This is a genomic window from Moorena sp. SIO3E8, assembly GCF_010692445.1.
Taxonomy (GTDB): Bacteria; Cyanobacteriota; Cyanobacteriia; order Cyanobacteriales; family Coleofasciculaceae; genus Moorena; species Moorena bouillonii.
The window spans coordinates 14,402-129,744 of record NZ_JAAHHM010000005.1 but is presented as its reverse complement, the minus strand read 5'-3'; the positions used below and the strand labels follow the sequence as shown (position 1 = coordinate 129,744).

General features: G+C 43.3%; 105 protein-coding genes, 1 tRNA gene and 2 pseudogenes (1 of these 108 cut by a window edge). 62 read left to right on the top strand and 46 right to left on the bottom strand.

All coding sequences use genetic code 11. The features are described 5' to 3' along the window. Both F6K46_RS04055 and F6K46_RS04050 read right to left on the bottom strand, forming a co-directional pair. Window positions 1-145 carry the start of a Uma2 family endonuclease gene (locus F6K46_RS04055; protein ID WP_293052564.1) on the bottom strand. Its footprint begins 716 nt before the window's first position, so only the first 145 of its 861 coding nucleotides appear in the window; its start codon is at window positions 143-145; the stop codon falls past the left edge of the window. Window positions 146-1,137: 992 nt separating this feature from the next. Further along, a complete protein-coding gene (locus tag F6K46_RS04050; RefSeq protein WP_293052561.1) occupies window positions 1,138-2,097 on the bottom strand; it encodes a DUF362 domain-containing protein in 960 nt (319 codons plus the stop codon). A gap of 866 nt (window positions 2,098-2,963) precedes the next feature. On the opposite strand from F6K46_RS04050, the gene F6K46_RS04045 reads away from it, so the two are divergent. Then, window positions 2,964-3,302: an NfeD family protein gene (locus tag F6K46_RS04045; protein ID WP_293116788.1), complete on the top strand. Its 339-nt coding sequence runs from the start codon at window positions 2,964-2,966 to the stop codon at window positions 3,300-3,302. 457 nt (window positions 3,303-3,759) lie between these two features. Here F6K46_RS04045 and F6K46_RS04040 read toward each other — a convergent pair whose 3' ends face one another. Next, complete coding sequence (locus F6K46_RS04040; protein ID WP_070394908.1) at window positions 3,760-4,452, bottom strand: DUF6391 domain-containing protein; 693 nt, start codon at window positions 4,450-4,452, stop codon at window positions 3,760-3,762. A gap of 156 nt (window positions 4,453-4,608) precedes the next feature. Next, window positions 4,609-6,837: a pentapeptide repeat-containing protein gene (locus tag F6K46_RS04035; protein WP_293052554.1), complete on the bottom strand. Its 2,229-nt coding sequence runs from the start codon at window positions 6,835-6,837 to the stop codon at window positions 4,609-4,611. Window positions 6,838-7,008: 171 nt separating this feature from the next. Here F6K46_RS04035 and F6K46_RS04030 point away from each other — a divergent pair, with 171 nt between their 5' ends. Together F6K46_RS04030 and ispG are read left to right on the top strand one after the other, a co-directional pair. Continuing rightward, on the top strand, window positions 7,009-7,212 hold the full coding sequence (locus tag F6K46_RS04030; protein WP_070396893.1) for a hypothetical protein: 204 nt from the start codon (window positions 7,009-7,011) through the stop codon (window positions 7,210-7,212). Window positions 7,213-7,313: 101 nt separating this feature from the next. Beyond that, window positions 7,314-8,531, top strand: coding sequence for a (E)-4-hydroxy-3-methylbut-2-enyl-diphosphate synthase (gene ispG / locus F6K46_RS04025; RefSeq protein ID WP_293052548.1), 1,218 nt, complete (start codon window positions 7,314-7,316; stop codon window positions 8,529-8,531). 201 nt (window positions 8,532-8,732) lie between these two features. On the opposite strand, the gene F6K46_RS04020 is transcribed toward ispG, so the two are convergent. Continuing rightward, window positions 8,733-9,530, bottom strand: a complete 798-nt coding sequence (locus F6K46_RS04020; RefSeq protein WP_293052545.1) for a Uma2 family endonuclease — start codon at window positions 9,528-9,530, stop codon at window positions 8,733-8,735. Between the two features lie 357 nt (window positions 9,531-9,887). Here F6K46_RS04020 and carB point away from each other — a divergent pair, with 357 nt between their 5' ends. Beyond that, window positions 9,888-13,145 (top strand): carbamoyl-phosphate synthase large subunit, encoded by a 3,258-nt coding sequence (gene carB, locus F6K46_RS04015; RefSeq protein ID WP_293052542.1) that lies wholly within the window; start codon window positions 9,888-9,890, stop codon window positions 13,143-13,145. Window positions 13,146-13,879: 734 nt separating this feature from the next. Here the strand turns inward: carB and F6K46_RS04010 are convergent. The 3 genes from F6K46_RS04010 to F6K46_RS04000 form a co-directional block, all read right to left on the bottom strand. Beyond that, window positions 13,880-15,664: an IS1634 family transposase gene (locus F6K46_RS04010; protein WP_293052538.1), complete on the bottom strand. Its 1,785-nt coding sequence runs from the start codon at window positions 15,662-15,664 to the stop codon at window positions 13,880-13,882. A gap of 251 nt (window positions 15,665-15,915) precedes the next feature. After that, entirely contained in the window at window positions 15,916-16,374 is a 459-nt protein-coding gene (locus F6K46_RS04005; RefSeq protein WP_293052535.1) for a DUF29 domain-containing protein, read from the bottom strand. A 433-nt stretch (window positions 16,375-16,807) separates the two neighbouring features. Further along, window positions 16,808-17,008 (bottom strand): hypothetical protein, encoded by a 201-nt coding sequence (locus F6K46_RS04000; protein ID WP_293052532.1) that lies wholly within the window; start codon window positions 17,006-17,008, stop codon window positions 16,808-16,810. Window positions 17,009-17,174: 166 nt separating this feature from the next. Here F6K46_RS04000 and F6K46_RS03995 point away from each other — a divergent pair, with 166 nt between their 5' ends. The 5 genes from F6K46_RS03995 (at window position 17,175) to F6K46_RS03975 (ending at window position 26,106) form a co-directional block, all read left to right on the top strand. Then, a complete protein-coding gene (locus tag F6K46_RS03995; RefSeq protein WP_293052529.1) occupies window positions 17,175-17,636 on the top strand; it encodes a DUF4351 domain-containing protein in 462 nt (153 codons plus the stop codon). Between the two features lie 138 nt (window positions 17,637-17,774). Continuing rightward, window positions 17,775-17,939: a hypothetical protein gene (locus tag F6K46_RS03990; RefSeq protein WP_293052526.1), complete on the top strand. Its 165-nt coding sequence runs from the start codon at window positions 17,775-17,777 to the stop codon at window positions 17,937-17,939. 1,129 nt (window positions 17,940-19,068) lie between these two features. Then, on the top strand, window positions 19,069-24,144 hold the full coding sequence (locus F6K46_RS03985) for a CHAT domain-containing tetratricopeptide repeat protein (RefSeq protein ID WP_293052743.1): 5,076 nt from the start codon (window positions 19,069-19,071) through the stop codon (window positions 24,142-24,144). A gap of 33 nt (window positions 24,145-24,177) precedes the next feature. Next, a complete protein-coding gene (locus F6K46_RS03980; protein WP_293052523.1) occupies window positions 24,178-24,522 on the top strand; it encodes a hypothetical protein in 345 nt (114 codons plus the stop codon). A 12-nt stretch (window positions 24,523-24,534) separates the two neighbouring features. Further along, window positions 24,535-26,106, top strand: a complete 1,572-nt coding sequence (locus tag F6K46_RS03975; RefSeq protein WP_293052520.1) for a hypothetical protein — start codon at window positions 24,535-24,537, stop codon at window positions 26,104-26,106. Window positions 26,107-26,135: 29 nt separating this feature from the next. On the opposite strand, the gene hrcA is transcribed toward F6K46_RS03975, so the two are convergent. From hrcA to F6K46_RS03960, 3 genes and pseudogenes are all read right to left on the bottom strand, one after another. Next, entirely contained in the window at window positions 26,136-27,227 is a 1,092-nt protein-coding gene (gene hrcA / locus F6K46_RS03970) for a heat-inducible transcriptional repressor HrcA (RefSeq protein WP_293052517.1), read from the bottom strand. Between the two features lie 377 nt (window positions 27,228-27,604). Then, a pseudogene (locus F6K46_RS03965) lies at window positions 27,605-27,799 on the bottom strand (rhodanese-like domain-containing protein); the annotation flags it as partial. A 243-nt stretch (window positions 27,800-28,042) separates the two neighbouring features. Next, complete coding sequence (locus F6K46_RS03960) at window positions 28,043-28,459, bottom strand: transposase (protein WP_293052514.1); 417 nt, start codon at window positions 28,457-28,459, stop codon at window positions 28,043-28,045. 104 nt (window positions 28,460-28,563) lie between these two features. Between F6K46_RS03960 and argJ the strand changes: the two genes are divergently transcribed. Next, a complete protein-coding gene (gene argJ, locus F6K46_RS03955) occupies window positions 28,564-29,805 on the top strand; it encodes a bifunctional ornithine acetyltransferase/N-acetylglutamate synthase (RefSeq protein ID WP_293052512.1) in 1,242 nt (413 codons plus the stop codon). A 192-nt stretch (window positions 29,806-29,997) separates the two neighbouring features. On the opposite strand, the gene F6K46_RS03950 is transcribed toward argJ, so the two are convergent. The 5 genes from F6K46_RS03950 to F6K46_RS03930 form a co-directional block, all read right to left on the bottom strand. Next, window positions 29,998-30,849, bottom strand: a complete 852-nt coding sequence (locus F6K46_RS03950; protein WP_293052510.1) for a DUF547 domain-containing protein — start codon at window positions 30,847-30,849, stop codon at window positions 29,998-30,000. Window positions 30,850-30,909: 60 nt separating this feature from the next. Continuing rightward, window positions 30,910-32,481 (bottom strand): glycosyl transferase family 2, encoded by a 1,572-nt coding sequence (locus tag F6K46_RS03945; protein WP_293052507.1) that lies wholly within the window; start codon window positions 32,479-32,481, stop codon window positions 30,910-30,912. A 13-nt stretch (window positions 32,482-32,494) separates the two neighbouring features. Then, window positions 32,495-33,259 carry a glycosyltransferase family 2 protein gene (locus F6K46_RS03940; RefSeq protein WP_293052504.1) on the bottom strand — a complete coding sequence of 255 codons (765 nt, stop codon included), beginning with the start codon at window positions 33,257-33,259 and terminating at the stop codon, window positions 32,495-32,497. A gap of 193 nt (window positions 33,260-33,452) precedes the next feature. Next, window positions 33,453-34,523: a DUF3179 domain-containing protein gene (locus F6K46_RS03935; protein ID WP_293052501.1), complete on the bottom strand. Its 1,071-nt coding sequence runs from the start codon at window positions 34,521-34,523 to the stop codon at window positions 33,453-33,455. 500 nt (window positions 34,524-35,023) lie between these two features. Then, window positions 35,024-35,269, bottom strand: coding sequence for a hypothetical protein (locus F6K46_RS03930; protein WP_075906421.1), 246 nt, complete (start codon window positions 35,267-35,269; stop codon window positions 35,024-35,026). A gap of 138 nt (window positions 35,270-35,407) precedes the next feature. Here F6K46_RS03930 and F6K46_RS03925 point away from each other — a divergent pair, with 138 nt between their 5' ends. After that, window positions 35,408-35,614 (top strand): hypothetical protein, encoded by a 207-nt coding sequence (locus F6K46_RS03925; protein ID WP_293052498.1) that lies wholly within the window; start codon window positions 35,408-35,410, stop codon window positions 35,612-35,614. A gap of 199 nt (window positions 35,615-35,813) precedes the next feature. On the opposite strand, the gene F6K46_RS03920 is transcribed toward F6K46_RS03925, so the two are convergent. From F6K46_RS03920 to F6K46_RS03895, 6 genes are all read right to left on the bottom strand, one after another. After that, window positions 35,814-36,359, bottom strand: a complete 546-nt coding sequence (locus F6K46_RS03920) for a hypothetical protein (protein ID WP_293052495.1) — start codon at window positions 36,357-36,359, stop codon at window positions 35,814-35,816. Between the two features lie 24 nt (window positions 36,360-36,383). Continuing rightward, window positions 36,384-36,536, bottom strand: coding sequence for a hypothetical protein (locus F6K46_RS03915; protein WP_293052491.1), 153 nt, complete (start codon window positions 36,534-36,536; stop codon window positions 36,384-36,386). A 365-nt stretch (window positions 36,537-36,901) separates the two neighbouring features. Then, window positions 36,902-37,099, bottom strand: a complete 198-nt coding sequence (locus F6K46_RS03910; RefSeq protein ID WP_293052489.1) for an alpha-hydroxy-acid oxidizing protein — start codon at window positions 37,097-37,099, stop codon at window positions 36,902-36,904. A gap of 27 nt (window positions 37,100-37,126) precedes the next feature. Beyond that, window positions 37,127-38,002, bottom strand: coding sequence for a M48 family metallopeptidase (locus F6K46_RS03905; RefSeq protein ID WP_293052486.1), 876 nt, complete (start codon window positions 38,000-38,002; stop codon window positions 37,127-37,129). Between the two features lie 109 nt (window positions 38,003-38,111). After that, a complete protein-coding gene (locus tag F6K46_RS03900; protein WP_293052483.1) occupies window positions 38,112-38,987 on the bottom strand; it encodes a transporter substrate-binding domain-containing protein in 876 nt (291 codons plus the stop codon). A 251-nt stretch (window positions 38,988-39,238) separates the two neighbouring features. Beyond that, window positions 39,239-40,360: an alpha-hydroxy acid oxidase gene (locus F6K46_RS03895; RefSeq protein WP_293052480.1), complete on the bottom strand. Its 1,122-nt coding sequence runs from the start codon at window positions 40,358-40,360 to the stop codon at window positions 39,239-39,241. 522 nt (window positions 40,361-40,882) lie between these two features. Here F6K46_RS03895 and F6K46_RS03890 point away from each other — a divergent pair. The 5 genes from F6K46_RS03890 (at window position 40,883) to F6K46_RS03870 (ending at window position 46,739) form a co-directional block, all read left to right on the top strand. Further along, complete coding sequence (locus F6K46_RS03890) at window positions 40,883-41,827, top strand: PstS family phosphate ABC transporter substrate-binding protein (protein WP_293052477.1); 945 nt, start codon at window positions 40,883-40,885, stop codon at window positions 41,825-41,827. Window positions 41,828-42,377: 550 nt separating this feature from the next. Continuing rightward, window positions 42,378-43,307, top strand: a complete 930-nt coding sequence (gene pstC, locus F6K46_RS03885) for a phosphate ABC transporter permease subunit PstC (RefSeq protein ID WP_070394801.1) — start codon at window positions 42,378-42,380, stop codon at window positions 43,305-43,307. Between the two features lie 393 nt (window positions 43,308-43,700). Beyond that, complete coding sequence (gene pstA, locus F6K46_RS03880; RefSeq protein ID WP_293052473.1) at window positions 43,701-44,663, top strand: phosphate ABC transporter permease PstA; 963 nt, start codon at window positions 43,701-43,703, stop codon at window positions 44,661-44,663. Beyond that, on the top strand, window positions 44,657-45,457 hold the full coding sequence (gene pstB, locus F6K46_RS03875; protein WP_293052470.1) for a phosphate ABC transporter ATP-binding protein PstB: 801 nt from the start codon (window positions 44,657-44,659) through the stop codon (window positions 45,455-45,457). The genes pstA and pstB overlap by 7 nt, the downstream gene beginning before the upstream one ends. A 379-nt stretch (window positions 45,458-45,836) precedes the next feature. Beyond that, a complete protein-coding gene (locus F6K46_RS03870; protein WP_293052467.1) occupies window positions 45,837-46,739 on the top strand; it encodes an ATP-grasp domain-containing protein in 903 nt (300 codons plus the stop codon). Window positions 46,740-46,774: 35 nt separating this feature from the next. On the opposite strand, the gene F6K46_RS03865 is transcribed toward F6K46_RS03870, so the two are convergent. After that, window positions 46,775-46,930 carry a hypothetical protein gene (locus tag F6K46_RS03865; protein WP_293052464.1) on the bottom strand — a complete coding sequence of 52 codons (156 nt, stop codon included), beginning with the start codon at window positions 46,928-46,930 and terminating at the stop codon, window positions 46,775-46,777. 76 nt (window positions 46,931-47,006) lie between these two features. Here F6K46_RS03865 and F6K46_RS03860 point away from each other — a divergent pair, with 76 nt between their 5' ends. Continuing rightward, entirely contained in the window at window positions 47,007-48,419 is a 1,413-nt protein-coding gene (locus F6K46_RS03860; RefSeq protein WP_293052461.1) for an aspartate aminotransferase family protein, read from the top strand. A gap of 328 nt (window positions 48,420-48,747) precedes the next feature. Here F6K46_RS03860 and F6K46_RS03855 read toward each other — a convergent pair whose 3' ends face one another. From F6K46_RS03855 to F6K46_RS03845, 3 genes are all read right to left on the bottom strand, one after another. Continuing rightward, entirely contained in the window at window positions 48,748-51,123 is a 2,376-nt protein-coding gene (locus F6K46_RS03855) for a PhoX family phosphatase (RefSeq protein ID WP_293052458.1), read from the bottom strand. 579 nt (window positions 51,124-51,702) lie between these two features. After that, window positions 51,703-52,158, bottom strand: a complete 456-nt coding sequence (locus tag F6K46_RS03850; protein WP_293052455.1) for a hypothetical protein — start codon at window positions 52,156-52,158, stop codon at window positions 51,703-51,705. Window positions 52,159-52,383: 225 nt separating this feature from the next. Continuing rightward, window positions 52,384-53,061, bottom strand: a complete 678-nt coding sequence (locus F6K46_RS03845; RefSeq protein WP_293052452.1) for a hypothetical protein — start codon at window positions 53,059-53,061, stop codon at window positions 52,384-52,386. Between the two features lie 599 nt (window positions 53,062-53,660). Here F6K46_RS03845 and F6K46_RS03840 point away from each other — a divergent pair. From F6K46_RS03840 to F6K46_RS03830, 3 genes are all read left to right on the top strand, one after another. Further along, the gene (locus F6K46_RS03840) at window positions 53,661-54,923 is read left to right on the top strand and encodes an RNA-guided endonuclease TnpB family protein (protein ID WP_070394792.1); all 1,263 of its coding nucleotides are present in this window, start codon (window positions 53,661-53,663) and stop codon (window positions 54,921-54,923) included. A 94-nt stretch (window positions 54,924-55,017) separates the two neighbouring features. Next, window positions 55,018-56,217, top strand: a complete 1,200-nt coding sequence (locus F6K46_RS03835; protein WP_293021044.1) for an AI-2E family transporter — start codon at window positions 55,018-55,020, stop codon at window positions 56,215-56,217. Between the two features lie 141 nt (window positions 56,218-56,358). Further along, window positions 56,359-57,558, top strand: a complete 1,200-nt coding sequence (locus tag F6K46_RS03830; protein WP_293052447.1) for a homocysteine biosynthesis protein — start codon at window positions 56,359-56,361, stop codon at window positions 57,556-57,558. Between the two features lie 104 nt (window positions 57,559-57,662). Here F6K46_RS03830 and F6K46_RS03825 read toward each other — a convergent pair whose 3' ends face one another. From F6K46_RS03825 to F6K46_RS03815, 3 genes are all read right to left on the bottom strand, one after another. Next, window positions 57,663-58,418, bottom strand: coding sequence for a cysteine dioxygenase family protein (locus F6K46_RS03825; RefSeq protein ID WP_293052444.1), 756 nt, complete (start codon window positions 58,416-58,418; stop codon window positions 57,663-57,665). A 544-nt stretch (window positions 58,419-58,962) separates the two neighbouring features. Then, complete coding sequence (locus F6K46_RS03820) at window positions 58,963-59,529, bottom strand: GNAT family N-acetyltransferase (protein WP_293021050.1); 567 nt, start codon at window positions 59,527-59,529, stop codon at window positions 58,963-58,965. A 92-nt stretch (window positions 59,530-59,621) separates the two neighbouring features. Beyond that, window positions 59,622-60,638, bottom strand: coding sequence for a hypothetical protein (locus F6K46_RS03815; protein WP_293052441.1), 1,017 nt, complete (start codon window positions 60,636-60,638; stop codon window positions 59,622-59,624). Between F6K46_RS03815 and F6K46_RS03810 the strand changes: the two genes are divergently transcribed. Then, entirely contained in the window at window positions 60,622-60,837 is a 216-nt protein-coding gene (locus tag F6K46_RS03810; protein ID WP_293052438.1) for a hypothetical protein, read from the top strand. The two genes, F6K46_RS03815 and F6K46_RS03810, sit on opposite strands and share 17 nt — an antisense overlap. Window positions 60,838-60,871: 34 nt before the next feature. On the opposite strand, the gene F6K46_RS03805 is transcribed toward F6K46_RS03810, so the two are convergent. The 4 genes from F6K46_RS03805 to F6K46_RS03790 all read right to left on the bottom strand — a co-directional run bounded on the left by F6K46_RS03805 (window position 60,872) and on the right by F6K46_RS03790 (window position 64,513). Next, window positions 60,872-61,855, bottom strand: coding sequence for a DMT family transporter (locus tag F6K46_RS03805; RefSeq protein WP_293052435.1), 984 nt, complete (start codon window positions 61,853-61,855; stop codon window positions 60,872-60,874). A gap of 235 nt (window positions 61,856-62,090) precedes the next feature. Beyond that, window positions 62,091-62,864, bottom strand: a complete 774-nt coding sequence (locus F6K46_RS03800; protein WP_293052432.1) for a hypothetical protein — start codon at window positions 62,862-62,864, stop codon at window positions 62,091-62,093. A 2-nt stretch (window positions 62,865-62,866) separates the two neighbouring features. Then, entirely contained in the window at window positions 62,867-63,910 is a 1,044-nt protein-coding gene (locus F6K46_RS03795; protein WP_293052430.1) for a Rieske 2Fe-2S domain-containing protein, read from the bottom strand. An 84-nt stretch (window positions 63,911-63,994) separates the two neighbouring features. Next, window positions 63,995-64,513, bottom strand: a complete 519-nt coding sequence (locus tag F6K46_RS03790) for a hypothetical protein (RefSeq protein ID WP_293052428.1) — start codon at window positions 64,511-64,513, stop codon at window positions 63,995-63,997. 39 nt (window positions 64,514-64,552) lie between these two features. On the opposite strand from F6K46_RS03790, the gene F6K46_RS03785 reads away from it, so the two are divergent. Beyond that, a complete protein-coding gene (locus tag F6K46_RS03785) occupies window positions 64,553-64,816 on the top strand; it encodes a hypothetical protein (RefSeq protein WP_158517476.1) in 264 nt (87 codons plus the stop codon). Window positions 64,817-65,087: 271 nt separating this feature from the next. Here F6K46_RS03785 and F6K46_RS03780 read toward each other — a convergent pair whose 3' ends face one another. Beyond that, the gene (locus F6K46_RS03780; RefSeq protein WP_293052420.1) at window positions 65,088-65,534 is read right to left on the bottom strand and encodes a YraN family protein; all 447 of its coding nucleotides are present in this window, start codon (window positions 65,532-65,534) and stop codon (window positions 65,088-65,090) included. Window positions 65,535-65,578: 44 nt separating this feature from the next. On the opposite strand from F6K46_RS03780, the gene F6K46_RS03775 reads away from it, so the two are divergent. The 5 genes from F6K46_RS03775 to F6K46_RS03755 all read left to right on the top strand — a co-directional run bounded on the left by F6K46_RS03775 (window position 65,579) and on the right by F6K46_RS03755 (window position 68,599). Next, window positions 65,579-65,926 (top strand): hypothetical protein, encoded by a 348-nt coding sequence (locus F6K46_RS03775; RefSeq protein ID WP_293052417.1) that lies wholly within the window; start codon window positions 65,579-65,581, stop codon window positions 65,924-65,926. A gap of 233 nt (window positions 65,927-66,159) precedes the next feature. After that, window positions 66,160-66,525: a YtxH domain-containing protein gene (locus tag F6K46_RS03770; protein ID WP_075902592.1), complete on the top strand. Its 366-nt coding sequence runs from the start codon at window positions 66,160-66,162 to the stop codon at window positions 66,523-66,525. Window positions 66,526-66,978: 453 nt separating this feature from the next. Then, entirely contained in the window at window positions 66,979-67,107 is a 129-nt protein-coding gene (locus F6K46_RS03765; RefSeq protein ID WP_293052414.1) for a hypothetical protein, read from the top strand. Window positions 67,108-67,745: 638 nt separating this feature from the next. After that, window positions 67,746-67,898: a hypothetical protein gene (locus tag F6K46_RS03760; RefSeq protein ID WP_293052411.1), complete on the top strand. Its 153-nt coding sequence runs from the start codon at window positions 67,746-67,748 to the stop codon at window positions 67,896-67,898. Between the two features lie 59 nt (window positions 67,899-67,957). Continuing rightward, window positions 67,958-68,599, top strand: a complete 642-nt coding sequence (locus tag F6K46_RS03755; RefSeq protein ID WP_293052408.1) for a DUF948 domain-containing protein — start codon at window positions 67,958-67,960, stop codon at window positions 68,597-68,599. A 495-nt stretch (window positions 68,600-69,094) separates the two neighbouring features. Here the strand turns inward: F6K46_RS03755 and F6K46_RS03750 are convergent, their stop codons facing one another. Further along, complete coding sequence (locus F6K46_RS03750) at window positions 69,095-74,203, bottom strand: cadherin domain-containing protein (RefSeq protein WP_293052405.1); 5,109 nt, start codon at window positions 74,201-74,203, stop codon at window positions 69,095-69,097. Between the two features lie 709 nt (window positions 74,204-74,912). On the opposite strand from F6K46_RS03750, the gene F6K46_RS03745 reads away from it, so the two are divergent. The 6 genes from F6K46_RS03745 to F6K46_RS03720 all read left to right on the top strand — a co-directional run bounded on the left by F6K46_RS03745 (window position 74,913) and on the right by F6K46_RS03720 (window position 80,259). Next, window positions 74,913-75,047 carry a hypothetical protein gene (locus tag F6K46_RS03745; RefSeq protein WP_293052402.1) on the top strand — a complete coding sequence of 45 codons (135 nt, stop codon included), beginning with the start codon at window positions 74,913-74,915 and terminating at the stop codon, window positions 75,045-75,047. 478 nt (window positions 75,048-75,525) lie between these two features. Continuing rightward, entirely contained in the window at window positions 75,526-76,872 is a 1,347-nt protein-coding gene (locus tag F6K46_RS03740) for an ABC transporter substrate-binding protein (protein WP_293052396.1), read from the top strand. Window positions 76,873-77,501: 629 nt separating this feature from the next. After that, a complete protein-coding gene (locus tag F6K46_RS03735) occupies window positions 77,502-78,014 on the top strand; it encodes a hypothetical protein (RefSeq protein WP_293052393.1) in 513 nt (170 codons plus the stop codon). A 38-nt stretch (window positions 78,015-78,052) separates the two neighbouring features. Then, window positions 78,053-79,075, top strand: a complete 1,023-nt coding sequence (locus F6K46_RS03730; protein ID WP_075902568.1) for a sugar ABC transporter permease — start codon at window positions 78,053-78,055, stop codon at window positions 79,073-79,075. Between the two features lie 92 nt (window positions 79,076-79,167). Next, window positions 79,168-79,341, top strand: a complete 174-nt coding sequence (locus tag F6K46_RS03725; RefSeq protein ID WP_158069747.1) for a hypothetical protein — start codon at window positions 79,168-79,170, stop codon at window positions 79,339-79,341. Between the two features lie 30 nt (window positions 79,342-79,371). After that, entirely contained in the window at window positions 79,372-80,259 is an 888-nt protein-coding gene (locus F6K46_RS03720) for a carbohydrate ABC transporter permease (RefSeq protein WP_293052387.1), read from the top strand. Between the two features lie 47 nt (window positions 80,260-80,306). Here the strand turns inward: F6K46_RS03720 and F6K46_RS03715 are convergent, their stop codons facing one another. The 3 genes from F6K46_RS03715 to F6K46_RS03705 all read right to left on the bottom strand — a co-directional run bounded on the left by F6K46_RS03715 (window position 80,307) and on the right by F6K46_RS03705 (window position 80,973). Next, window positions 80,307-80,456, bottom strand: a complete 150-nt coding sequence (locus F6K46_RS03715; RefSeq protein ID WP_293052384.1) for a hypothetical protein — start codon at window positions 80,454-80,456, stop codon at window positions 80,307-80,309. 182 nt (window positions 80,457-80,638) lie between these two features. Beyond that, entirely contained in the window at window positions 80,639-80,761 is a 123-nt protein-coding gene (locus F6K46_RS03710) for a hypothetical protein (RefSeq protein WP_293052378.1), read from the bottom strand. Further along, on the bottom strand, window positions 80,758-80,973 hold the full coding sequence (locus F6K46_RS03705) for a hypothetical protein (RefSeq protein WP_293052375.1): 216 nt from the start codon (window positions 80,971-80,973) through the stop codon (window positions 80,758-80,760). Before F6K46_RS03705 ends, F6K46_RS03710 begins: the two co-directional genes overlap by 4 nt. A 1,045-nt stretch (window positions 80,974-82,018) precedes the next feature. On the opposite strand from F6K46_RS03705, the gene F6K46_RS03700 reads away from it, so the two are divergent. The 4 genes from F6K46_RS03700 to F6K46_RS03685 all read left to right on the top strand — a co-directional run bounded on the left by F6K46_RS03700 (window position 82,019) and on the right by F6K46_RS03685 (window position 84,782). After that, window positions 82,019-83,128 carry a hypothetical protein gene (locus tag F6K46_RS03700; RefSeq protein ID WP_293116784.1) on the top strand — a complete coding sequence of 370 codons (1,110 nt, stop codon included), beginning with the start codon at window positions 82,019-82,021 and terminating at the stop codon, window positions 83,126-83,128. A 312-nt stretch (window positions 83,129-83,440) separates the two neighbouring features. After that, window positions 83,441-83,572, top strand: a complete 132-nt coding sequence (locus F6K46_RS03695; protein ID WP_293052368.1) for a hypothetical protein — start codon at window positions 83,441-83,443, stop codon at window positions 83,570-83,572. 77 nt (window positions 83,573-83,649) lie between these two features. Further along, on the top strand, window positions 83,650-84,240 hold the full coding sequence (locus F6K46_RS03690; protein ID WP_293052365.1) for a TetR/AcrR family transcriptional regulator: 591 nt from the start codon (window positions 83,650-83,652) through the stop codon (window positions 84,238-84,240). 62 nt (window positions 84,241-84,302) lie between these two features. Beyond that, the gene (locus F6K46_RS03685; protein WP_293052362.1) at window positions 84,303-84,782 is read left to right on the top strand and encodes an SDR family NAD(P)-dependent oxidoreductase; all 480 of its coding nucleotides are present in this window, start codon (window positions 84,303-84,305) and stop codon (window positions 84,780-84,782) included. On the opposite strand, the gene tnpA is transcribed toward F6K46_RS03685, so the two are convergent. Beyond that, complete coding sequence (gene tnpA, locus F6K46_RS03680) at window positions 84,733-85,158, bottom strand: IS200/IS605 family transposase (protein WP_293052359.1); 426 nt, start codon at window positions 85,156-85,158, stop codon at window positions 84,733-84,735. The genes F6K46_RS03685 and tnpA overlap by 50 nt on opposite strands. Window positions 85,159-85,209: 51 nt before the next feature. On the opposite strand from tnpA, the pseudogene F6K46_RS03675 reads away from it, so the two are divergent. The 10 genes and pseudogenes from F6K46_RS03675 (at window position 85,210) to F6K46_RS03630 (ending at window position 92,215) form a co-directional block, all read left to right on the top strand. Continuing rightward, window positions 85,210-86,469: pseudogene (locus tag F6K46_RS03675) on the top strand (transposase). A gap of 5 nt (window positions 86,470-86,474) precedes the next feature. Beyond that, on the top strand, window positions 86,475-86,912 hold the full coding sequence (locus F6K46_RS03670) for an SDR family oxidoreductase (protein WP_293052356.1): 438 nt from the start codon (window positions 86,475-86,477) through the stop codon (window positions 86,910-86,912). A 56-nt stretch (window positions 86,913-86,968) separates the two neighbouring features. Then, window positions 86,969-87,109 (top strand): hypothetical protein, encoded by a 141-nt coding sequence (locus F6K46_RS03665; protein ID WP_293116781.1) that lies wholly within the window; start codon window positions 86,969-86,971, stop codon window positions 87,107-87,109. A gap of 296 nt (window positions 87,110-87,405) precedes the next feature. Beyond that, entirely contained in the window at window positions 87,406-87,675 is a 270-nt protein-coding gene (locus F6K46_RS03660) for a hypothetical protein (protein WP_293052353.1), read from the top strand. Continuing rightward, on the top strand, window positions 87,672-87,869 hold the full coding sequence (locus F6K46_RS03655; protein WP_293052350.1) for a DUF3598 family protein: 198 nt from the start codon (window positions 87,672-87,674) through the stop codon (window positions 87,867-87,869). Before F6K46_RS03660 ends, F6K46_RS03655 begins: the two co-directional genes overlap by 4 nt. A 35-nt stretch (window positions 87,870-87,904) precedes the next feature. After that, window positions 87,905-88,516, top strand: coding sequence for a DUF3598 family protein (locus tag F6K46_RS03650; protein WP_293052348.1), 612 nt, complete (start codon window positions 87,905-87,907; stop codon window positions 88,514-88,516). Between the two features lie 210 nt (window positions 88,517-88,726). After that, window positions 88,727-89,530, top strand: a complete 804-nt coding sequence (locus F6K46_RS03645; protein ID WP_293052345.1) for a DUF3598 family protein — start codon at window positions 88,727-88,729, stop codon at window positions 89,528-89,530. Window positions 89,531-89,624: 94 nt separating this feature from the next. Then, window positions 89,625-90,404 (top strand): DUF3598 family protein, encoded by a 780-nt coding sequence (locus F6K46_RS03640; protein ID WP_293052342.1) that lies wholly within the window; start codon window positions 89,625-89,627, stop codon window positions 90,402-90,404. A gap of 159 nt (window positions 90,405-90,563) precedes the next feature. Next, window positions 90,564-90,935: a hypothetical protein gene (locus tag F6K46_RS03635; protein WP_293052339.1), complete on the top strand. Its 372-nt coding sequence runs from the start codon at window positions 90,564-90,566 to the stop codon at window positions 90,933-90,935. A 68-nt stretch (window positions 90,936-91,003) separates the two neighbouring features. Beyond that, entirely contained in the window at window positions 91,004-92,215 is a 1,212-nt protein-coding gene (locus F6K46_RS03630; RefSeq protein ID WP_293052336.1) for a site-2 protease family protein, read from the top strand. A gap of 141 nt (window positions 92,216-92,356) precedes the next feature. Here the strand turns inward: F6K46_RS03630 and F6K46_RS03625 are convergent, their stop codons facing one another. After that, the gene (locus tag F6K46_RS03625; RefSeq protein ID WP_293052333.1) at window positions 92,357-93,514 is read right to left on the bottom strand and encodes a histidinol-phosphate transaminase; all 1,158 of its coding nucleotides are present in this window, start codon (window positions 93,512-93,514) and stop codon (window positions 92,357-92,359) included. A gap of 322 nt (window positions 93,515-93,836) precedes the next feature. Then, a complete protein-coding gene (locus tag F6K46_RS03620) occupies window positions 93,837-96,812 on the bottom strand; it encodes a CBS domain-containing protein (RefSeq protein ID WP_293052330.1) in 2,976 nt (991 codons plus the stop codon). Between the two features lie 419 nt (window positions 96,813-97,231). Here F6K46_RS03620 and psbZ point away from each other — a divergent pair, with 419 nt between their 5' ends. From psbZ to F6K46_RS03595, 5 genes are all read left to right on the top strand, one after another. Continuing rightward, entirely contained in the window at window positions 97,232-97,420 is a 189-nt protein-coding gene (gene psbZ / locus F6K46_RS03615) for a photosystem II reaction center protein PsbZ (protein ID WP_070394766.1), read from the top strand. A gap of 61 nt (window positions 97,421-97,481) precedes the next feature. Beyond that, entirely contained in the window at window positions 97,482-98,069 is a 588-nt protein-coding gene (gene ribH / locus F6K46_RS03610) for a 6,7-dimethyl-8-ribityllumazine synthase (protein ID WP_075902549.1), read from the top strand. 112 nt (window positions 98,070-98,181) lie between these two features. Next, a tRNA-Gly gene (locus F6K46_RS03605) sits at window positions 98,182-98,253 on the top strand. A gap of 245 nt (window positions 98,254-98,498) precedes the next feature. Then, window positions 98,499-98,906 (top strand): hypothetical protein, encoded by a 408-nt coding sequence (locus tag F6K46_RS03600; protein ID WP_070394764.1) that lies wholly within the window; start codon window positions 98,499-98,501, stop codon window positions 98,904-98,906. A 6-nt stretch (window positions 98,907-98,912) separates the two neighbouring features. Beyond that, the gene (locus F6K46_RS03595) at window positions 98,913-100,181 is read left to right on the top strand and encodes a glutamate-5-semialdehyde dehydrogenase (protein ID WP_293018932.1); all 1,269 of its coding nucleotides are present in this window, start codon (window positions 98,913-98,915) and stop codon (window positions 100,179-100,181) included. Here F6K46_RS03595 and F6K46_RS03590 read toward each other — a convergent pair. The 4 genes from F6K46_RS03590 to F6K46_RS03575 all read right to left on the bottom strand — a co-directional run bounded on the left by F6K46_RS03590 (window position 100,178) and on the right by F6K46_RS03575 (window position 105,375). Beyond that, the gene (locus tag F6K46_RS03590; RefSeq protein WP_293035939.1) at window positions 100,178-101,323 is read right to left on the bottom strand and encodes a CO2 hydration protein; all 1,146 of its coding nucleotides are present in this window, start codon (window positions 101,321-101,323) and stop codon (window positions 100,178-100,180) included. The genes F6K46_RS03595 and F6K46_RS03590 overlap by 4 nt on opposite strands. Window positions 101,324-101,509: 186 nt before the next feature. After that, window positions 101,510-103,006 (bottom strand): NADH-quinone oxidoreductase subunit M, encoded by a 1,497-nt coding sequence (locus tag F6K46_RS03585; protein WP_293035877.1) that lies wholly within the window; start codon window positions 103,004-103,006, stop codon window positions 101,510-101,512. Window positions 103,007-103,036: 30 nt separating this feature from the next. Further along, on the bottom strand, window positions 103,037-103,240 hold the full coding sequence (locus F6K46_RS03580) for a hypothetical protein (protein WP_293035879.1): 204 nt from the start codon (window positions 103,238-103,240) through the stop codon (window positions 103,037-103,039). 242 nt (window positions 103,241-103,482) lie between these two features. Then, window positions 103,483-105,375: an NAD(P)H-quinone oxidoreductase subunit F gene (locus F6K46_RS03575; protein ID WP_293035881.1), complete on the bottom strand. Its 1,893-nt coding sequence runs from the start codon at window positions 105,373-105,375 to the stop codon at window positions 103,483-103,485. 235 nt (window positions 105,376-105,610) lie between these two features. Between F6K46_RS03575 and F6K46_RS03570 the strand changes: the two genes are divergently transcribed. The 7 genes from F6K46_RS03570 (at window position 105,611) to F6K46_RS03540 (ending at window position 110,778) form a co-directional block, all read left to right on the top strand. Next, window positions 105,611-105,793, top strand: coding sequence for a hypothetical protein (locus F6K46_RS03570; protein ID WP_075902542.1), 183 nt, complete (start codon window positions 105,611-105,613; stop codon window positions 105,791-105,793). Window positions 105,794-106,419: 626 nt separating this feature from the next. Continuing rightward, a complete protein-coding gene (locus tag F6K46_RS03565; protein WP_008185070.1) occupies window positions 106,420-106,731 on the top strand; it encodes a carbon dioxide-concentrating mechanism protein CcmK in 312 nt (103 codons plus the stop codon). A 182-nt stretch (window positions 106,732-106,913) separates the two neighbouring features. Continuing rightward, window positions 106,914-107,255, top strand: coding sequence for a carbon dioxide-concentrating mechanism protein CcmK (locus F6K46_RS03560; RefSeq protein WP_044493402.1), 342 nt, complete (start codon window positions 106,914-106,916; stop codon window positions 107,253-107,255). A gap of 168 nt (window positions 107,256-107,423) precedes the next feature. Then, window positions 107,424-107,723, top strand: a complete 300-nt coding sequence (locus F6K46_RS03555) for a EutN/CcmL family microcompartment protein (RefSeq protein ID WP_008185074.1) — start codon at window positions 107,424-107,426, stop codon at window positions 107,721-107,723. Between the two features lie 291 nt (window positions 107,724-108,014). Beyond that, window positions 108,015-109,688, top strand: a complete 1,674-nt coding sequence (locus F6K46_RS03550; protein WP_293052318.1) for a ribulose bisphosphate carboxylase small subunit — start codon at window positions 108,015-108,017, stop codon at window positions 109,686-109,688. A 40-nt stretch (window positions 109,689-109,728) separates the two neighbouring features. Next, window positions 109,729-109,890 (top strand): hypothetical protein, encoded by a 162-nt coding sequence (locus F6K46_RS03545; protein WP_293018914.1) that lies wholly within the window; start codon window positions 109,729-109,731, stop codon window positions 109,888-109,890. 111 nt (window positions 109,891-110,001) lie between these two features. Beyond that, entirely contained in the window at window positions 110,002-110,778 is a 777-nt protein-coding gene (locus F6K46_RS03540) for a hypothetical protein (RefSeq protein ID WP_293116778.1), read from the top strand. 146 nt (window positions 110,779-110,924) lie between these two features. Here the strand turns inward: F6K46_RS03540 and F6K46_RS03535 are convergent, their stop codons facing one another. Continuing rightward, window positions 110,925-112,322: a transposase gene (locus tag F6K46_RS03535; protein ID WP_293052314.1), complete on the bottom strand. Its 1,398-nt coding sequence runs from the start codon at window positions 112,320-112,322 to the stop codon at window positions 110,925-110,927. A 94-nt stretch (window positions 112,323-112,416) separates the two neighbouring features. Here F6K46_RS03535 and F6K46_RS03530 point away from each other — a divergent pair, with 94 nt between their 5' ends. From F6K46_RS03530 to F6K46_RS03520, 3 genes are all read left to right on the top strand, one after another. Beyond that, on the top strand, window positions 112,417-112,563 hold the full coding sequence (locus F6K46_RS03530; RefSeq protein WP_293052312.1) for a hypothetical protein: 147 nt from the start codon (window positions 112,417-112,419) through the stop codon (window positions 112,561-112,563). 320 nt (window positions 112,564-112,883) lie between these two features. Next, window positions 112,884-113,510 (top strand): PEP-CTERM sorting domain-containing protein, encoded by a 627-nt coding sequence (locus F6K46_RS03525; protein ID WP_293052309.1) that lies wholly within the window; start codon window positions 112,884-112,886, stop codon window positions 113,508-113,510. 560 nt (window positions 113,511-114,070) lie between these two features. Then, on the top strand, window positions 114,071-114,814 hold the full coding sequence (locus F6K46_RS03520; RefSeq protein ID WP_293052306.1) for a hypothetical protein: 744 nt from the start codon (window positions 114,071-114,073) through the stop codon (window positions 114,812-114,814). Window positions 114,815-115,343 lie beyond the last annotated feature (529 nt).

Below are 115,343 nucleotides of genomic sequence, written 5' to 3'. Positions count from 1 at the left end.
ATAGGGTATAAATGAGCAGATCCATTTGGGCTTTGTGCCGTGCGGTTTCCATTGGTATATCATCATCACAGGGAAGGTCGGCCTGAGTGGGTGGCGCTGCCACTGGCATTGACTCTATAGTTTTAGAGAGTGTAAGATCTGACATAGCTCTCCAAAGGTTTTACTAAACCCAAGTTTTGACACTTCTATGTTAATGGGTGCTGCTTCAACGCAAATGGGATCATATGTTGGAGGCTCTGGTTTTGGCGGACGGAAACTCTCCTAGATACCTAGGGAAATCACCCCCATCCCCTGGTCAGTTAATGCTTCTTTACAAAGAAGCCAAATTTTACCTTTGATGGGGTCAGCATCCAGCAACTATAAAGCATTCATCCCCTTCTTTTCCGCTGTCTTCAATGCTGCTTTTACCTCCTCAAAAGGCAGGGATTTGCCTAACACCTTCTGATAACTTTCCATTGAGGGGCAAGTACTGATGCATTCACAATTAAAGGTGAGGTAGCCAGAGTCCTCACCAATTTAGATAAACGAGAGATAGTCATTATTGTAACCAAAGCGGAAATCCCCTACTGGATCTTCCCAAGTGGCCATAACGTCCGAGGGTGACTGCTGATGGTTGATAGCTGAGTGCTCAAAGATACATGGCTGCGTTCGCGTAGCGTAGCCCTTCGGGCTAATCGCAACTTCCTAAAACCTAGAGGCATCAGCCTGTTTGACTTTTTCAATGTCACCTTCGGTCTCTTAAAAGTAACGAATAACTCTATCACTGTTTGCTGGACTTGACCAATAGTGGAGCTATAGAGTAATTAATTATACAAAGTCGGACTATGCCTTCTGGTATTCACCAATGCCCAGCTTATTAATTAGTGATTAGTAATTAGTGCTTTGTGGCCAGTAACAAGTTTTCTGGTATTCACCAATGACCACCTTAGTGATTAGTGATTAGTAATTAATAATTAGTGATGAGTGCTTTGTGGTCAGTAACAAGTTTTCTGGTATTCACCAATCACTGATTACTAATCAATAAAAAACCGCCGCTAGCAATAGGGCGGGATGGTTAAGCAATCGGAGGGTAACTCTAGGTTACTTGATTAGTCTAGGATTCTGTTGTAGCAAATTTTACCAAATACCCCTAACTGTCTAGCTTTTACCATAAGCATTAATTGGTTCTTTGATAAGCCGGATATATAAATGCTTAAAGGTAGACCTAATTACTCGAGGCATACCAAAATCAATCGGTTTCATAGTATCAGGTAGTTTCCAATCCCTCACTTGGATTTCTAGAGGTCGTTGGTAAGGAAAGTCAATCTCTGCTAAGTCTGGCAACAACCCCAGCCGTTTTTGAGCTGCCAGGGTAGGAACCAGTGCTGGTTCAACATTGAGAATTTCCACTATTGAGCGGTCGAGAGCAAAGACATCCTCTGATGCTCCCAAGATCCCTAAATGTCTGGGTTCACCACCAATCGGACCATTTCCTTCCTGACCAATAATGCCATCAATAATAGTCAACTGCGGATTAATCGCCCGTGCTGTTTCCACCAGCATTTCCCCAAAGCGAGTCTCATCCTTACCTGCTTCCATATGCCACCAGGCTTTCATTTTTCCCGGAACACAGCCGAATAAATTCTTCACCCCCATGGTCAGGGTCAACTGCATGTGGGATTTTACCTTCGGTAGGTTAATCACCACATCCGCATTCATGGCTTCTTTAGACAAACGCAGATGATTAAAGGTTTCGCTAGCAGTTTCATAACCCTTGCCGTGGAATTCGACAATAGGGATATCAAGTTCTGCCATCATTGGCAGATAGCCGTTCGCCTTAGCCACACCCCTAGCACTCCCAAAGGCTGGGCTATCTCCGAAAAAGGGTTTACCCCCAGCTTCTTTGACTAGTTGAGCGACGCAGTAAACAATTTCAGGGCGAGTGATACATTCTTTACCAGGACGACCAGCAGTAAGTAAATTAGGTTTAAGCAGAACCGAATTACCTTTCTTAACAAAAGCACTCATCCCTCCCAAAGGTTCTAGCAGCCTTTCCAAGGAAGCTCGTAAGAGTTGTCTATTATAGGAATCAGCATGAATTAAACTAACAGTTTGCATAATTTAATAGTTTTGATGTCAGGGGAAAATGATCAATTGTGTATTGTTATACCAATTTACTATCAAAGATGTAAACTTATAGTAGACTTGGGGATGGGAAATTTTTCAGCTTGTTTCCCGCCGCCAACAGATAAGTTACATTTTTAAATAAAATCTGGTATTCTTCCAGGAGGAAGTTGCCTATCGTAGCAATTGTCTGTTGTAGTATGAAAATCTTTTACTCTAGGGTGGCAGATTCCTAGCTACACACGTAGAATAAGAATACATAGTGCATCTACTTATTCTTCAATGTATCTACAACTTGTCAGTTGCGTCTGCGGTCTTGTATCTAGGTTGAGCCTTAAATAATCACTCTAGGTCATGTTTAGGTTGAAAGCGTTATTCAATCGTTTCAGGGTGTATCAGTGAACGCATTTGTCCTATTCCAGGGTTTTAGGGACAGTACCTTAATACAGTAGTGCACTTACCAAACTTTTAAAGGATGTGGATTTTAACAAAATGTTTATAATTCTCTAACTTCCCTAATCCTGAAGTGTTTACTCTCCTGAGGAAGAATGGTTACTTTTGTCATTCGTTGAATGCCGGGAAGTGTATCTAATCTGTAATCAATAAACGTTTCCGTTGCCGAATTTAAGGCTAATTTTCAGGAAGATCGGAATTTTCTGTTGAAGCTAAAAATACCTATATCAATGGAGAATACTGATGCTCTCTTGACTGAAACCCTATCTTAGGCACGGGTTAATGGCCATTTCAGGCACAAAAATTTCACATTCAGCCGACGTTGCCAGATTTTCCCTGGTTAAAACGTTTTGTACCAAGCAGGCTGAAGAAAATAACATAATCAGTCAAACGAGGTGAACACACAAATGATTAAAGTACAGGCTCCTGATTCCATCCTATTTCCACAACCAGGCGTTGGCAAAGTAGAACGTACCATTACCCCGACCAAGCCTGGGCGAGTCAAATTTAAAGCCACATACTGGCCCGCCCGCTTATGTGATCATGATTCCCAAGTTACCCTTATGCCTGATGACCAAGTGACCGTGGTGGGCCGACACGGGATTACGTTGTTGGTGGTTCCTGCAGGCTATATTTCCCCTGGCAATTCACCAGATGGTGAACCGGAAGTTGAAGAACCTAGTCAATCCCAGAGCTTGGGATGGACTCAGAAACTGAGCTCAGTCTTTTCAAAACGGGGTCGCTAGAGTTTAACTAGCCGTAAGCTTATGGGCTACCTCAAGCGCGTCGTTCGCACAGCGTGGCCAAACGCGCCCCGCGTGGCCTTTTGGCCAAGGCCAAAGCCTGTGCCACCTCACAGGCTTCTAGCCTGTGCCACCGCTGCGCGAACAGCTATCAGCAGTCAGCTGACGCGCTACTGGAAAAGCTTCCCTTTGCCTAACCAGTTAATGTTCTCGCAGCCAGGATAAATAAACAAAGTTCAGACGTTATATGTAAGATATATAACGTCTGAACTTTGTTTATTTTAGTGGTCAAGCTTGCATCTAAAGCTTGCATCTTATTTCATGTTCGGATAATCACCATTAATCAAAATCTCCTCATCTCCCCATCTCCATCTCCATTTGTAGTCTTAATTTTAAAAATTGGTATAAGTCGGTCGGTTCTCTTGCACTGATCTAACCAAGGACAAATAACAATTCAAGCTTAGTCAATCCATCGCATCTGGACAAAATGGGCTGGACGTCCCCAGATATCAGATGTTTCCCTAATGTCTACAATCGCCAGGTTAAAAGGAATGGCAGTAGTTAAGTACCGTTGTGCTAAGTTACCCAAATCAGGTGTTAGTTGAGTAGCAGCTACCGCTGCAAAGCCAAGACCCAACAGTTGTTCAATCGGTCCTCGCGGCAGTAACAGATGAACTGCCAACCCCAGTCCAGCACCTAAAAACACTGCTACTGAGAGATTCGTGCCGCACCGGGGGTGGATAGCCATATCCCATTCTCCCCGAGTCAGTCGCTCTAGGGCAGTGGGTACTGCTCGTCTCAAGTCAGCCAAATTTACCTGACCATAGAGATAAAATCCTTGGTCAGTTGATAGTCCTCCTATAGAATTATTATCTGATGGAGGAGTGATACGGCTTGCACCAGCACCACTAGCACCATAGCGCTGACTTAGAACCCATACAGTAGCGTGTTCCAGAGCATGAACCTGACGCACCATGAGCATCTCTTTTAACCCTGGAACGAAATTCAGCTGCCTCAGCAAATCCGTATCCTGGGTCGGTTGAGGGGCTGTAAAATCAAAGTCCCAAAAGTTACTGGTGTTTAGCGATGCAGCGCGGTCTTGGGGGTTTCCCCCATAAGCGACTGCATCAAGAACGGAAGCAGAATTACTCATGGCAGCAAAAACGCAAAAGCAGGTTCATTAATATCAGACAGTTTCACTGTAGCATTGTGTCCGACTGAATACTTTTCATTTCTAAACATTCAGCTGAATGCTTAGAAAACTTAATCATTCTTAGTGGTTCGTCAATTAAGAATTAACCATTAACAATTAACCATTAACAATAAATATAGCTCCTCGCTGTTCTAGCTCAGGTTTAATTTGATCGGGCAAAACTGCGTTGTACCAAAATTTAGCACCTTGGACATTGGCTTTATGAAGATTACTACCAAATAAGTTAGTACCCATCATATTTGTCTGACTCAAGTCAGCATTAGTCAGATCGACGTGACGCAGTTGAGCATAACTGAGTTCACTACCACTGAGGTCTCCATAACTCAACTGAGCATGACTTAATTGAGCATAGCTAAGGTTAGTCTTCCTTAAGCTGGCATAATTCAGAGAAGCACCACGCAGGTGAGCCTGAGTGAGGTTAGCACCATCTAAGTTTACGTGATTGAGATTGCTATGGTTTAGCTTGGCTTGACAGAGGTTGGCTTGACACAGGTTAGCCTTGTTTAGGTTAGCTTGCTTCAAGTTGGCACCCCTGAAGTTGGCATGATTGAGCTTAGTATGACGTAAGTCAGCCCTATTAAGGTTAGCACCACTAAGGTTGACCCTACTAAGTTTGGCATTTTGGAGACTAGCATCACTGAGGTTAGCATCGTTCAAATCAGCATTTTGTAAGTCAGCATGAAGCAAATTACTCTCGTTCAAACTGGCATTTATTAAATTTGCTTGCTGTAAATTAGTACGACGTAAATCAGCACCGCTTAGGTTGGTACTACTCAAATCAGCACTATTCATGTCAGCTGTGATTAACTTGACTCCACTAAGATTAGCACCACTTAAGTTAGCGCCACTGAGTTTGGCAAGGCTTAAGTCAGCCTGACTTAAATTGGCACCACTAAGATTAGCACCACGCAGGTCAGCAGCCCTTAATTTCGTATTACGTAAATCGGCACCACTAAGATTAGTACCACGCAGGTCAGTCCCTTTTAATTGGGGAAATACTCGATAGCTCTCCGAAGAAATAACCCTGGGATTATCTGGCTGATTTTCTGCGATTTTAATGAGATTATATTGAATATTTTGAGTGTAAATTGCTATCACAATATTGAAAATTTCTAAAAACTTTATAAACCACTTACACTCTTGCTCTGGAGAGTTTTCGTAATAGCGAATTATTTTAGCAATACAAACGTCTAGATGAGCTTTTACGTACTTACAAATTAAAACAATTTTGATTAAAATACTAACAAGAGTGAGCGGTTCTTCTTGAGTTGTTAATAAAATAAATAGAGGAGATGGTTCCTGGCTATCTTCAGTCGTAAAAAGCTCAACTAATCTTCTGCAGGTGCGCAGAATTAAGTCGAGGGTTATAGTGGATTCATTATAGTCAATGTAGAGTTGATCGATTTTTTGAGAAATTTTGGTATTTACGATGGCTAAGGATTTATGATTATGTACGTAAGTTAATAAATATTTTTTCAGACTTTGTTTAAAGTCTCTATAATTTAGATTTTTAATTTGCTTAACAAAAATACGGGCTTGGTAATTGTAATTAGACCATAGCTGTTTAGATTCAATTTTTTTAATAATATCAATAACTTCGTTTCCTATATTTGTCGGATTATAAGTGTCTTCAGGTTTTAAGACAGGGGAATTATAGTGAACTGTATACCTAGCTAAATCAAATGTAAATTTTTCTGTTAATTGATTGGCTATATCTATAGCAATTTTTCGCTGTTCTATGGGATTTTTATGATCAAGATATTGAGGAACTAATAAATAAGACGCATAGCGAGAACTCCAATAACCTCTTTTGGCATTTGAATTGATTTCATTAAAAAGCTTTAGTTGATTATAGTCATCACTCTTAATAAAAATAACTAGCCAATTGATCTGACGGTTAACTAGTTTAGAAAAGCTATTATTGGTTTGAGTTTTACTATTGTCAATACTCTTGATTAATTTGGTTATATAATTTAAGTTTCGTTGAGAATACCAATTATTGATTACTATATAGCATGAGCGTTTAAATGTATTAGCAAATACTTGATAATCGTTGTGTAAAATTATTTCTAATAATGCCTTATTTACCTCTAGGTTTGCCGTCATTTCACAAGAGATGAACAATTGCTTAAAGTCCAGAAAAACGGTTTCTGGATAATTTTCCTTTACCCCCTTAAAAAAAAACTGATAGATAACTTCTTGATAACGCTGAATGCTTTCCTGTTTCGGTAGTTCAGGTTCAGTAATATCCTCATTATTAATATCATCCTGCTTGGGGGTATGATTGGGGTGATTATTGTTGTTCGTTGAGATGCTCTCTACCATAGAGACAAATTCCTTTATTATATATATTATATAGAAAGTTTAATTTGAACAGCAAGTTGAGACAAACAAGGGACTCCTGAAAAACGTAAAATTGATAGCAATGACTTTAGCCAATGAGGAATGTAATTTGCCCGGGTGGTCATTAGTAGCTATAACCATAAGGAGAGTACTGTGGAAGTTAATGTAAATTGTGCCCAAGACTGCATCAACGGTTGTATCTTAGGTGACAAATGCCCCAATAAACAATACCTGGCTGAGGCATCCCAGTTCATTAACGATACTTCATTGGACAAAATGTTGGAGTTGGCAGAGGAAGCACGGCTCAAGAAACTATCTCAACCTCCCAAGTGGGTGATTCCCGACTTTCCTGAGTAGAAAACTCTCACCCGTAAGCCAAAAGCGCCTGATTCTATGGGAACCTAAGAGAATAAATACAAAAACCTACTATTCTCGCTACGCCAAGCAATTAACAGGTTATGCAAACTTTAAGCACACCTCAAAGGGCTGCTACACTACCAGCTTTCGATACTACTATCCACCGCCGTCAAACCCGCCCTGTCAGAGTGGCTAATGTCACTATTGGCGGGGGATACCCGGTGGTGGTGCAATCGATGATTAATGAAGATACCTTAGATATCGATGGTTCCGTTGCTGCTATTCGCCGCTTGCACGAGATTGGTTGCGAGATTGTCCGTGTCACTGTACCGAGTATGGCACATGCTAAGGCTCTAGCCCAAATCAAAGAGAAACTAGCAGCGACCTATCAACCGGTGCCTCTAGTAGCTGATGTCCATCACAATGGCATGAAAATTGCTCTGGAAGTTGCCAAGCATGTGGATAAGGTGCGGATTAATCCAGGATTGTATGTCTTTGAAAAGCCCAAAGCCAATCGCAGTGAATACACTGAAGCTGAATTTGAGGAAATTGGGGAAAAAATTCGGGAAACCCTAGAACCCCTAGTCATTTCCCTCCGTGACCAAGGGAAAGCTATGCGCATCGGAGTCAATCACGGTTCCCTAGCAGAACGGATGCTGTTTACCTACGGTGATACCCCAGAAGGGATGGTGGAATCTGCTCTGGAATTTATTCGTATCTGTGAATCCCTAGATTTCCGCAATTTGGTGATCTCCCTGAAGGCTTCACGGGTACCTGTGATGCTAGCCGCCTATCGCTTAATGGTACGGCGGATGAATCAGTTGGGGATGGATTACCCTTTGCATTTAGGTGTTACTGAAGCCGGGGATGGGGAATATGGACGGATTAAGTCTACGGCTGGTATTGCTACTCTGCTAGCTGAGGGAATTGGTGATACGATTCGTGTCTCCCTTACGGAAGCCCCAGAAAAAGAGATTCCTGTTTGCTACAGTATTCTGCAAGCTCTGGGATTGCGGAAAACTATGGTGGAGTATGTGGCTTGTCCGTCCTGTGGTCGTACTTTATTTAATTTAGAGGAGGTGCTCAATAAGGTTCGGGAAGCTACTAAACATCTCGCTGGCTTAGATATTGCTGTGATGGGGTGTATTGTTAATGGTCCTGGGGAAATGGCTGATGCTGACTATGGTTATGTAGGTAAGCAAGCTGGCTATATTTCTCTGTATCGCGGTAAGGAGGAAATTAAAAAGGTACCTGAAGATCAAGGAGTAGAGGAATTGATTAATTTAATTAAAGCTGATGGTCGCTGGGTGGATCCTTAATAATTTTTGAATAAAAACTATAAAAAACTATCACTTTGTGGGCGCAAGCCTTGCGCCCTTACAATTTATTTGTGTTCCACTCATGATCACAAGCGCTATAAATTGAAAATTAGCAATTAACCCCCTAATCACTCGATCAGCTGATCATCAAACCTAGTTTTCTAATTAGTTGACCAATGCCCGTTGGAGCAATGGCGAGAATCAAGCATCTGAGTGATCACCTAACTCTTTGAGTCTAGCTAGCAATTCCTCTACCCGCTTTTGAGCCAGTTCCCTTTGTTGCCGTTCAGCTTGAGCTTGTTGTTGAGCAGCTTGAGCTTGTTGTTGAGCAGCTTGAGCTTGTTGTTGAGCAGTTTGAGCTTGTTGTTGAGCAGCTTGAGCTCTCTCCTCTGGTGTTGGTACCAATTGCTGATCTTCACTGAAAAACCGTAGCTGGGAATTATGCACACCTAAAAATAATTCCAACTGCTGACTCCACAGCCACCCCTGAGTATTAGGGTCGAGGGGTTGATACTGGCCTCCCATCAGGCGAAATCCCTGGAAATCGAGGGTATCGGGGTGAAACCAGAAATATTCTGGTGTCCTGAAAGTATCTTGGTAGAGGATTTTCTTTAATCCCTTGTCAACTTTAGCTGTACTGTTAGAGAGCAGTTCAATTATCACATTGGGATATTTTCCTTGTTCTGCCCATACTACCCAACTTTTGCGGGGTCGATTTTCCGTACCGAGAACCACAAAAAAGTCGGGTCCTCTAAAGTCTCTGGTGGTAATATGCTCAGGACTGAAATAGATAGTGAGATTCCCAGTAGCATAGAAGTCGCTTCGTTCTCGCCACCACCACTTCAGGCAAGCGAGTAACAGCTCAATTTGATCTCGATGGCGATCGCTTTCCAAGGGGGGTTCATCACTCCATAAATCACATGGTGGAATGATAATACTTTCTGACTCAGCCATTACATTGACTTCCGCAGTGGCTTCTGAATTCTTGGCAAGGGTCATAGCACTCACAGGCAAAATCGCTACCTCTAGTTTGACAGCTTTAATCGAAATGGTTAACTTACAGCGGTTTGCAATTCAATGTTTTTAGGGAGCAGGGAGCAGGGAGCAGGGAGCAGGGAGCAGGGAAGTCGGAAGTGGGAAAACAATCCTGTGTACCTGATAGTTATGCAAACCGCCGTAACCGTTGACTGTCAACGCTCAACGGTCAACGGTAAACAAATCAGGTTTGTTGGGTAAAAGCTGGATAAAAAGCTCGATAATTTCTAAAAGCTGGATAAATAACTAGGGAATAATTTGGCAAGCAAGCATATAATAGTCAGGATCTAATAACGTTTATGTCACCACAGAGCAACCACTATGCCCCGCCGCGATGATATTCACAAAATCTTGCTCCTTGGTTCTGGTCCGATTGTGATTGGACAAGCCTGTGAATTTGACTATTCCGGGACTCAGGCTTGTAAAGCACTCCGGGAAGAAGGCTATGAAGTGGTACTGGTAAACTCTAATCCAGCTAGTATCATGACTGACCCGGAAACGGCTGACCGTACCTACATCGAGCCCCTAACTCCAGAAATCGTCGAGAAGGTGATCGAAAAAGAACAACCATGTGCTTTACTGCCAACCATGGGGGGTCAGACGGCTCTGAATATTGCGGTTGACCTAGCGAAGAATGGGGTTTTGGAAAAGCATGGAGTGGAGCTAATTGGGGCAAAGCTAGAGGCGATAGAAAAGGCTGAAGACCGCCAGTTGTTCAAGGAAGCAATGGAAAGGATTGGGGTAGGGGTCTGTCCTTCGGGAATTGCGAATAATCTCAAGGAGGCTAAAGCGATCGCACAAGAAATCGGCTCTTACCCGCTGATTATTCGCCCGGCTTTTACCCTGGGGGGTAGTGGTGGTGGCATTGCCTATAACAAAGAAGAATACGAAACAATGGCTCAGGGGGGTTTGGATGCTTCGCCAGTGTCTCAAATCCTGGTGGAAAAGTCTTTGTTGGGCTGGAAGGAGTATGAGTTAGAGGTCATGCGAGATTTGGCAGATAATGTAGTGATTATCTGCTCCATTGAAAATGTTGACCCGATGGGGATTCATACTGGGGACTCGATTACTGTTGCTCCCGCTCAAACCCTGACGGATAAGGAATACCAACGGTTGCGGGATTACTCGATTAAAATTATTAGGGAGATTGGGGTTGAAACTGGAGGGTCAAATATTCAGTTTGCTGTGAATCCCATCAATGGCCAGGTCATTATCATTGAGATGAATCCTCGGGTTTCCCGCAGTTCTGCCCTAGCCTCGAAAGCAACAGGGTTCCCGATTGCTAAGTTTGCTGCTAAATTAGCCGTGGGATATACCCTTGATGAAATTCCCAACGATATTACTAAACAAACTCCTGCTTCCTTTGAACCAACTATTGACTATGTGGTAACTAAGGTACCCCGGTTTGCCTTTGAGAAGTTTCCCGGTAGTCAAGCAATCCTGACGACTCAGATGAAGTCAGTGGGAGAAGCCATGGCGATTGGACGGACGTTTCTCGAATCGTTTCAGAAAGCGTTGCGCTCCCTGGAAACTGGACGGTTTGGGTGGGGATGCGATCGCAAAGAGAAGCTGCCATCTCTCGAACAAGTGCGCTATGGTTTACGAACCCCGAATCCAGAACGTATCTTCACGGTGGGTCATGGTTTGATGCTAGGGATGACCTTAGAAGAAGTACAGGAACTCACAGGAATTGACCCCTGGTTTTTGGATAAATTGGCGGAATTGCTGGAAACCTCAAAATTCCTCAAACGTACCCCATTGGAAACCTTGAACAAAGAGCAGTTATGGGCAGTCAAACGTCAGGGATTTAGCGATCGCCAAATTGCTTTTGCTACCAAGACTTCGGAAGATGAGGTGCGTGAATACCGTAAGCATCTAGGAGTAGTACCAGCATATAAGCTAGTAGATACCTGTGCAGCCGAGTTTGAGGCATTCACACCTTATTATTACTCCACTTATGAAGAAGAGTCGGAAGTGATACCTTCGGATCGGCGGAAGGTGATGATTTTAGGTGGGGGACCAAACCGGATTGGTCAGGGAATTGAGTTTGACTATTGCTGTTGTCATGCATCTTATGCTCTGAGTAAGCAGGGATTTGAGACAATCATGGTCAACTCCAACCCAGAGACAGTTTCGACAGATTATGATACAAGCGATCGCTTATATTTTGAGCCCCTGACCAAAGAGGATGTACTCAATATTATTGAGGCGGAAAATCCGGAAGGGATTATTGTTCAATTTGGGGGACAGACACCGCTGAAGTTAGCAGTGCCGTTGCAAGAAGCCTTGAAGGTTAGCAGTTTGAAGGTTGGCAACCAACAACTGGTAACCCAAATTTGGGGAACCTCTCCCGACTCAATCGACGTAGCTGAGGATCGGGAGCGGTTTGAGAAGATTTTGCGGAAGTTAAATATTAAGCAGCCACCCAATGGAATTGCTCGCAGTTATGGGGAAGCACTAGAAGTGGCGAAACGGATTAGTTATCCAGTGGTGGTGCGTCCGTCTTATGTGTTGGGGGGACGGGCTATGGAAATTGTCTATTCCGATGAGGATTTGAAACGCTACATGAAGTTTGCGGTGCAGGTGGAACCAGAGCATCCGATTCTGATTGATAAGTTTTTGGAGAATGCAGTAGAGGTAGATGTGGATGCGATCGCAGATCACACTGGTCGGGTAGTGATTGGTGGCATCATGGAACACATCGAACAGGCGGGGATTCACTCCGGAGACTCTGCTTGTTCTTTACCCCACACCTCTCTAACACCCGTTGCTTTGGAAACTATTCGCACTTGGACCTACCAGCTGGCAAAAGCCCTGAAGGTGGTGGGGTTGATGAATATTCAATTTGCGGTGCAGGGGGAAACCGTTTACATACTCGAAGCCAATCCCAGAGCATCCCGAACAGTTCCCTATGTCTCCAAGGCAACAGGGGTACCCCTGGCCGGGTTAGCATCTCGGATTATGTCCGGTGAGACCTTGGAATCCCTTGGGTTAACTGAAGAAGCTATTCCTAAGCATATTGCAGTCAAAGAAGCGGTATTGCCCTTTGAGAAATTTCCTGGTACAGACACCCTCCTCGGACCAGAAATGCGTTCTACTGGGGAAGTAATGGGGATTGACACAGATTTTGGCAAGGCATTTGCCAAAGCAGAATTAGCAGCTGGTCAGCGTTTACCTCTATCTGGCACAGTGTTCGTTTCCACCAATCACCGAGATAAGCACAATGTAGTACCAGTGGCGAAAGACTTAATCGAGTTGGGTTTCGAGCTAGTGGCAACGGATGGCACTCGCAAGGTGCTGCAAGAGCATGGACTGGATGTGGAATTGGTATTAAAACTCCATGAAGGACGTCCCCATGTTTTGGATTGGATTAAGAATCAAAAGATTCAGCTAATTATTAATACCCCTTCTGGAGAAGATGCCTATGCCGATGGGCTGTTAATTCGTCGAACAGCATTAGGCTATAAGATTCCGATTGTAACTACAATTGCTAGTGCTAAAGCAACAGCAGCCGCAATTCGTTCACTACAGTCGCAACCACTGGGAGTTAAAGCTCTACAGGATTATATCACGAATTAGGTTTTGTTATCAGAGCAGGTAGTGGTACATGAGTGGTGATTTTGGCTGCGGTTACTTTGACCAGACCTTAGGGCGTGTTTTCAAAGTTTTCCGCCAGATTTAGATCCCCCCCAGCCCCCCTTAAAAAAGGGGGGAGCCATACTCAAGTTTTCCGCCAGATTTAGATCCCCCCCAGCCCCCCTTAAAAAAGGTAGGGCTGTTTCATTCTGGCCAAAAATAGATGGGGAGATGGGGAGATGGGGAGATGGGGAGAAAAGGAGCGCGAATAGTCGGAATTTTGGCCAAATTTATCTAACCCTCCTCGAAGGCCGAATCACGAATTGTTAGTCATTGGAGTTGCTTCCTCCCAACTAATTTGTCAGATTTTAATGACTAAATTGGCGGATTTTTCGGGAAATTTTAGTTTATTTCCCTATCCCCCTATCCCCCTATCCCCCTATCTCCAATAATCGTTAACTTATTAAAGTTTGAAACAGCCCTGCCTTAAAAAAGGGGGGAGCCATACTCAAGTTTTCCGCCAGATTTAGATCCCCCCCAGCCCCCCTTAAAAAAGGGGGGAGCCATACTCAAAGTCCCCCTTTTTTAAGGGGGATTTAGGGGGATCTCCGAGGCAAGAAGACACACCCTAGCCAAATCACTAGATTTTTATCACTACCGTTCCCTTGAAACTGAAGTTCCTCGTTGACAAAATGGCACAACCTATGCATGGCTTGGGATTTCCGATTTTCTATCCGTCATTTACTGGGTACAAACAGAGAAACATTAAGTAAATCTAAAGCCTTTTGTTGGACTGGTGTAGGTTGAGTAATTTTCAAAAAAGTCAGATCAGCTCCCTCTAATTTAGAACGAATTGTGTTAAGAGTAATTGTCCCCAGATCAGCCATCAAAGTTGAAAAGCTATGTACAGGCAAATTCTGGGATGTCTTCTTTCTACGAGCTTTGGATAAAGCCTTTTTTGAACGTTTGACAGGAGTTACCCCATCCCAATCGATAGGAGTGTCATCCTCATCCTCAAACAAAATCGGCCCTAAAGCTTGTTTCATGTGCCATTCCACATAATAAGCCAGCATACAAAGAAAAACGTGAGATTTCACTCGGCTTTCAAGGTGATGATAAATGGGACGTACTTTTAAATCCATAGTCTTATAAGAACGAAAAGCCTGTTCAACTTGAGACAGACTTTTGTAAGCTTTGACCGTCCTTGGAGCATCTAAAACTTCCGCCTCTACAGAAGTGCGAATTACATACAATCCATCTAAGGCGGCGGCGACTTTTAAGTCTTGTGGCTTGCGGGAGTATGAAAAGCTGTTGTTCGTGATTTCCAGTTCAAAGAACTTACCGACTCGATACTTATTAATCACCTTACCGACTCGGATACCAATTTGCTCGGCTCCTTTCAAAGCTCTTTTTTTTCGGAGAGTTGCTTGGACAATTTTTTCTAATTCTTCTTCAGTTTTTTGTAATAGTTTTTCTCGTTTTTGTGCGCTTTGTTCAGCAGTCAAAGGGTTGCGACAAGCAATTAATCTTTCCCCCTGATAATCAACCGATTCAACCTCAACTAAATTCTGTTCATCAAACAACCCCAGTTGAATCACCTCTTGCTGGGCGAGTTTTTTGATTTGAGGGGCTGTCAAAGCGGTAATCCAATTCTTATCCTCCCCAGAAGACAATTCTTGGTCTATTCTCGTCTGAGTAATCATTCCTCTATCTCCGACCCAGATAATTCTTGATAGTCCAAAGCGATCACGGACTTTTTCGATTTGTTTTGCCAAGGTCGTTGTATCGGATGTATTTCCTTCAAAGACTTCTACTGCTATGGGACATCCTTCTCGGTTACACAGTAAGCCAAATACTATTTGTAGTTTTCCTCTCTTTTTGTCTCGACTATAACCGTATTTGGCTAGGGGACAGGTTTTTCCTTTCGGCAAAGCCGTTCGCGTAGCGTGGCCTACGGCCTCCGCTTCGCGAACAAAGTAGGTAGAACTGATGTCGTACAGAACTAATGAACCCTCTTCTAAATGCTTTTTCGCCAGTTCATTTTCAATGGATGCTTGTCGGACTAGTAACCAATCTAAAGCCTCATATAAGTCATCCTCCAATGCTGATTCTAACCCGAGGATATGGCTCAAAGATGAACAACAAGTTTTCCAATTTAATCCCCTCGCCGTTGCCAATTTTGAGCGAGGCTCAATAATTCTGGCTACTATCATTGCTATGATTAAAGAGCGATTTTTTGAGGGGTTTGAGTCGAGCAGCTCTGGAACTCCCAGTTTGTTAAGAGTTCCTAATACCGCAGATACATGACCATGAGGTAAGCTGCGAATAATTTGAAAAGCCTCTCCATAGTTTTCAATTGCGACTCCTCCTTTCAGAACAATACGCAAATTTTCGATCACATCATCAGGTAATTTGGACAAATTAGCAAGGGTGCGTTTACGAACTTTATTTCCCTCTCGGTATGATTCTCTGAGAAGGACGGCAGGAGGAGAATTTCTGTTAGGAACACGTTCTATATACATGACTACATTATCGCCGAAGTTCCCCCAACCAAAATCTTAAGAAAATCGGAAAATTACATGGGCACACAAGGGTCAGGCTAAATCACGCTTATCCCTTATGGGGATAGCCTTTCCTGGGTAGAGTAGTACAAATGTACAGGGGAACTTCAGTTGAAACCCTCTTTATTATTGCCTATTGCTAGCATGCCTTTTGCCTTTTGCCTGAAAAGCATAAGCAATGTGACTCAAAGGTTGTTGACTCAACTAACAACCTAATTTTCCCAATCTTGGCTAGTATCACACCAAAAACTCTCCTCAATCACTTCATCAAAGGAATAAAGACAAGCTTCTGGGAAGGTTCGTATTGGTAAATTAGTTTCCCGCAACGCTAAATCAATACCTGCTTCATAGCCATCCATCATTGCTTCCGACCGGCGAGACTTTAAGCTCGGGTTTTGCCGTAAATGCCGTTTAATTGCCCGACGTTGCTCTCTAATACTCAAAAACCAACTACGGCTACGATTCTCTGGCTGATACTGCCACTTGAGCAGATGACCAAGCAGAACGCAAAGGCGACTTACCAATTCTCGATATTCCTGTCTTCCCAAAGCTTTAATTTCTTCCTCCAGATGCTGCCAATCAAGCTTAGAAAATTGCTTATACTTCAGTGCTTGGGCTTGCTGCTGAGTCCAACCATAAAAGTCTTGCTGGTATAGGGAAGGTTTATCCATAAAATTTAAAAAGTTATTACAGTTTTTTACATTAATTTTACATTAATCTAAGAGGTTGTCTGAGAAGTCTCATTGGCTACATCCAAGCCCCCGTTGGTCCCCCAAGGGGGACTTTTAGAAGCAAATTGACTCTTGTTCCCCCCAAATTTGGGGGGCTAGGGGGGCAAAAATCAGTATAAAAAAACTTTTCAGATATCCTCTAAATACCTATAGCGTTTCTAGGACAGTTAGGACATGACAAAAGTCTCAAACCTAAATAAGCGCAAGAGTTTGAATTCTGACTTCTGACTTCTGACTTCTGACTTCTGCTATATATCCAAAACAAAAAAAAAATAGCCGTAGAAATACTATCCACGGCTATGTCAATCACATATGTCAGAAATTTCCGAAACCCAAGGCCAAGGGGGGGAAACCCCCCCAGAAAATTAAGGTGTTATGGCAACAACCAATACTTGGTCATAGTAGTAATTACTTCTCCTGGAATATCGGTCGCTTCTAGAGGAGTCCACTCCGCAATTTCTGCATAACCTAGGGAATACAGCATCTGGATACTATTGATTACTGATTCACGAGGCCCTTTGAGAGTGTGCTGAGTGGGTTTTTTCTTGAAATTGCGAGTAAAGTTGTCTGACATTGTGAAAAAGTTCAACTTGGTTTACATTGATTATTGTAATCATTACAGTTTTAGTTGTCAAGGGTTTTTATTAAATTAAGAATGTATAATTAAGAATGTATAATTAAGAATTAAGAATTAAAAATGTAGAATTAAAAATGTAGAATTAAAAAATAAAAATTCACCATTGCCTATTGCCTATTGCCTACTCCCTGTTCCCTGTTCCCTGTTCCCTGTTCCCTGTTCCCTGTTCCCTGTTCCCTGTTCCCTGTTCCCTTTGGTATATATGATTGAAAATAGACAACAGCAGCGTAACCTATCTGCTTGCGTACAACTGTTGGCTGGGGTGAAATTTGATGAGCAGTTAATTCAAGCTTATTTTCGGGAGGATATGATGCAAGAGTCAGTAGTTTATCAACGGATTATTCGTCAAGGATTAGAACAGGGATTAGAACAGGGATTAGAACAAGGAAAGCGCAATGAGCTTAATTTAATTAAGCGTCTACTTAACCGTCGCCTAGGTCAAATCAATCCCCAATTACAAAATCAAATTGAGGAATTATCTTTTGACCAGTTGGAGGATTTAGGAGAAGCGTTGTTAGATTTTGAAACCGAAGTGGATTTGACCAATTGGTTGAACCAGTTATAGCGCTACGCGCAAGGGCAAGAGGCAAGAGGCAATAGGCAAAAGTTTACTACAAAAGTAATGGTGCGCTCTTACCATTAAGAATTAAATTCGCGCTTATTGTCGCACCTCTGCATCGCTTACAACCCTCTTGCCGTCTTGATGCAGTCGCTCATGGGGGAAACCCCCTTTGGCGGCGCTGCATCGCTATTGCCTATTGCCTATTGTCTATTGCCTCTTGCCTATTGCCTCTTGCCTATTCCCTATTCCCATGTGAGAAAATGGTACTCGTTAAGAACAAAACAGTACCGTTTTTTAATACACTAGTACTAGTTTATTGTCAACAAGTACTAGTTAATGAGAAATTAGTACTGTTAAATGATAAACAAGTACATTTTAACCAGAAACGGGTACCCGTTTGTTATACACCAGTACTTGTTAAGGAAAACCAGTACTAGTATGTGATAAAAGGGTACCCGTTTGTTATACACCAGTACAGTTTAACGAGAAAATAGTACTGGTTTGCGAGAAAATAGTACTGGTTTGCGAGAAACGAGTACTGGTTTGCGGTTAATGGGTACTCGTGTGTTAGATGTTATTACAGCACTACCCATTCAGAGTAGGGGGTTGCTTAATAATGGAATGATTGTAAGAGTTTTGTAGAATGGGCATCTTGCCCGTTCCTGAGATTTGGGCGCGGGCAGGATGCCCACTCTACTGATATGGATTAGATTTGGGCGCGGGCAGGATGCCCACTCTACTGATATGGATTAGATTTGGGCGCGGGCAGGATGCCCACTCTACTGATATGGATTAGATTTGGGCGCGGGCAGGATGCCCACTCTACTGCGGGCTTCTGACTTCTGACTTCTGACTTCATTAGAGTTCTATGTACAGAATTACAAAGTTTATATAGCGTTTGTATTTGAAATGTCAACCTAGGAGGTGTTTTTTGATTAGACAATAAAACTGAGAATCTCTTTCCCCTATTGCTAGCATGCCTATTGCCTATTCCCTGTTCCCTATTCCCTAAAAACTTCACCCAATTAAAAAATGCTATAATTTAATTGCTATTGCCTATTGCCTATTGCTTTCCCCTCAGGGATGGCAGCAGATAATGCTGCCAGTGGCTGAAGATTTGCCAATCCCAGGTAATTTAGATAGGGTGCATCTCATAGTTGAAATAAAGAAGGTAAGTGTGGGGCATTGGCCTGGGAATTATAGTAATTTTTGCCTAATTTAAAAAGCGATGTAGAGGTGCGACCCGTGGCGAATTTAATTACGGGTCAAGCGCACCTAAGCGGTCTTGGGGGTTAACCCATGAGCGACTGGCGTGGTGTCTCCCCATGAGCGACTACATCAAGACAGTGAGATGCACCCTTTAGATAAGTCTAATTTGTCAATGAATAGTGTAGGGCGATTGTCTAATATTTTCAGGAATGTTGTAGAGCGGTTGATGGGGGTAAATCGCAACACATATGATAGCTCAATTGACTTTCTATTACATGTACTAAAAGCAACCGCAAACAGTAGTGGTGATCAGCAGGTAGTTTACCCATTACTGGAAGCAAATATAGACAAACTGGATGATAGATTAGCCAAACTATTACGGGCTTTGGCAACAATTAGGCTCGCGGAAGGGGAATACTATGCAGGAGATATTTTCAATTTCAGCCATCTAATAGCACAATTCCCCTTGGGTGACAAAGCCAGCAATATCGAAATTGCCATCACTGGCTATGAAGTGGCACTAACTGTTTTTACCCGTGAAGCTTTTCCCGAATATTGGGCAATGACTCAATACAATCTCGGTCTTGCTTACTATAAAAGAATCACAGGGAAAAAATCACAAAACCTAGAAGATGCGATCGCTTGCTACCAATCAGCTTTATCAGTTTTCGCCCGTGAAGCTTTTCCTATTTATTGGGCATCGGCTCAAACCAATCTCGGTTTTGCTTACTATAAAAGAATCACAGGGGAAAAAGCACAAAACCTTGAAGAGGCCATCGCTTGCTTGCAATCGGCTTTAGCCGTTTACACCCGTGACGCTTTTCCCTATGAATGGGGACAGACTCAATACAATCTCGGTAATGCTTATTCAGAAAGAATCACAGGTCCCAAAGCACAAAACCTAGAAAATGCCATCGCTTACTACCAATTGGCAAAAGAAGTTTACACCCGTGAAACTTTTCCTGAATATTGGGCAATGACTCAATACAATCTCGGTATTACTTACTATAAAAGAATCACAGGTCTCAAAGCACAAAACCTAGAAGATGCCATCGATTGCTACCAATCGGCTTTAGCCGTTTACACCCGTAAAGCTTTTCCTGAAAAATGGGCATCGACTCAAAACAATCTCGGTAATGCTTACTCTGACAGAATCAAAGGTCCCAAAGCACAAAACCTAGAAGTTGCCATTGCTTGTTTCCAATCGGCTTTAGCCGTTTACACCAGTGACGCTTTTCCCTATGAATGGGCACAAACACAAGGCAATTTTGGTAATGCTTACCGTGACAGAATCAAAGGTCAGAAAGCACAAAACCTAGAACAGGCCATCGCTTGCTACCAATCGGCTTTATCAGTTTACACCCGTGAAGCTTTTCCCGAACAATGGCCAAAGACTCAAACCAATCTCGGTCTTGCTTACTATAAAAGAATCACAGGGGAAAAAGCACAAAACCTTGAAGAGGCCATCGCTTGCTTCCAATTGGCTTTATCAGTTTACACCCGTGAAGATTTTCCCTATGATTGGGCACAAACACAAGGCAATCTCGGTAGTGCTTACTCTTACAGAATCAAAGGGCCCAAAGCACAAAACCTAGAACAGGCCATCGCTTGCTTCCAATCGGCTTTAGAAGTACACACCCGTGAAGCATTTCCTGAAGATTGGGCAATGACTCAATACAATCTCGGTCTTGCTTACCTTAAAAGAATCACAGGTCAGAAGGCACAAAACCTAGAAGAGGCCATCGCTTGCTTCCAATTGTCAAAAGAAGTAACCACCCGTGAAGCTTTTCCCGAATATTGGGCAGAGACTCAAAACAATCTCGGTATTGCTTACTCTAACAGAATCAAAGGTCCCAAAGCAGAAAACCTTGAAGATGCCATCGCTTGCTACCAATCAGCTTTAGCAGTTCGGACCCGTGAAGCGTTTCCTGTTGATTGGGCAATGACTAAAAACAATCTCGGTACTGCTTACTCTAACAGAATCAAAGGTCCCAAAGCAGAAAACCTCGAAGATGCCATCGCTTGCTTCCAATCGGCTTTAGCGGTTTACACCCGTGAAGCATTTCCCTATGATTGGGCATCGACTAAAAACAATCTCGGTACTGCTTATTCTAACAGAATCAAAGGTCCCAAAGCACAAAACCTCGAACAAGCCATCGCTTGCTTCCAATTGGCTTTAGAAGTACGCACCAGTGAAGCGTTTCCTGTTGATTGGGCAATGACTCAAACCAGTCTCGGTAATGCTTACTCTGACAGAATCACAGGTCCCAAAGCACAAAACCTCGAAAATGCCATCGCTTGCTTCCAATCGGCCTTAGCAGTTCGGACCCGTGAAGCTTTTCCAGAAAAATGGGCAATTACTCAAACCAGTCTCGGTAATGCTTACTCTGACAGAATCACAGGTCCCAAAGCACAAAACCTAGAAGATGCCATCGCTTGCTACCAATTGGCTTTATCAGTTTACACCCGTGAAGCTTTTCCTATTGATTGGGCATCCACTCAAAACAATCTCGGTACTGCTTACTCTGACAGAATCACAGGTCAGAAGGCAGAAAACCTTGAAGTTGCCATCGCTTGCTACCAATCGGCTTTAGCGGTTTACACCCGTGAAGCATTTCCCTATGATTGGGCATCCACTCAAAACAATCTCGGTACTGCTTACTTAGAAAGAATCACAGGTCCCAAAGCACAAAACCTCGAAGATGCCATCGCTTGCTACCAATTGGCTTTAGAAGTACGCACCCGTGAGGCTTTTCCCTATGATTGGGCAACGACTCAAAACAATCTCGGTACTGCTTACGCTGAGAGAATCACAGGTCCCAAAGCACAAAACCTCGAAGATGCCATCGCTTGCTTCCAATTGGCAAAAGAAGTAACCACCCGTGAAGCTTTTCCCTATGAATGGGCAATGACTCAAACCAATCTCGGTACTGCTTACTATAAAAGAATCAAAGGGGAGAAAGCACAAAACCTTGAAGTGGCCATCGCTTGCTGCCAATTGGCTTTAGCCGTTTACACCCATGAAGCTTTTCCTGTTGATTGGGCATCCACTCAAAACAATCTCGGTACTGCTTACTTAGAAAGAATCAAAGGTCCCAAAGCACAAAACCTCGAACAGGCCATCGCTTGCTACCAATTGGCTTTAAAAGTACACACCAGTGAAGCTTTTCCCTATGATTGGGCAATGACTCAAACCAATCTTGGTAGTGCTTACACTCAGAGAATCACAGGTCCCAAAGCACAAAACCTAGAACAGGCCATTGCTTGCTTCCAATCGGCTTTAGCAGTTTGCACCCGTGAAGCTTTTCCTATTGATTGGGCAAGGACTCAAAACAATCTCGGTAATGCTTACTTAGAAAGAATCACAGGTCCCAAAGCACAAAACCTAGAACAGGCCATTGCTTGCTACCAATCGGCTTTAGCAGTTTGCACCCGTGAAGCTTTTCCCTATGAATGGGCAATGACTCAAACCAATCTCGGTAGTGCTTACGCTCAGAGAATCACAGGTCCCAAAGCAGAAAACCTAGATAATGCCATTGCTTGCTACCAATTGGCTTTAGAAGTATACACTCATGACGCTTTTCCCCAAGAGTATCTACAGACTAACAATAACCTTGGTTATACTTACCAAGATGCTCAAAATTTCCCTGAAGCTTACAAGGCTTTTGACGCTGCCATTAAAACAGTGGAATTCCTGCGAGATGAAATTAATTCTGGTTCTGGAGTAGAAGACTACAAGACAAAACTAGCTGAAAAACACAACAAAAGCTATCTAGGGATGCTAGTAACTTGCCTAGAATTAAATAATATCACCGAAGCCATTGAATACGTGGAACGGAGCAAAACCCAGAATTTAGTTGAAAAGATTCTCAGCCGTGACCTGAAAACTATCTTTACTGTAGATGTTGTTACTAAACTAGAACAATACAGGGATGAAATAGCAGCAGGTCAATATCAAATCCAACAGGGCAAAGCTGAAAATCCAACCGCCCTGGCACAACGTCTTCAACAGTTGCGACAGCAGCGCAATGATTTACAAGACCAATATTTACCTATCGGTTCTAGCTTTAACTTTAAGCAATTCCAGGAAACTCTAGAGGAAAACACTGCTATTGTTGAGTTTTATATTAGCTTTGATCGCTTTTTCACCTTCATTTTTACTCGCCACAGCCAACAGCCTCTAGTTTTGTCATCTTCTACTGATGAATTAGATGCCTTTAAAGATTGGACAACTGCTTATCTTGCAGATTACGACCAACCACAAGACTGGACGAATCAACTAACCTCACGACTCCAGAAGCTAGCAGAGATTCTGAATCTTAACAAGATTCTTCAGCAATTACCCAAAGACTGCAATCAACTCATCCTCATCCCCCATTGGTATCTACATCTATTCCCCTTGCACGCCTTACCCCTTCCTGAAAATCAAGGTAAATTGCTATTCAATCGTTTCTCCCAAGGAGTTCGTTATGCTCCCAGTTGCCAATTACTCCAACTTGTCCAAACCAGAAAACGCCCCGACTTTACTCACCTGTTTGCCGTCCAAAACCCCAGTGCTAATTTAGTTTACACTACTATCGAAGTAGAAGTAATCAAAAGCTACTTCAATCCACCACCGGATACAGAAATCCTCGTGGAAAAAGCTGCCACCAAAGCCGCCATAGATAGCACATCGCTCAACACTTACCACTGTTTACATTTTAGCTGTCACGGTTACTTTAACTACGAAAACCCTAAAAAACCACGTAAGTCTGCTCTAATCATGGCAGATGCCCACCTCAGTCCTGCACCAGCTGAACTCAATCTAGAACAACATCTAGTTTTGGAGAACGGTGAAGTAATTGACTTAGACAAATGCCTCACCTTAGATGCTATCTTTGCCCTGAAATTAGAACAATGTCGCCTTGTCACCCTTTCTGCTTGTGAAACGGGATTAGTCAAATCCAAAACCAGCGACGAATACGTTGGTTTACCCAGTGGTTTCCTAGTTGCGGGTAGTCCAGCAGTAGTTAGTAGTCTGTGGAAGGTAAACGATTTATCGACAGCGTTGTTGATGATTAAATTTTATCAGAATCTGCGAGAGCAGATGTCCTTAGCAGTTGCCCTTAATCAAGCGCAACTGTGGCTGCGGGATGCCACGGTACAGGAATTGCGAACTTGGGCTGAAGAGTTAACTAAACAGTTGAGTTTGGATAATAATTTTAATGAAAAAATCAAGAAATCACTCCGGTTATTTAAACCTGAAGAAACTCCCTTTTATTCTCCTTTTTATTGGGCGGCTTACTGCGCCATTGGAAAATAATCTATTTAGTTACATAAATAAACCGCAAAACTCATGGAAATATTAGCAATTATCCAAGTTTTTACGCAAGCACTCAAAACTCACTCGAAAAAATTTGAACTTATAGACTTGCAAGACTTAGACCAACTTTTAGCAACTTTAGAAACTCCAACAGAAGCTGAATTAGATCAGATACTAACTAATTGGTTACAAACCCATACAGAAGTCAGGGATACTCTACGCCGATTTGATGATCAGAGGGAATTAAAGAATTCGCCCAAGCTTCCCTCTAATTCCGAAGCAGGTATTCTTGAAAACCTATTTGAACTGCGACAAACCAACCAAGAAATTATTAAAGCTAAAACTAATCAACAACAGCCAGACAAGAGTAAGCAATAAAAATGTCAAACAATGACTCATAAAATCTACGCACCTAATATTCATCTCTTTGCCTTCCATCTTCGGAATGCATCTAGTAGTGATTCCCAACCAGACAGGGACTATGACAGCAAACTGCTTTGGCACAAGTACGATCAGATTTGTGCTAAATTTCAAATTCAACAGAAGCTAGACCTGAGAGACGTTGCAGAAGGTTCCCGCATTGCTTTACTAAAAGGAGCCACCAAGGATAATATTCTCTTACCCTTGGAGGGGAAATTATCTCTCAATCATGGCAAAGGAATAAGGATTACTGGTCAAGCTTGTCCACTCCAGATCTATGATAGTTATGCTCTGGGTTTAAATATTCGGATTCCTGAACGTGAGAATAATCAGAAAACGGAAGACGTAGACCTGACTGTATTCAACTCTTTTAATCCAGACCAGTGCTTTCTTCCCAGTAAAATTAACAGTTCCCTAGGACAAATTCTCTTACTAACTGCTTGGCTACCCCAGAAGCAAGCGCAAGATTCTTATTTATGGAAAGAGATAGCTGATCAGTGTGTCCAGAATTTTCTGGGGGAAAACGATAAGGATAACTGTCCACCGCTGTATCAAGAAGGTCAATTATTTGATAGTCCGATTTTTGAATATGGCATTCCCGATAAATCTCAACACTATGGCCAAATTTTTGTTTGGCTATTTTTAGGAGAAGAGGTCAATGGCAACTATGGTGCCCGAGCGGACGATAATTTTAGCTTGTTTTATCAATACTTTATTGATTTATTTTTGTATCGCCAAAAAGTTATTAAAGCGTATCAAATCAGCCGAGAGGTTTATAGTGATGCTTACCAAGGATATCAAGAGATTAAAAAAATCATCAATGAAACTACCCAAATTCAAGATAATCAGAGCGTATTATCTGATAATGAACTGTTGGACTTTAAGCATAAACTGAGAATACTGCCGAAGCTAGACTTGAACTATTCAGACTGGCTGAGACAGTTAGAACGCTATAGCTTGACCATGAAGATTAATGCTCACAATTATTCCGAAAAGCTTCAACAAATTCAAGAAAAATTACCAAATGACGAAGATTTAAGCTTTTTATCAGTATTTGAGCATAAAATCAGCCCTACTTATCAAAATCAAATTCAAATAAACTTAAGCTATTTTGCCCATAGCTCCAGCCTGTTAGACAAAGCTATTTCCTCAATCAGAGGTATTGTGGAAATTGAACAAGCAGAACGCGATCGCGCTTTGGAAAAAGCCCTCAGAGATAAGGAGGAGGCTGACCGAGCCCGAGACAAACAAGCTGAAAAACAGGACAAAAGACTACAACTTTGGATCACCTTCGTGGGTACTGGCCTAGCGGTCAGTAGTATTTCTTCTCAAAGCGACGCTAAACAACCTGTAGAAGCCATCCTGATCGAACTAAACCTCAAGGGCTCCTTAAATTGTCCTAAAAATTTTCCTAAAGCTGAAGACCAGCCTTGCTTGAGTTACAGTGTGGTGTTTGTGCTATTTCATATTTTGCTTGGTGTTGGCGTTGGTGCGATCGCTGCGTTTATTGTGGATCGAATTATCCATCGGGGGTCAAAATGATCTGCAAAGGGAGTAGGGAAGAGGTTGCTTTAAGCTGGTTGACTCAAGGCTTCCGTTAGATAATCTGCCGCTGCTTCCACTAATGCGATCGCATTTTCATAAATCATGCGAGTTGGTCCAATAATTCCCACACTTCCCACTGGCACTTGGTCTTGCTGATAGTTAGCAGATACCAAGGTACAGCCACGCATCGGTTCCAAGGAATTCTCTGCACCAATCCTAATTTTCACACGAGACTTAAATTCCAACTCTTCCGGTACCTTAAAGATTACTGACCACAGTTGCTCCTGTTCCTCTTCCAACAGATGTAGCAAGTCTAGAGTCTGCTCTATTTCCGAAAATTCTGGTTGACGCAACACCTCTGAGATGCCACGAATCATAATCGGGCTGGACTTAGGTACTACAGTGCGACGGGTCAACTCAGTTAATAAATTGCTTAAAAAATCCGCATAGCGGACAAATTCTCGGTCTAATTCACTCCAATCTAATTTCTCCAATTCCCTGAGAGTTCGCCCTCGCAGCTTACTATTCAAAAAGTTAGATAATATTTTTAACTCCCGCTCCACAATCGACTCATCAACGGTATTATCATCTTCTGAGTGGGGCAAATTCATCAATACCGACTGAGTTTCATAACTATCCGTAACTATAATCAACATCACCTGTCCTAGCTCTAGGTGCATCAACTGTAGATGGCGCAGGCGAGTAGTGCGATTGTCAGGGAAAGTAATTAAAGCAATATATCCACTGACCGTTGCCAGAATTTGAGCAGCATCCCTTAGCAATACCTCAAACTTAGCTTCCTCCCAGTTCAACTTCTCTGCCAGTAAATTTTCAACATACTGACTCAAGGTTTCTGACGGTTGAATCAGCTGGTCAACATAGGTTCGATAACCTGAATCAGAAGGAACCCTACCTGCAGAGGTGTGGGGTTGATATAGTAGTCCAACTTTTTCCAACATACTCATGCAAGAGCGAATTGTCGCTGGACTCACACTCAGGTCATATTCTTGAACCAAGGCTTTAGAACCAACCGGTTCCGCCGTGGCAATATAGTGACGAATAGTCGCCCAGAGAATATGTTGTTGCCGACTTGTTAAACTTAGTGGTTGGCGAGACATTTTGAACCAAAGCTGAACTTCATTTTAAAGGGAAAAAAGTTTAAATTAGAGGGAGGAGTTACCATTTAAGGTTATCAAACATACTAAGAATGGAATTTTGCCTAAAAGCTGGCTTGAGTTAAGCAGTCTTTAGTCCAAAATAGTAGGGGTGATAATTAGATATCCCAATCAATCACCAAAAATCAGGGTTGGTTTTGGTGCAGGTTGGAAGTATCTGGGATTTATCCATAGGTATGGCAGCGTCTGCTCACCCAAGGATTAAGTTGGTTATTAATACATTTGCTCTAAGAATATTTGCTCTAAGAATATTTTCTCTAAGAACATTTGTTCTAAGATAGCAGAATCAACTCATAGCAGTAGTTAGCAGTGACCTGCAATTAGTAACGAGGAATGCTATGATCAACTATGATTGAGTATGCGTCAATACCCCCAGCTACATTCTTGACATTCGTGAACCCCTGACTGATTAACCACTGACACATCTGAGCCGAGCGCATACCATGATGGCACATGACCATGGTTTCAACTGCGGGATCAAAGCGAGTAGAGATTTCCCCAGACCACTGAGCAAATGTAAGCATTCAGGTGTAGAGATTGACAAAGTCACCCCACTCACTTCAAAAGCGGAATCAGAGACAATTCGTGAGAACGCTGCCTGACTGCTAAGGACACAGCCTGACTCAGGAACTTTATGGTATTAGGTAGAATACAGGTAACATTGTCAATAGGTAGGTCTTGTTGAACAAAAGAGACCTATCTTTTTTTTAGCACAAAATGGTGAAAGCTTTACATTTAAAGCTTTTCAGGCTATTTCGTCACCCCTTCAGACCAATACCCTTTTTGTCGGTAATAGTTACACGTCGCTTAGTTGGGTGGAGTCCCCAACCCGTGGTTTTGTATTCAACTGAGCGATTATCCTTTTGAAACCTAGGATATCCCTTCTTCCCTGGTTTATGAGAATTACAATTATCGTAAAACCGAGAAATTGCTAACCACGCTCTCTCAGCTGAAGCCTGACAAGCCATTGAGTTGAGGTCTTTGACAAAACTAAATTTATGCCGTAATTCTGTTGAGTACTTATTCAAATCAAAGCGCTTGATTGTAGATTCTCTTGGTGCATCTATCCAGTAGCGCAAACACTTATTGCGGACAAACTGAACTGTCCTAATTGCTTCATCAATAGCTCGGTATTGAGCTTGTTTTGCTTTGACTTTGTACTCTAGAACTAGCATTGAATCGACCTCCTCAATGTTCTTATGTTATTGTATCTGGAAACCCGGGATATTAAAGTCGTCAATCCCGGATCGGGCATGAATTATGGTTAAATGGAGGAATCATGTCGGACTGGCAAGAGATTAGTGGTGGGATAACAGCTCCCAGGGGCTATCAGGCAGCAGGGATTACCGCAGGTTTAAAACCGTCGGGTCAGCCAGACTTAGCGTTGATATTATCAGAGGTGGATGCGATCGCAGCTGGGGTCTTCACCACCAGTCATGTCCGGGCTGCTTGTGTAGATTATTGCCGTCAATGCTTACAATCTAAAGCTAGTGCTCGTGCTATTTTGTGTAATGCCGGACAAGCCAATGCAGCAACGGGTGAGCAGGGTTGGCAAGATGCTCTAGCTAGTGCTAAAGCTTTGGGTGAAGCACTCAATGTTTCCCCTAAGTCGATTTTGTTGGCATCGACGGGGGTGATTGGTCAACGCATCAAGATGGATGCTCTATTGTCAGGCATTCCCCAATTGGTCGCACAAGCATCAGAAACTGGTTCCGATGCAGCAGCTCAAGGGATTATTACCACGGATTTAGTCACTAAATCCATTGCTATGGAAACCATGATTGATGACCGTCCGGTCAGGATGGGTGGTATTGCTAAGGGGTCTGGTATGATTCATCCCAACATGGCGACTATGCTAGCATTTGTAACCTGTGATGCTGCAGTTTCTACTTCCCTGTGGCAACAAATGTTACAGCGGGCAGCGGATAAAAGTTTTAATCAAATTACCGTAGATGGGGATACCAGCACCAATGACACTCTAATTGCCTTGGCTAATGGTCAGTCCCGAACATCAGCGATTACAGAAATCGGACCAGCAGCTGAGAAGTTGGAGGGGATGCTCACAGCAGTATGTCAGCATTTGGCAAAAGCGATCGCACGGGATGGAGAAGGGGCAACCTGTTTGATTGAAGTCCAAGTGACTGGCGCACCGGATGATAAAGGGGCTCGTCAAATTGCTAAGACCATTGTTGGGTCATCCTTGGTTAAGTCTGCCATCTTTGGACGAGATCCAAACTGGGGCAGAATTGCCGGAGCCGCTGGCCGTGCAGGAGTACCGTTTGAGCAAGAAAACCTGCGGATTCAGTTAGGGGATGTCTTGCTGATGGACAATGGTCAACCCTTAGGGTTTGACCGTCAACAGGCTAGTGATTATCTCAAGCAGGCTGCTGCTGGTGCTTATCTTAAAGAAGATACAGTTTTAATTCAGGTTAATGTGGGCAATGGTCATGGTGTTGGTCAGGCTTGGGGTTGTGATTTGAGTTATGACTATGTCCGGATTAATGCGGAATATACCACTTGATTAGCCTTGTTGCCAAAGACGCCTTTAAAAATAACAAACCATAACAAATACTGATAGCAAAGGGAACAGGGAACAGCGGATCTGGGAACAGGGAACAAAGATTCTCATAATTCCTACAGGGATTCCTATAATAATCAATTAATCAACCTAGTTATGGTTAATTGGTTATTGTTGTTGGTTATGGTTAATTAGTTATTGCTTATTTAAAGACCAATCATAGTTCAGATATTTTATCTTGTAATTCCCCTGTTCAAGATACTCCTGATCCTCTGGACTTAGGTAGTCACTAATAAAGTTTAACACCGCTCGTTGATTGGCGTTACCAGTAAATTTGTAATCGATACCATAGGTTTCTTTCCAATCTTCACCAAACCACTTAAAGATGGAAGAAAGATATACGCTACCTTCTTGACGATCAATACGAAAGCCATGGGGACTAACTATAAATTTCTGTGTCTGGTCATCCAGTTGCTGATCGAGTTTTTCCCCAGTATAAGGTTCGTTTCTTAAGGGAGGACAACTGATAGCGGCGCAAACTAAAGCCATATGAATTCGGGGCTCGTTGAATTGCGTTCGCAGTGTCTTGTGTTCGATATTATCTAAGGTTTTAGATTCTCCAGCGATGTTGAATTCGCGTCCTTTCCAGACTCCTTTAATGTCCCGAATACTCTTTTTGAGAGGGTTTTGGTCAATAATTGATTCTAGAGTAAAGGAGTTGTAAGCATTTATCAAGAAAGCAATCTTTTCCGCTTCATCCCAAGACTGATAGGTGCTAGTATCAACAGCACCTAAGGAGGCATTAAACGTCTCCAGTTGCTCTGGATTTTGCTGCAATTCTTGGTAATTAACTAGCGCTTTATTGTTGACATAGGTTTTTAGGACAGTAGCATAGTCGTCATAATTCAATAGACTCGTGTCAGTAGCTCTATTTACTTGTACTTCAGACTCTTTTGCTGGTGCTTGATTTATCGGTACGGAAAGTGTACAACTTGTCAGAATAATCAGAGTTGGAAGTAGGGTTAGTAATTTCTTGGATGTATTCATAGTGGTTCAGATGATTTAGCCGATAAGATGCTTAACCTAGGCAATTTTGATTAAAGCTAATCAATCTGAGTTTTGGTTGAGAACAACATTAGGATTGCGGTAATGGGTCCACAACCAACCTAAAATAAACGGTAACCATAACCACCATCGCTCCTGAGGAGTTAGATACCAGCTGTAGTTACCTAAAGCCATGCGATGCTGAAGTACAAAGTAAACAAAAGTAGAGATACTGACTAAACGTACTCCCAGATTTCTAGAAGGAACAGCAAAAGGAATTATCCAAGTGAAGTACCAAGCATGGATAATTGGAGATAGGATTAGCAGGGAAAAAAAGTACCATTCTGTGAATTGTTGAAAATTGCGCGATCGCAAAATTAGCCAACTTACCGTTAACCCCAGGGGAAAAGCATAAATCCAATTAACCCAGCGAGAGGGTTCCCAATATTCGCTAACAATATAAGGAATCAATTCCGCACTGCGACCATGGGATACAAACACTGATCCAGTAGGAATCAAAGGACATTCTCCACTAGAGCAAAATTGGAGAGCAGTGATGCCAAAAGGTAAGAAACCGCACAATAGCACTACTATTGCTAGTTTTACCCCTACTTTTCGAAAAGCTTGCCAGGTCAGAAACCCTAAAATTGGCAAAGACATCCACTTCACTGCCATACTAATTCCTACTAGCAAAGCTGAAGCAATCCAGTGCCACCAGGTCAGGGAGTGTTCCGATGAAGACATCAAGGAGTTAGTAAATGAGGAGTATTCTGCTACTGTCCCACTGTCCAACGTTTCCTCTATTTCTGTTATTTTTGTCTGCCTTAAACTCTCTGTTTTTTGGTCAAAGACTAACCAAGCTGCAACTAGGGGTAAAATAAACCAACTGTCGTAATGAGCACCACCAGCAAAGGAGTAAATTATCAAAGGATTCCAGGCATAGAAGATTGCCTGTTGATAACCAAATCGACGACTGAGTAACCAACAGATTAATAAGTCAGCTAAGATAAATGCAATTTTGAACAACCAAACCTTAAGGTCAATCAGCGCTAAGAGCCGAAAACCTAATTGCGCTACTGGTGGATAGATAGCAGAAACAGTAGGATGATTGATTAGTGACCACCATTCGGTATGGTAGGGAATCAGTTCAGTAGCATTAGGTGGCAAATGGTATGGACTAAACCCTAAGGTTTGAATATACCCTTCCCATAGATAGCGCCATACATCATCTCCAGGATACATTGGTAGCAACAGCAGCCTGCTTAGGATGGTAGTACTCCAAAAATTTAGTCCTGAGTGCTGAGTTTTGAGTTTTCGGAAGTACTTGATACTAAGAGATTTGGTAAATCCTTTGTAGACCCCTTGCCAAAGTCTTGTCTTGATACTGTTGTTGTTAATTCTGTTGTTAATTCTTTTTGCTTGTTGGGAAATCCCAAGTTTCCTGTTGCCAACTTCCGCAGGATATCTAGTATAGACGCTTAATCCCCAAGACAACAGAAAACCTAAGCTGATTACACCGATACCTAACCAAAATCGAGGCACAGCTCCCACCTCTCGGAAATCCCCATGAGGCACAATCAAGATACAACCTAACAACAGGAGTATAGAACTAAGCCATATATATAGCGTTTTCATTTGAGATGTGAAACTAGGATTGATGGAAATTCCCTATTCCCTCTTCAACACTTTTACCGATTGTTCCATCTGCCTGGGTAAGCTTAAGGCGACGTAGATATAGACGACCTAAAGTCATTAGAATTATTGTTCCTGCTTGGACACTACCAGAAAGGGTACCAGATATTTTAGAGCGTCCCCCTTGTCGGCGACGGTAACCAACAGGAATTTCACAGATTCGCAAACTACATTCAATCGCACGGGCTTGCATTTCTACTGTCCAACCAAATCCTCTATCTTGCATTTGGATTGCATCCAAAGCTGAACGACGAATTAGGCGCAATGGTCCTAAATCCTGATACCAGTGTCCCCAACCCCAACCGATCAGGAAGGTAGCCAGCCAGTTGCCAAAATTTTGCACTGGGGTCATCGCCTTACGTCCATTTACTGTGGCGCGGCGGTTACCTAAAATTAGGTCATACTTATGCGGTTCAGCTATAAACTGGGGTAAATAACTTAAGTCATCACTCCCATCGCCATCACAGAATAATATCCAATTAATATCTCGGTCTAGTTGCTGCAATCCCCGCCAACAGGCTCGACCGTAACCAGGAATAGGCTCACAGATTACCTCTGCACCGGCTTCTTTGGCTTTAATAATACTGTTGTCTGTGCTGCCATTATCGACTACCCGAATATTGTTCAAATTATAGGATTGAAGAGACTTAATCACCCCAGTGATAGTGGTTTCTTCATTGAGAACAGGGATAATTACTAAGATATTGTGGTTATTAGTCATGGTTATAGCGGTTTTTAATTGGGTGAGGTACAAATCTTTGGGTTTTAGGGAGTAGGGAGTAGGGAGTAGGGAGCAGGGAGCAGCGGATCTGGGAACAGGGAAAAAATCTTGTTTACCTAATTAGGATATAAACCGCTATATTAGTCATGAGTTATTGCAGTTTTAAATTGGGTGAATTCCCTGGTCTATAACGTTATTTGCCAAAGTAAGCTGGATACACAAAGGCAAAAGCTGTAGAACTGGGGATGGGAGTGCCATCGAATTCTTCTACTAATACAGTTTGAAGTTGGCTATCCCAACGTGCTCTAATTGGACGACCATTGAATTCTACAACTTTTTCGCCCACTTTTTTTAATTGGTCATGGACAAATTGATAGCTAGCCCCAGAAAATTGGTTTTTAGGGGTTTGTTGATCCGCTTCCCAGACATAGCTAACAATAGCTTTGGGATGGAGCGATGCAGCGCGGTCTTGGGGGTTTCCCCCATGAGCGACTGCATCAAGAAGGGTAAGCCGTTGTTGATTTCTGACTGGGAAAATAATTCGCTTATCGGTATAGTAACTACCATAGGGATAGCTGAAGTAAGCCCGGTTATAACCTGTGTCAGTGGATAGAATTTTACTGTTGGGATACTTGCTTAACCAAGCACCAAGAGTAGTTTTGATAGCGGGAATTGTTTTAAGATTACGATTGACTTTAGCACCAATAATACCCATCGCCCAAGGTTGGGAGTAAAGGGTATCATCGGTACGGTCATACATGACTAGGCAACTTTGATAAAGTTTGCCTGAAACACCGTAGGTTGTATTGCTGCGATTAAAAGCGACTATAGTATCACAAAGGGGACAATAGGATACACTAACATTAACTCCACCGACTGTGTCATTGACCAATTCATGCCAGTTCATGACCCCGAAAGGATAGGCTTTGGCTTCTCCATTCACTACCACACCAATCACAGTTTCTGTTTTAGAAAATGGTGTGGTTTGAGCGGTATCAAACTTAGGATTATCGATACTAGGAATACCGTCTTTTGGGGGACCACCATTGAGGAGTTCAGTTAAATTAATGCGAGTGAATTTGGCTGGATTAAGGTTTTGTTTTTGGAGGTCAGTGATTTCCTGGTCTTGGTTGTGGAGATAGGCAGTGAGATGGAAGTAACGGAGTTTGAAATTATCCCAGCTTCCGGCTTGTACGACTAGTGCCATCAAACACAGCCCGACTAAGGAAGTAGTGCTGAGGGCTATTTTAAGTAATTTATTCATAATCGTGCTTTCCCTGCCTAGAAACTGGTAACCTAATGGCGTTGCTGAATAAAGGAATGAATGCGCGATCATCCGGTTTTGCTAAAGCCCCCTAAATCCCCCAACTTTGGGGGACTTTCATAGTTTTTTTCCCCCCATAATTGGGGGGTTAGGGGGGCGAAACCATACCAGAATCAGCAACGCCCACCTAATGAGTGCGAGCCCGTGGGTGGTGCGTTACGGGACGGACTATCCCAAGGCTGGCTACGATAGAAAAAATCAGAATTAGTCCGCCCCTAACGCACCCTACGCACTACTACCCTTGTGAGTGTGGGCTTCTGCCCAACCCCAGCATCAGGGGCTGTGGCTGGAATCCCTAACCTTAGGGTGAGGGCATAACATGAAACCAAGGTGAGTGATATCTGAGAATTGGATTAAGGATTGATAGCTCGACCATTTTCAAATCGATCATCAAACTCAATGGTGATTAAAGTCCGAAACCGCTACATGAGATTTACCCCCTAAGATTCCTCATCGATCCGATTATTACCAACATCAAAAACAATTATAAATTCCGCATCCGGCATTAATCGTTTCAGGGCCCATAAATGTCCCTCTGCATCCGATCGATTGCGAAAGCGAGCAACAACAACTCGCTGCATGTCTTGATGCAGTCGCTCATGGGGGAAACCCCCAAGACCGCGCTGCATCGCTTGTGGTAACAGCCGAATGACCACCCACGGATGAAGGCGTTCAGAATAGGTCATCATTAAAGTATCTCCTTTTATAGGGGAGCCAGAGCTAGCCCGTAGGTATTGGACTCTTTCCGGGCTAGCTCTTGACTCTGGGCGTCTCAGCGCCCACTTTTATACTATAGCACAAAAATTCTTATATTATAGCATATTTTGAAAACTTTTGTAACAAATGGTCGGGAGTCGGGAGCAGGGACTGAGGAAAAATTACGATTTCAATTACAACAACCGGAAGGATTTAGTAGTTATGGGGAAGTGCAACTTTGGCTAAAGGGATTGTGTGGCATGGATATACCCTATGCGACAGTATATAAATATGTGCGCACTCGTATTAAAACTAAGTTAAAGAAGTTAAATTAAATTTGTTACAGCTAGTCAGTAGTAAACAAAGCTCAGGGAATTTAGAAAAGTTGTAAACTACCAGACGCCAAGCTGACGCTATGGCGCTGGCTAAGGTTGCTTTAAATCTAAAGGTGCGATCGCTGTAAAGAGCTTGGGATTTGCTTTGATGACAAACAGCTCAGTTTTTAAATAGTAAAATCAAGATAATATAGACACTTTAGTTAACTAAAATGCTACCTTCTCTTACCAATTCGCTAACTTTACCTGGCATTCTGCAACGAAGATAGCGTGGTTGTGCCCCGATAGAGCATGAGGTTTCAAAGTCCTCACTTTTGTTTATCCAGCCGCCAACGCATTTCTTTAAGGCAAAAGTATTGGTCCAACATAATCGAGCAGACCATCTAGCAGTGATTGGTACACTTCCATTACTAATCGAACCTCTGCTCAGAGAAGAGACTTTGATGTTATTAACCCACTTCTCTTTTGACTCAACATTGAAACTAGGATTAGCAGATATGAAATTATCAAGCTCTTGTCCCAGAGTGCCTCTTTCCGGAAGGCGTACAGAAAATATTCCATTCTCAAAGTTTGCACTACGTCCAGATGCAATCAAAACATCATTGCTTTGTCCTATCCCTTCACTGGTTGACTGACTAGGAGATGTATAGGCAAAGGTTTCCAGTGGTTTGGGAATATCTACTACGGCTAAAGTGGTGATAATGGATGCTAAACCAAGGGTGCTTAATAAGTTCGGTAGTTTCATTAATTTTTCGGCATTTTGAGGATTTTAGTGTTTTGGTAATAGCACCCTATTTATTCTGATCAAAAATTGATATAGCTCTGGATTTATAGCGATGCAGCGCGGTCTTGGGGAGGCAGCGCGGTCTTGGGGGTTCCCCCCATGAGCGACTGCCGTGGTTTCCCCCATGAGCGACTGCATCAAGAAGCGTTTATCCTCGCTATGAGGTAGGCTTTTAAACCTCAAAGTCCCCCTTGATAAGGGGGATTTAGGGGGATCCCTTTGTACCTCATGGCATAGAGAATTGCTAGATTTCAGTTTCCAATAGATAAATCGATTAATATCAAACCTTATATAACTCTTATCATCACCCTGATAAGTGGCGGTAATTTAGTGAGATAGTATCAAAATATTCCCAATAAATAGTAATTTATATAGTTATTTTTCTAATCAAAGATAGCATACCTATTATTTCTATAATGTCAGCCAAGTCATTGATATTACTAAGCCAAATGTATTATTAGTCATTAATTAGTTGGTGACTAGTTATTGGTTAATTACTCTGGTCAATCTTTAATTGTCACCAAACTACGGTCAATATCCTTGACATTAGTACAGCCACTCAAGGCCATCGCTATATCCAATTTATCCCGTAACAATTGCAAGACATGGCGTACTCCCGCAACTCCTGCTACAGCTAATCCCCATAACACCGGACGACCTACTAACACCGCTGATGCACCCAAGGCTAGGGCTTTGAGCACATCAGTCAGTCAGTATAGCTAGCTCACCTACTCGATTGCTAGAGATTGGATTCTCTGTTTGTAAGCATCACTGTCTAAGCCATCACCATCATTGGGATCCCAACCTTTTCTGTTGATTATTTCTTTTAGGGTATCAAGGCGTTTTACTGTTTCTGGGTGGGTTCTTAACATTGCAGGTTGATTGGTGGATTTTTTTTCTATGGTTATTAATTTTTGGAGAAATCCAGTCATGCCTGAGGGAGCGTAGCCAGCACCGTGCAACATTTCTAATCCCTTGCGATCCGCTTCATATTCCTGCTGCCTTCCTCGGGGAAGAGAGAAGGCGATATCCTCAAGAAGATTTATAATTGTCCCATACTCGACTTCACTATTTACCTCAAGGTTCTTGTCTTTGATAATCTGGCGCAGTTTCTCTATGCTGTGTTTGCTAGTAATGTGAGCTATTTCGTGAGCTATCACTGCAGCTAACTCAGCTTCATTTTCTACCCCTTTCAGCAAGCCAGTATGAACATAAACAAAGCCACCCACCAAGGCAAAGGCATTTATAGTGTTGTCCTTGACTACTTGAAAGGTATAGGGAAAATTGGGGCGATCGCTATAGGGGATTAATCTCTGACCAATGTCTTGGACGTATTCAGTGATTTTGCGATCGCGGTAAATCTCCAGCCCTTGATCAACTTCTTGTTGATTCAAACACTTACCCAGCTCTACTTCTTGTTGATCAGAAATGGTGATTAACTGAATTATCTCAATTCCTGCATCACCATCTAACCCACATGAGCCAAATGCTGATGAGGTATTGGGTAACCCTACCCCTAGACCCAGTCCCACAACTACCAGAATCAGCAGGTAAAACCATCGACGATGGGAAGCACGCTTAATCCAAAATAATGGGTTTAACATAGTCGTCTATTTAAGCGTCTATTTGAATAATCAAAAATAGGCTTGTAAGTATTCATTATTCAGCTTTCAGCAGTCAGCTTTCAGCAGTCAGCTTTCAGCAGTCAGCGATTTAGTTAGCACATTTTTCATAAGCAGCTTGTCGTAGACCTTGGTAATAAATAGATTCAACACCCAAGGATTTTTCCAAAATTATCTCCCACCTTAAGTTATTAATAAATTTATCAATTATTGTCTTCCATTCTATATCCTGATCCGGTAAAATTATTCCGTAAAAATCACAACTTAACGGTCGGTCAGGAATTAAGGTAAAATCCTGGAATGTCAGCCCTTGTCTTAAGGCTTCTGCCATTAAAAGCATGCCATCACTGGCAAAAGCATCAATATCCCGTTCGACAACATCTCTCAGAGCCAATTCTCGACCGTTAGAACTTCTGTAACGAGTGTCTACTATGTCAGCTAATGGGTAGGTACTGGAGATTAAGGGATGTGTATTTGAACCAGGAAGGACACCAATTTTTTTACCAGCTAGGGAAGTTTCAGGATTGAATATACCCTTCATTTCGGGTCTGATTAGAAAATGTGTCCCGGAAAAATAAAAAGCAGTGGAGTAAGTAACTCCTGATAGTGGTGGAGCAGTTTTGATCGTATTGGGACCACAATCTAGATGTACCTTGCCATTGGCTACCATCCGATAACGATTGTTAGGGGAGTCTTCGTCTAGAACAGATGGAATTGGCTCTAACCGAACAGGTCTATTGAGTACTTCACCAAAATAGTTGGCTAGAACATACATTTTAGTCATGCAGTAGCCTTGCAATTTGTCTTGGTCGTCTAGAAAACCAAAGGGAGCGGCATCTTCTCTAATTCCTACTTTTAAAACACCAGTGCGCTTAATTTCTGACAAGACTGTTTCAGCTAAACTGGCTGAGGTAAACGTTAAAGATAAGATAATACTAACGGTGATAGTGGCTAGTTTATTACTCATTTCTTTTTCGGATTTCAGACTAATAATTGCTTGATAAATCGCTCAAAGCTTATCTAACCCTGACGCTAACCTTGATAAGTGCTAGGAATTTAGGGGAATAGTATCAAAGTATTACCAATAAATAATAACCTTTTTTATGAAAATTAACATACGCAGTCTTGCTATAACTTCAGCCAATTCATTTATATTACTAAGCTATTTGGCTTAGTGTTCCGGCATTATAAGCTAATATTAATTTATTAATAATCTAGTCAATGTTTAATTTTCACCAAACTAGGGTCAATATCCTTGACCCTAGTACAGCCACTCAACGCCATCGCTATATCCAATTCATCTCGTAACAATTGCAAGACATGGCGTACTCCAGCAACTCCTGCTACAGCTAATCCCCATAACACCGGACGACCTACTAACACCGCTGATGCACCCAAGGCTAGGGCTTTGAGCACATCAGTACCTCGACGGATACCCCCATCGATTAATACCGGTAGTTGATTTCCCACGGCTGCGACCACTTCGGGTAAGGCATCGATGGATGCGATCGCACTATCCAATTGCCGACCCCCATGATTCGATACAATGATTCCTTTTGCTCCATGGTCCAATGCCTTGAGAGCATCATCTCCTCGCAAAATGCCTTTGACTAACACCGGTAGAGTAGTGATCGATTGTAACCATTCCAGATCCCGCCATGTCAGTGTTGGATCAATTTGCTGGGCAAAATAGCTCAATAAACCCGATTCTCCGGCGGTTTTGGGAATTTCCAGACCGGTCATAGTCGCTAAATTAGCCAATTCCATCCCTACCGGTAGAGTAAATTGATTGCGTCGATCCCTTTCCCGACACCCCAACACTGGTGCATCTACGGTCAGACAAAGGGCACTAAAACCAGCTGCCTCCGCCCTTTCCACAAGTCTACGGGTGAGAGTGCGATCGCGGTGGACATACAGCTGAAACCATGAGGGATTTTGGATATGGGATCTTGCCTCCTGCTTCTGTTGACTCTGTTTCCCGGCTAGCGCTACAGCTTCTAAGGGTTTGGTGGACATCGTACTCAACACCATGATTGCCCCTACCTCAGCTGCAGCCCTTGCTGTTGCCAATTCACCCTCTGGATTGGCCAGACACTGAAATGCCATCGGAGCAACCAGAATCGGTATGGGCAGAGACTGATCTAGGATTTGTGTGCTTAAATCTCGTTGACTCACATCCACTAACATCCGAGGACGGAGTTTTATCTGTTCAAACGCTGCACGATTGTCTCGCAGTGTTAATTCATCCCAAGCACCACTAGCGTAATAATCCAGTGCCATGGGAGATAGATACTGCGGCGCTAGGGCTTCGTATTCAAATAGATTAATGGGTTGATTCAAGGTTGAAGGTTATTAAGGTTGAAGGTTATTAAGGTTGAAGGTTGAAGGTTGAAGGTTGGAGGTTGAAGGTTGAATTCTAAATTCTTAATTCTAAATTCTTAATTCTAAATTCTTAATTCTAAATTCTTAATTCAAAAGGGTAGCTGGACATCTGGCACCTTTCTCAGTAAGGCACCTGACCGGCTGCGGGATTAATTATACAGGCTTTTAGCTCAATTCCACAGGAGAATGGCAAAGACACCAAAAATAGCCCATAAGCTATAAGGAGTGGGCTTTTTGGTTGATTTCTGTAAATTCGTTTTACTCTTGACAATCCAAAAAAGAAAGATAATATAAAGACTAAGGCTAAATAGATATAAGACGAAAGAAAGCCACAGAATGTTTCTTAAACAAACTTTAACCTAAATTTAACTAAACCTTACGCCATTACTTACCATTACTTAGTAATAGCTCTATAGTCTTGACCAAGTGTGGATTGCGACACCCTAACATTGCTGGGAATTTTTTACAGTGGTCAAGGCGATGAAATTGAAAAAAAATAGCTGGAAGCTAGCTGGCTTGTTTGCCCTAGTAGCATCAACTGTTGCGTTAGTGGCACCTACAGTTAAGTCTCAAGGTACACCCACCGTCAGAATTGATGGGTCTAGCACCGTTTACCCGATTACTGAAGCTGTAGCGGAAGAGTTTCAGGATCTCAAAAAAAATCAGGTACGAGTAACCGTTGGTATTTCTGGAACTGGTGGCGGTTTTAAGAAATTCTGCATCGGAGAAACCGACATATCTGACGCTTCTCGACCAATTAAGGAGAAAGAGGAGAAACTCTGTGCTGCCAATGGCATTGAGTATATGGCCATTCCAGTGGCATACGATGCCATTACCGTCGTAGTCAATAAAGGCAATACTGCGGTTACAGACATTACAGTTGACGAACTCAATAAAATGTGGAAGCCTGAGTCTGAGGGGACTGTAACCAAATGGAGTCAAGTAAATTCCGCTTGGCCAGACCTGCCCCTAGTTCTCTACGGTCCTGGTGCAGACTCCGGAACCTTTGACTACTTCACTAAAAAGATTAACGGCAAGTCTGGTGCTAGCCGCACCGATTACACCCCTAGTGAAGATGACAACGTTTTGGTTCAAGGTGTATCAACGGATCCAAAAGCCCTGGCATACTTCGGTCTTTCCTACTACCTAGAAAACACAGACAAGCTTAAGGCTGTTGCTATCAATGGGGTAACCCCTTCTCTGACAACGGTACGGAACGGGAGTTACAAGCCCCTATCCCGAGAAATCTTCATCTATGTCAACAAAAAAGCTGCTAAGCGTACTGAGGTAAATGATTTTGTGACCTATTACCTCCAAAATGCTGAGCGATTAGTCAGCGAGGTTAAGTCGGTTCCTCTATCCTCCGCAGACTATGCCCAATCCCTGGCAGACTTCCAGCAGCTTCTAGCCACTAGCGGTAACTAAGCCTAGAACTGGATCTAACCTAGAGGACTTAATTTGGTTTAATGTGGTCAAGAGCGATTAGTAGTAGAATTATCGGCGTTGCTGAATTAAGGAATGAATGCGCGATCATCTGGTTTTATTACAGCCCCCTAAATCCCCCAACTTTGGGGGACTTTGATAGTTTTGTTCCCCCCAAAATTGGGGGGTTAGGGGGGCAAAACCATACCCATAATCAGCAACGCCAAATTATCACTAATCGCTCTTGACTTATGTTCAAAAAAGTCCTAAGTTCTCAGGTAAGCATTCAGCCGTGAGCCTTTAGCTCACGCTACGCGAACAGCTGTCAGCCGTCAGCTTAAAATAAACTTTGTTACCGTAGCGTGCGCATCGCGCAAACATAAAAATATGATAGTTCGAGATTAATCAGAATTGAAAGTCTGGTGATTTGCCCATCTAAGCATATGCTGACAGCTGATAGCTGATAGCTGATAATTGATAGCTGACAGCTGACAGCTGATAGCTGACAGCTGACAGCTGCCTTGAGACAATACTTTTATTTATTCCCGATTTAATGACCGAAAAACTGATCCGACTTAACCAGACCAAACAACTCTCACCAAAATTAATTCGCAATTTGCGAGAAAGAGGGATTGAAATACTATTGTTTTTGGCGGCCTTGTCTTCTGTCGCCACTATGGCAGCAATTATCTTTTTCCTGCTTAGGGAATCTCTGGCATTTTTCAAGGAAGTCTCATTAATTGATTTTCTCACTGATACCAAATGGACACCGATGTTTCTAGATAAACACTACGGAATTTTGCCATTGATATCAGGAACCCTAGTAACCGCTACGACTGCTCTCCTACTTGCTATCCCCACAGGAACTATTGCTGCGATTTACCTAAGTGAATTTGCTCCTCCCACATTACGAGAAGTAGTAAAACCAGGTTTGGAACTTTTAGCAGCAATTCCTACAGTGGTTTATGGTTATTTTGCCCTGCTGGTGGTTAGCCCTCTTCTGCGCAATATTTTTACTGAATTGCCGGTTTTTAATATGCTAAGTGCGGGTCTAGTCATGGGTTTGATGATTATTCCCTTTATTAGTTCCATTAGTGAAGATGCCATGCGAGCAGTTCCGGTAGAGTTACGGGAAGGGTCTTATGCCATGGGAGCAACTCGCTTACAGACCGCATGGAACGTTGTGTTTCCTGCTGCTATTTCCGGCATTGCCTCATCCTACATCCTAGGAGCATCAAGGGCTGTAGGGGAAACGATGATTGTTGCGATCGCAGCGGGCTTACAACCCAAAATAGCTTGGAATCCCCTGGACCAAGCCGCTACAATCACTGCTTACATCGTCCAGGTAAGTCTTGGGGATCTGCCTCATGGTACTCTAGAATACCAGACCATTTTTGCGGCTGGACTAACCTTAGTCTTAATGACTCTAGTCCTAAACATCATTGGACATTTCTTAGCTAAGCGTTATCGAGAAATTTATTAATATAGGGGTTTTCAATTGGGTGAGGTACATATTTTTGTTATTTTAGGGAGTAGGGAGTAGGGAGTAGGGAGTAGGAATTTCCGAAGGGGGGTAGGGATAAAATTGAATGTGCCTTATAAGTATTAAAAATGCTATTCTACTTATTAGTAATAAGTCGTTATTATTTGGTTAATTAAAAATTAAAAAGTGTTAATTTAAAAGTATTACTTGGCGTTTGCCAGATTCATACAAGCGTTTTTCATAACTATCAGGTAAACAAGATTTTTTACCTGTTACCAGATCCGGTGTTCCCTGCTCCCTGCTCCCTGCTCCCTGCTCCCTGCTCCCTGCTCCCTGCTCCCTAAAACCCAGAACTTTGTACCTTACCCAATTAAAACCGCTATAAGATTATAAATGTCACAGGAACAATTACTTACAATTCGAGAAGATATAAATCGCCGTAAGCTTATTAATCAGATTTTTGCCATCGTTGGTTTGGTAGTTATTCTGGTGGCTATATTTATCTTGCTGGCGTTAATAGTCCATATGGTAAGTTCAGGAATATCCCGGATTTCACCAGAGTTTTTTACATCGTTTCCTAGTCGTAGAGCAGAAAAAGCGGGGATTATGTCCGCCTGGGTAGGCACTAGTCTGATTATGTTAGTGACTGCCTTAGCTGCGGTACCCATTGGTGTAGCTTCAGGAATTTATTTAGAAGAATATTCCCGAAAAAACTTGCTAGCGGATTTCATTGAAATTAATGTCACGAATTTGGCAGGAGTTCCCTCCATTGTCTATGGTTTATTAGCCTTGGGGTTATTCGTCTATGAGTTGAATTTAGGTCGAAGCATTCTCTCAGCAGGTTTGACCTTAGCCTTGTTAATTCTGCCAGTGGTGATTGTCACCACACGAGAGGCACTGCGGGCAATTCCTAATCATCTCCGGGAGGCTGCTTATGCCCTTGGAGCCAGTAAGTGGCAAATGATTTGGGATCATGTTTTGCCCTATTCCTTTGGTAGTATTCTCACAGGCGTAATCATTGGTTTATCTCGGGCAATTGGGGAAACTGCTCCTGTGGTTACCATTGGTGCTCTAGTATTTATTCGCTTTTTGCCAGATTCTCCATTAAACAGCGAATTTCCCTATATTCCCTTTCAGGGTGAATTTCCCTATCTAAACTTACAGCAGCTGTTTGCATGGCTTCAGTCTGAATTCACAGTTATGCCGATTCAGATGTTTACCTGGGTATCTAGACCTGAACGGGCATTTGAGGCAAATGCAGCTGCAGCCGGTACAGTGTTAATTGCTATGACTCTGGCTATGAATGGTATTGCTATTTATCTACGCTATCGCTTCCGTAAAGGTCTAAAATGGTAGAACAAATATCTGATAAATTATCCGACTCAAGCATTAGTAACGCCAAAGCTGAGGTGGATAACCTCAGTTTTTACTATGGTTCATTTCAGGCGCTTAAAAGTATTAGTTTAGTGGTGCCGGAAAAACAAGTAACCGCACTAATTGGACCATCAGGGTGTGGTAAAACCACGTTACTGCGATGCTTCAATCGTATGCATGACCTTTATCCTGGTAATCGCTACGAGGGAGCAATCTGGCTCGACTCCGATGTCAACATTTTAGGTAAGAAAATTGACCCGATAGAAGTGCGGATGCGGATTAGCATGGTATTTCAAAAGCCTAATCCTTTCCCCAAATCAATTTATGACAATGTTGCCTATGGGTTGCGAGTGCGGGGTGAAAATAGACGTCGTCTGATTGAAGACAAAATGGAGAAAGCCTTGCGGGGAGCGGCCTTGTGGGATGAAGTGAAAGACCGGCTCTATGACTCAGCCTATAACCTATCTGGAGGTCAACAGCAACGTCTTTGTATTGCCCGGGCTTTAGTGGCTGACCCAGAGATTATTTTATTCGATGAACCAACCTCTGCCCTTGACCCCATTGCTACTTCCAGCATTGAAGAATTAATCACTGAGCTGAAGAAACAGGTCACAATTTTGATTGTGACTCACAGTATGCAACAGGCAGCAAGAATATCAGACTATACCGCGTTTATGTACTTGGGGGCAATGATGGAGTTTGGGGAGACTAGGCAAATCTTTGAACGACCCGCGAACTCACAGACAGAAGCTTATATTAGTGGACGCATTGGCTAGAACCTCAGCAGAAGCTGGTAAGGGGATATGCGATTAGCCCGAAGGGCTACGCTACGCGATGAAGCGTTTCGGCAAAGCCGACGCTACGCGAACGCAAAGCGTGGCCAAAGGCCTCAGCTTCCGCGCTTATGCGATCGCATATCCTAAACCCTTGCCAAACATACTGCTTTCATCAAATAAAAATTGCTATAATTTTGGCGTTGCTGAATCAAGGAATGAATGCGCAATCATCTGGTTTTGATCAAGCCCCCTAAATCCCCCAATTTTGGGGGACTTTGAAAGTCTTGTTCCCCCCAAAATTGGGGGGCTAGGGGGGCAAAACCATACCCATAATCAGCAAAGCCATAATTTTTATTTGATGCCCAGTTTGAGGTAAACCTTGAAAACTGTTGCTGTCTTTTTTGAGGAAGCAGGCACCTTTGCCTACCCATTTACTAAAAAAAAGTACATACGACACATTGCCCAACTTGGTGAAGCAATAGAAGCCTGTGGTGCCAATTTTCGTGTTGTTCGTCACCAATCTTCCTATCTAGGGTCAGGACAATTTTCCCAGAGTTGGGAATTACGAGATGGACAAGTGATTGAAACCGGTCCTGTCAAAGCTGATGTCATTTTCGATAAAGGATTGTTTATCTCTGATGGAACTATCCCAGTTCTTAACTGTCAGGAAATTAACGAAATTTGCACCAACAAATATAAAACCTTTCAGCTGTTCAGTGACTATTCTCCCCAAACCTATCTTGTTAACAGCCAAGATGAGTTTTTTGATGCACTAAGTAGTATACCAGGGCAATATAAAGTTGTCAAGCCAGTAGATGGTCTTGAAGCTAGAAATGTCCACATTGGAGACGATGAGTTCTTAAAGAAGCAGGATTGCCCCTATCCCTTCTTAGTGCAAGAGTTTCTCGATTCACGCTCAGGTATACCCGGTATTGTCAATGGTGTTCATGACTTTCGTGTAGCACTCCTCAACGGGGAAATTATTCACTCTATAGTACGTACTCCAGCTTCAGGAAAATTAGTAGCATCCGTGACTGAAGGAGGCGAGATGCGTGTTGTAGAAATAGAACTCATCCCTAGCAGTGTATTAGATCTAGTCGAACAAATTGAAAAACATATGGTACAGTACGGTAACCGGTTTTATGGCATTGATCTTGCCCTAGTTAACGGTCAACCGAAAATCATCGAGCTTAATTCTCGTGTTAGCATTTGGGACAATCAACAACATGAAGTATTCGCTAGCACGAAGAGGAAACTTGCCGAGGTTTTAGTAGCACTTTGATAGTTGATATAGCAGTTATATAGCAATTCTCATAGTTATGAGGTATACAATTTATGGATTTTAGGGAACAGGGAACAGGGAACAGGGAACAGGGAAATCAGAAGAGGGAAGAGGGAATAGGGAAGAGGAAAGAGGGAATAGGGAAGAGGGAATAGGGAATAGCGATGCCCTGCATCAAGACAGGGAATCAACGTCCAAGAATACTGTACCTCATAACTGCGATAAACGCTATAAATTCCACAAAATAATTATACCAAATAATAAATTATGATCGAGTTGGAAAAAATAATCAACTTAACTGTTGATAAACTCCTTAACTATTTGCAGGAAAATCAAAATACTGACACCAAGGTAATAGATTACAAAAGCCCTCAAACCCTTAAGGAAAAACTCGATTTAAGCTTACCGGAAAACGGAGTTCCCTTAGCGGATTTAATTCCGATTATTGAATCGTACCTCGACCACAGCGTGCGGACTAGTAGCCACAAATTTTTCAACCAGCTTTGGGGTGGATTTGAGATAACTGGATTATTAGCAGAAATGGTAACTAGTACTGCTAATACTTCTATGTATACCTATGAAGTTGCTCCAGTAGCCACGCTGATCGAGATTAAATTGATTGAGGCTCTCAACGACTTGATCGGTTTTCCTCAAGGTGAGGGGTTGATGGTGACAGGAGGCAGTAATGCTAATCTGATCGCCATGCTTTGTGCGCGACACAAACTTCTACCCGAAGCCAAAAACAAGGGATTGGGAAATCACCAGCTAGTAGCATTCATCTCCGATCAGGCTCACTATTCCTTTTTCAAAGCCGCAAATTTGTTGGGCATGGGCATAGACAATGTAGTCAAAGTCAAATCCGATCACGATCAGCGCATGTGCCCGCAACAATTAGACGCTGCTATTCAACAAAGCCTAAGGGAAGGAAAAACACCTTTTTTTGTTACAGCTACTGCGGGCACTACCGTTGCCGGTGCATTCGATCCGTTGCCCTCAATTGCAGAAATTACCAGCAAATATGGACTCTGGCTACATGTGGATGGGTCTTGGGGTGCTCCGGTTTTGTTCAGCAACCAGCACAAGCACCTGTTGCAAGGTAGCTCCTTAGCAGATTCTTTTACTTGGGATGCTCACAAACTCATGGGCGTGCCCTTGATTTGTTCAGCTATTCTAGTCAAACAACCAGGGACTTTATTGGAGGCTTGTTCTAGTCAAGGTACTCACTATATCTTCCACGATGATGAAGATAGTGCCTATAATCTCGGAACTATGTCCTTGCAGTGTGGGCGGAAAGTAGATGCCCTTAAGCTGTGGCTAGCCTGGAAATACTACGGCAAAAACGGTTATGAAGCAAGGGTTGACCGCTTATTTGAACTCGCTAGCTACGCGGCGGACTATATTCGCAATTGTGATAATTTAGAATTGATAGTTCAACCAACATTTTTGAATATCTGTTTTCGCTATAATCCCAGGAATAACAGTCTGTCTAATCATGGTTTAGATCGGCTGAATCTGGAGATACGTGAGCAATTAATGCGCTCTGGTCAAGCATTAGTCAATTACTCTCAGTATCAAGAACAAATTGTAATTCGCTTCATTCTCACCAACCCAGACATTAACGAAGCATATCTAGATAGCTTTTTTGCTAACTTTATCAAAATTGGTGATAGTTTATTATAGGGTTTATTGCATTTATTAGGTACGCTTATAAACTTCAAAGTCCCCCTTGATAAGGGGGATTTAGGGGGATCGCTTTGCACCTCATGGGAGAGATAATTGCTATATAGGGTAGTCGTTTCAGCCGATTCACATTAATAGTTGATAATAACAGGTACGGAAGAGCCATAACAACAAAAAGAGAAAGCTGACGAATCTATAAAGCGATGGCCTTTGATCCACGCTACACGAACGCCAGTCTCTAAATTGTAAAGGTGTGAAAATAAGCGATAGAATCGCAAAGATAAAATATCTTATCTCATCTTGCTGTCTTGCCTAAACAAACATTAATCTAAACAAGGCTTTCACCGGACTTGCGACGAATACCAATTACAGAAGGACGGGGTGGTCCAGAGGGATTTCCATCACCACCATCAGCCTTAGGTAAGCTACTAGGCCAGTTACTGCCAAGAGGTACAGTCCGGCTCTGAGTAAACAGAGTTCCATCCAAGTTCAGGATTTCAATGTCTCGTTGCAGAGGTGCCTGACCTGCACCAATGGGTACACTTTCTCCAGGATGCTGTACTGCAACAATTAGAGTATCACCAATAAAGGTTGGACCAGTTATTTCGCAACGCACTGGACCATACGCAAAGGGAATGACTTCCCCAGCATTAGGCCCACTAGTGGGAATATAGAACACCCAGTTGTTACCATAGACCCCAACCAAAGAACTAGTAGCACCAGTGTCGGTGTGGTCGATGGTGCGTTCTCCTGGCTCAGCACCAGTTTTGAAACCGTTGTGCTGGCTAGTAGACATATCCGTGACACCCCAGACATTAGCTTTGGTATCGAAGGCTAAGTTATCTACATTAGCAAAACCAGCGCCATCGTCTGCTCCAGCTTCTCCAGATTCCACGAATCGAGTCCAGCGGAAGCTAGTACCAGCACCATCAGCGCTGTTTTCAATAATCTTGTAAATCCCACCAGAAGGCTGCTTAGCATCAACATCAGCGTTGAGTTTAGCAGTTTGGAAGATCCGGGAATCGGGATAGCCATCTCCACCAGCAATATGGTCGGTATAGGCAATGAATACCGCTTTAGTCCGGGGATGGACTTCTAGATCCTCAGGGCGGGATGAGGGAGTACCACCAACTAGATTAGCTGCCAGGAAAGAATCAGCTAAAACAGCACCTTGGCTAGTGTAGAAATCTGCCAGGGTTTTCTTTTTATAACCAGCCAGGGCAGTTGCTTCATTAGTGAGGTCTACCACCAACGAGCCACCATCCTCGGTAGCACCAGCAATACCAGCACGCTGTGGTAAACGCACGCGACCATCTCGTTGTGCCTCACCTAAAGCAGCTAGTTCAACAGAAGCCAGTTCAGAGGGAGCATTGGGATTGGTAGGAGTACTCAATTCCAATGGTATCCACTCACCTGTGCCATTGGAATTGAATTTAGCAACGTAGAGAGTACCTTCTTCAAATAACTTACTGTTATCTTTATCACTGAGGCCCCGCAGTTTGCGCTTACTCACATACTTCCAGGTGTGACCACCCCGGCGGTCATCTCCCATGTAAGCAACTAACTTCTTACCAGCCTCAGTGCGGAAAGTAATATTTTCGTGACGGAAGCGTCCCAAAGCAGTGTGCTTCTTGACACGAACACCAGGGTTAACTGGATCAATCTCTACCATCCAGCCGTACTTTTCACCGACCAGACCGAATAAAGAGCCAGTGGTACCTTCGGTGTAGCCAGTCTGTGTGCCATTAGCTAGCACTCCTTCAGTAACACCATTGAAGAAGGTGGCACTAGCCTGGAAATTTTCTTCAGCAGTCAAAATGGTACCCCAAGGGGTAGTGCCACCGGAACAGTTGTAAGCAGTACCGATAATCTTGTTCCCTAAGCCATCTGAACTGAGAGAGAACACCTCAGTTGCTGCTGGTCCTGTTCCAACCAGGTAGTTTTGATCCCCTTGCTGATGGCTTCTAGAACCCCAAGAGGTAACAGTCTTGAACTCATCACTCCGCTGAGCATTGATTCCTAAACCAGAAAGACCGTGAATGCGACGGTTCTTGGAGTCACTCTTAACAACTAGGAAACGTTCACCGGAACCATTGCGACGGATGCGAACAATAGAACCTCCTTGGTTGTAGAAAAACTCTCCTAGCAGTTCTATATCATTCACATTAGACGGTAGAGGATAGCCAATCACCGTCTCAAAGCTAGTGGGTAATCCAGCTAAGCTGCTGGAAGTACCAGGAGCTAGGTCAGAAAATGGAAAAGAAACGTATTCGTGATTGACCCAAAGATAGCCATCGTTAGAGCTTCTACCTACGGGAACAAAGCCAGTGTAGTCGTTGTTATAGCCGAAATAATCGTCTGGATTAGGGAAAACGCGATCGCCCCATTTGACAATTACATACCGTTCGTACTCCGGCGGTACTACTACATCATCAATGACGGTGTAGCTAGCCAGACTGATCTCAGAACTTGGTTCAAGAACTTTGCTTTGGTTAATGCCTGTGGGTAAGGCACTTTTTTGAGTTTGATAAATCGGCAAGGGATGGGGTAAACGCACCGGGGTAATACCCAGAGTACTGGTAGCTGCATTGGCAACACTATAGTCACCACCCAACAGTTTTTGGCCTATCTGAGGAGCCAACACAGTAGCTGCAGTACTCGCCCCAAAGAAAACTAACAGTTTTCTGCGAGTTAGCTTAGACATTCTAGTATCTCTTTATCTCTCTACAAGAATCAGCGGAATCACAAAGTTTGAGCACCATTACTACCAGAGCTAGCTAAAAATAATCTTCAAAAGGCTATAACAAATTCAGCCATGATGCTAATAATTTTCTAGCTATGCTGGAGTAGAAAACCAGCCCAAGCGTGAGAACACCTCTGTTTGAAAGCATGAGTAGTGATCCAAGGTTATTAAACCCTGATATTTGTCTACTTTTTGATACCCGGGTGTCCCTCATATGGCTCGAATTGATTACTAAAAAATAATTGCGTTTGTAAACGCTTGTACTAGTTTTTAGCTACTGATTAGATATATCTTTTTAAGGTTAAGAGCGGTTAACTGGATGGTTAAACATGTCTTAACTTTACACTTTTTTTGACTTGAGATTAAGATTTACCATACCTTAACTATTTGTTGGTTAATTCTTAACCTGTCAAATTCAATTGTGAAATTAATTAACTAAAAATGAACGATGAACACTGATACAGCTAAGGTTAACTGTTGTTTGTCTTTTAGTTTAACTAGTTAATTAATCTAGTTCATTAAAGTCTTTAATTAATCTAGTTAATCATCTCGAAAGCCTGGGTCATCCTCTAATGAAGCGTCAAGTGATACTGAAGATTTAGGTGGATTTGAAGGAGCTAGAGATGAATCAGAGCCTCTGAAGCCCAATAGCATTTCAGAATTGATAAAATAACTCGCCCATCGCTGGATTATGGGGAATTGTTTCCACTGAGAGCGAGAAACTTTTGTCATCATCAAGGGGACTACTTGACCATTGCGTTCCCCTAAAATCATCATAGAAATGCTGGTAATATCAGGATTTTCGGTAAATTCCTGATTTATTTGATTTTGAGCCAAATTTTCTGTCTGCTGAATTAGGCGTTCAAATGATTGACTGATATCAGAGTTAAGGATGAAGTGGTATTCCTTAATTTCAGCTGAGGCCGTTGGAATCTGTGTGACTAAACTACTGAATACCAAGATAGTACTCCAGATAAGGCGGCGATAAAGATCCATTAACTTGGCTATCCTGACGACCTGGTTACTAAATCTATAATGTTAATAGCTAAAAATTAAGGTAACAGTAAGTTTTGGTTAAAAATAAATTATCAAGGATGTTCGCCCTTGGCATTGGGTGTAGGATACGATGAATGATGTTCGCCTAATAGCTTTACCGTCGGGTAGGATGAATTATTAATTATCAAGGATGAAGGGTGAAGGGTTCATCCTTCATCCTTCAAATTAGCGATTGTCAAGGTTAAGGACTAAATCAGACTTCAAGGTTACATCTAAATCTGTGTCAGGGTCGATGACAACTACTTCTACGTCTTCCTGACCTCCTGCAAGAAGAAGTTCTGTAACCAAACCGAGTCCAGCACCAGCTAAAACTTCCCAAAACTCAAGCTTACCAAAGATTTCAGAGAGTACAGCCCCAGCAGCTGCACCAATAGCAGCACCTTTGAGCAAATCGGGATCAGTGTTTTTGGTAATAGTTTCAGTTTTGGTGACAACCTCGGAGGTGGCATCAAGGGACAAGGATTGATCACTATCCCTGAGAATCAACTCTTCGGCGACAAACTGAGAACCTCCTTGAACTGGACGCACTTCCCCTTCAATCTCACTACCTGCTGGAATTAGGAGGGTTCCTGAAAAGGAGACTACATCTCTAGCTACGATCACCGTTATCGGTAGAGTTTCATTACGAGTGACAATAACTCTCTTGGCGTCGTCGGATTCAACTGGTATTAAAGTCCCAGCAGGAATGATGACTTGGGTAAATTGAGCCAACTGTGGCTCGATGTAGAATCTAGACTGGGCATTAGCTTGAGTCGCTATCAACATTGGTAACGCCACAGTTGAAGTGATCCCCAATGCTGTGAGTAGAGCGATTCTGCACTGCCAACGATGGGAAATAAACATTAAATATATGTTCCTTGAGGATGAGTACAAGCGATTAATTAGACTAAAAAGAGCATAGTTATGTTTCCCAAGGTGAGCATGAACTATGGGAGCATGAAAGCAACCGTACGCTAATTCATCAAAATTCACCGGCAGCATAGCCCACCTACACCCACCCGACCTGGAAAGCTGCTTGTCACCCCATCACCCCATCACCCCCATCTTCTGCTCCCGGAGCGTTCGCGTAGCGTAGCCCTTCGGGCTAATCGCATCATGTCTGTTTTAAAACCTAATTTAAAACCTAAAATCTGTAGGATTGAGGTAATATAAGCTTTTTGAGCCCCATCCTTCAACTCCAAGGGGACTCCGATTATACCCAAAGGGTTAGCGGGATTTGTTCGCGTTCGCCTTTGGCGTGGCCTACGGCCAAGGGTCGCCTTTGGCGATAGTTACCGTAAGACAGTTGAGCTTTATTTCATATAACTTAAACTTATAACTCACAGACTGTCGCGCCTATCGCTCAACTGTCTAAGGTTTCGTCTCTGGGGAATTGGAGACCGAGTTTGTTGCGCATCCTACATATTTTCGCTAGAATATCTATGAATATAGCGGAAAGGTCGATGCTAACTCAAGTTAATAACCTTCGTTTAGACAAAAAACAGATCTTAGCTCTCAGACAAATGTGTCATTTGAGCAAGAACATGTTCAACGTAGGTTTATACAATGTCCGTCAGTATTTCTTTCAGGAACGCAAACATCTGCGGTATGAAAGTAATTATTACCACTCTAAAGATAATGAGAACTACAAATTACTGCCAACGGATATTGCTCAACAAACCCTAAAAATTGTCGATAGATCCTTTAAATCTTTCTTTGGTTTACTGAAGCTAAAAGCCAAGGTCGGTTACCAAGAAAAAGTAAGACTTCCGAATTACTTACCAAAGGATGGACATTTTCTTCTGGTTATCCCAGTGAGAAAACGTGACTGGGGTAAGCTCCCCGGAAAAAACTGGTTGTTTACTGTTCCTATGTCTCGTAAATTTAAAAAGGAGTACGGAGCAGTTCAGTTTACTGTACCAGAGAGACTAAGATCTAAAACTGTCAAAGAGATACGCATACTGCCTAAGTATAAAGCCAAATATTTTGACGTTTGTTATTGCTATGAGGATGAACCTGAGACAAAAATAGAAAAAAACAGTGAAATCTTGGGCATTGACTTAGGTCTTGATAATTTTGCTACATGTGTTAGTACCACTCAAAAGTCATTTATTGTTAACGGAAAAAAGATTAAGTCTGACAATCAATTTTACAATAAACGCAATGCCAAACTTCAATCTATTAAAGACTTACAAGGCATCAAAACTTTGACCAATCGACAAGCCAGATTGTTAAGGAAGCGAAATCACAAAATCAGAGATTTCACTAACAAAGCAGCCAGGTATGTTGTAAATTGGTGTAGGGAAAACAAGATCAGTAAGATTGTTATCGGATACAACCCTGACCTAAAACAAAGGGTCAATATGGGCAAGCGAAACAATCAAAAATTCACCCAGATTCCGATTTATACGTTTAAGGACAAGCTGGAAAGCCTCTGTCAACGGTATGGGATTGAACTAGCTGAACAAGAAGAATCCTACACTAGTAAAGCGTCTAGTCTGGATAAAGATGAATTACCCGTCTGGAATGCTGATAACCCAAAAAAGTACACCTTCAGCGGAAAAAGAGTAAAGCGTGGATTATATCAAACCAGTAAAGGTTGGTTGATAAACGCTGATTGCAACGGAGCACTGAATATAATCCGCAAACACACAAGTAAGCCTAATGATTTTATCGGAGGGTTTAGAGGCTGTTTGGCTCAGCCGTTAAGAGTTTCATGCTCTTAAGAATCCCCCGCTATAATCGCAGGATGAGCGCGGTGGGAGTGTCAAAGAACTAGAATTACCTGTGGCACCGCTATAGCTACTGCGAGGTTTCACCATGAGTCTAGGCACATGGATTGGTCTACTTGCCTTTATCCTTTCGTTATACATCCTGTGGCAAATCCGTAAAGTACTGCTGCTGATATTTACTGCTGTGGTACTTGCCAATGCCTTAAATATCTTGGTGGAAAAATTCCGCCGGGTTGGCATCAAACGGCTTTTTGCTGTGCTGCTGTCAATTCTTCTGATGGTTGCTCTAACGGTAGGGTTTTACTGGCTAATTGTTCCACCGTTTGCCGACCAAGTGCTAGAGCTGATTGATCAGGTTCCTAGGGGTATAGAAAAATTAGGTCAGTGGTTGGATGTGTTGTCAGCGCGTCTTCCCCCAGATCTGATTACTTTCCCCGAGATCCAATTAGATTTAGATCAGCTAATTCAACAGCTACAACCGTTACTTAATCAGTTATTGGGTGGTGGATTCTCCATTGCCTTTAACTCTTTGGCTGTCGTAGCCCAAGTTTTGCTGGTATTAGTTTTGACTATAATGCTACTGGCTGACCCCAAGGCTTATCGTCAAAGCTTTATACGACTTTTCCCGTCTTTCTATCGCCGTCGAGTTGATCAAATTTTGACTCTATGTGATCACTCTTTACGGGGGTGGTTAGTAGGCATTCTCGTTAACATTGCTGCCATTTCTGGCTTAAGTTTTGTGGGTTTGGTCATCCTACAAGTGGAACTGGCACTGGCACAGGCGGCTTTGGCAGGTATCTTGACATTTATCCCCAATATTGGCCCTGGATTGAGTGTAGTCCCACCAATTGCGATCGCTCTACTAGATGCACCCTGGAAAGCGATCGCTGTTTTAATTCTCTACATCATTATTCAGCAGGTGGAAAGTAATTTGCTAACTCCCCTGGTCATGAAGCAACAGGTATCCCTGCTACCAGCAGTAACCCTTTTGGCTCAGGTATTTTTCGCGACATTCTTTGGTTTTTTAGGTTTACTGTTAGCTTTACCATTAACCGTAGTTGCTCAGGTTTGGCTAAAAGAAGTTTTAATTAAAGATATCCTCGATCAATGGAAAACTAGTCCGATATCAATCAGAGATACCCAGACCTCTACAGAAACCGTTGCGATCGCATCACCAAATCCTGATTTAGCCAGCCCAACTACATCAAAGGATTCCCAGGATAGCACTGAATCGGACAATCACCCCAAATCCGACAAATCATATCAAATCGAGAAGGAGGAAGAGTAAGCCTTCATAAGCCTTGAGCCGTTACAATCCAAGCTATGGATTTTCACAACTGCCTATGATCACGCTCCCCTGACGGAGGTGAGCTAGGATACCACTGGCAAGTGATATTTTGGAAAACCTTTCTCCCCATTCCCAATCCCTATGCGAACCATTGCTCAAATTAATGACAAAATCGAGGGTAACTGTGCCGTAGTGTGGACAGTCGAAGAATTAAAAGCACGGGTGGCAGAAATCGGTGTGACTCAGGCGGCGAAAGAAGTAGACATCATTACTACCGGTACCTTTGAGCAGATGGAGTCTTCCGGAGCAATCATGAATTTGGGACATACTGACCCACCCGTGAAAATACGGAAATGTTGGTTAGATGGAGTTCCAGCTTACACTGGCTTCGGAGCAGTGGATTTGTTTTTGGGAGCAACCCAAGTTGTTGACTACCCAGATAACCGTGAGATTCCAGATATGGACGAACATAGGCAAAGGGGTGGTGGTCATGTCATTGAAGACCTGATTGCTGGGAAACCCGTCCACCTGCAAGCCCTCGGACAGGTGACAGATTGTTATCCCAGAGGCTCCTTTGAGACCACGATCACTAAGGATAGGATTAATCAGTTTTACTTATTCAATCCCCGCAATCTGTATCAAAACTTCATAGTAGGGGTGAATGGAGGCGATCGCCCCTTGTATACTTATCTGGGTTTGCTGCAGCCCAAACTCTCCAATGCAGTTTACTCTAACCCAGGAGCAATCTCACCCCTAATCAATGACCCGGAACTTAAGCTAGTAGGTATTGGCACGCGGATTTTTATGGGTGGAGGTATTGGCTATATTGCTTGGGAAGGGACCCAACACTTCCCACTGCAAAAACGCCTTCCCAATCAGACACCTATAGGACCAGCAGCAACTCTAGCTTTAATTGGAGATGCCAAGCAAATGAATCCCAAATGGGTACGGGGTTGTTACTTTAAAAATTATGGCCCCTCTCTGATGCTGGGTGTGGGCGTACCAATGCCAGTACTGAATGAAGAAGTAGTGCAACGTTGTGCTGTACAAGATCAAGACATTGTTGCACCAGTGGTAGATTTTGCCATTCCTAGACGGGTGCGTCCAACCTTTGGGTTAGTCAGCTACGCTCAGCTGAAGTCTGGTCGGATTACTATTGATGGTAAATTAGTCCGTGTAGCTCCTCTTGCGAGTATTTTCCTCTCCCGGCAAGTTGCTATGGAATTAAAGCAATGGATTGAGAGTGGCAAATTTACCCTAACTGAACCAGTAGCACCAATTCCAATGGACCGCTCATTTCTACCTCAAGACCTATGGGGTTCTCAAATTAGTTTGGATTGATTTATTCATTGGTCATTTTAAAATTGAAAACTGAAAATTGAAAAGTAATAATTAGCAATTAATAATTAGCAATTATCAATTAGCAATTACCAATTATCTTTAGCTTACTTGAGCTGTGACATTTGCTCGTCTAACACAGCTAATTTTGAGCGCAGTAGAGGATTGTCCTGTACTGCAAGGATTCGACAAATGCGATCGCGCATTTTTTCGTGGTGTCTTAGGGTAGTCTCAGTGTCTGCTTGTAAGCCGTAGTGGCGCTCTTTAATTTGTGTCTCTGGCAAGCAGAAGAACACCCCTCCATCAGTTCGTTGAATGCTGCCTTCAAGCAGGTCAAAGATTCGTGCGTTGCTAGTGATCGAGCCCTTGGGGTTTTCGCACCCGTATACATGAAGGCTAAAAAAGCAGGATTCTCCGGGGTTGCCCATCTGGTGAATCATATCGTCAGCTACTGCTTTTACCTCTTCTGACCTAAAGTCCAACCGCTTCAGGGTTTGTAGCACTCCATCTGTTAAGGTATACACGTAGTGTTCCGCCTCGCCAAAGCACTGTACTGCTCCCCATTGGGCTACGCCGTGGTCATGAATCGTGCTGTAGTCTCCTGGAGCCCAAGACATCACCATAATTTCAAAGGAATCGCACTCGTACAGTAGCTTTCGACCGTAGCTTTCGGTGATGGGATGATCAAAGTCAGCCCATCTAATCAAGTCTTCCGGTGAGATGCGTGCATCCAAAATGCACTGACGAGCAATTTTCGGTACCAATACCGACTGACTTTCGATATTACTAATTAAGCGCTGGATACTCTCGGGAAGACTTTGGTCGGATACAGAAGTCGAGTTTGCCTGAATAATCTGAATCATTTTTCCATCCTCTAATTTTTGAAAAAACTTGATTCCTATGAAAATGGAGACTTAAAAATTGAAAATTGACAAAATCGGATTAACCATCCTAGAATGGATTAACCGAACTTGATAGTATTACTAGGTGAAGAAATGGTGTTAGGGTAATGGTGTTAGAGTTTACTATTCAAAGCCTAATCCCTAATACTTAATCCCTCATGCCTAGATTTACCTAACTAATAATTACTCACTGGTTGACTTTACTGTATAAACCTTAAAGCTCTAGGCTGAGAGAAAGCTGATAAATTCCTCACTATCCTCTGAAAAAGATTGAGAAATATCTCAGCTTATTTTTATTTAGGACACATGATGATTATTCCTCATATCATCAAAGATTTCTTCAAGCTATAGCAAGCCCCATTGAAACGAGAAAGAAATCCCTGCACCTCTTCGACCTCCTTCCCATCTTCCCATCTCCCCACATCTTCCCATCTTCCCATCCGTTAAATCCGCTCGAACTATCGGTTGCAAGCTCCTCCCATGTTCAAAAATAAAACACAGAGTGTTATAATTCAGGACGGTAAGGTAGGATATGGGACAAAACAAGCTGCATAATAACCATGTCGTGCCAGCGTCCCTTGAAAAACCCAATTTCTTTTTGAACACCTACAACCTCAAATCCAAATCGCTTGTGAAAATCAATACTCCCTTGATTGCAGGCAAGAATTTTAGCAACGACATGATGATAGCAAAACCCCTCAACTTTCTTGAGCAATGCTGTTTGTAAAATACTGCCGTAACCCTTACCAGTTTCCGCTAAAGAAAAATAAATCGACATCTCGCAGCAAACACGGTAGCCTAAGCGAGGGCTATAGCGCTTGATGACACCCCACCCAATAACACAGCTTTCTCGTTCTGCAACCAGTATGGTTTCGCGATCGCCAAACTTATTCGCGAGTACTTTCATGTCCTCAGCGGTATAAAATTGGCAATCCATCGTACTGTTGCCTGCAGCGATAGACTCGTTATAAATAGATGCAATTGCTTGAAAATCAGTATTTTTATATTGCCTTACCAGAATGTTGGGAGGCTCTGGTAAATCTGCACAGAAATTCTCTTTTTTAGTTGACATTTTTCTGCACTTATTTTTTTTGCCCTAATTATTTCCTCGCTCTCAATTATAATTTAGAGAACTAAACACTCCTAATCTTCAACCAAACACAACTATAGCTTTTTTCTCGGCTTTCGAGAAAACTCAATCATCCAGGTGAACAATCGCTCCATTATCGATTGGTTAGTTAACAGTTCTAATCTAGCAAAGCCACCAATATTTCCTCCATTGATTTCGCTAATGCACCAGTTACCCTCATCATTCATCAAAAAGTCATATCCCAAGGTATGTATACCCCGACAGCGATAGTGTTCAAAGGTGGCGTCAATTGCTTCTTTTTCTTCAGAGCTGATATCTGATAAAAAACATTCTCCATCTACGCTGACATTATGCACCCAATGACCACTTTTCGAGCGGCGGATATAGGCACCGTAAATTTCACCATCTACCACAACAATCCGCTTGTCTCCCGCATCAACTCGCTGCAAGTATTGCACAAATTGTAGTGGTTTGCCTGTGGAACCTTTCAGATAATTCATCACCTCAGAAAAGTGAGTAAACTCCCTGGTACCTGCAAAGGGATTATCCACTAGGAAATGACCCTTGTCATACCAAATTTTAAAAACTCCTCGACCACCACAACTATTATATCGCTTAGCCACAATAACTTGGTGCTTTTCAAAAAAAGTCAATGCTTCCATCCAGCTATCGGTTACTACCATGTCTGGGGTAAATTTACTCGCTACCTTGAGGAGGAATTCTTGCTGAATTTGCTCATGAATTCCCGTAGGACTATTGACAAATTTTACAAAAGGCTCCCACAATCGTAGTCTATCTAGATATCCTTCAGGAAAAGGCTTTAAGGTGCGACAAAATACCAAGTCAAACTCCTCTAGCGATCGCCAATCCCGGACTTGTGAATCTAATTCGAGAAAGGTAGTGTAAGGTAGTATTCCCTTCACCGGAGCTACTTGAATCGATTCAGTATTTGCTCCTTGGTTGAAGACGCCCTCCGTAGGGATGTGGAAGAATTCAAATCGTTCGTCTACCGCTAGCCGTTGGTAAAAGATGGGTATGTCCAGTAACGGACTAGAGTATCGAGAAGGATTGCAAATGGAAAGTAATTTCATCTTACATTACTTCTTATATTACTTCTTACTTTCATTAAATTACAAGCTGATTAAACTATACCGATTGCTAACTCTTTTCTACTCCTTTGATGGCAATTATCATACTGATGAGGTACACCGATTTTTGTCCCACTCCCTACTCCCTACTCCCTACTCCCTACTCCCTACTCCCTACTCCCTACTCCCTACCCACTCCTAGTAACTACCTCACTGAATTGATAACTGCTATCTACTTACATAGAAGATGCAGAACTTTCTCCTCTAGCTGCAATTTCCTGTGTTGGTTGGGGCTGTTGTTTACTAAAGTTAGTGATCGAGACTCCAATCATGATCACAATAAATGCTATTACTTGCATCAGTGAAGGGCGTTCTCCATTGAGAATTAGCGCATAAACTATCCCAAATACGGGGGATAATACAGTCCACTTACCTACCGTCTTCGAGTCTAACTTTTCCAGGGCAGCGTACCAGAGAAATTGGGTAATCACGATGATAATTAGCGCATAGATACTCATCACCATCCAAAGCTGACCTGAAAAGACATCTCCAAAATGAGACGGGCCAAATAAATAACTAGCGATCGAGAAAAATATTACAGCTGATATAAAGTTACGGCTGAAGACAATTACCGACAAACTGTTGTGTTTAGAAAGGGTCAACTTGCCGATAATCGAAGTAACTGCATACAAAAACGTTGATGCCAGGATTAAAAGGTCTCCCTGATTGATTTGATAATTACTGCTTGTGAAAACAATAGCAACAATACCGACGCCAATCAGAGAAAAGCCAATCCATTCCCATTTCAGAATACGCTTGCCAAAGAAAATTGCTCCTGCCAGAGCATAGAGCACCGGACCAAATCGCCCCAATAAGACCGCATTGGTGACAGTAGTGTGTTGTAGTCCCAGGAAAATCAGTGCAGACAGTAAGGCTGCTAAACAACCATTAATAAACAGTCCCAGAAGCAGCTTTACATTCAACTTTCTGAGTTCATTTAGAATAGGAATCGCTCCAAAAAAAGCCACCACTGCCAAAGACGCACAGAGATTGCCAACAAACAGAACGTTACAAAACGATATTGGTGTTTCCTTCCCGCCACTGAGCATACTAGCGTTGGCAATTAGGAAAGCAATCACCGAGGGTCGCAATGCTGCCAGGGCCCGGGAGACAACTAGCAGCAATTTGGGATTAAGGTTATTGATACTATTGGCAATCATTTCCGTTATTGAGGAAGAGTGGTGTATCCTTTCCTAGAGAAGCATTAGTCCAGTAATCAGAGCAATGGGTAAATCAATGACTAGGTAACACCTAAAAGGGGGGGATAGGAATACCTAAATCTATCCTTTTCTGTTAATACATATATCAGATCATTTGTCAAATTCTCTACAAGCGTGGGGAATCGGAGGAGTGTGAGTAATTCCGTTACCCATCGATTGCCCATCATCCCCAGGTTTACTGAGTCACCAGCTCATAACTTTCCGGGTCAGCTTTGAGAACAAACATATCCCCATATTGAACTACTTCCCCAGTGATCCGGATAGGGTCAGCTACCTTGTCCAAAATCCGGGAGTTAACTGCCTGGTTTTGCCGATCTACTAGGAGCAGATAAATATTATCCCTCTGCTGATTGTGTACTAAGAACACTGGAGGAACGCCACCACTAATGCAGCGAATGGCACAGGAGCGATGGGTTTTAGTTTGTCCTGGTTTCATCACCCCGGGGTAGCATTTACTGTCTAAAATCTCTCCTAAGAGGGAGAACTCACCCAGAGATTTACCCGCATCCGGTTTCACTGCTCCCGAAGGAGGGTCAATTGCCTCTGCAGAGCGAGCTGCTATCACCGTAAGGTTGTTGCGATAAACTGGACTACCGGTTAGCTTGACCCATTTTCCCACTTGATCCAAGACGCTGGACTTGGGTGAGGTTTTTCCCGGACCCGTGAGCAAGTAGCGAGAGTAGGGGGCTTGGGAGGAGGTATCCCCTGGACGGGGTACCAGCAAGTGAGGAACAGGTTGTCCTAACAGCAACCCTTCAAACTCTTGAGCCTTATTGACCTTTCCAGAATTAAACTGCTCATGAATTAAAGGGAAAACAGCCCCTAGAATCAGAATCACCAGGGCTAGCACGGGAATCAATATCAACAGAAACCGTTTGATAGCGGTAGGCACCTTACCATAACCGATATAAAATTCATCGGTGTTTTGACCTTGGCTGTTGGTACTCACGTCTATTCCTCCATGGCGATTACAGCAGGGCTAACGCTAGTACCAGGAAGGTTCGGTATAGTTTTCACCAAAATGCGATCGCCCTCTAATTTAATATCAAACGTCGGGATTTTTTCCGTAAAGGGTGGCGGGGAAGCACCTTTTTCTGGCAGATACTGGTAGCCGTGCCATGGACAGGTGATGCAGCCATCCACAATTTTTCCCTCCCCTAGAGGGCCATTCTGATGCTGACAGACGTTGGAAACAGCAGAAATCTTACCGTCATACTTAAAAATTGCCACCCGCTCGCCCCCGAGAGTGACTATCTTAGCTCGCTTTTCCGGGATTTCTGCGATGCTGCCCGCATCCACAAATTCTTCGTTTCCTGTAACAAGGTCCTGATTATCCTGCCCGAACTCCCGAATCCCTGCTGCCAAATGCACTCCCACAATCCACACTAGTCCAACACCAACAGCAAGGGTCAGAACTGGATGGGTGTTAGTTTGCAGTGCTCCGAGCAGGACATGACCTGTCAGTAGTGCGTAGGCAAGATAAACGCTCATATGTAAACCTTTCCAAACCGGAGCGGTTAGGTTAGCCAGCCAGAAATCGTGGCTAGTGGCTGCCATTAGGAACAAGATCACCAGGGGAACAAATCCCAAAACCTGGAAGGGAAAGCGAATAAAGGTAAGATAGTTAGTATTGCTCAGAAACAGACTAACCAAAGGTTCGAGATTGCCGAAGTCGTGGTACCATTGCAGGCCAAACCGGGTGTGCTGGAGAGCCAAGAAGAACATCGTAACCCCCATATGACGCCGATTGTAGAGGAGGGGATAGAATTTTGGACTCAGGCGAGTTAGCGGACCAATGGATAAGATGACGTGCAACAGGATGAAAGCAGCTGAGCCAAAAGCGCGAATCCTGACTCCCCTGATTTCAATGTTGCTATCGAACCACTGGGTAACATTGATGAAAAGTACAATATAAAGGGCAACTAGGCTCAGAAGGATAGCATCGTAAATAAACTTCTGGCGGTTCCACAGAACAGCTTTATAGGCAACACTCATTGTTTTACTAAAGGTTAATTGCTATTGCTCATTAGTGATTAGTAATTAGTAACTATCAGTAAACCTTCATTTATTTACTAAGCACTAATAACGATAAACTCTAGTCATTTTAGCTGGCAATGGTAGAGCTGCAATCAGCTTCTGTTGCCCCTGGCTGTATATCAGCAAATGTCCCGCTTTGCCTCGCACACTGGCAGGAAGCAAAAATTGTTTAGGAGATAACCCTGCCAGATTGCCTAGCAGTATAGAGCGATCGCTAATTTCTGTGGGGGCTTCCTTAGTAGCTTCCCAATACAGCAAGGGGTCAGGAACTTGGAGCAAAGAAAGAGACTTAAGTTCCATCACCAGTTTGCCTTGGTAATTGACAAAGGTTTCAACATGAAACCAAAATGTTCCATCCTTAACTTTAGTTGAGCCAATTTCCTTTCTGGCTTGGGGTTGGGTTTGTGTCACGAACCCTGCCTGTGTAAATAAGTTATTGGTAGCTACATCCACTGGTTCGTAACTAGGACGCAGTAAAATCCCTGCTAAGAAGCACACTGGTAGGACAACTGCTAGTACCACAAAGGAATAAAAGTGAGTTTTACGGCGAGCGAGAATCATGGCATTTCCCTTTCAGGTCAGTCGTTTGGCCGATATACGGTGAGCATTGCGTTCACTCGGAAGAGTTTTGCCTCTCAACAGGCGAGTGGCAAACATCGGCCAGAAGGCAGTCACACCGGGAATGATCATAATGCGAAAGCCGATCGCCCATCCATGGACATTGGGATCAACCCGTTGCACCCCAAAGATGACGAAAGGAACCGCAAAAATCAAACCAGCGACCAGGTAGAGGCGGAACAGTTTTATGATCCACTCGACAATAGCAATGGTGAGGCTTTCCATTTTTCTACTCTTGAGGAGTGATGGATATGATTCAGTTTATCCCAAGCTATGACAATGGGTATCTGTTTCTTCTTTAAGATTAGGTAATACTGGAGAATCTGTCTGCCTGATAAAATCGTATGTTTTTGACACTCCCACCTGGGAAGCTTCTCAAGCCTAGGTTTGTTGAGAGAAAAGGCGCTCACTATACCAAGAAGGTTGTCCAGAAAAATCAGGCAAAAGCAAGCCAAAAGGCAATCTTGACGATTAAAAACATGAGCTAGCAGCCAAACCCAACACCCAAGCCGAGTAGCTAATCAAAAGCTGACTGCATGTAGTGTTGTAGCATCAGCTTATATCCTGCCACCAATACCGGTTGAGCTAGTTCAACTATCTGACTTTCGATCTCTTGATCTGCGGTTGTAGAGTGTAAAGGTTGGCTCAGGCACTGGCAACGGACAAGAGCAACATCAAATCGGCACGGTAGATTAGCTAAATCTGGATGTTCTGACAGAAATAACTCAGCTGTAAGCCTGAGTTTAGCTTGCTTTTGTGGTGTAATTGCTCTTCTACCATCGGCATCCCAATTCCCTCGACTGCGAGTTTTAACCTCGACAAAAGCCAATGCCACCGGGTTTCCTTTGGCAATTAGGTCAATCTCTCCCCATCGACAGCGCCAGCTATGGTTTAGGATGACCCAGCCTTGGCTTTGTAACCACCTAGCGACTAACTTCTCTCCCAGTTGCCCAACCTTAGCCATACTATCATCATTTTAAAGTCAATTGTATCACTGGCATCTTTATTATGATAGTTGTAATCGTTATCAATATTGTGCTCTCCCTGTTGTGTCTATACGCTGCTTGCCAAGTGTGGAGATTGGGACAGTGGCTTTCATCTATCGCTAATCGGTTGGAAAGGGTTGAACCTCGTATCTATAAAAAGTTATATAGTGCTCCCAAGGCAATTGTTCTTGGGCAAGTAGGTATTCATGGTTTGAGAGAGGAGTATCAACAATTACAGGTTCAGCTACACACACTCAAGCAAATTTTTCTACTGTTGGGTATGCTTCAAAAAATGGGAGGATTTAGGTGGCGCTTTAGTAATAAACCGACGAGCAAGAACAGCTTACTCCCTCAAAAGCGATCGCACTAGTATCAGGTTGTGACTAGTATGGGGTTGTAGTATTTCCAGCATAGCCGTCACCAACCCTAGGCGGCAACTGAGATCACCCTCACCGTACCTGTCGTGAGAAACCCTACACTCCTACCCTACTAACTACTGATCAATTATTAAGCTACTTGTAGGATAATAAACCAAAACCATTTAGTATAAAAGTTTTATCCATCCCATTTATCTAAAACTGTTGGAGGAACACAAATCAAAAGATGTCAAAAAAAAGTGCTGGAGCATTTATCGGTGGCATGCTATTGGGTAGTGCCGTAGGAACAGTGGTAGGGTTACTAATTGCCCCCCGTACTGGTCGCGATACACGCAAGCTCTTGAAAAAATCGGCGGATGCCTTACCCGAATTAGCCGAAGATCTTTCTAGCAGTGTGCAACTACAGGCAGATCGCCTTTCCGATTCCACACTGCGTAACTGGGATGATACCCTAGCTCGACTAAAGGTAGCGATCGCAGCAGGACTTGAAGCTTCTGTGGCTGAAAAAGCTTCTGTGGCTGAAAGCGTAGAGCCAATAAAGTCCGAGTCGGAAGTTGCCGCAGAGTCCAACTCGTCCGCTAATCAACATTAGCTTTAGGCATCCCGGACGGGGGGTAAGAAGGTCTACTTCTTGTTTTGGTGTTGCCGATTGGCCAGATGTCATGGGTTTTTTCTTACTTCCCCTTCTTCCGCTTCTTCCCCCTCTTCCCCTTCTCCATAAATTAGCCCCCTACAAGTGCAACATCCTGCTTTTGTGTCGGTTAGCCGAGTCGGGAAGATCGGAAATGGAAAAATTTATCCTATGCTGCAAGTATTAGCCAATAATATCACTAAACGTTGTCAAATACGTTGTCAAATGTCACGAAAACTGATACCATACAATTGGTGAGAGCTAATTGGTAAACGGAGCTATAAACATTGCGGTCCAAGGCTTTCAGTAATTCGGCCTAGTTTGCCCCCTGTTACCTGAAATCCATATCTGTCAAGGGATTTGAGCTCTTAATATTTACTTTATAAATTAGCTCTGAAAGTTTGTGCGAGCTTAATGGTGTTTTATCAAGACTTCAAGCTGGCTAGTCTGTTAAGTTTACCGAAAAAATTGGGTTTAAAGCCCCGTCCTTCGTTGGCCTTTGGCCACGCTACGCGAACGACGGCTTTAGATGTGCTACAATAAAACCATAAGCAATAGACTTTAAAAGTAGAAAGATACTATCTAACCATAAGTAGACAACGTAAAAAATATGTAGAGCGTACGTATTGCGTAATTGGGTCTAACGACTTAAAAGTCTATGAAAAAGTTAGATAAAAAAAAGTGTCTATCTATCTATAGAAAAAAAGGTACGGTGGGGCACACCGAAACCTAGTCATAGACTAAATCGCTTGGGTCGAGGAGACCTCTATTTTTCCTGGCTCCGGCCTGGTTAAACAAGTCACCCCGTGGAAGCAAGAATCCCCGTCCATAAGCGGGCGGGGAGTGTCAATTAAGCTTAATTACTGAAGGCGAGGGAGAGTATTAATCTAGATTATCAATATAGTCTTTCCGATTTTCCATTCCCAGTTACTGAATCATACCACAGGTTAACCTGTAGAATAAATCAACGGTCATCACCCCTCTCCCCCATAGCTGACGGGGTGACAAACAGCCTTAAAAGCTTTACGGGGTGTGGGGTGTGGGGTGATGGGTGTAGGGAACCCACCCCTAACCCCTCCCAGGAGGGGAAGATTTTGAGCTGGCGGAGTGGCGACGGGACGGTTAAATCAGGTCTCGGACCGATTGTTATCCCACCGACTCACTCCAAATTCCCTGTCTTGATGCAGTCGCTCATGGGGGAAACCCCCAAGACCGCGCTGCATCGCTGTCAGCCATGCTTTGCGCGAGTGGGGGAAACCCCCAAGACCGCACTGCATCGCTTTTATTTTCCCCACCCCCTACCCCCCACACCCCACACCCTGTTTAGTTTTTAGCCTTGTGGTCACCCCCTGAGCCCCCATAGACGGGGCTTCCCAACATCCTAGGATTTTTTGTGATTGATCCTCTATTTTGGCTCGGGCTGTCTTTTCTGCTCGTAGCAGTTAGTTTAACCGCTGTTTTAGTAACGTTATTACCTGCTGTACAAGAGTTAGCGCGGGCAGCTCGTAGTGTGGAAAAATTAGCTGATACCCTAAATCGGGAATTACCACCGACCCTAGAAGCCATTCGGCTGACAGGCTTGGAAATCAGCGACTTGACAGATGATCTTAATCAAGGAGTCAAAAGTGCTGGTCATGTGGTTCAACAGGTTGACCACAGTATTAGCAATGCTAAAAACCAAGCCCAAAAAGTCAAAGAGAATACTCGTAATGTGGTTAAGGGTTTCAAAGCTGCCTGGAAAACTTGGAGGGGTACCTCACCAAAATCCAGGTCAATCGATTCCCTAGCATCATCAGATGCGACCCGTGATGGCGAGCCATCCCTTGACCGTAGGTCACGCTACGCGAACGCCATCACGGAAAGCGCACCTATTCACAGAAAAGCTCTAGAAATTCCTGAGACTGATCAACGCTCATCAGATGTTAATCAGCCAAGGCTCAGAGATAGTAACTATAACCATGAGGTCAATCACGGGACTCGTGAAACCTCTGATTGCGACATCGATGATAATTCTATCGATGATAATTCTTTTTAACGAAGGCAATACCAAGATTCAAACCTGAAGACTATACAGAATAAATAAACAATAAATGTAACGCCACCCTTTAGTTGATAAATTAAAGGGTGGCGTTATACCGTTTTTGTTAATATTTTGTTAATGGATGAAAAATATAGTTAGTTAGTAATTGAGAACTGGTAAACACCAGCAGATAAAAGTATAGCAATCCTATTAAATTAAAACATACAGAAAAATCAGTCCAACTCTCGGTAGATTTGGTGCATCTCATATAGCATGTTTGACATTTATAAAAGCTGCAAAGCTAATCCACGTCAACTTTTGCCTCTTGCCTCTTGCCAATGCCATTGCGCGTAGCGCTATTTTTGTAAAAAAGAAGGAGAGTGTGGGGAGAGCGGGAAGTGTCGGAAGTGTGCGAATTTTTGCCTAATTGCATGCATTGAGATGCACCCTGTAGATTCTTACCCATATTACCTAACTGCGGTCATCTTGCCAATCTTACAACTGGTCAGATTAGGAAAGAAATTCCATTCTACTGCTGACATCACTTACAGATGCATCTTTGAATACTGCAATCAAATCACCCTCAAAATACAAAGCTGTGCTACCGGGTAAGCCATTATCAGCCTCAAGCACATCATATTGATCCGCTACACCATAGAGCTGAATCATGTCTTGAGAATCGAAGTCATCAATCTTTGCATAATCATTGTCACCCCCACCCTGGTAGAAAGCGCCATGATCATCTCCTAGGAGAAAAGTATCTGATCCACCTCCACCAACAAGAACATCAATTTCACCATTACCTCGGGAATCATTTCCAACTCCATTGAGGGTGTCATTACCGGAACCTCCAATCAAAGTGTCCTTGCCAGAGCCACCCTCAAGCAGGTCATGGTCTCCCCCACCATCAAGGCTGTCATCACCGGAACCTCCGATCAAATAGTTGTTGCCAGAGCTACCTTTTAGGGTATCATTGCCATCCCCACCATCAAGATGGTCATCACCCGAAGCTGCGATCAAAGAGTCGTTACCAGCGCCACCCTCAAGGCTGTCATTTCCCTGGTCTCCTCTGAGGTAGTCATCGCCATCGCCACCTTTAAGGAAGTCATCTCCCGCATTTCCTCTGAGGTAGTCATCGTCATCACCACCTTCGATGGTGTCATAACCCGAACCTCCGCTCAGAGTGTCCTCACCTGAACTACCTTTTAGGTTATCGTTACCTACATCTCCCATGATCGAATCATTGCCAGAACCACCCTCAAGGAAGTCATTTCCCTGACCACCTTTAAGAGTGTCATCATGATCCCCACCATCGAGATTGTCATTGCCCCAAGTTCCCCTGACGTAGTCGTTACCGGCACCTCCAACAACACTGTCATCCCCAGAACCTCCTGAAAGAGTATCATCACCCGAGCCACCAATTAGTGTGTCATTCTCGCGATTACCCCAAATCTTATCATTACCGGAACCTCCAACAACACTGTCATCCCCAGAACCTCCTGAAAGAGTGTCATCACCCGAGCCACCAATTAGTGTGTCATTCTCGCGATTACCCCAAATCTTATCATTACCGAAACCTCCAACAACACTGTCATCCCCATAACCTCCTGAAAGAGTGTCATCACCCGAGCCACCAATTAGTGTGTCATTGCTTTCACCGCCCTGCTCGGTGATGCTGATATCTGTCGGAGCAATATTCTGGTTTTGAACGTTAATACTGAACGTTTTATCGTAGCTTTCACCCCCGGAGTCGGTGGTGCGGATTTTGATTTGATGAGTATTGTTGACATCAAAGTCTAAAAGACTACCATTTTTGACCTGGAGTTGATTGCCATCAATTTTAAAGCGACCTTGAGCATCATTTAATAACTGATAGCTATGGCTATCTCCCCAATCAACATCCTGAGTAGTTAGGGTAGCAATAGTGGTGCCATTTTTACTGAATTCCTTGACACTTTTGCTAGAGAGGTTAATATCAGTCGGAGCATTATTTTGGTTTTCGACTTCGATACTGAACGTTTTATCGTAGCTTTCACCCCCGGAGTCGGTGGTGCGGATTTTGATTTGATGAGTATTGTTGACATCAAAGTCTAAAAGACTACCATTTTTGACTTTTAGTTGATTGCCATCAATTTTAAAGCGACCTTTAGCATCATCTAATAACTTATAGGTATGGCTATCTCCGGCATCAACATCCTTAGTACTCAGGGTAGCAATGGTAGTGCCATTGTTACTGAATTCCTTGACACTGTTGCCAGAAATGGTAATATCCGTTGGAGCATTATTCTGATTAAGGACGTCAATGGTGAACGTTTTATCGTAGCTTTTACCCCCGGAATCCGTGGTGCGGATTTTGATATCATGACTAGAGTTTTCATCAAAGTCTAAGAGGTGGCCATTTTTGACCTTTAGTTGATTGCCATCAATTTTAAAGCGACCTTTAGCATCATGTAATAACTTATATTTATGGTTATCTCCCGAATCAACATCCTTAGTAGTTAGGGTAGCAATGGTAGTGCCATTATTACTGAATTCCTTGACACTGTTGCTAGAGAGGTTAATATCAGTCGGAGCATTATTCTGGTTTTGGACTTGAATACTGAAAGTTTTATCGTAGCTTTTACCCCCGGAATCCGTGGTGCGGATTTTGATATCATGACTAGAGTTGTTATCAAAGTCTAAAAGACTACCATTTTTGACCTGGAGTTTATTGCCAACAATTTCAAAGCGACCTTTAGCATCATCTAATAACTCATAAGTATGGTTATCTTCCCGATCCACATCATTAGTACTGAGGGTACCAATAGTGGTACCCTTTTCACTTAATTCATTGACACTGTTCCGATCAAGGCTGATATCCGTGGGAGCAATATTCTGGTTTTGGACTTGAATACTGAAAGTTTTATCGTAGCTTTTACCCCCGGAATCCGTGGTGCGGATTTTGATATCATGACTAGAGTTGTTATCAAAGTCTAAAAGACTACCATCTTTGACCTGGAGTTGATTGCCAACAATGTCAAAGCGACCTTTAGCATCATCTAATAACTCATAAGTATGGTTATCTTCCCGATCCACATCATTAGTACTGAGGGTACCAATAGTGGTACCCTTTTCACTTAATTCATTGACACTGTTCCGATCAAGGCTGATATCCGTGGGAGCATTATTCTGGTTTTGGACTTGAATACTGAAAGTTTTATCATAGCTTTCACCCCCGGAGTCGGTAGTGCGGATTTTGATATTATGACTAGAGTTGTTATCAAAGTCTATAAGGCTGCCATCTTTGACTTTTAGTTGATTGCCATCAATTTTAAAGCGACCTTGAGCATCATCTAATAACTCATAGGTATGGGTATCTCCGGGATCAACATCCTTAGTACTCAGCCTAGCAATGGTAGTGCCATTGTTACTGAATTCCTTGACACTGTTCCGATCAAGGCTGATATCCGTCGGAGCAAGATTCTGGTTAAGGACGTCAATGGTGAACGTTTTATCATAGCTTTCACCCCCGGAGTCGGTAGTGCGGATTTTGATTTGATGACTAGAGTTGTCATCAAAGTCTAAGAGGTGGCCATTTTTGACCTTTAGTTGATTGCCATCAATTTTAAAGCGACCTTTAGCATCATCTAATAACTTATAGGTATGGGTATCTCCGGCATCAACATCCTTAGTACTCAGCTTAGCAATGGTAGTGCCATTGTTACTGAATTCCTTGACACTGTTGCCAGAAATGGTAATATCCGTCGGAGCAATATTCTGGTTAAGGACGTCAATGGTGAACGTTTTATCGTAGCTTTCACCCCCGGAGTCGGTGGTGCGGATTTTGATCTGATGAGTATTGTTGACATCAAAGTCTAAGAGGTTGCCATTCTTGACTTTTAGTTGATTGCCATCAATTTTAAAGCGACCTTGAGCATCATCTAATAACTTATAGGTATGGGTATCTCCGGCATCAACATCATTAGTACTCAGCCTAGCAATGGTAGTGCCATTGTTACTGAATTCCTTGACACTGTTCCGATCAAGGGTAATATCCGTCGGAGCAATATTCTGGTTAAGGACGTCAATGGTGAACGTTTTATCGTAGCTTTCACCCCCGGAGTCGGTGGTGCGGATTTTGAGATCATGACTAGAGTTGTCATCAAAGTCTAAGAGGTTGCCATTCTTGACTTTTAGTTGATTGCCATCAATTTTAAAGCGACCTTTAGCATCATGTAATAATTTATAAGTATGGCTATCTCCGGCATCAACATCATTAGTATTCAGGGTAGCAATAGTGGTACCATTGTTACTGAATTCTTTGACACTGTTGCTAGAAAGGCTGATATCCGTCGGAGCAGTGTTGGTAGGTTTAGGCTCCTTTTGAATATCCTGAACCTTGCTAATATTTATTGTGTCCCGAACAATAATCTTTTCCCATACAGGTGGTGGACTCTCCTGCTCGAAGGTAATGTTAAGGCGATCGCTTTGAGAGACTGCATAGTAGTCTTTGACGGTAATCGAACTATCCCAGCCTAGACCAAGAATCAGGTCATCACCGCTTTGGGTTTGGATCACACTATCGAAAGCATAATTGGAAAGATCTAAAGTATCTAGATAGTTCCAACCTTCAATAATATCATCACCTGTGGAAATTCCAAATTCATAACCGCTAAAGATATTGGCCGCACTATTGGCAATGATGTAATCGTCACTGCTGGAGTTGATCAGATTGTGAATAACTGTATCGAATGCGATCGCAGTCCCAAATTTAGACGTAAAGTATTCTGTTCCGCTGTCATCGGTCCTAGCTTTATAAGAGATACTATTGTAAGCCTTTTGGGTGGTTATAATACCCCCCTGATTCATATCAAAGTAGTATTTATCAGGAGTCAGGTTTGAAAAGTCTAAGGTATTTACACCACCGCTATCCCAGAGGGTTTGCTTAATTTCTTTGGTTGCACCATAATCCTCATTAACATCTGTGTAGCCATAAACGCTCTCAAAGGAGTAAGTAGTATCCCCGTGGTTATACTCCCTAGCTCCATAGATAGACTGTAATGCTTTAATGTCGTAAGTCATTGGGGTAATCGCTGGTTTCCCAGCAAAGTTATACGACATTACTGTGTTGGTAGTATTGTCCTCGTTAAAGGGCAAAAATGGACCGTAATCATGGTCCTCGTATGGATTCGGATGTTTTAACCCCAGAGTATGTCCTATCTCATGAATCAGGGTCATGTAGCCATGATTCCCTGGGTCGTCAGCAAATCCGTTATTACCTGTCGTGTCGTAGGCTTCGTTTATATGCACATCCCCGGCCACATCCGACCTCCAGCCGGAGTTGGTATTAGATCTGTTAGGCAAATAGGCATAGGCGTAGCCCGGACCATCAGATACCATGTAGCGCAATAGACCATAGTCTGTTGCTGTATCTGCTACCTCACGGAAATCAACATCAAGGTATATTTCCAGAGTTTCCAGGATGCTTCTGATATTGTCTTTGGTTCCTTCTGAGATCTCTGAAACCCCGGTTTGAGATCCGTAATAAGGACCACTTTTATAGAAGCTGTAGGTGATAGTATTAGTGTCCCAATGGTGATGATACAGAAGTGAATCAGCTGAGAAAAATGTGTCAGACATTGCTTTTAGTTAACTCTTACTGCTTGACAAAGCCTAGTTACGGTAAATGATTTGGCCGTCAGGGAAGTTCCTGATTGTTGATGGTTCATGTTTAATGGCTTATTGCCAGTTGCCATGAATCGTAGCTATAACCCCATGCGATAACTAGTCAAAGGCACTGAATTTTATAGGGTATTTGGGTGACAAACCATAAATTTTCCCTAGTTAAAATCCCTAATCTTAAATTAATCATGAAATATATCCGTTTACGTTCAAGGTTGATTTGTGTATGTTTTTGTTGTTTTTTTGTTTATTTATTACGGCTTATATGCAAATTTATAAAAAACGTAAATCCGGACAAAAATCATTAACTTAAATGAATTAAATATAAATCATTTAAGTTAGTTTTTTTAAGGATTAACGATGAATTTTTATTTAAGGGTTTGATTAGCAATTCAGTAACATTAACATCATCTAGGCATTATATTTTAGTTGTGAACATACTACCTTAGGTAAGATACAAAATACAAAATATGAAACGCAATAGGGGAAACAGATCCAGAGTTTGATTGTCCACTAAAAAAAGACATCCTAGGTTTACATCTCATTTATAAACCCTATAAATCAAGCCTAGTAATAGGGATAAAATTTAAAAATTTTCCAGTTTACGTCGAACTCCAATCCTAGTTATGTGAAGTTAGTATAAAGTTCTATAGCGTTTCTAGGACTCATGAGGTACACATTATTTTTTCCCTCTTCCCTCTTCCCTCTTCCCTCTTCCCTGCTCCCTGCTCCCTGCTCCCTGCTCCCTAAAAACCCTAAAATGTACCTCACAAGTCGTAGAATTGCTATAACAAATAGATAGAGGCTAAAATCAGTAATTTCTCTAGGTCACTGTTTATTGGTAAGCATATGCGCTATGCGCACGCTGCGCGAACAGCATTCAGCATTCAGCTTAAGCTTTTTTTTGTAGGTGATGTCGCCATGATGCCCTTTTGTGGGGTTGCTTCTGTTGCCAGCATTATGAATGGCTGATAGTTGGCAACCATAGGATGGGCTTAGTTGCTTAGGGTGCTTAGGGTTGGTTAAGGGCGGGCTTGCCCTCATTTTCAACACCGAGCGCCAGTGTTGCGACAGCCCGCCCCGTAACGCACCACCTAGTAGGCTGAAGGCTTGCGTTGATCAAGCCTGCCTTTCAAACATAGAGTCTTTCATCTGTGTATTCTGATTTCTCAAGCTTCCCCTCCCTAAGTTGTTGCTCAAGTCATTGAGTGGGGTTATCTTGGAACGGAATTGTACTCAGAGTATGAGTGTCATTATTTGCTAAGGCTCATAATTGAAAGATGTTCAAACCCAAATTCTGGATCACGATAGGTTTTGTCGAGCAGATAGGAGAATTTTTGGCTAAATTCAGAACTAAACCTGCTCCTAGCACGGTATTTACCCCTGTATTTCTAGGTTTATCGTTAGTTTTAGTTGCCTGTTCCCCCAAAGGTGGAGAAACTAAAAGCAATACGGTTACTATCCTGGGAGTAATGACAGGGGAAGGGGAGCAAATAATCGAACAGATACTAGAACCCTTCACTAAAGAAACGGGTATCAAGGTGGTGTATGAAGCCAGTAGTGATTTCGCCACCCTCCTACCTGTGTTGGTGGAATCTGGAAATGCTCCCGATCTTGCCATGTTCCCTCAACCGGGTTTGATGGCTGACTTTGCTAGGGAAGGTCAACTGGTACCTGTAGATACCTTCATGGACAAATCTCAGTTATCTGCTGCTTATTCTCAAAACTGGCTAGATTTGGCAACTGTCGATAGTAAAGTATACGGGGTGTGGATTAGGGCGGCGGTCAAAAGCTTAGTTTGGTACAATCGAGCTGCGTTTAAGGCAGCTGGTTACAAAATCCCTACCACCTGGAATGAAATGATGGCACTGTCCGATCAGATTGTGGCAGATGGCGGTGTCCCTTGGTGCATCGGAATAGAAAGCGGTGCGGCTACAGGATGGGTTGGTACTGACTGGATTGAGGATATTATGTTGCGCACGGTTGGTGGGGAAGTGTATGACCAGTGGGTTGCTCACAAGATTCCCTTTAATCACCCAGCGGTTAAGAATGCTTTTGAGCAGTTTGGCAACATTGCCCTTAATCCTAAGTATGTGTTTGGTGGTACTGTTGGTATTATTAGCACTCCCTTTGGTGACGCAACTGCACCGTTATTTGATAACCCCCCAGGTTGCTATCTGCATCGCCAAGCTAGCTTTATCACTAGCTTCTTACCTAAAGATGTAGCGCTAGATAAGGATGTGAGTATCTTTCTGTTACCGGGTATTAAACAGGAATTGGGAGTGCCAGTGTTAGTGTCTGGTATTGTGACTGCTATGTTTAAGGATACTCCAGAAGCACGGAAGTTGATGGAGTATTTATCAACTGCCCAAGCCCATACTATCTGGGCAAGTCAGGGAGATTATGTCTCACCCCATAAACAGGTTAGTTTGGATGCTTACCCCAATGACATTGTTAAACGTCAAGCGGAAATCTTAGCCAATGCGGATATGGTGCGCTTCGATGGTTCGGATATGATGCCAGGAGCCGTGGGTACCGGGACATTCTGGAGTGGCATTGTTGATTATATTGGTGGGACAGATGTGGATACAGTTCTGAAAACTATTGAGGACAGTTGGCCAGATTAAGTATGAGGAATTAGGGATTAGTCATTGTCAAAAAAAATATTTATTTAAAATCGCCTTCTAATGTTACTTTAGCACAATTGCCTGGGAAATCTGTAACTATAAGATACTGAAATCAAATTAAGTCAGTTATTCGCCACCATTTAGCGAAAGGGACAATAGTGCCGTTTAGGCATTAATTACGATTAAATATCTGAGTACAATATCAGCACTTGCGCTTCGCTCCGCTGTAACGGCAATCCCTTGGGGTGTAAGCAGGCAGGATATAGTAGGATGTCAGTGACTACTATAAATTTGGCTTTGCTGAATAGGATTTGGGTACTCAAGTATAGTTGGAGCAGTTACCGATTAACGATTACCGATTACCTTTGGATCTTCCATAATTGAGCAACACCGTAAGTTTAGGATTCCCCCTTTAGGCCAAACTCAAGTTTAAATAAGAAATAAGCTATGGATACTAGTCAGATTGATAAATTTGTTTCCTATTGCCAAGGTTAACAGCCACAAAGTGAAGAAGATATGAGACGTTTTTTTATAGGGGTTATTGGTTTTCCCTATGATCAGGAACTGCTATTACAGGCATATCTATAGCAATCCTAAATAGGTTGTGGTAATTTTCTAAAACGTGATCATTGTTATACCTGGGTTTCAAGCCGATCACTTGTCACAAATCATTTAGGGTTGCTATATTTTTCAAGATAAACTCATTATTTCCAACCTGTAGTCAGCTCATCCTGTTTGAAAAGGCCCTAATCCAAGACTATACAAATTTAGGTAAAGTAGATTTTGTTTATCTTAGTAAAAACAAAAAAATATTTTTAATTGAAACTAAATATATTGATACTGAAGCGACAGGAAAGCACGAAAGAACTAGAAGAAATAAGCATAGAAATAAGGTAGTGGATCAAGTCATTGATTGGAAAGAGCAATTTAGGGATTATTGGAAGCTATCAACTAACCAAATTAATTGTGGAGTATTTACAACGGATCCACAAGTAGTTGATCGTGCAAGGAGCACTGACCTTATCGCTAAATCAATATCTATCTATGAACTGGAACGGTGGCAGAAAAATTATAAATTTTATAACTTAGAGCATGGCAATAAACGGGATTCGGTGAGAGATATATATGAGGTGATAAAGTGATCAGGTGATCAGGTGATTAAGTGATGAGGCAATAAAGGATGGTATTGCTCAAAATAGTTACTTTCATTCTCGCCGTTGTCATAGGCTGTGGTGGGGTGATAGCTTTATTATATGGCATGAATGGCTTGGTAAATCAGCTACCCAATAAAACGCGATTGACCTTGGCCAAAAGGCCACGCTACGCGAACGGTCACGCTACGCGAACGCATTTTGTGGCTTGGGTATACTTAGCCCCTGCTTTAGCATTACTAACCGCTTACCTGATTCTGCCGACCCTCAATACTATATATATCAGCTTCTTGGATAAGCGATCGCAAAATTTTGTGGGACTGGACAATTACATCTTTGCCTTTACCAACCCTACTATGCTAATCGCTTTTCGTAACAATGTGCTTTGGTTGGTATTGGTAACAGGGTTTAGTGTAGCATTGGGTTTAATTATTGCGGTGCTGGTGGATCGGGTACGCTATGAAACCGTAGCCAAGTCTATAATCTTTATGCCAATGGCAATTTCCTTTGTGGGGGCTAGCGTGATTTGGCGATTTATCTATGCTTTTCGTCCAGCTGGCTCAGAACAAATTGGCTTACTCAATGGCATTATTACCAGTTTAGGATTTGAGCCTGTAGGTTGGTTAGTGGAGCGCTCTATTAATAATTATGCTCTGATTGTGATTATGATTTGGTTGCAGACAGGGTTTTGCTTGATTTTGCTCTCTGCTGCCATCAAAGGTATCCCCAAAGATATTATCGAAGCTGCACGGATAGATGGAGCTAGTGAGTGGCAAATCTTCTGGAAAATTACTATTCCGATGATACGAGGGACTATTGCTGTGGTTGTGACTACTGTAGTAATAGCGGTGCTGAAAGTCTTTGATATTGTCTGGGTGATGACCGGTGGTAATCAAAATACGGAAGTGATTGCGTCTCGTATGATTAAGGAAATGTTCAATTATCGGAACTTTGGACGAGGTAGTGCGATCGCAGTTATTTTATTACTAGTTATTATTCCGGTTATGATTAGCAATATCCGTCGGTTTCGAGAGCAGGAGAACAGCCGTTGATGGTAAAAACTGAATAGGCTCATGGCTGCTATTCTTACTCAAGTTACCATTCGAGTCTGATGCCGTTACCGAGTTAAGCAACTGTTATAGCTATGGTTGAAATTATATCAGGCTTGGGGAGATGCGATGCTCCTTTGGAGCCGCTTCGCGAACGCATCTTGCCCAGTTGTTTTGCCCAGTTGTTTTGCCCAGTTGTTTTGCCCACTTGTTTAACGACTGCTGTTGTGGGATTGGTTGCACAAAGCGCTTATCTTGGCAAAAAATAGACTAATTCCAGAGATGACTTTAACCCACCTATGGCACCAAAACCGCTCTTTGTAGCAAAATCCCAACACCTACAGCAATTTTTCTGGAAAATCCCGATTCATCTGACCCTGATTATCATCTCGTTGATCTGGACTCTACCCACTGTTGGTTTGTTCATTAGTTCCCTGCGCTACCGAGATGATGTGCTCAAAACCGGTTGGTGGTCAGTCTTCCAACACCCCTTCAATTTCACCCAATACCACTTAGGTAACTATATTGATGTGATTACCTCCGAAGGGATGGGACAGGCATTTCTCAATAGTCTGGCGATCTCGATTCCCGCTACAGTGATTCCGATTGCGATCGCTACTTTTGCTGCCTATGGGTTTGCTTGGATGAAATTTCCTGGTCGCCAAGTCCTGTTTATGGTAGTAGTTGGCTTGCTGGTAGTCCCGTTACAGATGACTCTGATTCCGGTATTGCGAGTCTACGGATATCTAGGACTTTCCGGTACATTATTAGGTATTTGGTTAGCCCACACAGGCTATGGTTTGCCCTTAGGAATTTATTTATTGCGTAATTATATTGCTAGTTTGCCTCAGGAGTTAATCGAAGCAGCAGCAGTGGATGGTGCGTCTCATCTAACCATAGTTACCCAGGTGATTGTGCCTCTATCCATGCCTGCGATCGCATCATTTGCCGTGTTTCAATTTCTCTGGGTATGGAATGACTTGCTAGTTGCTTTAGTCTATCTCGGAGTTACACCAGACGTTGCCCCGTTAACGATCCGATTAACAAATATAGTAGGTTATCGTGGGCAGCAGTGGCATCTTCTTACCTCTGGTGCATTTATCACAATGATTGTACCACTGATTGTGTTTTTTGTTCTACAGCGGTACTTTGTGCGGGGGATTTTAGCCGGTTCGGTTAAGGGTTGAGAATCTTCTATATTTTTTTATACTCATGAGGTACAAAATTCTGGTTTTTAGGGAGCAGGGAGCAGGGAGCAGGGAGCAGGGAGCAGCTCACAGGGGTAGGTTTTTAACAAAGACCTCAGGTGTGGGGTGTGGGTTGTGGGGTGTGGGGTGTGGGGGATAAGAAAGCGATGCAGCGCGGTCTTGGGGGTTTCCCCCACTCGCGCTTTGCATCAAGACAATATACTTAATTTGTCGTTGTCAGCCATGCTTTGCGCGAGTGGGGGAAACCACGCCAGTTGCTCATGGTTTGAAGTTACCGTAAGACAGGCTCGCCTTGTCTTGATGCAGTCGCTCATGGGGGAAACCCCCAAGACCGCGCTGCATCGCTAATCAATAAGTTTTACCCCTTTTCTGCATAGCCTACCAACCATTTTGGCTCAACGTAATCAGGTTTCGTCTCCGGGGAGACCCCCAAGACCGCACTGGCTCCCCAAGACCGCGCTGCATCGCTAAAAATCATCATTTCTTCGTTGTTTTCCTTTTCCTCTCCTTCTGATCCGCCCCCGACCGGTCGGGGGTTGGGGGTGGGGCAGGACCCAAATGTAAAAAACCTACCCTTGTGAGGCAGGGAGCAGGGATCAGGGAGCAGGGAAGAGGCAAGAGGCAAGAGGCAAGAGGCAAGAGGCAAGAGGCAAGAGGCAAGAGGCAAGAGGGAAAAAATAATGTGTCCCTCATGAGTCCTATAAACGCTATACTCATGAGGGACAAATCTCTGGGTTTTAGGGAATAGGGAATAGGTAACACTAGGAAGGAGATCCGGGATTTTTTTCGTGTTATGCTAAATCAGCATTGGGTTTAATAATTTATTGGAAAATGCTATAGTTTAGCTTTATAAGATGCTACGGCACACCTGAAAAACTGGGAAAGCATGACTTTAGATGATTCTACTCCTAACACAAAAGCAAAACCCATAACTAAGCGTTTAGTATCCATCGATTTATTACGTGGATTAGTTATGGGTTGAATGGCATTTATTCTTTGATATTATTCACCTTTGGGTAATCCATTTTGCTGCCATTGTGTTATCGCTACCTAAGTATGGTATGACAGCCGTAATTCTACCTTACTTAAATAAAAGTGCCATGCCAGCAAATTATGGTTATAGTCTTCCCCATGTTTATCTGATCTGGATAATTATAATTATCTATACTATATGTCATTGGTTTGCTAATTTCAAAAGTCAGCATAAGTATTGGTGGTTAAATTATTTGTAGCTTAAGGGATTGAGTTAAAGTTGGTAACACTAGGTGATAAAAGACTAGTAAAGGCTTTATGTAAAATTATGTAAAAAAAGAAAATTCGGGCTTCAACACTGTTGAATACCATTCGAAGTCTAAAAATTCTGAGGGGGTGACATGCAAGCTAAAATCCTTATTGGGTAATACTTTCAGCCGATATGTTACAAAAAGATACATACTAGTTTGGCCTGACCTTGGACGTAGTTATAAGGGTTTTAGCTTCTAAGTAGTCGGACAAAAGTTTTGGGTGCTGTATAAAGTTTTGTAAATATAGGTAAAACCTTTTGGGGTAAAGGTTATAAGCATTTTACAGTTTTTGAGACAGTACCGTTTATTTATGTCCGACTACTTAGAACATCATTCCTAGGGTCAATTGCCCAGTTTATCTTAGCAAAGATAAACTGGCATCAAAGCATTATCTAGTAAGCTTTTAAGGGCTCATGTCACCCCCTCAGCTAAAAATTCTGTCAAAAAAAGCAAGTATGTCACAAAACATTAATCAAAGGAGAACAGTTCATGATTTTCCCAACGTGATTGCTGTCAAACGACAGGACTGTCTGGGTGGTTTTTTCACACCCACTCTTGCGGATATTATGGTTAAGCATAAAATCCTAGAGGACTATTTTTGTTCGCCAACCGTAGGTTTGCTCTTACCTCTTGGCTCTAAGCGGGAACAGGATACTTTTCCCGAAACTTTGAACTATTGCCTAAACTGGGGGATTGCACCAGAGAGAATTGTCGTGATACATTCACCACGAGCGCAAGCTGTCGTGGATCACTTGGGGCTGAAGGAAAAAGGCTGCGTGATTCTCAACGAAGCAGCTATGCTTGATTTATTTAACCTAGAGCGCATTCACTCACTTTTTGCAGTCGATCTTGCCAAACATAAAGGCAAAGGAAGAGCCTTTGCGATGGCTTTTGCTTACTTGAAATATGTTAAGCAATGGCAGACAATTAAAGATATATTTGTGCTTGATGTTGATATCAAAGCTACCCAATATCGACCTCTTCACTATTTGGGATATGCCCAAGCTATTTTTCCAGATCAAGAGCGTCTATTTCTGCTCACGGCACAAAACAATACACTCAGGGATAATCACTATCTTTTTGTGATGCGCGAGCCCTGGCGACATGAAAACGAACTTGGTTGCCACTATGCGAAACATTTTGATCGGCTCGTCTGGTCTCAAACTGGTGAAACAATGTTGAGATGGGATATGGTAGTGGAGCATATTCCTTTTGCGATCGCTTATGGGATGGAAACGGTGTGGCAGCTTTTTGCGGCAGATTGGGTTGCCCTTTCCCAGCAAGGTAACTATAAAGTTGCCCAAGTGGTTAACCCACAAACAAAAAGAGACGGGGGGAGTCTGGGGCAAAGTGGGCGTTGCTATGATGCGACGATGTACCGTCAATTGAGTCTGATGGCTTGGTTTCTGATTAAATATGGCAAACCGCTATATAAATTCACCCCAGAAGATTACCATACTGTTAATACCCGTTTAAGTCTGGTAAATCGTACTGCAATCTTGCCAGATAAGCATTTAAACAAAATTAATTTCCTACTACCAATCTCTGTAACCCTTACATCGTAAGGCTTTGAGTTTTGGAAAATGTGTAATTAATTTTGTGCACCTGCTTAATGAAGACCATGGCCTCCCTTATGACGTTCAACTCCATTGTGATCTCTTTATCCCCCCTTTGGGAATGCTAGCCTCTGAAGATTGTTTAACTATTTAGTATTATTTAGCATTCCAAAGAGCTTAGAGCACAAGTGTTGAATTCAGTAATAAACGTTACTCAAAATCACTGATATCTGTCTACCGTTGTTGTTAAGCGACTGCATCAAGACACAGAGCAGGAATTACGATAAACATCTACTTCTGGGCACTTGTCAGGCAAAAGGCTTGCATAAACAAGAATCCAAAACTACTTCTGCCCGATTCCCGATTCCCGATTCCCGATTCCCGATTCCCGATTCCCGATTCCCGATTCCCGATTCCCGATTCCCGATTCCCGATTCCCGATTCGCTGCCTAAATTTGATAATAATCCTTGACCAATCGGTTTAGGTTGTGTTAGTTTTAATTCGTGGTCATCAATAAAACAGGTTTCCAATGACTCGCGGTCCCCAAAAGCAATTCGATCCTGAAGTCGCCTTAACCAAGGCTATGGAAGTGTTTTGGGCCCATGGCTATGAAGCTGCCAGCCTATCGGAGTTGCTGAAAACTATGGGGATTGGCAAAAAAAGCTTGTATGACACCTTTGGTAACAAGCAATCGCTATTCCTCAAAGCGTTAGAGCACTATGCTCAGACAACGATTCGGGACATGCGCGATCGCTTATCTGCGGATGGCTCGCCTTTGGAAAATCTGACCCAATTGCTTTTGGAATTGCAGGAGATGCACAGTCAACCAGGTAGCTGTGGCTGTATGCTCGGCACCAATATTGCTGATTTCAATACAGAGGATGAAGCAGTGGCCAAAGTCATGCGGGGGTATTTGCGGCAGGTAGAAGACGTGTTCTGTACTACCCTTACCCGTGCCCAAGTTGCGGGGGAAGTGAATTCTACCGTAAATCCTCGGGATCTGGCTCGTTTACTGTTATGTACAACACAGGGTATGGCGTTGCTGGGTCGGGTGATGAATGACGATACCACACTAGAGGGAACGGTGCAAGCGGCATTGTGCGTTCTGAAGGGTAACTAATTTTTTTTGGTCTAACTTAGACCGAATGGTAAATGTTTTGAGATTTGATTTGAGGTATTAGTATGACACGCTTAGCTAACAAGACTGCAGTAATCACTGGTGGCTCTACCGGAATTGGCTTTGAAACCGCAAAGCAGTTCATCGCCCAAGGGGCACGGGTGATTATTACCGGACAAAATGAAACGCGACTGAATGCAGCAGCGGATGCTTTAGGGGAAAATGCTATCCCTGTTAAAGCTGATGTGCGTTCGCGTAGCGTGGCCTTTTGGCCATCGCTTGCGGATCTAGATCATCTGGCTGCCCAAGTAGAAGCCACCTTTGGCAAGCTCGATATCCTATTTGCTAATGCTGGGATTGGTTACTTTGCTCCGATCGAACAGGTGGATGAAGCTTTCTACGATAACCAATTCGACATCAATGTTAAAGGAGTCTTTTTAACCAAAAAATTTGGGTCTGTTCGCGTAGCGTCGGCTTTGCCGAAGCCCCGTCCTTCTAGGACGGCTTTTTCTGATTATTTATGTACTCTTTTAGTACCTCAATAGAAGCTCCTCCCACAGAAGCCGCAAAATAGCTAGAACTCCACAATGCCGTTTTCCCATTAGGTTTTGGATAGCCATTCTCTCCGTATCTCCGACTAGACAATCCTTTGAGACTGTTAACTATCTGAGAAATTGATAATTTTGGAGGGTATTCTTTCGCGTAGCGTGAGCAAAGCTCAATCAGAATGTGTACATGGTCAGCCTCTCCATTAAACTCTCTAATTTCAAAATTCATCTTTTTTGCCACCTCTCTGAACGAGTTTTCGATAGACCTAAGGCTTGTCAAGGTCAAGATTTTTTGACGATACTTGGTTACACATATCAGGTGCATCTGTAAATTTGTAATACTGTGTCTTTCTTTTCGGAATCCCATTGCCAAATCCTGTAGACTACAATATAATCATAGTAGAGACCAATCTATTAAAAGCAATTGAAAGCCAGATACCAGTATCGTTTTTATCCCACTGACCAACAAAAGAGCGACCTCGCCAGGTTGTTCGGTTGTGTTCGCGTTGTGTGGAACGATGCCCTGGCTATTTGCCAAAAATCTCAGAAAACTCCTAAGTCAGGGGAATTGCAGAAGTTGGTTATTACTCAGGCCAAAAAGACCGAAGAAAGAAAGTGGTTATCTGAGGTTTCTGTAGTTCCATTGCAGCAGTCTGTAGCTGATATAGGAACTGCTTATAAAAACTTTTTCGATTCCTGTAATGGGAGGATAAAAGGCCGAAAAGTTAGACCGCAAAGGTTCAAAAAGAGAACCAATAAACAGTCAGCTAGATTAACTCAGAGAGGATTCTCTATTCAAGGTGATGGGGTTTATTTAGCCAAGATTGGAGTAGTTAAACCTATATGGTCTAGAGAACTACCGTCAGACCCAAGCTCTGTAACTATTATCAAAGATTGTGCCCATAATTATTTGTTAAGCTTTGTTGTAGATATTGAGCCTATTCATATCGATGTCAAGAATCAAAGTATTGGGATTGACTTGGGTATCAAGACATTTGCTGTAATGAGTGACGGGAGCGAAGTACATAGCCCTGACTACTCAAGGCTGGATTGAGCAAAGCTCACGCTACGCGATCGCAAATTAAGAAAAGCTCAAAAGAAATTCGCCAAGCAACCTAAAGGGTCAAATCCCAGAGAAGTGACTAGGCGACGAATAGCCAAGATAAATAACAATATAGCTAATAAAAGAAAAGATTTCCTGCATAAACTATCAACCAAGACTGTTGTCGAGAACCAAGTAATAGTCCTAGAAGATCTGAATGTATCAGGAATGATCAAAAATCGCAAGTTAGCTAGAGCCATAAGTCAGCAAGGATGGGCTGAATTTAGAACTCTTTGTAAGGCCAAATCCGACAAGTACGGAAGGGACTTCAGGGTTATTAGCCGCTGGGAACCCACCAGTCAGGTTTGTTCGGATTGTGGCTTCAAATGGGGAAAGCTTGATTTGTCTATACGTTCTGTGCTTTGCTTGAGCTGCGGTACTGAACAAGACAGAGACGTCAACGCTGCAAAAAATATAGAAAAGGTCGGCATGGGGCATCGGCACGACCATAAACGGGCAAGGAGAGATGGTAAGACTGCTGAGACCGTAGGTCACGCTACGCGAACGGCAGCACAGCTCGATGATCTGTCAAGAATCACCGTTCTTCCTTCGGCGGTGAGTATGTCAAAGTTCAGAAATTAGTCGGCTTGTTGAATGAAGGAGCCAGCATTATTTTGAATGCCCCAGCGGTAAACGAGAAAGGAGTGCCGATGGGCAGTCTTTACTTTGCCACCAAAGCCGCTGTTCGCTCCTTTGCCCGTTCCCTAGCTGCTGAACTGGCTCCCCGCCAAATTCGCGTCAATGCCGTCAGCCCTGGTATCGTTCGCACTAACTTTGAGAGCAAACTCGGCCTGCCGGATGGCGCGTTTGAAGGCTTCATCGAAGCTGTCAAGGAAGCTGCGCCACTCCATGGCCTTTGGGCCACGCTACGCGAACGAGAAGGAAAACCGGAGGAAATTGCCCAAGCGGTCGTTTTTCTGGCTAGCAACGAGTCTTCTTATGTGACGGCGGTTGACCTAGTCGTAGACGGTGGCTACATGAACTTGAATTCTCCACGGGTTGAAACCGCGTGGATTCTAAGCTGATATCACTACGCGGGTTGAAACCGCGCTGAGTCCTTTGGACTCGCTTCGCGAACGTGATGCTTACAATACGATCTAGAAAGGTAATTCAGACCATATCGTTTGACAGATTCAAAACTGCCCTACATCCCTGGCCTATGGCCACGCTACGCGAACGGATTAACTCAAAAAGTCAACCTGTGGATTTACTTTTAATTTAACTAGCTTTCGGAGTGGTTGTACCAAACAAATCAGGGCAATAAATCACTACTTTTTGCTGCGTTACTTGCTTGTACCATAGTCGTAGGATATACCCCGTCTCTTTCTTGCCGGAATTTCACCGTACTAGCAAAATATAAACGTGACCAACCTTGTCCCTACTTACCTTTTTATTGTAACACAATCGCCGGGATAAATCCCGCTCCGTTCCCCGCCCACCCAATAAATTAGGTGGCTAAATCTCTCTTGTTCCTTTTCTGTTTGATATTCTGGGGCGTTCTACAGCGAAAGCGCGTTAGTGCAATGCTCCTTGGCCTTTGGGCCACGCTACGCGAATGGAGCCGCTACGCGATCGCCCTCTATTGATTCATTTCAAGTTTACTATAGCGCTGTCCGCAGCGCTATAACTGTAACATCAGCTGATTTTAAACCGACATTATCGGTCTTGGAGAATTTTAGTGAAACAGAGTGGAGTGCGCAACGGATTTGCGCTGGGTGGGACTATTGCTTATGCTTGTGGATGCGATTCTCAGGTTTTTGGCAATGGAACACAGGAGGTTATAGATGAGTGATTTATTAACTCAGAACTGGGAAAAATTCTTAGAAATTCAGGCTATTGGTGATTGGAATGGCATATGGACTCGGCTGGCAGGGAATGGGGAGTTAGTAGAACGTTGTCTTGATGCAGTCGCTCATGGGGGAAACCCCCAAGACCGCGCTGCATCGCTTTCATGGAGTCAGGAGCTATGTAGTCTATCCTGATCGCGAAGCAGTAGTTCAAAAAAATCACTGTCTTGATGCAGTCGCTCATGGGGGAAACCCCCAAGACCGCGCTGCATCGCTATCGATATGAAGATGGTAGGAGTGAGTCTAGAACATTTGGTCCTTACAAAAAAGGGAAGCTAACAACTCCCTTCTTAGACTATTGCTGGACTTGGGGATACACACCTAAGATTGAGCGGGGTCAGTTATATTATTTTGAGACATGCCTCAAGCACGAAAGGTTAGGAGTGAGTGGCGGCTGTAAGTATCTCGAAGATGGCTCATTACATCATGTTACCTCTATCTGGGAGACACTAGACTTCTTTCGAGGAGAGCCTAAAGAGATAGACTATACTTCTTCTGAGAATTGGAAGGGGAGTATAATTTCCACTATAACACCAGACTTAATTATCGCAACTACCAGTGATTGTCAGTGGAAGCCTATAAATCAATTAGCCCAGGAAAATATTATAGTCGGCTTCTCCAATGGAGTGACTGTTAGTCTCCCAGAAACCGCTGCCTATGATAGAGAATCTTTGATAATCACGGATTGGTTGGTGAATCCCGGTCTTTTAAAAAGGGGAATCCGTCACTATAATCAGGAGGGAAAATTCTCTCACTTTTCCCTAATGACTTTCATGAGATAACATCTTAAAAGATGGCAATCTTTTTCGCGATCGCATAAACTAGATTATGATTAGATTTAATAACGACGATGGGCACAATCATGTCAGGATCCAAAAAAGCGATCGCTTAATTATTGATAGGTCGCTAATTTCGGGCTTTAGGGAATACAAAACTGTAACCAAAAAACACACAAACTTAAAAATTACTTAGATTAGCATATAACTAATTATATGGAATTAAAAGAGCAAAACTGGAAAAATTTTACGGCCAACCATTTGCGTGACTGGCATGGGATTTGGACAAGATATTCTCCTGAAGGAGAGATAATAGAATCATTTCAAAGTCTGAGAAGCTTGCGCAGCAATCCAGAACAAACAGAAATTTATCACACTAATCGTTATATATACGCTGACGGTAGGATAGAAGAAAAAAAATGGCAGTCTAACAAACAGGAGAAGGTGTTACCTGATGGAATTGTTCACCCAGCATTTCCGTCAATGAGATCATTTTTCTTTGAACAAGGTGCAGCTACATGGTCAGCTAAACAGTTAGGACCTGGTTCGGTGTTTCAACCGGCTGAATTGTTCTTCAAACATGAAAACATAAGACATAGTGTTGCCATTCTTTATGAGAGTAATGGCAGTTTGATGAGGGCAGTAAGTATCCGTGAAGATGCAGCAGAATTTCCCAGTAACTATTGGTCAAAGGAAATCAATCTCTTACCTGAGAGAAATCTGAGTGGTAACTGGCAAGGAACTTCTGTTACCATGACCCCAGATTTAAAGGTTTCTGAACCAATAGCAACTCAACTACACTGGCCCTTGGCAGGAAACAAAATGTTCTTTTTCCCTGATGGCATTTCTCTGAGTTGTCCTACTAAAGTCAGTATTGGCACCTCCTTTACCATTGCGGCAAATTGGCTGATTAGCCCCTCTGAGTTACAACAACTAAGGGTCAAGTATGATGAATCTGGAGCTTTGTATAGCTTTACTCTGGAAGACTTTTACCTGTCGGATGCTGGAGGTAATCCCTAAGATATTTTCCAAGACTTCAGAAAGATTATTCATCTGAGCTCAGGCTGGCTAGATATAATTAGCAAATAATCAAGATTTTTTTGGGTATAATGATATGGATTTAAAAGAGCAAAACTGGAAAAATTTCACGGCCAACCATTTGCGGGATTGGCATGGTATTTGGACAAGGTATTCTCCTTCAGGAGAAGTAAAAGAATCATTTCAAAGTCTAAGAATTTTTCAGGGCAATCCAGAGCAAACTGAAATTCATCAAATAAATCGCTATATCTACGCTGAAGATAACGTAAAAGAAGAAAGTTGGGACTATAATCAGCAAGAAAATAATTTACCTGATGGCATATTTCACCCACAAGCTGATTCGATGAGAACTATTTGCTTTGAATCTGGTCATACTGCTTGGGTAACAAGACAATTAAAACCCGATTCGTATTTTGGTGTTGAATTATTTTTTAGGTACGAGGAATTACGACATAGTGTCGGGATTGTTTACGATAAACAAGGAGCTTTGTTCCGAACAGCGAATATTCGTGAAGATGCCAGGGGTTTTCCTAGTCAGTATTGGTCTAAAGAAATAGAACAGGTGTCCGAGAGAAATCTGAGTGGGAATTGGCAAGGAACCTCTGTTACCATGACCCCTGATTTAAAGATTTCTGAGCCTGTAGCAATTCAATTAAACTGGGGTTGGGAAGGACATAACACCTTCTTTTTACCTGATGGAGTTTCTATCAGTTGTCCAGATCAAGTAAGTGTTGGTACTCCCTGTACTCTCGCAGCAAATTGGCTGGTAACACCGTCAAAGTTGCAACAATTGAAGGTCAAGTATGACGAGTCTGGTGGTTTTGCTGCACTAACATTGGAACAACTTCATCTTTGATGTCAAAATAGGTCTAGTCTCTAGAGCCTCCTAGTTACAATGAGCAGCACCTTTCCCCTGTTTCGGTGTCTTCTTAATCCCAGCACCTATCAAAGTTTGCTACATATACCCAAAATATAGTATAATAGTAAGTTAACTCCTCACTAAAATTTGGTGTTCATGGCAGACTTAACTGGCACTTGGCTCGGAACTTACTGGCAAGGGGGAGTACCCACCCGGTTTGAAGCAACTCTGGTTCAAAGCAAGAATACCATCACTGGCAATAGTTTGGATGACGGCTACTTAGGAGAAGCCCAGCTAAGTGGTGAGGTAATCGGACGGCGTATCCAATTTACTAAGCGATACCTCACCAGCTCATCGACTCCAATCCAGTATATTGGTACCCTGGCTGAGTCAGAAGATTTTATCAATGGGCAGTGGATAATCGATCAATATAACACCGGTCCTTGGGAAGCTCGTCGTAGTGGCAATGACCTACTTGCAGACCTAAACACTCGTCTTAGTGAGCGGATGCCTGTGGCAGTTCCATAACCCAGAACAGAGGAGTTACTTTATCCTGGTATGTGGAGGTATGGAACGTCTCAGATAAGGAAAATGTGATGCTATCAGGTTGGCGAGTTGGCTCTCTATTCGGAATCCCACTGTTTTTAGACCCATCGTGGTTTTTCATCTTGCTATTGGTAACGATGATTAATGCGCGAGAGTTCGACTCTAGCCTAGGGTCGATTTTGGCTTGGGTAGCTGGATTGGCGATGGCACTGTTGTTATTTAGTTCTGTACTCTTACATGAATTAGGTCACAGTCTAGCTGCCCTCTCCCAGGGTATCAAAGTTAATTCGATTACCCTATTTATATTCGGCGGGATTGCGTCGATTGACCGAGAATCAAAGACTCCAGCAGAAGCCTTTCAAGTAGCGATCGCAGGACCATTAGTAAGTTTCATCCTCTTTGGTCTGTTTTATGTGCTAACTCTGACATTACCCACCTCGGCTTGGGGATATACCATCGCCAATGAGATAGCTAGAATCAACCTAGTCTTGGCATTATTTAACCTAATTCCTGGTCTACCTTTAGATGGTGGACAAGTGTTGAAAGCAGCAGTCTGGAAACTAACTGGGGATCTCTTTACAGGTGTCCGTTGGGCTGCCAGAACGGGTAAGGGGTTTGGGCTTATAGCCCTATCCCTGGGATTAGGAATGACTCTGCTGACGGGTACCTTGGCATTCATTTGGCCAACTCTGATTGGCTGGTTTATTTTTCGCAATGCCAGCGCCTATGACCACCTAACCACCTTGCAAGAAGTCTTACTTAAGCTGATGGCATCTAATGCCATGACCCGTGACTTTCGGGTGGTGGAAGCCAACCAGACGTTACGTTCTTTTGCGGATGAGTATATCTTAACCGATAGGCAAAACCCAATGCCCTACTACGCTGCAGCTAATGGACGCTATCGTGGGCTAGTGAAAATTGAGGATTTACATTTTGTCGAGCGTAGTCGTTGGGACACTGAGACGTTGGAAACTATAGTGCGCCCTTTATCAGAAATTCCAAAAGTGGAGGAGAAAACACCCTTGGTGGAGGTGATTAGCAGCTTAGAGGAGCTTAATATTAAGCGTCTGAGCGTACTTTCTCCTGCAGGAACTGTGGCAGGTGTCATTGACCGGGGTGATATAGTTAGAGCTGTTGCTAGAAAGCTAAATTTGGCTATCCCACCGGCTGCTATCGAGCGCATCAAAGCTGAGGGGGTTTATCCTCCTGGGTTTCAGCTGGTAGAAATTGCTAAAACCCTCCGTTCGCTAACAAACACCTGATACCGAGTTGCATTCAAAGAGAGTAGATTGGTTGGATAGGGAGATAGGGAGATAGGGAGATAGGGAGATAGGGAGATTGGCGGAAGAGAAAGTTGTACGTTTTACCGCAACTTGGTATAAGTAAATTAGGGTATAAGTAAATTAGGCGAGAACTGCTTGTAATCGTTGCAATGTACGAGTATTCTCCTCAGGAGAGCCCACGGTGATCCGCAATCCTCCTCCAGTATGACGTATTAGGGTGCCTTGATCTTTCATGGCCTGAGTTACCTGATTCAGGTCTTTGCTAGTAGACTCGTTGCCCGATTGTGCTAGACGCACGTAGATGAAGTTAGAAGCACTTGGCCAAACCTGTAAGGCTGAATGTTCTGATAGGGCTTTTAGTAACTTATCTCGCTCAGCGATAATCTCGGGAATTGATGCCAGCAGAGTTTGTCTATGATTGAGAGCGACTATGGCAGCAGCTTGGGAAAAGCTGGGTAAGTTGTAGGGTAAGCGAATTTTTTCGAGAGCAGCAATTAGTTCTGGGTGAGCGATGCTATAACCAACACGGTGAGTAGCTAAACGAAATGCTTTGGAAAATGTCCTCAATATTACCCAGTTGGGATGCTCGGCTAATTCTTGGACTACTGATGCTTGGCTGAATTCAAAGTAGGCTTCATCAATAACCACTAAAATATTATCTGGTAGACCACGCAACCACTCTAATTCCTGGGGAGTCAAGGGGTTGGCGGTGGGAGAGTTAGGATGAACTACAAATACTACTCGTATTGGTGGTCGTTGGGTCGAGGTTTCTGTTACGGTCTGTTCAATGGCTGCTTGGGCATCGTCGATCTTCATTTCAAAGTTTTCTTGCCGACGCCCCACACTCACTACTGGTATTCCTAAGGTCTGTGCCAGTATGGAATACATCGAGAAGGTGGGATTAGCGATTAGGATCGAGCCTTCTCCTCCTAAGCAGGTGGCAATTAAGATAGAACGAATTAGTTCATCGGAACCGTTGCCTACGGAAATCTGGTGTGGTGTTACTACCTTTTCTAGGGCAGCCGATTCGTTAACGTATTCTGCGATCGCATTTTTGAGTTTCCCATGTCCACCATCGGGATATCGATTAGCTTCAATCAGCTGTTGATAGCTCCAAGCCAATTTTTCCTTTAACTCTGCTGGTAAGTCAAAGGGGCATTCATTGGTATCCAGGCGATCTAGGGGAACAGTTGATTCTGGTTTTTTCCCTTCCTCGCCCCCAGGATGAGGTGTGTAGGCGGTTAATTTGGATAGATCTGACCGGATGAATTCTAGCATTATCAGTTATCTGTTGTCGGTTTGCCTTTATCTAAGCATTCAGCCGTCAGCTGTCAGCAGTCAGCTTAAAATAAACCTATGCAGGCCTATGGCCACGCTAGGCGAACGGGACAATTTAATAATTCGAGATTAATGAGAATTGGAAGTCTGAGGATTTGCCCATCAGCCAAAGACTATGAATCCCATCGCAGCTTCCGGTAACTCAGCATTATTCCAATCCTTACCTGTTTTATTCAAAAGCTGTTCGCCTAGCCTGGGGGTAGCGCATCAGCTGATTGCTGATTGCTGATTGCTGATTGCTTACGCCTTTATACCTTTTACCTTATTCTTTCTCAACAGGTGGATAGTGTATTGCCAGAAATGCTTTAGCCTCAGCCTGATCCCGAATCACCCTGTCTAGGGTGGCGTCTAAGAGTGCATCCAGAATTTCCCGATAGTGTGCTCCTGGCTTATAGCCTAACTTTCTGAGATCATTGCCATCCAGTGGCGGTTTGACATGCCTCCAAGTGGTGAGATACTGCCAAATGTTACGTCGGATCGCTCTAGGACTATACACCCCAATCAATACTAAGGTAGGTAATTTATACTGGCGCAACATGTGGACGATTTGACTGTTGAGCTGGCATGTTGGTAGAGATTCTAGGAAATCGGCTTGCCATCCCTCAAGTTTTTGAAGACGCTCAACACTGTCTACGGGCAACTGTAAATTCTTGGCTACCTTAACCCGTTCGTCTGGTGCTAGATCAGCAATTAATACTTCCAAACGCATCTGCCAGTGCCTTAAGGTTTGCTCGGGGTCAAATCTCTGTAGCCAGCGCCCAAGCAAACGCACTCGCCACCATAATGGTTTATCTAGGGTCAGGGTAGGATGAAGACACTGCAACGCTCCCAATGAGGACAATAACTGCAATGCTGGTTGCCAGTAGGGGGCTTGCAACATATAGTTAAGTTCTGCTTTGAGTCGGGTTTGGAGTGCTGGTACTTTGGCGTTTTCGGCTAGGGTGCGCTGATATACCCCACTTTCAATGGCATAGTGGATATACTCCTTGGTTTGGGGTTCAATTTCAAATCCCAATCGCACGGCAAACCTTACCGCTCGATAGATTCGGGTTGGGTCTTCAATAAAGCTATTGGCGTGTAGGACTCGAATTTTATGCGATCGCAAATCTAACATACCCCCAAAGAAGTCCAACAGGGGCAATTGAGATTGGGGATTAACCTTTGTTAGCCTTGCTGCCATGGCGTTGATGGTAAAATCTCGGCGGTAAAGGTCTTGACGAATGGAACTAGCTTCGACTTCAGGATTAGCGGCGGGATAAGGATAGAACTCGGTACGAGCAGTAGCAATATCTACACAAAGGGAGCCCAATGTTGGGTCATTATGCCATAGCAAGGCTGCGGTTTGAAAAGACCCATGTACTTCCAAGCGCACGTTACGGTAAATTTTCCGGAGTTCCTTGGCCAGGGTGACTCCTGCGATCGCATCCGCTGAGCGGTGAAAGCCATCGACAACCAAGTCTATATCATTTAGGAGTAGTGGCTTTTTCCCATCCGCTAGTAACAAGTCTCTGACAGCTCCCCCAACTAGGTAGAGATGCCAACCCCGCTCCTGAGCTTTCTCGGCAGCTATGGTCAGAAGTTCCCACAGGCTCGAAGCCAACAGAGGTTTTATGTTAGCCGGTTTCAGGTTGGCCGGTTTCAGGGTTGACCCGTCAACCTTCAACGGCTTTTCATTCAACTCTTCCTGAAACAGTTGCCGCAATACATCAGTCCGGGTCACAATTCCCATTAGTTGCCCATTCTCTAGAACGGGTAAACGCCCAATATCGTAAGTCACCATCAAGGACTGAATGTCTGCCATCGAGGTTTCCGGAGTAATGGTCTTAACATCCTTCGTCATGTAGCCCTTGACTGGGGCATGACCAAAACCGTGGTGCAAGGCTAAATCGAGGTCTCGTCGGGAGATAATTCCTACCAGCTGGTCTTGTTGGTCTACTACTGAAAGCCCCGAATGACCATAGCGCAACAAAATTCTCTGGGCTTCCTTAATCTTGGTATTGGGGCGAATGGTGCGCACGGGGGACGACATTAAATCCCGAGCCGTCAGAGGTTGGGGAATTTGGTCTTTTAGTTGGTTGACCAGCTGCTCTAGGATGGTCTGGGCATCACAGTCTCGTAAGGTAACCGCAGCGGCTTGGGAATGTCCACCTCCTCCTAGGGGTTGCAACAACTGGTTCAAATCCGTCCCCTCAATTCGCGTCCGCCCAATTATAGTGACCTTAGTTTGGGGTAAAGGTCCTTCGCGTAGCGTGGCCTTTTGGCCAAGGTTAGAAGGTTGTTCGCGTAGCGTGGCCTTTTGGCCAAAGTTAGTCTGAGTTTGAGTTTCAAGGTTATTTTGGCTCTTAGGTTGTCTTTTTGAATTTTGCCGGTTATAATAATTTTCAGAACCTTCAACCGTTAAACCGCCAACCGGAAACGGTGAATAACCTTCAACCTGAAACCTTGCAATTGGTAAATCTGCCGGTTGTGGGGTTTCTACTTTTGACTTTCGTTTATACTCAGCCCCCAAAAGCAGGGCATCGCTTTCAGTTACTTCTAGTAAGCGTGATGCCAAACTCGATAAGCCAGGCACATGCCCAGGAGTGTTTAGGAATACCCAAGAAATGGTGTAACCCAAGTGGGTTTGTCGCTGCAAAAGGTCTAGAGATTGCCTAAATAATTTTTCCAATTGAGGAGATAGCCCTGGATCAACATACTGAGCTATCTGACGCATATTCGCTCCTTGCTCCATTAACCAGGTCAAAGCAGCCCCATCTCTTGGTGTGGTCTGGTCAAAGGTCAGGGAACCTGTATCGAGATGGATTCCCAATGCCATCACCGTGGCTTCAGCAGTAGTTAACTCGATTTGGGATTGCTGTAGTTGCTCCACAATTAAGGTGGTGGTTGCTCCCACAGGTTCAATCTGTGTATAGGTAGCCGGGATATCAGTTTGGGGTACGGGATGATGGTCGTAAATTTCAATGGCGTTTAACTGTGCTAAGTCTAACCACTCAGCTGCTTTCCCTAAGCGATCGCGTTTTTGAGTATCTACGATAATTACGGAATTAATCTGAGCCAATTGTACAGACCGGCGCTCGATCAGGGCATACTCATCCCGATGCAGTGCCAAAAAATCTCTTACAGCCGGATCAGTCCCGCCAGTTAGTACAGCTTTTGCTCCTGGCTTGAGGCGAGTCAGTCCTACAGCTGCTCCTAGGGCATCAAAGTCAGCGGTGGTATGACACAAAATCAGATCCATAGTGATTAGTCTACCAATTCTGGAAATTTTGGCTATACATCAATTTCATCTGGCCATTTCCCCATCTGTATCTATTTCCCGATTTCCTTTATTAATGCTATTCACCTATTAATAGTTTACACTTTTTTTAACCCTTTAGTCCCTCTACCCACACTCCCCACACTCCCCACACTCCCCACACTCCCCACACTCATCACACTCCCCACACTCATCACCTGAAGGGAAGAGTTCAAACTGCATTGATGGCAACAAATTTTGGCAGAAAAGGTAAAAGCATCTGGTAAAATCTATAGTGCTTAGCTAGGCATTAGCCTGTTTTAAACAAGTTTTAGTGATGCAGCGCGGCCAAAGGGGGGTCTCCCCCAATCCCGCTTGCCATCAAGAAAGAGAAGTTTAGCGTCAAGGTATCAGCACAGAAAATGACTATTATATTCCAACTATTACTCACTGCCCTAGTCTTATTGTCATTTGTCTTGGTAGTCGGTGTACCAGTAGCTTATGCCACACCTCAGAACTGGGAGCAATCAAAACGTTTGCTTTGGCTTGGTTCAGGGGTTTGGGTGCTTCTAGTGCTTTTAGTCGGTGCCCTCAACTTTTTGGTGGTTTAGGTTATAATTTCCGTCAGCTAGACCCAAATTATTACTTTAACCAACCTTTACAGCGATAGTCATGGCAGTTTTCGAGGGAAATTTAACATCATCTACCTCCCTGAGGTTTGCGATTATCATTGGTCGCTTTAATGACCTAGTGACAGGTAAACTCTTAGACGGGTGTAAAGATTGCTTAAAACGCCATGGCATTGATCCCAATCCCCAAGGTACTCAAGTTGACTATATTTGGGTACCGGGTAGCTTTGAAATTTCATTGATGGCTCGCCAAGCTGCTCTTAGCGGTCGTTATGATGCAGTGATTTGCTTGGGATCAGTGATTCGGGGTCAAACTCCCCATTTTGATTATGTCGCTGCTGAAGTAGCCAAGGGCATTGCTGCTGCCGGTTTTCAAACTGGGGTACCTGTTATTTTTGGTATTCTAACTGTAGATACCATGCAGCAAGCTCTAGAACGGGCGGGAATCAAGAGCAATAAAGGTTGGGATTATGCCATGAATGCCATAGAAATGGCTAACCTGATGCGAAGTTTTCGAGGTCAAAATTCAATATTAGGCTATGAAGAGTCTGAGCAGGGAACTTTGGGGCAACAAACTCTACCATTCTCGGCAAATTGGACAATTGCTTCAGAATCTGACCCTGATTCCTAACATATGAGTTAATTTTGGGACATTTTCCTAATTTTCTTGAATCTAAAAGCTCAGTAGAAGGGGTTGACAAATTTTGGCTTATCTGACATACTATAAAGAGATAAGTTGAGGTGCGGGTATAGCTCAGTGGTAGAGCGTCACCTTGCCAAGGTGAATGTCGCGCGTTCGAATCGCGTTACCCGCTTACGAATAGTAAATAAACCTGTAAAGCCTGGAGAGAGACCTCCTTGCTTAGCCTGTCTTCAGCTCAGTTATCCCACTTGATGCAAACCGTGGCAATGTGCATCAATAACCTTAAAGAATAAGATTATATAATAGATGGGGACACGCTTAGCTTTGTAGTGTCCTAATATTTAAATCATGCAGCACTACCAATTCCAGGTTTTTTGATAAACCTAACCACATGTCTTTTGGTTTTTAATAACGCTTGTGCAATCTCAAAAGGGTCAAAAGATTGACTTAAACTCCGAGTATCCCTGCCCTTGTCGGCGTCGGGGTCATTTAGTGCCAATTACACTGACAGAAGCCCTTGGCTGCAATCGCTGTCAGCAAATTTTTGTGGTAGACGAAAGTGGTTATGTGATGGAGCAACTATCCACCCACTACCCCTATAAAAAAGCTTGGCGTTGGACAGGACATCGTTGGTATACAATCCATGGTAGTCTTGGTGAAAGCTACTTACCTGTAGCCTTGGGTATTGTCTTAGTTCTGCTGATTGTCTGGTTGCCTTTGGCACTTCACTCCCAAAAAGGGCCAGGTATCATAGTCTGGGCATTACTGGCAGTACTCCTAGCAGTACTTCCGGCTATGATGGTTTGGCTAGCTTACCGGCGTTAACTAACAATGAACACAGACTCTGGGAGCAAGGCCTCGAAGTTACATGATTTAATGGCCAGTGTCCACCATGCTTCTCGGGCATTGGCAAACACCAAGGGAGAAGAGCGCTCTCGTGGCATCGAGGCCATGGCTCAAGGAATGCGAAATTCCTTTGATGATATTTTGGAAGCTAACACCCTAGATCTGGAAACCAGTAGGGACATGGCAGTGCCAGACCTAATTTTGGACTGGCTGAAGCTAACACCAGAAAGGCTACAGATGGCTATCGGGATCCTGGAAAGGATTGGAAAGTTATCTGATCCAATCCGGCGGGTAATGAACGCTTCCTATCAAACTGACCAATCTCAGACCTACTGTCAGCTAATGCCGTTGGGAGTGATTGCTCTAATTTATGAGGCATTCCCTGAACTAGGTGCAATTGCCGCAGGCTTTTGTCTCAAAACTGGTAACTCCCTGATTCTCAAAGGCAGTAGCGAAGCCAGTCAATCTAACCAGGTGATTGCTCAAGCGTTGCAAAATGCTTTGGATGAGGTCGGTTTGCCAACGGGATGTCTGGAACTATTCCCCTCTGGACAGGGAGCTTCGATTCGGGATTTGGTCACTCAAAATCCATATCTGAATTTGGTAATTCCCCACGGACGACCAACCCTGCTCAAGCAGGTGATCCAGCAATCAACTGCACCAGTTTTGCAATCGGCCATTGGTAACTGCTACCTTTACTGGTCTGCTAATGGTAACGTCGATCTGCTTAGGCATATGGTTTTAGATAGCCACGCCAGTCAGCCGGATCCCGTCAATGCTATTGAAAAAATTCTGATTAATCAGAATCAAAAAACCTCTGCCTTAGTTACCCTGTTGAACAACCTCAAGGAAAACGGTTTTGAACTCAGAGGTGATGCCAATCTAGTGGCTAAGTTTCCTGAACAATTGACCTTGGCAGCAGAATCCGAGTGGGGTCAAGCCTACTTGACCAAAACTATTGCGTTGAAAGTGGTAGATTCTATAGAATCAGGCATTGCTTGGATTAATCAATATAGTAGTGGTCATGCTGACTGCCTGGTGACAGATTCTTATCAGGAAAGCCGTCAGTTTGCCTTAGGTGTAGATAGTGCATCGGTTTACATTAATTCTTCACCAAGATTTTCACGGAATCCGCAACCAGGAGACTCCGTGTTTCTAGGTATGTCTAATCAAAAAGGACATTCTCGCGGCATGATTAGCCTGGAGACTCTCACTACCCTTAAACACGTAGTTCAGGGTAATGGGCAGTTTTAGGCGTTGGTCATTTGACCATTGGCTGCTCTTAAGCGGGAGGGGATCAATCGATCCATCCAGTATTCCAAATAGGCTCGATTTTCCTCAAGTTCAGCAGGATCCGTGGTATCCATCGGATGAGGTGCTAGCCCCAAAATCGCAGCTGTAGTGACACAAAACATAGATTTCTGGAAAGTTTGGCAAATTTTGACCCGCAAGTCAATTTCACCCCGATGCGATCGCATAAAAAAATCGCTGAGATACTTGGGTAGATAATGCCTCATATCCTGCATCAGCAATGTCGGTGGAATTCCAGCACCACCAATAGGCAATGGGTCAGCATACAATGCGCCATAGGTAAATCGGGTTTGATCTGGGGAAATCTGGTAGGCTTGGGCATTCAGAGATACTGTCCCCAGAAAGGGTGTTCCCCGGAAGAAAATTGCCTCTACATAGGGTACTCCTGTATCAGACAAGAAAGTCAAACCAACCGATTCGGGAATAATCTCATACCTTTGAGCGCCAATCTGAGGGGCATAGGTAATGGGTTTGTTTGCTGCTGCGACTAACCCTGCTTTAATATGGTCTACTACTTGGGGAATCGACTTAATTTCCCCTTCGTCATAGCCCTGAGATAGGGACATGAATATATCACTCATCACCCGCCAGAATTGCCCTAATCCACTGGTATAGGCAAGCATTCGCACTTGTTCGGGCAGGAATTCAGGAAATAGCTTGTTCATTCCCAGCATCAAGGGATTGCTCTTAAACTTTGCCTGAATTGCTTCGGCACATCGCTGCTCAAATTCATCGGTATCGAGATGAGTATCTAAGCCCCCACCACCGTGCCATAACATCGAGCGCATACAGTATTCAGCGTACTCAAAGTTAATTCGGTCGTGCCACCAATGACGTAAAAGCTTTGAGAATGAAATGTCGCCATTGAAGTATTTAAAGAAGGGAAAAAATACTAAAAATTGATGATCTGCAGTGTAGATAAGATTGCGGGAGTAAGCATCTAAAACAATGCCGTAGCTGTGAAGTATACCGACTACTTCCATCAGGTTTTCTGGGGAATCCGATAGCAGGGCACTACCAGTTTGTAGTCGCTTTATATACTCCTCTAAGGGATGCTTTCGTTTGGTTTTCTGGCTAACTACCATAATAATTAGGGTGAAGGGTGAAGGGTGAAGGGTGAAGGGTGAAGGTTGTTGAAGGTTATCTGTCAAAATGTAGAATGAAGAATGCAGAATGTAGAATTCTAAATTCTAAATTCTAAATTCTAAATTCTAAATTCTAAATTCTACATTCTACATTTCGGCCAAGCTACGCGAACAACCTGTTAACCTTCAACTATTGCTTGATACATTCACAGCTACATTCGGTGGTGTCGTTACCAAAGTTGCTGTGATCGGTTCACTTAAATTAAGTAACCATCCTGGTTGTAGTCCCAGAACCACAATCAATAGTGCTAAAACCAGCCCTGGTAATTGTTCTGTGAACTTAACGGTTGGTAAATCAGTTAAATGGTTAGCCAGACGACCAAAGAAGGCTCCACCAACTAGTTGTAAAAAGTAAACAACCGTTAAACCGGTGCTGAGCATGCATAGGATAGTTGGGATTGGTAACACCTGGAGACTACCCCAGTAGACCAGAAACTCAGAGATAAATCCCACCATGCCAGGGATACCAGCACTAGCCATTACACCAAGCACTATCAAACTACCAACTACTGGCATACCCCGTTCCGGATTTAATAGACCATTGAGGATAGTGATATCCCGTGAGCCAGTTTTCTTATAAATGATACCGACTAATAAAAACAGTAGCGCTGATATTAAACCGTGACTGATCATATGCAAAACTGAGGCTACCAACGCTAGCTTAGTGGCAGCAGCAGCAGCTAACAGAATGTATGCCATGTGAGCGACAGAACTATATGCCACCATTTTTTTCATGTCTTTCTGGACAATGGCATTGAACGCTCCGTAAAGGGAACTCACTGCTGCCCAAATTCCCAACCAAGGTGCCAGAATTGTCCAAGGTTCCGGAAACAAACCTAAGCCAAACCGCAACAAACCATAGGTACCTAATTTCAGGAGTACACCAGCTAATAGAATTGAAACTGGGGTTGATGCTTCCACGTGGGCATCTGGCAACCAGGTATGGAATGGCACGAAGGGAATTTTAATTCCAAAGCCAATTAGAACTGCTCCTAAAAGAATTAATTGCTGAGCAACGGGTAGTAATGATGCCAGCTCCTTGGTCTCGGCGTAGCTAAAGCTAGAGGAACCAGTCAAAAACACTAGGCCCAGGAATGACGCTAAAACCAAGGCTCCGGAAAGGGCTGTGTAGAGGAGAAACTTGGTTGCAGCATAGCCTCTGCGCTTACCCCCCCAAATTGCAATCAACAAATATAGGGGAATCAGTTCCAGCTCATAGAAGATAAAAAACAGCAGTAAATCCTGAGCTAGGAAGGCACCGGCAACAGCGCCATTGATCAAGAGCATCAGAGCGTAATACAACCTAGGCCGAATGGTATTGGAATCTGTGCAATACAGGGCAATTGCGGTTAGCAGACCATTTAGGATAAGTAAGGGCAACGATAGACCATCTACCCCTAAACTATAGGTCAAACCGATTGCCTGAATCCAAGGAAGATTTTCCTGAAATTGTAGATTCACGTCACCGGGGTTAAACATGGTCATCAATATTACTGACCAGAGGAAAATACCACCAGTAACCACCAAGGCAATTTGACGAGCTGCTTTAGCGGTGACATTCCCGGGCCAAAACCCCACTATAGCGGCACTAAGTATTGGTACCAAAATCAAGGCACTCAACATAAATCGACCAGTCTCCTAATTATTTGTTTACTAACTGTTCTTATCGGGTTGTTTATTTGCAGGTTGTTTGGTTGAAGGTTGTTTGGTTGAAGGTTGAAGGTTGAAGGTTGAAGGTTGTTTGGTTGAAGGTTGTTTGGTTGAAGGTTGAAGGTTGTTTGGTTGAAGGTTGTTTGGGGTTGAAGGTTGTTTGGTTGAAGGTTGAAGGTTGAAGGTTGTTTGGGGTTGAAGGTTCAACAGTCAAAGGGCTAACCTTGGCCAAAAGGCCACGCGTGCGCGTTCAACCTGCTAACTTTCAACCTGCTAACCTTCAACGGGCTAACCTTGGCCAAAAGGCCACGCGTGCGCGTTCAACCTGCTAACTTTCAACCTGCTAACTTTCAACGGGCTAACCTTGGCCAAAAGGCCACGCGTGCGCGTTCAACCTGCTAACCTTCAACCTGCTAACCTTGGCCAAAAGGCCACGCGTGCGCGTTCAACTAATCACCTATCAACAAAGACCACTGCTCCAAAGACCACTGACTCCAAGACCACTGATTCAAGGGCCAAGTGATGAAGATTGCTAATAAGCTGATTCCTAAAAGGATAGTCAGTACATAAAACTGTGATTTACCAGAAACGCTGTATTTTAGGCTTTGACCACTAAATACTGTTCCTAAACCAACCAGATTGACTAAGCCATCAACGATATATCTATCCACCCAAGCTGTAATGTTAGAAAATAAGCGAACAGCAAACACGATGGTGTAACGATACAGTTCGTCTAGGTAAAAGTCATAGGCGAATAGGTCTTGGAACAATTTCAACGGCATCCGAATTGAGCGCGACCAGGTTCTGGGTAGGTAAATTAAAGCCCCTGTAGTGCAACCTACGACACTAGAGATTATCAAGCTTACCTCGGCTAGGAGATTGAGATCCTCCCATTCCGATAGCAATTCCATCGGACGTATTAGCACTGGTACCAGCAATGTCAGTATGGTTAACGCTACCATTGGTAAGGCCATAGCCCACGGTACTTCTGGTGCTCGACGGGTCTTCGCTTGGGGTTTCCCTAGGAAAACTAGCCGAAACACCCGGACTAAACCTAAGGCAGTAACTGCGTTAACGAAGAGAAAGGGTATGACCAGAAGAGGGGCATCAAACCAAAAGGCGTTAATCCCTTCACTCATTGCCCAAAAGCCACCCAGGGGGAAAAGTCCAATCAGACCAACCATACCCACGGCAAAGGCAGTGCTAGTAGCGGGCATTTTTGACCCTAAGCCCCCCAATTCAGCTAAATTTTGGTTATTGGTGTTGAAGATTACCCCCCCGATGCTCATAAACATCAAGGCTTTAGCAAAGGCATGGGCAACCAGTAAAATCACACCAATATCAGCGCGCTGCATTCCAACCGCGATAAATACTAAACCAATGTAAGCGCTGGTGGAATGGGAAAGCGATCGCTTAATATCGATTTGTGCGATCGCTACCATTGAGGTGCCTAGTGCTGTGATAGTACCAATAACTACTAACACCGATAAGGTCAACGGTGAGACCATGGTCACGATCGGCACCAGTTTAATCAGCACATAAGTACCACAAGTCACCACCAAGGAATTCCGCAGTACTGAAGCGGGATTGGGTCCCTCCATCGCCTCATCCAACCATAAATTCAAGGGGAATTGGGCACATTTACCAATTGGACCAGCAATCAAAGCCAATCCCAGTAAGTTACCCACTAGTGGCGGTAGATTAGCTGAATAAGCCCAGGTATACAAGTCTGAAAAGGTTAAGCTTCCCGCAAAGGTGGCTAAGCTCACCACCCCAACTAGCAGCAATATATCTCCTACACGCTTGGTTAGAAAAGCATCTCGGGCAGCTTTGAGTGCTAAAGGCTGAGCGTACCAAAAACCCACAATGAGCAAAGTACACACCGTGAGCATCTCCAACAGAGCATAGGTCAGGAATAAGGAATTACTCAAGACAATTCCGATCAATGCCCCTTCAAAAAATCCCATCAGGGCAAAGAAGCGAGCTAATCCCCAATCTTTCTCCATATATCCGAGAGCATAGAGTTGCGCCAATAGACTTAGGCTGGTGATAAACTCCATTGCTGCAGTACTCACTGGTGAGACTTCCAGAACAAAGGATATGTCAATATCAGCAACCATTAGCCAGTGAAACTCTATCTCTTGCACCGCTTCCTGTAATGAAGCTTGGAAGATCAGCCAGCCATGAATGCAGGCGAAAAGTGTCATCAACAGGTTAAAGTAAGCCGCTGGTCTCGGTCCCGTACGACGCACTATTCCTGTTGCCCAGGGGATAGTTAAAAATGCCCCAATCCAACTGTAAATGGGAACTACCCAAATCGTCTGAGTAAGCAACTCAGTCATCACGCCTTGACCTCATCATTTCTGCAATCAATTAAATAAAAATCGGTACTAATTAGCCCAAACGTCTTTTTAAAGTTACGATTTTCCTCGGTTTACAGCTAATAATGTGGTGATTTGTCTTAAATCATTACTATTTTTACAACTTTATCAGTTAAGGGTTATCTTGGACATAATCCAGGCTTATTTTTTCCGAATATTTTTTTGATTATTACCATAAAACACTGGTTTTGGAATCATGACAAGTAACCTTTATAGAACCCATCAAGCTAACTTATTCAAGGTCAAGTCTGGCTTGACAACCGATCAAGCTAAGGGATTAAAGCTCAAATCAGGCTTGACAACCCATCTATCCACCCACCTATCCTTAGTCAGGTTAGAGCGACCCAGTTCCCAGTGCCGTAACCCAGGAACTCGGTGACCGCACTCAAATTCTGGCGCTTAGTGAGGATTACTTATCTAAAAGTTATAAAAAAATTATAAAACAAAAGCAACCATTCTCCAAAACGGTGAATTTTCGTTAACTAATCTAGCTGACCCCCTCGGAATGTTAAGTTATGTTAAGGTCTCTCATTAAGAAGTATTATCATATTTTATATTGTCAAATACGCCAAGGTTCTCTATGCTTAGTTTTGGTTGTCCTTTAAACAAAGATGTTGAGGGCATTCCCCGTCTACTATCTTTGTTTGAGCCGGGGTGTGCGCGTAGCGTGGCCGAAAGGCCAGGGAAACAATCACTTTTGGTCAGGCAAACCCACACCCCCTCCACCCTTTAATCCCCTCCAAACTAACCATGAGGTGGATTAAGGCAGGAGCAAGGGAAGCACAGAAGCACGACCAATACACTTAGCTACCTGAGTTAGCTACCTGCAATGGGCTTGGTCGGCTCACGTTCTGACGGTGTATCGAAAAGGCCGATTTACCCGGCAACATTGCAGTTATCTGCAATGCCATAGAAACCCTAACTACACTGCCCTAACTACACTGCAAGGTTAGTTAGGGAGCGTTCATCACTCTTATTTGACTAATCCACTAGGAGAAAAGCGAAATGCCAATTGCTGTTGGAATGATTGAAACTGAGGGCTTTCCAGCTGTTGTAGAAGCAGCTGATGCGATGGTTAAAGCCGCTCGCGTCACCCTTGTGGGTTATGAAAAAATCGGTAGCGCTCGTGTAACCGTGATTGTGCGGGGAGATGTTTCCGAGGTGCAAGCTTCCGTATCTGCTGGAATAGAATCAGCAAACCGGGTGAATGGAGGTAAGGTGGTATCCACCCATATCATCGCTCGTCCCCATGAAAACTTAGAGTATGTCCTACCAATTCGTTACAGCGAAGCTGTGGAACAGTTCCGTAGCTACTAGCCAAGATGCTCCTAAAAACCATAGAGAGTCTAGAGGCAATTGGCACAAGCTTGGGTGCTGAACTCGTTGGTATGCAGTGACTATAGGTTTAGCTTAAGGGCTTATATGCCGTCACAACCATCCCACGTGTGGTCAGCGCGTGGGTTGATCAAAATCTTGATAAACGTCTAGGAGTAAAATTCATGTCAATTGCTGTGGGAATGGTGGAAACCCTTGGTTTTCCAGCGGTTGTAGAAGCCGCAGATGCTATGGTGAAAGCGGCTCGTGTCACCCTTGTGGGTTATGAAAAAATTGGTAGCGCTCGTGTAACCGTGATTGTGCGGGGAGATGTGTCTGAGGTGCAAGCTTCCGTATCTGCTGGGGTTGATAACGTTAAGCGTGTTAATGGAGGTCAGGTATTATCTACCCATATTATTGCTCGACCTCACGAAAACCTGGAGTATGTTCTACCAATTCGTTATACCGAAGATGTGGAACAGTTCCGGGAGAGTACTAACGCCATCCGTCCGATGAACCGTCCATAATCGTCCGCCAATTTGAGATTCAAGACATGCCGGTGTCAAGTAGGGGATGTGCTTACCATGAGGGGAGAGATTGCTTGATCCACTAGTTTTGGCTTGGCCATATAACTGCTCCCTAATCCATCTCCCCCCAAGTCCTGTCACCCCAAGTCCTGTTAATAAGTTAGGTCAATGCAAATTGCCAAGGTCCGAGGCACGGTCGTTAGTACTTATAAAGATCCTAGTCTTAGAGGAACTAAATTCCTTTTCCTGCAATACCTAGATGATGCAGGAGAACCACTGCCCAAGTATGAGGTAGCAGCTGACATAGTCGGTGCTGGTATAAATGAGTGGGTGCTAGTCAGCCGTGGCAGCGCGGCTCGGCAAGTCGGTGAGAGTGACAAGCGTCCCATCGACGCTATGGTGGTGGGGATTATTGACACGGTCAGTGTGGACAATAGCATGCTCTACAGCAAAAAAGACCAGTATTAGTGAGTAGGTTCGGACAATAGTAGCTTTGGGTAGTAGCTTTGGGTAGTAGCTTATGGCTTGTTATCCATTGCTCGATTCTGACTTGGGCCCTTTTGCTTTCCAAAGCAGTTATTTGTAACGATAAGCCATAACGGTAGAGGTTAACTATTAACAATCCAGCAATTTCTGCGTGATTACAATTCCCGAGTGGGAGCAGCAGAAATAACTAACCCCCAATCCTCAAGTGTGGGGCTTGACAAAAATCTATTTCATGACAGTGTATCTCAAATAAAAATTAGGAGGAAAACATCTATGGCATTTAGCACCCAGGCAGCTCCCCCAACACCTTGGTCACGGGATCTGGCTGAACCAAAAATTGATGACACAGCTTATGTCCATTCTTTTTCCAACATTATTGGAGATGTAGAGATTGGGCCAAATGTATTGATTGCCTCGGGAACCTCGATTCGAGCTGATGAAGGGGGACCATTTTACATCGGTGAAGGTACCAATATTCAAGATGGTGTTGTGATTCATGGTCTTGAAGACGGTCGGGTTGTTGGGGATGACCAGGAAGAGTACTCAGTTTGGATTGGCAAGGATGCATCGATTACCCACATGAGCCTGATTCATGGTCCTGCTTATGTTGCGGATGATTGCTTTATTGGCTTTCGCTCTACGGTGTTTAATGCTAGAGTTGGCAAGGGCTGTATTGTGATGATGCATGCCCTTGTTCAGGATGTCGAAATTCCTCCCGGTAAATATGTTCCTTCCGGAGCGGTGATTACTAATCAGCAGCAAGCTGACCGACTACCGGATGTAGAAGAGCAAGATAGAACGTTTGCTAACCATGTGGTGGCAATCAATGATGCATTGCGGGCGGGTTATCAGTGTGCAGAGGATGATTCCTGCATGATACCCATCCGCAAGGAAATTGCTGACAATGCTGACTCTAATGGTCATAGTAGCCCTGATAGTTCCCATAAATCTTTCAGATCAATGTCTTCAAATACAGGATTAAGTTCAGAGCTTCAACAACGAGTTCGTCAACTGTTAGGCCAAGGATACCGAATTGGTGCTGAATATGCTGATGAGCGTCGCTTCCGTACTAGTTCCTGGAAGAGTGCTTCCGGAATACACTCAGATCGTGAATCAGAAGTGCTCCAATCCTTGGGTGATTGTCTGGCAGACCACGCTGGTGAGTATGTCCGACTAATTGGGATTGACCCGAAAGCTAAACGCCGGGTGTGTGAAGAGATTATCCAAAAACCGGGTGGCCCTGTTTCTGGAAGTTCCACTGGATCTGGTTCAAGAAGCTACAGCCCCTATAGCTCTGCTCCTCAACCTACTGCGGGTTTCTCTAGCAATGGCTTAGACTCATCAGTGGATGATCTAGTTCGTCAACTGTTGTCCCAAGGGTATCGGATTGGTATTGAGTATGCTGATGAGCGTCGCTTCCGGACTAGTTCCTGGAAGAGTGCCCCTGGCATAAGCTCCGATAACCTATCACAAGCTTTGGCAGACCTAGGGGCTTGTTTGGCAGACCACGCTGGTGAGTATGTCCGATTGATTGGCATTGACGCGAAAGCCAAGCGCCGGGTGATGGAAAAGATTATTCAAAAACCTGGGGACACCGTAAATCCTGGTGCTAAACCTAGTAGTAGTAGCTATACTCCCCGTTCAACGCAATCCTCAGGATTCAATGGCAGCAGCGCTTCTGGTTCATCCTTGACTCAAGATATCGTTGATAAGATTCGTAGCTTGTTGTCCCAAGGTTATCGCATTGGTACTGAACATGCGGATAAACGTCGATTCCGCACCAGCTCTTGGCAGAGTTGCTCCCCCATTGACTCTACTCGGGTTTCAGACGTGGTTGAAGGTCTAGAAACCTGCTTGGTTCAACATTCGGGTGAGTATGTACGGTTGATTGGTATTGATCCGAAAGCTAAACGGCGTGTTCTAGAGACGCTGATTCAAAAGCCTTAATTTACAAGCATAGCACAGGGAACAGGGAACAGATAGGGAAGTGTGGGAAGTGTGGGAAGTGTGGGAAGTGTGGGTAGATGGGGGGAAGCCCCAATACCGTACTGCATCCCTTAGAAAACAAACCGTCAAACCCTATCCCCCTACTCCCTTGCTGCGAGAACCATTTAATTTAAATCAAGACCAGCTTATTTATAGGTATTAGACTTCTTGCAACGGTAAAGAAGCCCTCAAAAATGATAGTGCTAGAGTCAAATTTAATCCCAAAACCCTTTACCCAAAACCCTTTACCCCCAAAACGGCGGCGAAGTCTACTGTGCCAAAAATTATGCACTTGCCTAAACTTCAATTGAGTAATAATTCTCATATATACGTGGAAGGAAATGTGAGCATTGATCCTAGTGCTGTTATTTCAGCAGGGGTAATTTTGCGAGCGGATCGAGATAGTAAAATAACGATTGCAGCCGGTGTTTGTATCGGTATGGGAGCAATTATTCATGCTCACAAAGGTACTGTGGAGGTGGAATCAGGAGCGAGTTTAGGCGCTGGGGTTCTGGTCGTGGGGAAGGGAAAAATTGGCGCTAATGCTAGTATTGGCTCCCTGACGACAATTTGGAATCATTCTGTAGAATCCTTACAAGTTGTGCCATCAGCGTCGGTCTTGGGGGATAAGGGGCGTCCATTACCGGAAGAGTCTCAACCAACTCCTGATAGCTTGGAGCAGAAACCTCAGGAGTTGTCATCAACTGTACCTGATCAAAGCTTTACCACGGAATCTGTAAATGGTCAAGTGCCATCCACCAGTAATACGGTGGCTACAGATACAACACAGACTAATACTACGGTGGCTACAGATACAACACAGACTAATAATACACAGACTAATAATACACAGACTAATAATACACAGACTAATACTACAGAAACTAATACTACAGAAACTATTGAAGCTGAGACGACGGCGGAGTCGCAGACAGAATCACCAGCTCCGAAGACTCAGCCTACTGTTCATGGGCAGGGGAGCTTGAACCGATTACTGGATACTCTGTTTCCCTATAATCAATCTTTTAATAGTCCTACTAAAGATACATAACAGCTGCTTAGACTTATTCCTTGTTTGCGATCGCGTAATTTGCGATCGCGTAGCGTGACCAAAGGTCAATCGAATAATTTGCGATCGCATAACAGCTCCCTAGAAGTATCCCTTACGGTCATGATCACTTGCCATAGGTGACGCTCCTACACTTCCCTATCCGTTAAGTGTAAGCTTCTAGCACTCCTTAGAGCTACTAAAACTTCCTTTGAGGTACTATTAGTTATAGAGCTATCTATAACCGGATTCCCTTTACGGCGTTTTATAGTGGGGAACACGCCCAGCCCCACTCGTTTTAGGTTAATTGCAGCATTTACGTCGCGATCAACCAATAACATTTCTTGCTCATCCCAATACTCGCGGAGGTCGCAATCCGTGAATACAAACTCGTCTCGATAGCTTAACAGCTGAGAGGTATAGGCAGGGTTACACTTTTTCGTTACTGCTCCAGCTTTTCCAGCTATGTAGTCCAGTACCTCAAAGAACTGCCCAAACCCTGCGTCCAACCAAGACTTATTTAATCCAGATTTAGCAGACTGTCCATTAGGCAAATATCCACCCTTCCCATCTGGCTTGGGTTTATTTCGTTGATTTAAACCAGTAAGGTTCAAATTTTCATAATAGAAAACTTTTTTTCCGGTTCTAACCAGAACATGAGCTGTTTTATAGGCATGATCCTTTCGGCTCCTAGCAATCCGTTGATGTATTCTCGCTTCACGCGATTGCAATTTCCTTCTAGCTTTACTGCCTTTTGTCTTGGCATTCTTTTTTGTCTGTACCTTTTCTAAATCAGAATGATTTTTACGGTAAGACTTAAGTGAAGGTAGTTTGGTGTTTTCAGATGTTGCTAGATAATCGTCTCCGTAAAGTACGGCATCCAACCCTATGCTATTATCCCAAGTGGGAATAACACTTTCTGGTGTAAACGCTGGTACTGTAGAATCTTCTAAGCATAAGGTTGTATACCAACCATCGGTTTTCTTGGTGATTAGAATATTCTTGATCTTAAACCCGTCGGGCAGCGGACGATGTAGGCGTACTTTGAGCCAGCCCTTGAGTTTACTTATCTTTAGCCATATCCATTTCTTCTCGATTCTAGCTACAGAAAAACAGTCTTTCCCATCTATCTTTAAAGTCCTGTATCTAGCTTGATTTTTAAATCGCGGTTTTCCGCTACGACTACCATTACAATCGCCTTTGATGAATCGACTGAAAGCTAGGTCTGCTCTTTTACATACGTCCTGTAAAGTATTCGCCGGAACTCGGGTAAAGTCCAGCAATTCACCTGAGTGGACAACTGTCACCAAGTCTTTTTTCCAGATTGGTAACAGCTTTTTTTGACTGAAATAACCGGGGTTATCTCTGAGTTCTGGTAGATAAGTAATCAACGGACAAGAATTAACAGCAGTGCGGTTTTCATTCCACCACCGAAAGCGATCGCCCAACTGCCAGTTGTACCAGTACCGACAAATCCGTAGCCAATCATTTAGTTCTAGTTTTTGTTGACTACTTGGATAAGCCTGGTATTGGTAGTTGAGCAGCATGACAATCACCTCCTAGTTTTTATTGCGCTTTATATATTAAAGACTGTAGTGCTTCTCAATTAGGTGAGGGACTTTCGTCTTAGGGAGTAGGGAGATGGAGAGATGGAGAGATGGGGAGATGGGGAGCAATGGTTGTCATTTCGCCGGTCAGCGACTGCATCGCTACTCCCTATTCCCTTTTCTATATTATAAATCCTATACTAATCAGGCAATTTGGCATCGTCAATTTTCTGGGTTTTGATAAAGTATTGACATGGTTTTTTTAGGTGACTATAATTCAAGCTAACTCTATTAGTTTAAAAGCGATTATGATAAATCCTAATAATTTATCATAACCAAAAAATCCTGTTAACTATTTCGTAAGCATTCAGCCCTTGGCCGTTGGCCACGCTACTTGAGGTGCTGTCAGCTTTCAGGCGTAACTCAGATTAAACGTTCCCGTAGCGTGGGCGTAGCGCATAGGCTGATAGCTTAATGCTTAAATTCTTTCCTACCGTTCCCTGTTCCCTGTTCCCTGTTCCCTGTTCCCTTTTTTATACATACTGAACGAGGATACTTTCTGTGACTAATCTTTCTCAGCAATTCGCTCTTGTTACTACTGCTGTGGCTTTAACTTCTGCAACTGTTGCCGTTTTACCGGCTGCTGCTGAGCAGATAATTAACCAAGAATTCAGTGGCGAACTTGAATTATCGGATTTTCCTAGTTTTCTGCCAGAGCCTCCTCCCGAAACTAGAGATTACGAGGGGTTTGTTGAGTACAATACTGAAGGGGAATTACTCTCTTGGTTTCTTGATGTAGAAGGGTTAGAGCAAGTCGGTTCTGATATTACCCTTGAACCGTTGCCTTCTCCGTTTCCTTCTCCTCTTCCTGTTCCTCCTAGAAACTTTATTACGACGTTTGACGCTACCCCTGATAGTTGGATTCTAGATATCGATTTTGGTAGGGCTGTTGATGCCGGGGCTTATACTCTTACCTGGAACAGAGACTCAGGAATTACCTTTACTCTTGGAGGTTCCCTATTACCTCCAACTACCTATGTTGATCCTAATCCTACGTTTAAGGAAACGATCACCGAGGATCCTTCAAAGCCAGATCCAACTAGTGTACCTGAACCTGCGTCTGGATTAGCGCTACTGGGAATTACTGCTTTAGGTGCTGGTTCAGTTTTGAAAAGAAAGGATAAATAATTTGGAAAAGCCCCCTAAATCCCCCAACTTTGGGGGAGTTTTATAGTTTTATTACCCCCAAAATTGGGGGGCTAGGGGGGCATAATCCTAGCGATAAATTTGCCTTTACAAGTCCTATTTTATAAAAATAAGCCCTAAGTTTAGAGCGGGTTAAGTCCATTATTATGGACTTTTTTTTGTGATAATCTATAAAATTAATTGCAAGTATAAATACCTATCATGGTTACCGCAACTGTAAGTGACTGGAGCAACATCGCGAAATAAAAAACAAAAAAGCCAGAGGCTATCCTAAAAAATAGAATTGAGTAAATTGGCGTATAAGTTGATTTAATATTTCCACTGTCGTCACCCTTTGTGATAGTCTAATTTTAGCAAATGTGATCGAGTTATTTTTTGTGGCAGAAGAATAATTCGGCATAAAGGTTAAAGTTTTACCAGATTAAATCCTCTGATCAATTCTTCGGTGCTTGAGTTTTTTTGGAAACTATCCAAAATCTTAATTGCCCACTTAGCGGTGCAATTAACTCAATTTATCTACTTACTCAACCAGGAGAATTCCTTTGATTAATTTTTCTAAACAATTAGGTGTTGTTACTACTGCTATCGCTTTAACCTCTGCTACTCTTGGAGTTTTACCGGCTGCTGCTTTCCAGATAATCAAGCACGAATTCAGTGGCACTCTTGAATTTTTGTCTTATTCTATATTCCCTGATCCTACATGGAGGTCTATAAGCCCTTTTACTCGTATCGATGTTACTCTGATAGAAGAGTCTATTCCAAAAGCTAAAGATTACGAGGGATTTGTTGAGTACACTACTGAAGGGGAATTACTCTCTTGGTTTCTTGATGTAGAAGCTTCATTGCCACGAGGTTCTGATACCCTTGAACCTTTGCCTTCTTCTCCCACTATTACTTCTCCCACTATTACTTTGGTTCCTATAGACCCTCCTCATATTATTCCTTGTTTTAGCATTGATCCTTGTATTCCCGTTGACCCTCGCCCTAGTATCCTTTTTTTCTCTACCCCTGATAATTGGACTCTAGATATCGATTTTGGGAGGTATTTTTTAGGAGGTGGTCAAACTCTTACCTGGAATAGAGAGTCAGGAATTAGGTTTACTCGTGACTCAGGCTCATTTTTGTCAACTACCTATGTTGATCCCAATCCTAATTTTAAGGAAACCATTACCAACGATCCGTCAAAGGCAGATTCAACTAGTGTACCTGAACCGGCTTCTGGATTAGCGCTACTGGGACTTACTGCTTTAAGTGCTGGTTCAGTTTTGAAAAAAAAGGATAAATAATAAGGGATTATTATTCAAGATTATTTCAGAGTTATAGACCCTAATTATAGAGCGGTTTAAGTCCATTATTATGGACTTTTTTTTGTGATAATCTATAAACTTAATTGCAAGTATCAATCCCTGTAATGCTTACCGCCAGTGTAAGTGACTGGATCGATCTCGCCAAGAAAAGAACAAAAAAGCCAGAGGCTATCCTAAAAAAAAGCAGTCAGTAATTTGGCGTATAAGTTAAGTTAATCTTTACACTATTGTCACTTATTGTGATAGTCTAATTTTAGCAAATGTGATCGAGTTATTTTTTGTGGCAGAAGAATAATTCGGCATAAAGGTTAAAGTTTTACCAGGTTAAATCCTCTGATCAATTCTTCGGTGCTTGAGTTTTTTTGGAAACTATCCAAAATCTTAATTGCCCACTTAGCGGTGCAATTAACTCAATTTATCTACTTACTCAACCAGGAGAATTCCTTTGATTAATTTTTCTAAACAATTAGGTGTTGTTACTACTGCTATCGCTTTAACCTCTGCTACT

Coding starts and splice junctions, on each gene's coding strand:
- F6K46_RS04050 (WP_293052561.1), bottom strand. CDS start 2,097: ATGCAAACTGTTAGTTTAATTCATGCTGATTCCTATAATAGACAACTC.
- F6K46_RS04045 (WP_293116788.1), top strand. CDS start 2,964: ATGATTAAAGTACAGGCTCCTGATTCCATCCTATTTCCACAACCAGGC.
- F6K46_RS04040 (WP_070394908.1), bottom strand. CDS start 4,452: ATGAGTAATTCTGCTTCCGTTCTTGATGCAGTCGCTTATGGGGGAAAC.
- F6K46_RS04035 (WP_293052554.1), bottom strand. CDS start 6,837: ATGGTAGAGAGCATCTCAACGAACAACAATAATCACCCCAATCATACC.
- ispG (WP_293052548.1), top strand. CDS start 7,314: ATGCAAACTTTAAGCACACCTCAAAGGGCTGCTACACTACCAGCTTTC.
- F6K46_RS04020 (WP_293052545.1), bottom strand. CDS start 9,530: ATGACCCTTGCCAAGAATTCAGAAGCCACTGCGGAAGTCAATGTAATG.
- carB (WP_293052542.1), top strand. CDS start 9,888: ATGCCCCGCCGCGATGATATTCACAAAATCTTGCTCCTTGGTTCTGGT.
- F6K46_RS04010 (WP_293052538.1), bottom strand. CDS start 15,664: ATGTATATAGAACGTGTTCCTAACAGAAATTCTCCTCCTGCCGTCCTT.
- F6K46_RS04005 (WP_293052535.1), bottom strand. CDS start 16,374: ATGGATAAACCTTCCCTATACCAGCAAGACTTTTATGGTTGGACTCAG.
- F6K46_RS04000 (WP_293052532.1), bottom strand. CDS start 17,008: ATGTCAGACAACTTTACTCGCAATTTCAAGAAAAAACCCACTCAGCAC.
- F6K46_RS03990 (WP_293052526.1), top strand. CDS start 17,775: ATGCAGTCGCTCATGGGGGAAACCCCCTTTGGCGGCGCTGCATCGCTA.
- F6K46_RS03985 (WP_293052743.1), top strand. CDS start 19,069: ATGGGGGTAAATCGCAACACATATGATAGCTCAATTGACTTTCTATTA.
- F6K46_RS03980 (WP_293052523.1), top strand. CDS start 24,178: ATGGAAATATTAGCAATTATCCAAGTTTTTACGCAAGCACTCAAAACT.
- F6K46_RS03975 (WP_293052520.1), top strand. CDS start 24,535: ATGACTCATAAAATCTACGCACCTAATATTCATCTCTTTGCCTTCCAT.
- hrcA (WP_293052517.1), bottom strand. CDS start 27,227: ATGTCTCGCCAACCACTAAGTTTAACAAGTCGGCAACAACATATTCTC.
- F6K46_RS03960 (WP_293052514.1), bottom strand. CDS start 28,459: ATGCTAGTTCTAGAGTACAAAGTCAAAGCAAAACAAGCTCAATACCGA.
- argJ (WP_293052512.1), top strand. CDS start 28,564: ATGTCGGACTGGCAAGAGATTAGTGGTGGGATAACAGCTCCCAGGGGC.
- F6K46_RS03950 (WP_293052510.1), bottom strand. CDS start 30,849: ATGAATACATCCAAGAAATTACTAACCCTACTTCCAACTCTGATTATT.
- F6K46_RS03945 (WP_293052507.1), bottom strand. CDS start 32,481: ATGAAAACGCTATATATATGGCTTAGTTCTATACTCCTGTTGTTAGGT.
- F6K46_RS03940 (WP_293052504.1), bottom strand. CDS start 33,259: ATGACTAATAACCACAATATCTTAGTAATTATCCCTGTTCTCAATGAA.
- F6K46_RS03935 (WP_293052501.1), bottom strand. CDS start 34,523: ATGAATAAATTACTTAAAATAGCCCTCAGCACTACTTCCTTAGTCGGG.
- F6K46_RS03930 (WP_075906421.1), bottom strand. CDS start 35,269: ATGACCTATTCTGAACGCCTTCATCCGTGGGTGGTCATTCGGCTGTTA.
- F6K46_RS03920 (WP_293052495.1), bottom strand. CDS start 36,359: ATGAAACTACCGAACTTATTAAGCACCCTTGGTTTAGCATCCATTATC.
- F6K46_RS03915 (WP_293052491.1), bottom strand. CDS start 36,536: ATGCAGTCGCTCATGGGGGAAACCACGGCAGTCGCTCATGGGGGGAAC.
- F6K46_RS03905 (WP_293052486.1), bottom strand. CDS start 38,002: ATGTTAAACCCATTATTTTGGATTAAGCGTGCTTCCCATCGTCGATGG.
- F6K46_RS03900 (WP_293052483.1), bottom strand. CDS start 38,987: ATGAGTAATAAACTAGCCACTATCACCGTTAGTATTATCTTATCTTTA.
- F6K46_RS03890 (WP_293052477.1), top strand. CDS start 40,883: ATGAAATTGAAAAAAAATAGCTGGAAGCTAGCTGGCTTGTTTGCCCTA.
- pstC (WP_070394801.1), top strand. CDS start 42,378: ATGACCGAAAAACTGATCCGACTTAACCAGACCAAACAACTCTCACCA.
- pstA (WP_293052473.1), top strand. CDS start 43,701: ATGTCACAGGAACAATTACTTACAATTCGAGAAGATATAAATCGCCGT.
- pstB (WP_293052470.1), top strand. CDS start 44,657: ATGGTAGAACAAATATCTGATAAATTATCCGACTCAAGCATTAGTAAC.
- F6K46_RS03860 (WP_293052461.1), top strand. CDS start 47,007: ATGATCGAGTTGGAAAAAATAATCAACTTAACTGTTGATAAACTCCTT.
- F6K46_RS03855 (WP_293052458.1), bottom strand. CDS start 51,123: ATGTCTAAGCTAACTCGCAGAAAACTGTTAGTTTTCTTTGGGGCGAGT.
- F6K46_RS03850 (WP_293052455.1), bottom strand. CDS start 52,158: ATGGATCTTTATCGCCGCCTTATCTGGAGTACTATCTTGGTATTCAGT.
- F6K46_RS03845 (WP_293052452.1), bottom strand. CDS start 53,061: ATGTTTATTTCCCATCGTTGGCAGTGCAGAATCGCTCTACTCACAGCA.
- F6K46_RS03840 (WP_070394792.1), top strand. CDS start 53,661: ATGCTAACTCAAGTTAATAACCTTCGTTTAGACAAAAAACAGATCTTA.
- F6K46_RS03835 (WP_293021044.1), top strand. CDS start 55,018: ATGAGTCTAGGCACATGGATTGGTCTACTTGCCTTTATCCTTTCGTTA.
- F6K46_RS03830 (WP_293052447.1), top strand. CDS start 56,359: ATGCGAACCATTGCTCAAATTAATGACAAAATCGAGGGTAACTGTGCC.
- F6K46_RS03825 (WP_293052444.1), bottom strand. CDS start 58,418: ATGATTCAGATTATTCAGGCAAACTCGACTTCTGTATCCGACCAAAGT.
- F6K46_RS03820 (WP_293021050.1), bottom strand. CDS start 59,529: ATGTCAACTAAAAAAGAGAATTTCTGTGCAGATTTACCAGAGCCTCCC.
- F6K46_RS03810 (WP_293052438.1), top strand. CDS start 60,622: ATGGAAAGTAATTTCATCTTACATTACTTCTTATATTACTTCTTACTT.
- F6K46_RS03815 (WP_293052441.1), bottom strand. CDS start 60,638: ATGAAATTACTTTCCATTTGCAATCCTTCTCGATACTCTAGTCCGTTA.
- F6K46_RS03805 (WP_293052435.1), bottom strand. CDS start 61,855: ATGATTGCCAATAGTATCAATAACCTTAATCCCAAATTGCTGCTAGTT.
- F6K46_RS03795 (WP_293052430.1), bottom strand. CDS start 63,910: ATGAGTGTTGCCTATAAAGCTGTTCTGTGGAACCGCCAGAAGTTTATT.
- F6K46_RS03790 (WP_293052428.1), bottom strand. CDS start 64,513: ATGATTCTCGCTCGCCGTAAAACTCACTTTTATTCCTTTGTGGTACTA.
- F6K46_RS03780 (WP_293052420.1), bottom strand. CDS start 65,534: ATGGCTAAGGTTGGGCAACTGGGAGAGAAGTTAGTCGCTAGGTGGTTA.
- F6K46_RS03775 (WP_293052417.1), top strand. CDS start 65,579: ATGATAGTTGTAATCGTTATCAATATTGTGCTCTCCCTGTTGTGTCTA.
- F6K46_RS03770 (WP_075902592.1), top strand. CDS start 66,160: ATGTCAAAAAAAAGTGCTGGAGCATTTATCGGTGGCATGCTATTGGGT.
- F6K46_RS03765 (WP_293052414.1), top strand. CDS start 66,979: ATGGTGTTTTATCAAGACTTCAAGCTGGCTAGTCTGTTAAGTTTACCG.
- F6K46_RS03760 (WP_293052411.1), top strand. CDS start 67,746: ATGCAGTCGCTCATGGGGGAAACCCCCAAGACCGCGCTGCATCGCTGT.
- F6K46_RS03750 (WP_293052405.1), bottom strand. CDS start 74,203: ATGTCTGACACATTTTTCTCAGCTGATTCACTTCTGTATCATCACCAT.
- F6K46_RS03745 (WP_293052402.1), top strand. CDS start 74,913: ATGAGGTACACATTATTTTTTCCCTCTTCCCTCTTCCCTCTTCCCTCT.
- F6K46_RS03740 (WP_293052396.1), top strand. CDS start 75,526: ATGTTCAAACCCAAATTCTGGATCACGATAGGTTTTGTCGAGCAGATA.
- F6K46_RS03730 (WP_075902568.1), top strand. CDS start 78,053: ATGGTATTGCTCAAAATAGTTACTTTCATTCTCGCCGTTGTCATAGGC.
- F6K46_RS03725 (WP_158069747.1), top strand. CDS start 79,168: ATGGTTGAAATTATATCAGGCTTGGGGAGATGCGATGCTCCTTTGGAG.
- F6K46_RS03720 (WP_293052387.1), top strand. CDS start 79,372: ATGGCACCAAAACCGCTCTTTGTAGCAAAATCCCAACACCTACAGCAA.
- F6K46_RS03710 (WP_293052378.1), bottom strand. CDS start 80,761: ATGATGATTTTTAGCGATGCAGCGCGGTCTTGGGGAGCCAGTGCGGTC.
- F6K46_RS03705 (WP_293052375.1), bottom strand. CDS start 80,973: ATGAGGGACACATTATTTTTTCCCTCTTGCCTCTTGCCTCTTGCCTCT.
- F6K46_RS03700 (WP_293116784.1), top strand. CDS start 82,019: ATGTCACAAAACATTAATCAAAGGAGAACAGTTCATGATTTTCCCAAC.
- F6K46_RS03690 (WP_293052365.1), top strand. CDS start 83,650: ATGACTCGCGGTCCCCAAAAGCAATTCGATCCTGAAGTCGCCTTAACC.
- F6K46_RS03685 (WP_293052362.1), top strand. CDS start 84,303: ATGACACGCTTAGCTAACAAGACTGCAGTAATCACTGGTGGCTCTACC.
- F6K46_RS03665 (WP_293116781.1), top strand. CDS start 86,969: ATGCTTACAATACGATCTAGAAAGGTAATTCAGACCATATCGTTTGAC.
- F6K46_RS03655 (WP_293052350.1), top strand. CDS start 87,672: ATGAGTGATTTATTAACTCAGAACTGGGAAAAATTCTTAGAAATTCAG.
- F6K46_RS03650 (WP_293052348.1), top strand. CDS start 87,905: ATGCAGTCGCTCATGGGGGAAACCCCCAAGACCGCGCTGCATCGCTAT.
- F6K46_RS03645 (WP_293052345.1), top strand. CDS start 88,727: ATGGAATTAAAAGAGCAAAACTGGAAAAATTTTACGGCCAACCATTTG.
- F6K46_RS03640 (WP_293052342.1), top strand. CDS start 89,625: ATGGATTTAAAAGAGCAAAACTGGAAAAATTTCACGGCCAACCATTTG.
- F6K46_RS03635 (WP_293052339.1), top strand. CDS start 90,564: ATGGCAGACTTAACTGGCACTTGGCTCGGAACTTACTGGCAAGGGGGA.
- F6K46_RS03630 (WP_293052336.1), top strand. CDS start 91,004: ATGCTATCAGGTTGGCGAGTTGGCTCTCTATTCGGAATCCCACTGTTT.
- F6K46_RS03625 (WP_293052333.1), bottom strand. CDS start 93,514: ATGCTAGAATTCATCCGGTCAGATCTATCCAAATTAACCGCCTACACA.
- F6K46_RS03620 (WP_293052330.1), bottom strand. CDS start 96,812: ATGGATCTGATTTTGTGTCATACCACCGCTGACTTTGATGCCCTAGGA.
- psbZ (WP_070394766.1), top strand. CDS start 97,232: ATGACTATTATATTCCAACTATTACTCACTGCCCTAGTCTTATTGTCA.
- ribH (WP_075902549.1), top strand. CDS start 97,482: ATGGCAGTTTTCGAGGGAAATTTAACATCATCTACCTCCCTGAGGTTT.
- F6K46_RS03595 (WP_293018932.1), top strand. CDS start 98,913: ATGAACACAGACTCTGGGAGCAAGGCCTCGAAGTTACATGATTTAATG.
- F6K46_RS03590 (WP_293035939.1), bottom strand. CDS start 101,323: ATGGTAGTTAGCCAGAAAACCAAACGAAAGCATCCCTTAGAGGAGTAT.
- F6K46_RS03585 (WP_293035877.1), bottom strand. CDS start 103,006: ATGTTGAGTGCCTTGATTTTGGTACCAATACTTAGTGCCGCTATAGTG.
- F6K46_RS03575 (WP_293035881.1), bottom strand. CDS start 105,375: ATGACTGAGTTGCTTACTCAGACGATTTGGGTAGTTCCCATTTACAGT.
- F6K46_RS03570 (WP_075902542.1), top strand. CDS start 105,611: ATGACAAGTAACCTTTATAGAACCCATCAAGCTAACTTATTCAAGGTC.
- F6K46_RS03565 (WP_008185070.1), top strand. CDS start 106,420: ATGCCAATTGCTGTTGGAATGATTGAAACTGAGGGCTTTCCAGCTGTT.
- F6K46_RS03560 (WP_044493402.1), top strand. CDS start 106,914: ATGTCAATTGCTGTGGGAATGGTGGAAACCCTTGGTTTTCCAGCGGTT.
- F6K46_RS03555 (WP_008185074.1), top strand. CDS start 107,424: ATGCAAATTGCCAAGGTCCGAGGCACGGTCGTTAGTACTTATAAAGAT.
- F6K46_RS03550 (WP_293052318.1), top strand. CDS start 108,015: ATGGCATTTAGCACCCAGGCAGCTCCCCCAACACCTTGGTCACGGGAT.
- F6K46_RS03535 (WP_293052314.1), bottom strand. CDS start 112,322: ATGCTGCTCAACTACCAATACCAGGCTTATCCAAGTAGTCAACAAAAA.
- F6K46_RS03530 (WP_293052312.1), top strand. CDS start 112,417: ATGGAGAGATGGAGAGATGGGGAGATGGGGAGCAATGGTTGTCATTTC.